General features: G+C 40.1%; 97 protein-coding genes and 1 pseudogene (2 of these 98 only partly in view). 58 read left to right on the forward strand and 40 right to left on the reverse strand.

What is annotated here, in order from left to right:
• On the forward strand, positions 1-781 hold the 3' portion of the coding sequence (locus ACHUE3_RS08775; protein ID WP_394192112.1) for a mechanosensitive ion channel family protein. It extends 101 nt beyond the left edge of the window; the window shows 781 of its 882 coding nt (coding positions 102-882); its start codon lies off the left edge, out of view; its stop codon occupies positions 779-781.
• Between the two features lie 195 nt (positions 782-976).
• A complete protein-coding gene (locus tag ACHUE3_RS08780; protein ID WP_394192113.1) occupies positions 977-2,611 on the forward strand; it encodes a methyl-accepting chemotaxis protein in 1,635 nt (544 codons plus the stop codon).
• 160 nt (positions 2,612-2,771) lie between these two features.
• Here ACHUE3_RS08780 and ACHUE3_RS08785 read toward each other — a convergent pair whose 3' ends face one another.
• Positions 2,772-3,323: an HdeD family acid-resistance protein gene (locus ACHUE3_RS08785; protein ID WP_394192114.1), complete on the reverse strand. Its 552-nt coding sequence runs from the start codon at positions 3,321-3,323 to the stop codon at positions 2,772-2,774.
• A gap of 762 nt (positions 3,324-4,085) precedes the next feature.
• On the opposite strand from ACHUE3_RS08785, the gene ACHUE3_RS08790 reads away from it, so the two are divergent.
• From ACHUE3_RS08790 to yegD, 5 genes are all read left to right on the forward strand, one after another.
• On the forward strand, positions 4,086-6,365 hold the full coding sequence (locus ACHUE3_RS08790) for a TonB-dependent receptor (protein ID WP_394192115.1): 2,280 nt from the start codon (positions 4,086-4,088) through the stop codon (positions 6,363-6,365).
• Between the two features lie 112 nt (positions 6,366-6,477).
• Positions 6,478-6,777 carry a hypothetical protein gene (locus ACHUE3_RS08795; protein WP_394192116.1) on the forward strand — a complete coding sequence of 100 codons (300 nt, stop codon included), beginning with the start codon at positions 6,478-6,480 and terminating at the stop codon, positions 6,775-6,777.
• Between the two features lie 257 nt (positions 6,778-7,034).
• Positions 7,035-7,691: an HAD family hydrolase gene (locus ACHUE3_RS08800; RefSeq protein WP_394192117.1), complete on the forward strand. Its 657-nt coding sequence runs from the start codon at positions 7,035-7,037 to the stop codon at positions 7,689-7,691.
• A gap of 30 nt (positions 7,692-7,721) precedes the next feature.
• A complete protein-coding gene (locus ACHUE3_RS08805) occupies positions 7,722-8,588 on the forward strand; it encodes a DNA ligase (protein WP_394192118.1) in 867 nt (288 codons plus the stop codon).
• A 64-nt stretch (positions 8,589-8,652) separates the two neighbouring features.
• Positions 8,653-10,020 carry a molecular chaperone gene (gene yegD, locus ACHUE3_RS08810; protein ID WP_394192119.1) on the forward strand — a complete coding sequence of 456 codons (1,368 nt, stop codon included), beginning with the start codon at positions 8,653-8,655 and terminating at the stop codon, positions 10,018-10,020.
• Positions 10,021-10,032: 12 nt separating this feature from the next.
• Here yegD and ACHUE3_RS08815 read toward each other — a convergent pair whose 3' ends face one another.
• The 4 genes from ACHUE3_RS08815 to ACHUE3_RS08830 form a co-directional block, all read right to left on the reverse strand.
• On the reverse strand, positions 10,033-10,497 hold the full coding sequence (locus ACHUE3_RS08815) for a methylglyoxal synthase (RefSeq protein WP_394192120.1): 465 nt from the start codon (positions 10,495-10,497) through the stop codon (positions 10,033-10,035).
• Between the two features lie 17 nt (positions 10,498-10,514).
• Complete coding sequence (locus tag ACHUE3_RS08820; protein ID WP_394192121.1) at positions 10,515-11,150, reverse strand: LysE family translocator; 636 nt, start codon at positions 11,148-11,150, stop codon at positions 10,515-10,517.
• Between the two features lie 95 nt (positions 11,151-11,245).
• A complete protein-coding gene (locus tag ACHUE3_RS08825) occupies positions 11,246-13,084 on the reverse strand; it encodes a S8 family serine peptidase (RefSeq protein WP_394192122.1) in 1,839 nt (612 codons plus the stop codon).
• A 215-nt stretch (positions 13,085-13,299) separates the two neighbouring features.
• Positions 13,300-14,472, reverse strand: coding sequence for a multidrug effflux MFS transporter (locus ACHUE3_RS08830; RefSeq protein ID WP_394192123.1), 1,173 nt, complete (start codon positions 14,470-14,472; stop codon positions 13,300-13,302).
• A gap of 195 nt (positions 14,473-14,667) precedes the next feature.
• Between ACHUE3_RS08830 and ACHUE3_RS08835 the strand changes: the two genes are divergently transcribed.
• Entirely contained in the window at positions 14,668-15,141 is a 474-nt protein-coding gene (locus tag ACHUE3_RS08835; protein WP_394192124.1) for a hotdog fold domain-containing protein, read from the forward strand.
• Here the strand turns inward: ACHUE3_RS08835 and ACHUE3_RS08840 are convergent, their stop codons facing one another.
• From ACHUE3_RS08840 to bcsR, 12 genes are all read right to left on the reverse strand, one after another.
• On the reverse strand, positions 15,142-15,633 hold the full coding sequence (locus ACHUE3_RS08840; protein WP_394192125.1) for a bactofilin family protein: 492 nt from the start codon (positions 15,631-15,633) through the stop codon (positions 15,142-15,144).
• On the reverse strand, positions 15,623-16,771 hold the full coding sequence (locus tag ACHUE3_RS08845; RefSeq protein ID WP_394192126.1) for a M23 family metallopeptidase: 1,149 nt from the start codon (positions 16,769-16,771) through the stop codon (positions 15,623-15,625). The genes ACHUE3_RS08840 and ACHUE3_RS08845 overlap by 11 nt, the downstream gene beginning before the upstream one ends.
• Before the next feature lie 153 nt (positions 16,772-16,924).
• On the reverse strand, positions 16,925-18,238 hold the full coding sequence (gene fahA, locus ACHUE3_RS08850) for a fumarylacetoacetase (RefSeq protein WP_394192127.1): 1,314 nt from the start codon (positions 18,236-18,238) through the stop codon (positions 16,925-16,927).
• A 119-nt stretch (positions 18,239-18,357) separates the two neighbouring features.
• Positions 18,358-19,404, reverse strand: coding sequence for a 4-hydroxyphenylpyruvate dioxygenase (gene hppD, locus ACHUE3_RS08855; protein ID WP_099294524.1), 1,047 nt, complete (start codon positions 19,402-19,404; stop codon positions 18,358-18,360).
• A gap of 299 nt (positions 19,405-19,703) precedes the next feature.
• The gene (locus tag ACHUE3_RS08860) at positions 19,704-22,436 is read right to left on the reverse strand and encodes a metallophosphoesterase (protein ID WP_394192128.1); all 2,733 of its coding nucleotides are present in this window, start codon (positions 22,434-22,436) and stop codon (positions 19,704-19,706) included.
• Positions 22,437-22,644: 208 nt separating this feature from the next.
• Positions 22,645-24,138, reverse strand: coding sequence for a peptide MFS transporter (locus ACHUE3_RS08865; RefSeq protein ID WP_394192129.1), 1,494 nt, complete (start codon positions 24,136-24,138; stop codon positions 22,645-22,647).
• Positions 24,139-24,393: 255 nt separating this feature from the next.
• Complete coding sequence (locus ACHUE3_RS08870) at positions 24,394-28,230, reverse strand: cellulose synthase subunit BcsC-related outer membrane protein (RefSeq protein ID WP_394192130.1); 3,837 nt, start codon at positions 28,228-28,230, stop codon at positions 24,394-24,396.
• The gene (gene bcsZ / locus ACHUE3_RS08875) at positions 28,221-29,354 is read right to left on the reverse strand and encodes a cellulose synthase complex periplasmic endoglucanase BcsZ (RefSeq protein ID WP_394192131.1); all 1,134 of its coding nucleotides are present in this window, start codon (positions 29,352-29,354) and stop codon (positions 28,221-28,223) included. The genes ACHUE3_RS08870 and bcsZ overlap by 10 nt, the downstream gene beginning before the upstream one ends.
• Complete coding sequence (bcsB, locus tag ACHUE3_RS08880) at positions 29,354-31,600, reverse strand: cellulose biosynthesis cyclic di-GMP-binding regulatory protein BcsB (RefSeq protein WP_394192132.1); 2,247 nt, start codon at positions 31,598-31,600, stop codon at positions 29,354-29,356. Before bcsB ends, bcsZ begins: the two co-directional genes overlap by 1 nt.
• On the reverse strand, positions 31,593-34,259 hold the full coding sequence (gene bcsA / locus ACHUE3_RS08885; RefSeq protein WP_394192133.1) for a UDP-forming cellulose synthase catalytic subunit: 2,667 nt from the start codon (positions 34,257-34,259) through the stop codon (positions 31,593-31,595). The genes bcsB and bcsA overlap by 8 nt, the downstream gene beginning before the upstream one ends.
• A complete protein-coding gene (gene bcsQ / locus ACHUE3_RS08890) occupies positions 34,252-34,971 on the reverse strand; it encodes a cellulose biosynthesis protein BcsQ (protein WP_394192134.1) in 720 nt (239 codons plus the stop codon). Before bcsQ ends, bcsA begins: the two co-directional genes overlap by 8 nt.
• A 13-nt stretch (positions 34,972-34,984) precedes the next feature.
• Positions 34,985-35,188 carry a BcsR/BcsP family cellulose biosynthesis protein gene (bcsR, locus tag ACHUE3_RS08895; RefSeq protein WP_394192135.1) on the reverse strand — a complete coding sequence of 68 codons (204 nt, stop codon included), beginning with the start codon at positions 35,186-35,188 and terminating at the stop codon, positions 34,985-34,987.
• A gap of 116 nt (positions 35,189-35,304) precedes the next feature.
• On the opposite strand from bcsR, the gene bcsE reads away from it, so the two are divergent.
• From bcsE to tyrR, 3 genes are all read left to right on the forward strand, one after another.
• A complete protein-coding gene (gene bcsE, locus ACHUE3_RS08900) occupies positions 35,305-36,924 on the forward strand; it encodes a cellulose biosynthesis protein BcsE (protein WP_394192136.1) in 1,620 nt (539 codons plus the stop codon).
• A gap of 169 nt (positions 36,925-37,093) precedes the next feature.
• Positions 37,094-38,668, forward strand: coding sequence for a cellulose biosynthesis protein BcsG (gene bcsG, locus ACHUE3_RS08905; protein ID WP_394192137.1), 1,575 nt, complete (start codon positions 37,094-37,096; stop codon positions 38,666-38,668).
• Between the two features lie 229 nt (positions 38,669-38,897).
• Positions 38,898-40,454: a transcriptional regulator TyrR gene (gene tyrR, locus ACHUE3_RS08910; RefSeq protein WP_394192138.1), complete on the forward strand. Its 1,557-nt coding sequence runs from the start codon at positions 38,898-38,900 to the stop codon at positions 40,452-40,454.
• Between the two features lie 13 nt (positions 40,455-40,467).
• Here tyrR and ACHUE3_RS08915 read toward each other — a convergent pair whose 3' ends face one another.
• Positions 40,468-40,956 (reverse strand): hypothetical protein, encoded by a 489-nt coding sequence (locus ACHUE3_RS08915; protein ID WP_099294556.1) that lies wholly within the window; start codon positions 40,954-40,956, stop codon positions 40,468-40,470.
• A 108-nt stretch (positions 40,957-41,064) separates the two neighbouring features.
• On the opposite strand from ACHUE3_RS08915, the gene ACHUE3_RS08920 reads away from it, so the two are divergent.
• Positions 41,065-41,601, forward strand: a complete 537-nt coding sequence (locus ACHUE3_RS08920) for a thioesterase family protein (RefSeq protein ID WP_394192139.1) — start codon at positions 41,065-41,067, stop codon at positions 41,599-41,601.
• 46 nt (positions 41,602-41,647) lie between these two features.
• Here the strand turns inward: ACHUE3_RS08920 and ACHUE3_RS08925 are convergent, their stop codons facing one another.
• Positions 41,648-42,301, reverse strand: a complete 654-nt coding sequence (locus ACHUE3_RS08925; protein ID WP_394192140.1) for an OmpW/AlkL family protein — start codon at positions 42,299-42,301, stop codon at positions 41,648-41,650.
• A gap of 234 nt (positions 42,302-42,535) precedes the next feature.
• Between ACHUE3_RS08925 and ACHUE3_RS08930 the strand changes: the two genes are divergently transcribed.
• Positions 42,536-43,954 carry an MATE family efflux transporter gene (locus ACHUE3_RS08930; RefSeq protein ID WP_394192141.1) on the forward strand — a complete coding sequence of 473 codons (1,419 nt, stop codon included), beginning with the start codon at positions 42,536-42,538 and terminating at the stop codon, positions 43,952-43,954.
• 56 nt (positions 43,955-44,010) lie between these two features.
• Positions 44,011-45,204 (forward strand): succinyl-diaminopimelate desuccinylase, encoded by a 1,194-nt coding sequence (dapE, locus tag ACHUE3_RS08935; RefSeq protein WP_394192142.1) that lies wholly within the window; start codon positions 44,011-44,013, stop codon positions 45,202-45,204.
• Positions 45,205-45,274: 70 nt separating this feature from the next.
• On the opposite strand, the gene olsF is transcribed toward dapE, so the two are convergent.
• A complete protein-coding gene (gene olsF, locus ACHUE3_RS08940; RefSeq protein WP_394192143.1) occupies positions 45,275-46,987 on the reverse strand; it encodes a bifunctional ornithine lipid synthase OlsF in 1,713 nt (570 codons plus the stop codon).
• A gap of 160 nt (positions 46,988-47,147) precedes the next feature.
• On the opposite strand from olsF, the gene ACHUE3_RS08945 reads away from it, so the two are divergent.
• Positions 47,148-48,068: a 2-hydroxyacid dehydrogenase gene (locus ACHUE3_RS08945; RefSeq protein WP_394192144.1), complete on the forward strand. Its 921-nt coding sequence runs from the start codon at positions 47,148-47,150 to the stop codon at positions 48,066-48,068.
• A 98-nt stretch (positions 48,069-48,166) separates the two neighbouring features.
• Positions 48,167-48,301 carry a hypothetical protein gene (locus ACHUE3_RS08950; protein WP_394192145.1) on the forward strand — a complete coding sequence of 45 codons (135 nt, stop codon included), beginning with the start codon at positions 48,167-48,169 and terminating at the stop codon, positions 48,299-48,301.
• Between the two features lie 15 nt (positions 48,302-48,316).
• On the opposite strand, the gene smrA is transcribed toward ACHUE3_RS08950, so the two are convergent.
• From smrA to ACHUE3_RS08965, 3 genes are all read right to left on the reverse strand, one after another.
• Complete coding sequence (gene smrA, locus ACHUE3_RS08955) at positions 48,317-48,895, reverse strand: DNA endonuclease SmrA (RefSeq protein WP_394192146.1); 579 nt, start codon at positions 48,893-48,895, stop codon at positions 48,317-48,319.
• Positions 48,896-49,022: 127 nt separating this feature from the next.
• A complete protein-coding gene (locus tag ACHUE3_RS08960; protein WP_394192245.1) occupies positions 49,023-49,268 on the reverse strand; it encodes a hypothetical protein in 246 nt (81 codons plus the stop codon).
• Between the two features lie 99 nt (positions 49,269-49,367).
• On the reverse strand, positions 49,368-49,814 hold the full coding sequence (locus ACHUE3_RS08965) for a hypothetical protein (protein ID WP_394192147.1): 447 nt from the start codon (positions 49,812-49,814) through the stop codon (positions 49,368-49,370).
• Between the two features lie 109 nt (positions 49,815-49,923).
• On the opposite strand from ACHUE3_RS08965, the gene ACHUE3_RS08970 reads away from it, so the two are divergent.
• A complete protein-coding gene (locus tag ACHUE3_RS08970; protein WP_394192148.1) occupies positions 49,924-50,307 on the forward strand; it encodes a response regulator in 384 nt (127 codons plus the stop codon).
• A 238-nt stretch (positions 50,308-50,545) separates the two neighbouring features.
• Here ACHUE3_RS08970 and rpsT read toward each other — a convergent pair whose 3' ends face one another.
• A complete protein-coding gene (gene rpsT, locus ACHUE3_RS08975) occupies positions 50,546-50,806 on the reverse strand; it encodes a 30S ribosomal protein S20 (protein ID WP_016708897.1) in 261 nt (86 codons plus the stop codon).
• A 254-nt stretch (positions 50,807-51,060) separates the two neighbouring features.
• Between rpsT and murJ the strand changes: the two genes are divergently transcribed.
• The 13 genes from murJ to ACHUE3_RS09040 all read left to right on the forward strand — a co-directional run bounded on the left by murJ (position 51,061) and on the right by ACHUE3_RS09040 (position 66,003).
• Positions 51,061-52,641 carry a murein biosynthesis integral membrane protein MurJ gene (murJ, locus tag ACHUE3_RS08980; protein ID WP_394192149.1) on the forward strand — a complete coding sequence of 527 codons (1,581 nt, stop codon included), beginning with the start codon at positions 51,061-51,063 and terminating at the stop codon, positions 52,639-52,641.
• A 73-nt stretch (positions 52,642-52,714) separates the two neighbouring features.
• Positions 52,715-53,641, forward strand: a complete 927-nt coding sequence (gene ribF, locus ACHUE3_RS08985; protein WP_394192150.1) for a bifunctional riboflavin kinase/FAD synthetase — start codon at positions 52,715-52,717, stop codon at positions 53,639-53,641.
• A 25-nt stretch (positions 53,642-53,666) separates the two neighbouring features.
• Complete coding sequence (ileS, locus tag ACHUE3_RS08990; RefSeq protein ID WP_394192151.1) at positions 53,667-56,495, forward strand: isoleucine--tRNA ligase; 2,829 nt, start codon at positions 53,667-53,669, stop codon at positions 56,493-56,495.
• Between the two features lie 9 nt (positions 56,496-56,504).
• Positions 56,505-57,005: a signal peptidase II gene (gene lspA, locus ACHUE3_RS08995; protein WP_099294582.1), complete on the forward strand. Its 501-nt coding sequence runs from the start codon at positions 56,505-56,507 to the stop codon at positions 57,003-57,005.
• Positions 57,002-57,460 carry an FKBP-type peptidyl-prolyl cis-trans isomerase gene (fkpB, locus tag ACHUE3_RS09000; RefSeq protein ID WP_394192152.1) on the forward strand — a complete coding sequence of 153 codons (459 nt, stop codon included), beginning with the start codon at positions 57,002-57,004 and terminating at the stop codon, positions 57,458-57,460. Before lspA ends, fkpB begins: the two co-directional genes overlap by 4 nt.
• Entirely contained in the window at positions 57,460-58,389 is a 930-nt protein-coding gene (gene ispH / locus ACHUE3_RS09005; protein WP_394192153.1) for a 4-hydroxy-3-methylbut-2-enyl diphosphate reductase, read from the forward strand. Before fkpB ends, ispH begins: the two co-directional genes overlap by 1 nt.
• 29 nt (positions 58,390-58,418) lie before the next feature.
• A complete protein-coding gene (locus ACHUE3_RS09010; RefSeq protein WP_394192154.1) occupies positions 58,419-59,450 on the forward strand; it encodes a sensor histidine kinase in 1,032 nt (343 codons plus the stop codon).
• Positions 59,447-60,151: a LytR/AlgR family response regulator transcription factor gene (locus tag ACHUE3_RS09015; RefSeq protein WP_394192155.1), complete on the forward strand. Its 705-nt coding sequence runs from the start codon at positions 59,447-59,449 to the stop codon at positions 60,149-60,151. The genes ACHUE3_RS09010 and ACHUE3_RS09015 overlap by 4 nt, the downstream gene beginning before the upstream one ends.
• 98 nt (positions 60,152-60,249) lie before the next feature.
• Positions 60,250-60,813 carry a type IV pilus modification protein PilV gene (gene pilV, locus ACHUE3_RS09020; RefSeq protein ID WP_394192156.1) on the forward strand — a complete coding sequence of 188 codons (564 nt, stop codon included), beginning with the start codon at positions 60,250-60,252 and terminating at the stop codon, positions 60,811-60,813.
• Entirely contained in the window at positions 60,814-61,812 is a 999-nt protein-coding gene (locus tag ACHUE3_RS09025; RefSeq protein WP_394192157.1) for a PilW family protein, read from the forward strand.
• Complete coding sequence (locus ACHUE3_RS09030) at positions 61,800-62,282, forward strand: pilus assembly protein PilX (protein WP_394192158.1); 483 nt, start codon at positions 61,800-61,802, stop codon at positions 62,280-62,282. The genes ACHUE3_RS09025 and ACHUE3_RS09030 overlap by 13 nt, the downstream gene beginning before the upstream one ends.
• Positions 62,283-62,294: 12 nt before the next feature.
• Entirely contained in the window at positions 62,295-65,600 is a 3,306-nt protein-coding gene (locus ACHUE3_RS09035) for a pilus assembly protein (protein ID WP_394192159.1), read from the forward strand.
• A complete protein-coding gene (locus ACHUE3_RS09040; RefSeq protein ID WP_394192160.1) occupies positions 65,581-66,003 on the forward strand; it encodes a type IV pilin protein in 423 nt (140 codons plus the stop codon). The genes ACHUE3_RS09035 and ACHUE3_RS09040 overlap by 20 nt, the downstream gene beginning before the upstream one ends.
• Before the next feature lie 286 nt (positions 66,004-66,289).
• Here the strand turns inward: ACHUE3_RS09040 and ACHUE3_RS09045 are convergent, their stop codons facing one another.
• On the reverse strand, positions 66,290-66,820 hold the full coding sequence (locus ACHUE3_RS09045) for a GspH/FimT family pseudopilin (RefSeq protein ID WP_394192161.1): 531 nt from the start codon (positions 66,818-66,820) through the stop codon (positions 66,290-66,292).
• A 181-nt stretch (positions 66,821-67,001) separates the two neighbouring features.
• Positions 67,002-67,547, reverse strand: coding sequence for a GspH/FimT family pseudopilin (locus ACHUE3_RS09050; protein ID WP_394192162.1), 546 nt, complete (start codon positions 67,545-67,547; stop codon positions 67,002-67,004).
• Between the two features lie 212 nt (positions 67,548-67,759).
• Here ACHUE3_RS09050 and glnB point away from each other — a divergent pair, with 212 nt between their 5' ends.
• Positions 67,760-68,098, forward strand: coding sequence for a nitrogen regulatory protein P-II (gene glnB / locus ACHUE3_RS09055; RefSeq protein WP_394192163.1), 339 nt, complete (start codon positions 67,760-67,762; stop codon positions 68,096-68,098).
• 94 nt (positions 68,099-68,192) lie between these two features.
• Here the strand turns inward: glnB and ACHUE3_RS09060 are convergent, their stop codons facing one another.
• Positions 68,193-68,954 carry an outer membrane protein assembly factor BamD gene (locus tag ACHUE3_RS09060; protein WP_394192164.1) on the reverse strand — a complete coding sequence of 254 codons (762 nt, stop codon included), beginning with the start codon at positions 68,952-68,954 and terminating at the stop codon, positions 68,193-68,195.
• A 142-nt stretch (positions 68,955-69,096) separates the two neighbouring features.
• On the opposite strand from ACHUE3_RS09060, the gene rluD reads away from it, so the two are divergent.
• The 3 genes from rluD (at position 69,097) to clpB (ending at position 73,482) form a co-directional block, all read left to right on the forward strand.
• Positions 69,097-70,074, forward strand: coding sequence for a 23S rRNA pseudouridine(1911/1915/1917) synthase RluD (rluD, locus tag ACHUE3_RS09065; protein WP_099296121.1), 978 nt, complete (start codon positions 69,097-69,099; stop codon positions 70,072-70,074).
• A gap of 2 nt (positions 70,075-70,076) precedes the next feature.
• On the forward strand, positions 70,077-70,808 hold the full coding sequence (gene pgeF / locus ACHUE3_RS09070) for a peptidoglycan editing factor PgeF (protein ID WP_394192246.1): 732 nt from the start codon (positions 70,077-70,079) through the stop codon (positions 70,806-70,808).
• A gap of 97 nt (positions 70,809-70,905) precedes the next feature.
• Entirely contained in the window at positions 70,906-73,482 is a 2,577-nt protein-coding gene (clpB, locus tag ACHUE3_RS09075) for an ATP-dependent chaperone ClpB (protein ID WP_394192165.1), read from the forward strand.
• 126 nt (positions 73,483-73,608) lie between these two features.
• On the opposite strand, the gene ACHUE3_RS09080 is transcribed toward clpB, so the two are convergent.
• A complete protein-coding gene (locus ACHUE3_RS09080; RefSeq protein ID WP_394192166.1) occupies positions 73,609-75,156 on the reverse strand; it encodes a methyl-accepting chemotaxis protein in 1,548 nt (515 codons plus the stop codon).
• Between the two features lie 454 nt (positions 75,157-75,610).
• Here ACHUE3_RS09080 and gshA point away from each other — a divergent pair, with 454 nt between their 5' ends.
• Together gshA and ACHUE3_RS09090 are read left to right on the forward strand one after the other, a co-directional pair.
• Positions 75,611-77,188 carry a glutamate--cysteine ligase gene (gene gshA / locus ACHUE3_RS09085; RefSeq protein WP_394192167.1) on the forward strand — a complete coding sequence of 526 codons (1,578 nt, stop codon included), beginning with the start codon at positions 75,611-75,613 and terminating at the stop codon, positions 77,186-77,188.
• A 125-nt stretch (positions 77,189-77,313) separates the two neighbouring features.
• Positions 77,314-77,922: a transglycosylase SLT domain-containing protein gene (locus tag ACHUE3_RS09090; RefSeq protein WP_135473054.1), complete on the forward strand. Its 609-nt coding sequence runs from the start codon at positions 77,314-77,316 to the stop codon at positions 77,920-77,922.
• Between the two features lie 89 nt (positions 77,923-78,011).
• On the opposite strand, the gene ACHUE3_RS09095 is transcribed toward ACHUE3_RS09090, so the two are convergent.
• Positions 78,012-79,967, reverse strand: a complete 1,956-nt coding sequence (locus ACHUE3_RS09095) for a spermidine synthase (protein ID WP_394192168.1) — start codon at positions 79,965-79,967, stop codon at positions 78,012-78,014.
• Positions 79,968-80,141: 174 nt separating this feature from the next.
• Here ACHUE3_RS09095 and ACHUE3_RS09100 point away from each other — a divergent pair, with 174 nt between their 5' ends.
• The 9 genes and pseudogenes from ACHUE3_RS09100 (at position 80,142) to ACHUE3_RS09140 (ending at position 89,457) form a co-directional block, all read left to right on the forward strand.
• Positions 80,142-82,142, forward strand: coding sequence for a winged helix-turn-helix domain-containing protein (locus tag ACHUE3_RS09100; protein ID WP_394192169.1), 2,001 nt, complete (start codon positions 80,142-80,144; stop codon positions 82,140-82,142).
• Between the two features lie 44 nt (positions 82,143-82,186).
• Complete coding sequence (locus ACHUE3_RS09105; RefSeq protein WP_394192170.1) at positions 82,187-82,555, forward strand: DUF4112 domain-containing protein; 369 nt, start codon at positions 82,187-82,189, stop codon at positions 82,553-82,555.
• A 280-nt stretch (positions 82,556-82,835) separates the two neighbouring features.
• Positions 82,836-82,979 carry a hypothetical protein gene (locus ACHUE3_RS09110; RefSeq protein WP_394192171.1) on the forward strand — a complete coding sequence of 48 codons (144 nt, stop codon included), beginning with the start codon at positions 82,836-82,838 and terminating at the stop codon, positions 82,977-82,979.
• Positions 82,960-83,265 (forward strand): annotated as a pseudogene (locus ACHUE3_RS09115) (transposase); the annotation flags it as partial. The gene ACHUE3_RS09110 and the pseudogene ACHUE3_RS09115, both read left to right, overlap by 20 nt.
• A 410-nt stretch (positions 83,266-83,675) precedes the next feature.
• Entirely contained in the window at positions 83,676-85,484 is a 1,809-nt protein-coding gene (locus tag ACHUE3_RS09120; protein WP_394192173.1) for a DUF4209 domain-containing protein, read from the forward strand.
• A gap of 288 nt (positions 85,485-85,772) precedes the next feature.
• Complete coding sequence (locus ACHUE3_RS09125; protein WP_394192174.1) at positions 85,773-86,327, forward strand: elongation factor P hydroxylase; 555 nt, start codon at positions 85,773-85,775, stop codon at positions 86,325-86,327.
• Positions 86,317-87,459, forward strand: coding sequence for an ATP-NAD kinase family protein (locus tag ACHUE3_RS09130; protein WP_394192175.1), 1,143 nt, complete (start codon positions 86,317-86,319; stop codon positions 87,457-87,459). Before ACHUE3_RS09125 ends, ACHUE3_RS09130 begins: the two co-directional genes overlap by 11 nt.
• Complete coding sequence (locus tag ACHUE3_RS09135; protein WP_256826936.1) at positions 87,460-87,735, forward strand: YfcL family protein; 276 nt, start codon at positions 87,460-87,462, stop codon at positions 87,733-87,735.
• A 162-nt stretch (positions 87,736-87,897) separates the two neighbouring features.
• Positions 87,898-89,457, forward strand: a complete 1,560-nt coding sequence (locus ACHUE3_RS09140; RefSeq protein WP_394192176.1) for an AbgT family transporter — start codon at positions 87,898-87,900, stop codon at positions 89,455-89,457.
• 113 nt (positions 89,458-89,570) lie between these two features.
• Here the strand turns inward: ACHUE3_RS09140 and ACHUE3_RS09145 are convergent, their stop codons facing one another.
• The 6 genes from ACHUE3_RS09145 to pspF are packed head-to-tail and all read right to left on the reverse strand — an operon-like array spanning position 89,571 to position 95,920.
• Entirely contained in the window at positions 89,571-90,332 is a 762-nt protein-coding gene (locus tag ACHUE3_RS09145; RefSeq protein WP_394192247.1) for an ATP-binding cassette domain-containing protein, read from the reverse strand.
• Positions 90,332-91,324, reverse strand: coding sequence for a peptide ABC transporter ATP-binding protein (locus ACHUE3_RS09150; RefSeq protein WP_394192177.1), 993 nt, complete (start codon positions 91,322-91,324; stop codon positions 90,332-90,334). The genes ACHUE3_RS09145 and ACHUE3_RS09150 overlap by 1 nt, the downstream gene beginning before the upstream one ends.
• Positions 91,325-92,218 carry an ABC transporter permease subunit gene (locus ACHUE3_RS09155; RefSeq protein WP_394192178.1) on the reverse strand — a complete coding sequence of 298 codons (894 nt, stop codon included), beginning with the start codon at positions 92,216-92,218 and terminating at the stop codon, positions 91,325-91,327.
• On the reverse strand, positions 92,205-93,239 hold the full coding sequence (locus ACHUE3_RS09160; protein WP_394192179.1) for an ABC transporter permease: 1,035 nt from the start codon (positions 93,237-93,239) through the stop codon (positions 92,205-92,207). Before ACHUE3_RS09160 ends, ACHUE3_RS09155 begins: the two co-directional genes overlap by 14 nt.
• The gene (locus tag ACHUE3_RS09165) at positions 93,239-94,846 is read right to left on the reverse strand and encodes an ABC transporter substrate-binding protein (RefSeq protein ID WP_394192180.1); all 1,608 of its coding nucleotides are present in this window, start codon (positions 94,844-94,846) and stop codon (positions 93,239-93,241) included. Before ACHUE3_RS09165 ends, ACHUE3_RS09160 begins: the two co-directional genes overlap by 1 nt.
• A gap of 15 nt (positions 94,847-94,861) precedes the next feature.
• Complete coding sequence (pspF, locus tag ACHUE3_RS09170) at positions 94,862-95,920, reverse strand: phage shock protein operon transcriptional activator (protein WP_394192181.1); 1,059 nt, start codon at positions 95,918-95,920, stop codon at positions 94,862-94,864.
• 187 nt (positions 95,921-96,107) lie between these two features.
• Here pspF and pspA point away from each other — a divergent pair, with 187 nt between their 5' ends.
• From pspA to ACHUE3_RS09210, 8 genes are all read left to right on the forward strand, one after another.
• A complete protein-coding gene (gene pspA / locus ACHUE3_RS09175; protein WP_394192182.1) occupies positions 96,108-96,767 on the forward strand; it encodes a phage shock protein PspA in 660 nt (219 codons plus the stop codon).
• A 69-nt stretch (positions 96,768-96,836) separates the two neighbouring features.
• A complete protein-coding gene (gene pspB / locus ACHUE3_RS09180) occupies positions 96,837-97,070 on the forward strand; it encodes an envelope stress response membrane protein PspB (RefSeq protein ID WP_099296101.1) in 234 nt (77 codons plus the stop codon).
• Entirely contained in the window at positions 97,067-97,468 is a 402-nt protein-coding gene (gene pspC / locus ACHUE3_RS09185; RefSeq protein WP_394192183.1) for an envelope stress response membrane protein PspC, read from the forward strand. Before pspB ends, pspC begins: the two co-directional genes overlap by 4 nt.
• Positions 97,469-97,526: 58 nt before the next feature.
• Positions 97,527-98,942 carry a YcjX family GTP-binding protein gene (locus tag ACHUE3_RS09190; RefSeq protein WP_394192184.1) on the forward strand — a complete coding sequence of 472 codons (1,416 nt, stop codon included), beginning with the start codon at positions 97,527-97,529 and terminating at the stop codon, positions 98,940-98,942.
• Positions 98,939-99,973 carry a TIGR01620 family protein gene (locus ACHUE3_RS09195; RefSeq protein ID WP_394192185.1) on the forward strand — a complete coding sequence of 345 codons (1,035 nt, stop codon included), beginning with the start codon at positions 98,939-98,941 and terminating at the stop codon, positions 99,971-99,973. The genes ACHUE3_RS09190 and ACHUE3_RS09195 overlap by 4 nt, the downstream gene beginning before the upstream one ends.
• 134 nt (positions 99,974-100,107) lie before the next feature.
• Positions 100,108-101,289, forward strand: a complete 1,182-nt coding sequence (gene megL, locus ACHUE3_RS09200) for a methionine gamma-lyase (protein ID WP_394192186.1) — start codon at positions 100,108-100,110, stop codon at positions 101,287-101,289.
• Between the two features lie 213 nt (positions 101,290-101,502).
• Positions 101,503-102,300 carry a phenylalanine 4-monooxygenase gene (gene phhA, locus ACHUE3_RS09205; RefSeq protein WP_394192187.1) on the forward strand — a complete coding sequence of 266 codons (798 nt, stop codon included), beginning with the start codon at positions 101,503-101,505 and terminating at the stop codon, positions 102,298-102,300.
• 9 nt (positions 102,301-102,309) lie between these two features.
• Entirely contained in the window at positions 102,310-102,654 is a 345-nt protein-coding gene (locus ACHUE3_RS09210; RefSeq protein ID WP_087530773.1) for a 4a-hydroxytetrahydrobiopterin dehydratase, read from the forward strand.
• Between the two features lie 53 nt (positions 102,655-102,707).
• Here the strand turns inward: ACHUE3_RS09210 and ACHUE3_RS09215 are convergent, their stop codons facing one another.
• Positions 102,708-103,613, reverse strand: a complete 906-nt coding sequence (locus tag ACHUE3_RS09215; protein WP_394192188.1) for a DMT family transporter — start codon at positions 103,611-103,613, stop codon at positions 102,708-102,710.
• A gap of 147 nt (positions 103,614-103,760) precedes the next feature.
• Here ACHUE3_RS09215 and hrpA point away from each other — a divergent pair, with 147 nt between their 5' ends.
• From hrpA to ACHUE3_RS09230, 3 genes are read left to right on the forward strand one after another with little or no spacing between them, the layout of a single operon-like run.
• A complete protein-coding gene (gene hrpA, locus ACHUE3_RS09220; protein ID WP_394192189.1) occupies positions 103,761-107,648 on the forward strand; it encodes an ATP-dependent RNA helicase HrpA in 3,888 nt (1,295 codons plus the stop codon).
• A gap of 32 nt (positions 107,649-107,680) precedes the next feature.
• Entirely contained in the window at positions 107,681-108,058 is a 378-nt protein-coding gene (locus tag ACHUE3_RS09225; protein WP_394192190.1) for a response regulator, read from the forward strand.
• 8 nt (positions 108,059-108,066) lie between these two features.
• On the forward strand, positions 108,067-108,363 hold the full coding sequence (locus ACHUE3_RS09230) for a PilZ domain-containing protein (protein ID WP_394192191.1): 297 nt from the start codon (positions 108,067-108,069) through the stop codon (positions 108,361-108,363).
• Between the two features lie 14 nt (positions 108,364-108,377).
• On the opposite strand, the gene ACHUE3_RS09235 is transcribed toward ACHUE3_RS09230, so the two are convergent.
• Positions 108,378-109,568 carry a class I SAM-dependent methyltransferase gene (locus ACHUE3_RS09235; protein ID WP_394192192.1) on the reverse strand — a complete coding sequence of 397 codons (1,191 nt, stop codon included), beginning with the start codon at positions 109,566-109,568 and terminating at the stop codon, positions 108,378-108,380.
• Between the two features lie 137 nt (positions 109,569-109,705).
• Here ACHUE3_RS09235 and ACHUE3_RS09240 point away from each other — a divergent pair, with 137 nt between their 5' ends.
• The gene (locus ACHUE3_RS09240) at positions 109,706-110,365 is read left to right on the forward strand and encodes an HD domain-containing protein (protein WP_394192193.1); all 660 of its coding nucleotides are present in this window, start codon (positions 109,706-109,708) and stop codon (positions 110,363-110,365) included.
• Between the two features lies 1 nt (position 110,366).
• Positions 110,367-110,777 (forward strand): VOC family protein, encoded by a 411-nt coding sequence (locus ACHUE3_RS09245; protein WP_394192194.1) that lies wholly within the window; start codon positions 110,367-110,369, stop codon positions 110,775-110,777.
• On the opposite strand, the gene ACHUE3_RS09250 is transcribed toward ACHUE3_RS09245, so the two are convergent.
• From ACHUE3_RS09250 to ACHUE3_RS09260, 3 genes are all read right to left on the reverse strand, one after another.
• The gene (locus tag ACHUE3_RS09250) at positions 110,760-111,749 is read right to left on the reverse strand and encodes a response regulator (protein WP_394192248.1); all 990 of its coding nucleotides are present in this window, start codon (positions 111,747-111,749) and stop codon (positions 110,760-110,762) included. The two genes, ACHUE3_RS09245 and ACHUE3_RS09250, sit on opposite strands and share 18 nt — an antisense overlap.
• A complete protein-coding gene (locus ACHUE3_RS09255) occupies positions 111,749-115,099 on the reverse strand; it encodes a PAS domain S-box protein (protein ID WP_394192195.1) in 3,351 nt (1,116 codons plus the stop codon). Before ACHUE3_RS09255 ends, ACHUE3_RS09250 begins: the two co-directional genes overlap by 1 nt.
• Positions 115,100-115,264: 165 nt before the next feature.
• On the reverse strand, positions 115,265-115,343 hold the 3' end of the coding sequence (locus ACHUE3_RS09260; protein WP_394192196.1) for an ion channel. 902 nt of this gene lie beyond the right edge of the window; only the last 79 of its 981 coding nucleotides appear in the window; its start codon lies beyond the right edge, outside the window; its stop codon occupies positions 115,265-115,267.

The following is a 115,343-nucleotide window of genomic DNA, read 5'->3' on the forward strand; positions in this document are numbered from 1 at the left end:
ATTTGTGATGTGGTTTGTAGTAACGCGAACAGGGCGCTTAATTAAGAAAGCATTACTTGCCCAAAAAATGAGCCCAGATGCGGTACTATTATTTACCCGTATTTATTTAGTGCTTTGCATAGCGATACTTGTCTTTACGACTTTAGAAGTATTGAGCATTCCTTTAACTGCATTTGCTTTTGTTTCTGGGGCTATTGCTATTGGCGTTGGTTTTGGCGCACAGAATATTATCAATAACTTTATAAGTGGTTGGATTCTAATGTGGGAGCGTCCTATTAGGATTGGAGATTTCTTGGAGGTTGGAACCGCTAAGGGCGTTGTTGAAACAATAAAAACTCGATCAACACGGATCCGTCGAAACGACGGTGTTCATATGCTAGTGCCAAACAGCCAGTTATTAGAAAACACAGTGACAAATTGGACTTTAATAGATCGCAATGCACGTTCTTCCGTAAGTGTTGGTGTTGCTTATGGTTCTGATGTGGTGCTGGTGGAAAAGCTAATTATGCAGGTGCTTAATGAAAACACATCAATATTACCGGCTCCCGCAGCATCTGTGTTCTTTGATGATTTTGGTGAAAGTTCACTGGTTTTTAATGCTGTTTTTTGGGTGTGCGCTGAATCTGAAACCATGCTCAGAAAAGTCCGCAGTGATATTCGATTTAGTATTTATAAAATATTTGAAGAGTATAATGTGATTATTTCTTTCCCACAACGCGATATTCACATTGATGGTGAAATTGCATTGACGCGCAAAAAGCATCATCAAAGTTCAAATTAGATTACGGTAACAACTATGGTTACAGCTGTTTACATTTGTTATTTTTGTAAAAGGCAATAATTATCAATACATTAAAGCGTTGTAGTGTTTTTTAGATAGTTAAAAGTCTATACGGCTATTTAAATTGTTGAAAATATAGGTACAATCTAAGTATTAATGAGAGTTCGCTCTATGTTGTCATTACTTGGAAAAACCATGAAATTGTTAACCAACTGTTTGAATAAATTAAAAGTATCTGCAAAATTACGTCTGATAATTGCATTTGCAAGTATCATCATCTTTATCTTACAAATACACAGTGCATATGACCTTAAAGATCGTATGCTTTTAGAGCGAAAAGCCAGCGCAAAACTATTGATTAGTAATCTACAAAACCAGATTGCTGCACTACAAAATACATATGGTAATTCGCCTAAAAAACTAGAAAGTGAAATTAAACGCACTGTAGAGAGTGCCCGCTATGGTGAAAACGGGTATTTTTTTGTATTTGATCTCAATGGAGATATGGTGCTTCACCCTATTAAACCTCAACTTAACTCCCTATCAATGACGCAACATGAAAAGCCATTTATTGCGACCGCGTTTACAGAATTTGTTAATACAGCTAGAGCGTATAACCATGGGTTTGTCTATTACCAGTGGCCTAAACCTGGTTCAACAGAGCTCGAACAAAAGTCTTCATTTGTGCAGCGCTTAAACTATGGACAATGGGTGATCGGCACAGGGATATATTTAGAAGACATAGAGTCAGAATTCACTAAAATGCTCATAGTGAGCGTAATCAGCACATTGGGTTACGTTTTATTATTGATCATTTTGGCTTCATTGGTGGCGCGTAATATTACTAAACCTTTAGCAAAACTAACATTATCCATGAATGATATTGCAGCAACAAAAGATCTAACCATTGTTTTAAAAAGCCATGGTAAAGATGAGCTATCTAGTATGGCGAGTGCTTTCAATGCGATGAATCACGACTTTAAAGGGGTTTTAAATGTTATTAGTAGCAATACCAGTACGCTCGCATCCCAAGCTGAAGAGTTAGCCTGTGTAACAAGCCAGATACAAGTGGGAATTATCGAGCAAAAGCAGCAAACAATGCAGGTTGCAAATAATATTGAGGAGCTTAGCTCACAAGCTCAGTCTGTCACTAACCAGACTGAGCAGAGCTTAAACACCACACAAAAAGTTGAAATGCTTAGCAAGCAAGGTTTAGAGCATGTTGCAGATAACCTCAATTCAATTACTCAAGTGGCACACAATGTAGAGCAAGCGCAATCTGTTGTACTTGAATTACAGGCCGCATCAGAACATATTGGTGATATTCTGAATGTGATTAAGCAAGTCGCTGAACAAACTAACCTACTTGCGTTAAATGCGGCAATAGAAGCGGCTAGGGCTGGTGAGCAAGGACGAGGCTTTGCAGTGGTTGCCGATGAAGTGCGCACCTTGGCTAAACGTACACAAGACTCAACGGGCAGTATTGAAACTATGATTGAGCAACTACAGACCCGTGTACAGGTTACTGTTGAACAAATGCTACAAGCACAAAACGCAACGCAAGAAGGACTAAAAATAAGCCAAAAATGCACACACACATTGCAAAGTATCGATGAGGCCGTGCTCGTTCTATTTACTATTAATGAAGAAATAGCTCAAGCGACCAGCGAACAGCAAACCGCTGTAACAAACATCAGTCAAAATGTGTCTGAAATTGCAGCCATTGCTGAACAAACACAGTTAGGGGCTAAACACACTCATCAATCAAGCGAACAGTTGAGCGAAATGTCTCAGCAATTAAATGGGTTAGTTGCGGAATTTAAGTTATAGATAATTGGCTTGGGTATTTAGTTTAACTATTTCAATCTTTGGGCTTGTCAAAGGCGCTTATTCTGATGCTTATTACTTTTTAATAGATGTTAATACAGCTAAAGTTTAAGCCTCTGTGACATAGGCAATTGAGCACTTTTAGGTGTTTGGGTATGAAGGATCAATTAACGTGTGTCTTGAGCTTTTTTAGTTTGAGTGAAAAGCCCATTATCAAAGCACCAAAAATAACCGCGTAAGTTGCAACCAGCCAAAGCACAGTGTGAATACCAGCGCTGGGATTAAAAACCAAGTAAAAACCAAAAATAACCGAAATAGCACCGGAAATAATTAAAAACCACTCCCCATTTATCTCTGCTCTTAATTTAATGGCAACAAGTATTTCAACAGCACCTATCGCAATCGCCCACGCAGCAACGTAATAAAGTAATAAAACGGCTGTGATATTCGGGGCAAATAAAGTAACTAACCCAGTAATAAAAGATAAAACCCCGCCAATTAATAACCAGCGCCAATATGGATTATGTTGTTTTGAATTCCATGCAACCCAAGTTCTTAGTAGGCCGTCAAATAAAAAGTACCCAGCAAAAATTAGCAACAAAATATTAAGTGATGCCTCAGGAGCAAACCAAGTAATAACACCCAAAATAGTCGCAATAAGTCCCCGAATAAAAAGCGTTGACCAATTTTTTGAAAGTGTATTTGTTAAATTCATCTTATACCTCAACGATAGATAGGGGATGTATGCATCACATTTGTCAATGCTACGTTAGCGTGTACCGTCATTTTGGTCAAATAACTTGCGTAAATAACGATAGTCAATTTTGATGTTGAGGGCTAAAACTCAGAAGAGTGATTTTTATGCCTTTATAACAGCATTAAAACAGTTATTAAATGAACACGAATAGATATGTAATGAGCCTTCTCGAGTTAAGTTTAAGTGGTTTACGCCTTGGGTATTACAAGTCGATGTATTGAGTAATGTAAATACTATCGACTTTGATAAGCATCTAGACGTAATAGAGGAACTAAATATGGCTATTCTTTGTTTACTTAACAAACATAATTGCGAACTTGCGAGTCCAGAGTTCGTAAACCCAAGTGGTGACCTAAAATAAAAACTGAAATAATAACCATTACCAACTCTGTGCTTTTGCTACAATTTTTGCAATTATTTAATACAGGACATATGTCCGCTAAAGTGTGAAATATTTGCATAAATGAGTCTAAAAGTCGTCATGTTGTTGCTAAAAGTTGTAAAAAACTTGTTTTTTTTATACGCATTAATGCAGTAAAAGTGTCATGAAGTGCTATAATATCGTCCGTTCGATCAGCCTCTTTACTTCGTTTTGCACTCTCGACTAAGAGGTCCGCGCAGATTATTCAAGGCGCGAAAAATTGATTGAGCCCGCCGAGTGAATTTGGCGCAACACCTTAACCGTTGAACAAGAGTGCATTAAAAAGGCTAAACCCCAACATGAAAGCAATGAAAAGATCTACGTTAGCAACCCTTATTAATGCAACGTTGTTCTCTGCAGTAGCAGGTACTTCATTTTCAAGCGCAGCAGAAGACGCCCCCGCTGCAGATAAAAACAACCAATTAGAAGTTATTCAAATTACCGCACGTAAACGTGTAGAGAATGCGCAGGAAGTTCCTGTAGCAGCATCTGCATTGCAAGGTGACGGGTTAGAAGCAGCAAGCTCTGCTGGTATGGATATTCGTTTTTTAAATGCGAAGATCCCAAGTTTAACCGTTGAATCTTCGTTTGGTCGTTCATTCCCACGCTTTTATGTTCGTGGTCTTGGTAACTCAGATTTCGATTTGAACTCATCACAACCAGTCTCTTTAGTGGTAGATGAAATTGTTCAAGAAAGCCCTATTTTAAAAGGTTTCCCTGTATTTGATACGGGACGAGTTGAAGTTCTTCGAGGACCTCAAGGAACGCTGTTTGGTCGTAATACACCGGCTGGCTTAGTTAAAATTGATTCAGCACGCCCAACACAGGATTTTGAAGGCTATGCGGCTTTATCTTATGGCTCGTTTAATTCAATTGATTTTGAAGGTGCTGTAAGTGGTGGGTTAACTGATAACTTATCTGCCCGTGTTTCTTTACTACGCCAAGAGCGTGATGATTATATTGATAACCGTTTAGCTGGTAATGAAATTGATGATGCAACGGGTGGTTATCAAGAAACAGCCGCACGTGTGCAATTCTTATATGAAAAAGATGATTTAAGTGCGTTATTCAATTATCACACGCGTGATTTAAATGGTAAGCCAATTGTATTCCATGCAAATGCTATTGAAATGGGTACTAATAAACCACGTTCAGGCTTTAACCCAGAAGTTACTTATCAAGATACAGTTCAGTTTGCGACGCAAAATGTTGAATCACAAGGTGCAAGCTTAAAAGTTGAATATGATTTTAATGCTCATACATTAACCTCAATCACCGGCTGGGAAAGTGCTGACATATACTCTCGTGCGGATGTAGATGGTGGCTTTGGCTGTGGTAACACGTTTGTTCCTGGATGCCCAACACCTGAAATGGGACCTGGTTTCATATTCTTAGCATCAGAAACGGCAGATGCATTACCTGAACATAATCAATACACACAAGAGTTACGTTTATCGAGTGACTTTGCTGGCGATTTTAACTATCAAGTAGGTGCTTTTTATTATAATGAAGAGCAAGTTATTGAAACCTACGGCTATGATGGCTTAGGTGCCAATTTCTTAACAGGTTATGTACGTCAAGATCAAGAAACGACTGCATGGGCTGTATTCGCATCAAGCGAATATCAGTTAACTGATAAGCTAGAAATCACGGCTGGTTTACGTTATTCAGATGATAAACGTGACTTTACTGCATCGCGTTATGCATCACCTGAGTCAACTACCGCTAACTTAACTAAATCAGTGGCACCAGAAGATAGCCATGTATCTTGGGATTTAGCAGCTGCTTATAAATACTCAGATGACATAAATTTATTTGTTCGTGCTGCAAATGGTTTCCGCGCACCAAGTGTTCAAGGCCGTATTTTATTTAGCGATGATGTAACGGTTGCTGACTCTGAAACAATTAACTCTATTGAAGCAGGTATTAAGTCAGATGTACTTGACGGTAGTGGCCGTATTAATGCGACTGTTTTTTACTACCAAATGGATGATCAGCAGTTAACCGCTGTTGGTGGTGATGCTGGTAACACAGCACGCTTACTTAACGCTGATAAAACAGTGGGTTACGGTTTTGAAGTTGATACACAATGGGTATTATCAGACAACTTTGATGCGACATTCAACTTTAGTTACAACAACACTGAGTTGCAAGATGATGCATTATTTTCGCAAGGTTGTTTCGCATGTACTATAACAGACCCTTCGACTGTTCAAGGTTTTAGTCTTGATGGTAACAGCTTACCTCACGCACCAGAGTGGATTGCTAACTTTATCTTACGCTACACACAAGAAGTAGGTGACGGTGAGTTTTACGCATACACTGATTGGTCTTACCGTAGTGAAATTGACTTCTTCTTATATGAGTCAGTTGAATTCACTGGTGAAGCCCTACTTGAAGGTGGTGTTCGCACAGGTTATAAATGGTTCTCAGGTGACTATGAATACGAAGTTGCTGCATTTGCTCGTAACATAACAGATGAGCAAGTATTTATTGGCGGTGTTGATTTTAGTAATAACTCAGGCATCGTGAATGAACCGCGCTTTATTGGCGCAGAGTTTAAAGTTAACTTCTTTTAAGGTTAACTAAATACGTACATAAAACCCGCTTTAAAAGCGGGTTTTTTCGTTTATATTGCTAGCAGTTACTGCTACAGTAGCGATAATTAATTTATACAAAAAGAGATAAATAATGGCTGGATTTTGGAACTATCGTGTAATTTTTTGTGAAGCAACAAAAGATGAAGCGGCACAATATCAAATTCATGAAGTTGAATATAACCTAAATGGTAAAGTAACTAACTGGTCTGAAACTGGCGCAGCGCCATTTGGTAACACGGTTGAAGAATTAAAAGCGGATTGTGAGCGCTTAAAAACAGCTTTTGAAAAGCCGGTATTAAAAGTGGTTCGTAAAGAGCGTGGTTATGAACTTGTTGACGTTGAAACGGGTGAAGAGGCCTTTGCCGAGCCACCTGCAGGTTTGACGCAATAATGTAAAATGAAAGGTGCCATGTGCGCCTTTTTTTAGCGCTTTAAATAACCTGAGCTCTGGATAATAAATCTATCTCCAGCGGCTACTTTCAACGCTAACTGCGTTGAATTTACTTGCAATAGGCTAGCTATTGACGCGTAAATTCGCCTTGTTATCGCTAAAAGTCTCCGGCTGGAGACTAATAAATATATTTGTGATTTAATATCAATACACTAGTACATCTCTTAACCAGAGTTCAGGTTAAATAAGGAATGACGATGACTTTACAGGCAATACTATTTGATATGGACGGCACACTGGTTGACTCTGAAAGTGTGCACTTTAATTGCTGGAATGACATTTTAGCCGAGTATGGTATTCGTTATGAAGAAGAGGAGTTTTGTCAGCGTTTTTCAGGTAAAGCAACCGTAGAGGCCGCAAAAGAAGTCGTTGCTTACTATAAATTATCAATTACACCGCAAGCACTTGCACAAAAAAAGTATGATTATTTTAGTGAATTTGTCACAACTCACTTGCCACCACTCATGCCATTTGCAAAAGAAGCCTTACTCGCGGTTAAACAAAGTGGTTTGAAGATGGCATTAGTGACAGGCAGTGCACGAGATGAAGCATTACCTATCCTTAAAGGATATGGCTTTTATGAATTGTTTGACTGTGTAGTAACAAAAGATGATGTGGTAAACCCAAAACCTGCTGGTGAGCCGTATTTACTTGCACTGCAAACACTTGCAATTAACCCTGTAAATGCCGTCGCGGTTGAAGATACCAATACCGGCGTAACAGCTGCTTTTAATGCAGAACTTGCTGTGGTTGCGGTGCCTAATAAACATACCTTAAATCATGACTTCAGCAAAGCAACGGCACAGCTCGCCAATTTGCAAGAGTTTTTGCAATGGGTACAAAATAAACTATAGTTTGTGTATCTATTTTGTAAGGATACAATAATGAAAAAAGGATTCTATACCTTATTATATATTTGGCTAATTTCACTAATCTTACCTTGTTTAGCCCAAGGTACCGATAAGGCAGGCACCATACCTCACGTACAGCTTGCAAAAGTGTATGATGAAAGTAACACAGTAGATGTGTCTGAATACTTAGTCAGTGAAAAGTTTGATGGCGTGAGAGCTATCTGGACTGGTGCTGAGTTTGTCACCCGAAATGGTAATCCCATTAACCCGCCTCGCTGGTTTAGCAGTGTTTTGCCTAAAGTGTGGCTCGATGGGGAGCTCTGGACAAAACATAATGACTTTGCTGCTTTAAGTGGCATTGTGCGCACAGTAAAGCCGGTAGACAGTGATTGGCAGAAGGTAACTTTTCGTATATTTGATATGCCCGATCAAACAAATCCATTTAGTATTCGCTATAAGAATTATCAACAGCTGGTTCAAGTCATTAATAAACCACATATCATTGGGGTAGAACAACACCAGTTTTTATCAAACCAAGCACTTACCGCTTTTTTTGAACGTATAACAAAACGCGGTGGTGAAGGGGTTATGCTGCATCTTGCAAGTGCCAAGCATCAAAATGGCCGCTCATCAGCACTGCTAAAACTTAAACCTTACTTTGATGATGAAGCTATTATAGTTGGCTATTTACCCGGTAAAGGTAAGTACTCAGGGTTGCTAGGTGCAATCCGAGTTAAAAATGAAGCTGGTATTGAGTTTACTATCGGCACTGGCTTTAGTGACCTCCAAAGACAAAATCCACCGGCCATTGGGGCAAAGATAACGTACCGTTACCATGGTTATACAAAAAATGGATTGCCTCGTTTTGCCAGCTTTTTACGTCAGCGGCCGCAGGAATAACGTTTTAAAGCTGTGTTAAATGTGCTAAATTGCGCGGCCTTTTTGTCGTCAATGTGGTGAAGTAATGGTAGTTGGTTTTGATTATGGTAGTTCTAATTGTGCAATGGGTGTGATGGGTGAAAACAACCTCGTTGAACTTGTGTCATTAGAGCAAGGTAAACATTACTTACCATCGACACTTTACACTCACCATAGCGCATTGGTCGTTGATTTTGTTGCTAAAAACCTAACTGGCACTCCCTTCGAACACGATTATAAAAGCCAACGCCAAGCCCTGCTTAATACATTGCCACGTATAAAGTCAGATCTTGATTTAGCCGTTAATGAGCAAAGTTTATTTATTGGTCGTGAAGCTATTAACGAGTATGTGCAATTTCCTGAAGAAGGTTACTTTGTTAAATCACCGAAATCATTTTTTGGCGCAACTGGATTAAAGCAAGGGCAAATCAATTTTTTTGAAGATATTGCAACAGCAATGATTTTAAAAATAAAACAACGCGCTGAGGCTTCCTTACAACAATCCTTAACACACACTGTGATAGGCCGCCCAGTTAATTTTCAGGCTGTGGGTGGTGAAGAGTCAAATCAGCAAGCCATTGGTATCTTGGAGCGTGCTGCGAAACGTGCTGGCTTTAAAGACGTTGCATTTTTATATGAGCCTTTAGCCGCAGGAATTGATTACGAAAGTAATTTAACGCAAAACCAAAAAGTACTTGTAATTGATATTGGTGGTGGTACGAGTGATTGCTCATTTGTGCAAATGGGCCCCGACTTTCGCGGGAACAGCGATCGCGATAATGACTTTTTAGCCCACAGCGGTAAACGTATCGGTGGAAACGACCTTGATATTGCGCTGAGCTATCACGGTTTAATGCCATTGTTAGGCCTAGGGAGTTCGTTTAAATCTGGCTTACCATTACCCAATCAACCTTTTTGGCAGGCATGCAAAATCAATGATGTAAATTTACAAAGCCAATTTTACGCACAAGCACATACTCGTGAGCTTATTACTGCGCTTCGTGATGTAAATGAACCTGCTCTTTTCCAGCGTTTAATTAATTTACAGCAAAATAAACAGGGGCATCAGTTAGTGCAACAAGGCGAAGCCGCTAAAATAGCTTTATCGTCTGAGCCAAGCTTTAACTGTAATTTAGACTTTCTAGCGACGGATTTAGCTAAAATATTGAATGTAAGTGACCTAGCGTTAGCCGTAGACGACTCTATAAATCAAATAGTAACACTAGCTAAAGAGGCGATTAAGGAGGCTGGCGTTGTACCAGACGTTATTTATTTAACTGGGGGCAGTGCGCAGTCACCGTTAATAAAAGCGGCACTTAAACAACACTTAGGTGATATTAACCTAGTGAACGGCGATCACTTTGGTAGTGTTACCGCCGGCCTAACCAAATGGGCAAATATGCTTTATAAGTAAGCAGATGCTTACTTATAAATCTACTTGCCGAGTTGCGAGGTATTTTTCGTAATCCGGTAAGGTACGCTCAAGCTCACTATTCATTAACGTTGAGCTTAATAGCATATCCGCACTAACTTCATTACAGGCAACGGGAATATTCCATACCGCAGCAAGTCTTAGTAACGCTTTAACATCTGGGTCATGTGGCTGTGATGCAAGTGGATCCCAAAAGAATATAAGCATATGCACTTCGTGCTCAGCAATCTTTGCTCCGAGCTGTTGATCGCCACCCATTGGACCGCTCAATAGTTTTACAACGTTTAATCCTGTGGTGCGTTCGATTAAATGTCCTGTGGTGCCTGTGCCATACAATGTATGTTGACTAAGGCTATCGTGGTGTTTTTTACACCATGCTTGAAGGGCCGCTTTTTTACCATCATGGGCAACCAAAGCGATATTTTTATGCGCTGGGAGTGACTGTAGTTTTTGTTCCATATTGACTCTTATTGTTATTACATTAGTAAATTGATGGCCAGTGCGATAAATACTACGCCTGTTATTCGATCAATCCAAACCTGACTTTGTGGATGTGCTCTAAAATAATTTGCAATTTTATCGCCAAAGTAAATATATGTGCAGTCGATAGGAAAAGCAAAAATAGGGTAGAGCAAACCAAAAAATGCCAGCTGAAATGTGGTTGAGCTTGATAAGGTAGGATCAACAAACTGCGGTATAAAAGCAATAAAAAACAGCGCCACTTTTGGGTTAAGCACCTCTGTCATCATCGCTTGAAACATAACGTTGGATTTCTTTTTGGTCGTGATATGAGGCTTCTCCTCACTATTGCAATGTGGCTGCTTAAACGTGCTTTTAAGCATACTAGCACCCAAATAGCAAAGATAGGCAGCGCCTGCATACTGCACCGTCGCATAAGCGGTCTCAGAGGCTTTTAAGATAGCCGTTAAACCAACTACGGCAAATAAAGTGTGTACTACGCCGCCAAGGGCAAAACCAAATGCACTTTGTAAACCCGCCGCGCGGCCATTAGCAAATGTTTGCGCCATAAGAAATGCGTTAGAGGGGCCAGGAGCAACAGCAATTAAAAAACTGGCTGCGAGGAAAGATAATAAAAATTCAACGTTTATCATTATGATCGTGTGTAATATATAAAAACCTATATTAACAAGCTTACATAAAAAGAAAAAGCGAGCATTTGCTCGCTTTATTTAGCTAAAATGCTAATTTAAAAATTAACCGTCGTGTTATTAGAGCAAACGTTTGTGCTTTGCGCTTCGCATATTTGGTAGGTGTAGCTACCACCACCTTTAGTTGAAATACTATCTGTGTAGCTGTTCGTATTTGCGACAGTCGACACCTTTGCACCATTTCTATATACATCAACTTGGCTTGTTGCTGCTCCACTCCAGCTAAGATCAATATACTTAGCACCTTTAGATTTATAACCTGAAGCTGATAAGCTAATGTCATCATTACCAGGAGGTGTTACACCCCCTCCGTCACCACCTGCACACCCATTTGCAGTTAAATAAGCATCGGCATCAGCGGCTTTAACAATACCGTGACCAAAGTATACATCGTGACCAGTCGCGCCTTGATCTTCCGCGGTTGCTTTTAATGCATCACGAATTTCAGTCCCTGTACACTCAGGATGCAAAGACCAAACGAGCGCAGCAATACCAGAAACAGCAGGAGTGGCCATTGATGTACCGCTCATAAATCCATAATCACTCGCACCAATAGCAATGTTAATACTGGCACTGTTAAGTAGCGCATTACGGTCTTCAAATGCAGCACCTACAGCTGGGATAGATGTGTTATTGGTATCACCCAGCGTCGCATATAACATGCCTGCTTCGTTGTTAATGATAACCGCGCCAGTACCACCTGAGTTTTCGCAGTTTGCCACTTTGTCATAAAAAGAGATATTACCACGGTCAATTAGGCATACTTTACCAGCTGCGTCAGTATCAATGCTTTCGCCGGTACCCATGAAATGGGCAGCAGCAGTGACTTGACCTGAGTTTTCCATTGCTGATGAATCAAATGCAACATTATCAGCAGATAAGTTAGCTGCCGTTGCCATCCCAGCAGGGTAGGTTGATAACGTATCTACACCACCTGCAGTGACTTCTACACAGATTGTTTCGTCATTTGTAGCACGTTTCCCTCGGCCAGATGAACAGCTAGGAAACTGAGAAAAGTCAGCAATTTGATTATTGGCGTCATTTGCGCCAATCATCATTACAGAAGAGTATCCAGCTGGGTAGGAGCGTACATTGTTACCGTCATTTCCTGCAGCGGCTACAACTAACCCGCCTGCATTTGTAAAAGCGTCGAATGCATTTGATTCTGTGCTATTTGAACCGCCACCGCCTAAACTCATACTAATGATGTTTGCGCCAGCTTGCGAACATAAGTTTGTTGCTTGAGCTAAATCGGATGAGTACCCCCATCCTTCAGCATTAAATACTTTGATTATATGCATAGCAACACCAGGTGCCATACCCACAACACCCACATTGTTATCAGCAGCACCAATTGTGCCGGCTACATGAGTACCATGAGGTCCACCATTATCAAACCAATTACCAGTGCCAGAATCATTATCTCCCGTGATATTACCCCAAATAAAATCAGGGTTTGAGCTATCTAGGCCAGAGTCAATGACACACACTTTCATACCTGCATTCGCGTCAAATGTCAGTTGGTCAGCTTGTGATTGATAAACAGCATAAGGTGTTAGCTGTTGTTGCATTGCATTTCCAGCATCGTCGCTGTAAAGCGCTGTTGGGAATCGTTTTTGATCTTCTTCGATTAATTTAATATGTGGGTTATTAAGTAATCCTTTAACACTGGCTAAGTCATACCCAGAGAATTGTGCTGCAATAAAACCATTGCCATCAACTTTAATATCACCCCCTAGTTTTTTTGCGAGTGCTTTAACTACACCCTTTTTATTATTATCAACTTGAATGATATATCGGTCGTTTGCTGCAGATGCATTACCTGCAGCAAAAAGTCCACTGATAATTACGGCTAAGGTAAGTTTATTATTTTTCATGTTTTGTATCCCAGATGTACGTGTTGGTTAACTTGTGGTTAACATTGTTTAACCATAAGTTAATTTATGCGTGGGTACAAGGATTATTGTGCACAAAAAGGGAATAAAAACGTCTGTTTTTTTATTTTTTATAATTAATAATCATATCGAGATGTCTAAATGGATAAATAAAATTTCATACGTCTTATTTACAAACTGACTGTTGAAAATAAGGCTTATGATGTGCGCTGTCTAAAAAGAAGATAGCAAAAAGGTATCAGCAATAAAAAGTGTACGCTAATTAATTGCGGAGTCGATAAATTAAGAAGTTGCGTTAGAAATACCAGTAAACTTGCACCACTCATTTGCATAAGTCCAATTAAAGCAGATGCAGTTCCCGCTTGCTTTGGAAATATACTCAGTGCTCCTCCAGCAGCAGAGCCTAATGTTAAAGCAAAGCCAAATGCCGCAATAAACATAGGTGCCATTAATGCTAAAGGTGTTTTTAAAGTACTTAACAGTATCATCAAACAACCTGAGCCAATGAGTATTAATAAACCAGACTTTAACGCCTTATTTGCATTTTTTTTAATAAATACAGGCATGGTAAAGCTTGCAAAAATACTCAGAACAGCATTTATCGTGAACCAGAAAGTGAAATCAGCAACGCTTCCGCCAAGCTCTGTAATAAGCCAGCCTGGTGCGAGTGTTACAAATACCAAAATTGCAGACATGGCTACCATGCAAATTAGGCTATTAAATAGAAAAATAGGGGTCGTAATTATTGGAATAAAACGTCTCAAGTCGAGAATATGGCCATCGTAAACACTATCAGCAGGGCGGGTTTCCTTAAATAGTAGTAAGGTAACAATAAGACCCAGAAGCGCAAAGCCAGCTAAAAATAGAAAATTCATACGCCAGCCAAACTGAATTGTAAGCCAAGCACCTAAAAGTGGGGCTAATGCTGGGATAAAACACACAATACCATTTAAATAGGTGATCATTTGTCCGCTTCGCTCACTGCCAAACCTATCTCTTACAATTGCAAAGGCCACTACAAAAGTTGCACACGCTCCAAACCCTTGTATGGCACGTGCTATTAACATGGTATTGAAGTTTGGTGCAAAGTAAGCGCCTAAAGAAGCTAAGCCATAAAGGCATACGCCCACGAGCGCAACAGGTTTACGGCCAAATTTATCTGCCAGTGGACCCGCTATTAACTGCCCAAGCCCTACCGTTAGCATAAAAATAGCCACCGTTTGCTGAACCTGTTTTTCACCTACTTGAAACTGCTGTGCAATTGTAGGAAATGCAGGTAGATAAATATCAATTGCCAGAGGGCAAAAAATCACAAGAAGAGCAAGTATCAGTAGCAGGTTAATAGTATGTTTGGACTTGGGTGGGTACATTCGAACTCCTTTAAAACAACATTTTAAGTGCCTTACAGGTAAAAGGAAAGCACTCTATATTGTTAAGAGTAGAAAACACCTTAAGTGAGTATTAAATTAACAGTATGCTTAATAAAATGTGATGTTTTTTAGCTTTTTATAACTGGTCTGATGTGTTAGCTTTGGTATTAATAAAATATTCGCATGAGAAAAATAATGAGTGAACAATCCTCAGTCTTAAAAACATGGTTAAGATTAAAGAACATGCCATTTGGTAATTGGTTATTTACTAAGGCTGTATGTTTTAAAGCGCCTTATTTTGGCTCGATGAAACCATATATTTTGGACTTGAAAGAAGGCTATTGTAGCGCAGTAGTGAAAAATAGGCGCAGCGTACATAATCATATTGGTACTATCCATGCTATTGCACAGTGTAATTTGGCTGAGCTTTGTGCCGGTGTTATGGTTGACGCAACCGTCCCATACAAAACCCACCGGTGGATCCCCAAAGGAATGACTGTGAGTTATTTAGCTAAAGTAGATACTGACGTTACGGCAATTGCAGAAATACAAATGCCAAGGCAATGGTTAGATAAAGAAGACTTAGTGGTGCCGGTAAGGCTTTATAACACTCGCAACGAGCTAGTTTTCAGCGCAGATATAACAATGTACATTACAAAAAAGAAATAGTTATTTTGTTTTTTCTGCGGGTTGTTTATTGAAAAATGACAAATCACTGTCGCCGGTGTCTAGTACGGAAGTGAGATCAGGTTTGTCATTGTCAGCGCTCTTCAGCTCGACAGTTTCTGCTTCATGGCGTTGCTTTAAGTTTCCTTCAATCGTAGCGCCAGCTTCGATACTAAGAGTATCTTGATATATATCGCCATGTAATTCTGCGGTTTGTTCAATGATAACTTTACCCGCATTGAGTGAACCGATGATCTTGCCTTTTACAACAACACTGTCAGCAATGACGCTACCTTCAACAACGCCAGTTATGCCAATAACTAATAAGCTAACACGTACATCACCATCTACTCGACCATCGAGCTGAACTTCGCCTTGGCTGGTTAAACTGCCAGTGAGACGCATATCTTCAGAAATAATAGAAGGTGTGTGATTAGTTCTTTTTAATTGGTTACCAGTTAAACCAGTATTAGTTTGCTTTTTTTTACCGAACACGAGCGAGCGCCTTAGTAATTTTAACAGGGTTAACATGCTTATCATTGAGTAACACTTCGTAATGCAAGTGAGTACTTGTGCTTCGGCCAGTACTGCCCATCAAGCCAATTACGTCATTTTTAGTGACCGTTTGCCCCTTCTTAACTTTAATTTTATTAAGGTGGCCAAACCGCGTTACAAATCCATTTTTATGTTGTAACTCAATAAAGTTACCATAACCGCCGTTACGACCAGCGCGTAAAACTGTACCATCAGCAGGTGCGAAAATTTCGGTTTTATGCCAACCAGCTAAATCAACGCCTTTATGAAATGCTCTGCGACCATTCATTGGGTCTTTACGTAAACCGTAGCTGCTTGAAATATAATAATCTGCGGCAGGGAGAGATTGCGGTAACTCATTAAGTAAGCTTTCAAGGCTATTAAGCAGTAATAATTTATCAGCGATGGCTAAAAATTCACTCGGAATTTTTGATTCATCAAATACATTAAGTGGGCCACCTTGTGCTGAGTCATTCGTATTAATGGGTAGTCGACTTGAAATGGCATCATCAATACCCGCCACTTTAAGTGTTGCTAAAATACGTTGTTGTCGGTTTTCTATGTGCGCTTCAAGTGCGGTAAAATTGTTTTGATACTGCTCACTTAAAAGGGCGAAACGTTGTTCTGCTGAATAGCTGTTTAGGTGTGCTGTATTTTTACCACTGAGGGGGTCATCAACAAGAGGTTCATGAAAATCACCTTGTTGCTTTTCTTCAATTTGAACTGCTTCACTCTCGGCTACTTTGCTAATAGACTCAGGTAATGACTCAATCATGCTTTGCAGTAAAGCATGCTTTTGCTCAAGAGCTGCTAATTGCTCTAATTGCTTTTCATGTAATGCTTGTTGAGTTTGCTGTTGTTGTTGCCATTGTTGCTGTTTTGTTATTTGGCTTTTTTCAATGTCAGAAATTTTATTCGTTTGAGAGTAAACGTGAGCGGTTGTTGTCACCAGCCACACTGTGGCTGCCAAAATAGTTAAAACAATTGAAATTTGTAACCAAGGCGCTAAAACCACATGTTTAACCTCGCCATTTTGACGGATCAATAGTTGTCGGGTAGGAAATAGTTTGTGGTAAAAAGACTTAATAAATACTGACATGGCTCATAAATACTGGCTATTAACCGGTCCAAGATAGCAATTTGAGATAAAAAAGCCAGAAAAAAATTGTAATTCTTACTCATTTTTATGTAAAAAGCGCCCAGTTGGGCGCTTTGATTTGTTAACTATTTATTAAAAAGATTGGTTAATTAATCACTTAGCTGGCAGGATTGTGCCTTCAACTGAGCCAAAGCCAATTCGTGCAAAACCTTCTTTTTCACACCAACCACGCATGATTACATTATCGCCATCTTCTAAAAAGCTTCGCTGCTCACCATTGCTCAAGGTAATCTTCTCTTTACCACCACGAGATAATTCAAGTAATGAACCTGCTTCTTCATGAGTTGGACCTGACTGTGTTCCAGAGCCAAGCATATCCCCTGGCATGAAGTTACAGCCATTTACAGTGTGGTGAGTAACCATTTGCGCTACTGTCCAGTATGAATGCTTGAAGCTAGACTTAGATACTTGCTCAGGTGTGTGCTTTTCATCACGCATTTTTTGCGTTTCGATTTGTACATCCATTTGAATATCAAATGCGCCTTGTTCACGGTTATGTGAAGACTCAAGGTAATCCATAGGTTGAGGATCATTTTCATCGCGTGTCCACGATGTTCTATAAGGAGCAAGCGCTTCAGTAGTTACAATCCAAGGCGAAACGGTAGAGGCGAAGTTTTTCGCAAGGAAAGGCCCTAAAGGTTGGTATTCCCATGCTTGCAAGTCACGTGCAGACCAATCATTGAAAACGCAGAAACCAAATACGTGGTTTTCAGCATTTTCGATAGCAATCGCATCGCCAAGTTCATTGCCTTTACCGAGGTAGATACCTAGCTCTAGTTCATAATCCAAGCGTTTACACGGACCAAACGATGGCACTTCTGCATCTGGCGCTTTAGTTTGGCCATTAGGGCGATGGAAAGCTTGTCCAGATACATCGATTGATGATGAACGACCATGGTAACCAATTGGCACCCATTTGTAGTTTGGAAGCAATGGATTATCTGGGCGGAATAAGCTACCTACGGCTGTAGCGTGGTAAATTGACGTATAAAAGTCAGTGTAATCGCCAATACGACACGGTAATGCGAATTCAATATCTGCTTGGGCAATTAAAGCTTCAGACAATAAGGCTTGCTCCGAAGCACCTTCGCGAAGTGCCTTTGAAAGCGCTAAACGCAGTGCTGACCAATACTGTTGGCCCAGACCCATAAACTCATTCAGTGTAGGTTGGCTTGCCGCTGCAACAGCAGTTTGCGCATCACCTGAAAAAATAGCTAATTCGTTTACTTTAGCAAGGTCTATAACTTGATCGCCAATGGCAACAGCGCCACGGAAAGCCTCGTTGCTATTTTTGCGGCGAACTTCTGCAAATGGTAAGTTTTGAATCGGGAAGTCACTATTTGCAACGTTGGCTGATGCAACCCAGCTGGTTAAATTAATATCGTGAGTTTCGTTAATGAGGCTCATACTCTTTCCTTATGGTTCGCGCTGATTTGGTGGATACAGTAGTATATGGAGACAATCAGCACAAATTTAAACGACAAAAAGCAGCGAATTCGCTGCTTTTTAATTTTATATTGAACGACTTATAAAACGCCGCGACGTTCTTGATCGCGTTCAATTGATTCAAATAGTGCTTGGAAGTTACCTTCACCAAAGCCACCATCATCAACACGTTGGATCATCTCAATAAAGATTGGACCAAATAGGTTTTTAGAGAAGATCTGTAGTAAGTAACAGTCTTCACTTTGGCTATCTACCAAAATTTGATGCTCACGGATTTTTTCTTTGTCTTCTTTAACCCACGGTACACGGTCAAAAATTGTTTCGTAGTACTCAGGGATAATATCAAGTGTTGCAATCGTTGATTTATCTAACTTATCAAGCGAGCTTACAAGATCATCAGTCAAAAATGCTAAGTGTTGTACACCTGGGCCATTGTATTCACCTAGGTATTCATCAATTTGGTTGTTATCGTTGCCTTTACCTTCATTGATTGGAATTGAGAAGGTGCCACATGGCGATTTAAGTGCATAAGATAACAATGCTGTTTTTTGGCCTTTAATGTCAAAATAACGTACTTCAGTGAAACCAAATACGTCTTTATAAAAGTTAGCCCATGTTTCCATTGTGCCTTTATAAACGTTATTAGTTAAATGATCGATACGTAAGAAACCTTTATCAGCAACCACATTTTGCTCAGCTAAATCTTCAAAGTCGTTATCGTAGATAGAACCGTCTTTACCAAATTGTTCGATGAAGTAAATTAGGCTATCACCAATACCGTAGATTGCCGGGTAAGGTAAGTCTTTATGTGTTGAATCTGTTGCTGGTTTTGCACCGCGTGCTACAGCAGTTTCGAATGCGTGTTGAGCGTTTTCTACGCGCCAGCCCATTGAGCAAATTGCAGGGCCGTGACTTTTAGCAAATTCTGCTGAAAAACCACCACGTTCGTTATTTAGTAAAAAGTGAATATCGTTTTGGTTGTAGTAAACGATGTCTTTACCTTTAAATGTTTTTAACTTAGAAAAACCAAAATCGGTAAATACTTTATCCATGTAGTCAGCATCTGGTGTTGCGTACTCAGTAAACTCGATACCAACTAAGCCTAGAGGGTTCTTTTCATCACTCATTTCAATTCTCCCGCAATTAAGCACTGCGTTTAGTGTTGTTTAATGAGTGGGATGATTAACCATAAACGTGATGAGGGGAAGAGGTTGCATTTATTTAGCCCAGAGCCAAATTGTAAATTAAATGGGACGGCATTTTTTATACCCGATAGCTTTTGAGTTGTCTGCCTTATGTTATGAGCACATGTTTAATGATGTCATGTGATTTTAAGGTTTAAGGTTTTGATTTTTAATCCTTTCTATGTGATGTGAGTCAGGTAAATATGAGAGGGCCTTCCCTTATTCGCCCAACTCAACTGTAATCAATTGTTTACGCTAGCTCTGTTTTTGTTAAAGAATTGACTGCGTTGCTGAAGCCATAAGTTAGGCTTTATAACAGGAGCACTTTGATAATGGCGTTTTACAGCTTCATTTAACTGGCGGGTTGACTGGGTAAATGAAAGAGATTGTGTTGCTTCGCCAAGCGATGCGATTTCATTGTCAGTCATAGTACGCCCAGCGAACAGCATGGCGTTTAAAAAACCTGCTTCGGTCTCATAATCGTTTTCTGTGAATAACAGTGCAGCTTGATTGATTGCCCAGCGAGCGTCAATTTCACCTTCATCTTTTATCCCAACAAGCTTGCCGTTGATATATATTTTTAATACGCCATTGGCCGGCGCGGCATAAAATACAAACGCAATGCGATTCCATTCATTACTATTTAGCTCACCAAAGTAGCCGCTATCAGTGGTTGTTATTCCGATGCCATTACTTGTATTGTAGTAAAGCTCAGCATCAGTGAGGTTTGTTAAATCTGTTTGTAATAATGAACGCCAGCTTTTGTCGCTGTATTCAGGCCATAAAACATCCATCACTAATGTATAATCGGAAATAAGGTTTTGTTCCTTAAAGTCGCCATTAGCGGGTGTGTTGGGTGTTAATGTAAAGCCTTCTGTTGGGCTATGACGTGCAAATGCCATCACACCTGAAGGGCCTTCCTTTAGATCTGAAATGTTCAATTCGGTAGTTGTTTTAAACTGTGTTTTCTCATCACCCCAATTATCAGATTCAGGGTCGTAATAATTCAGTACAGCTGGGCCGGTGTCTGCTATCAATGGCGTTTCAGGGTTATCAAAGTTCCAAATAGTGATGCTGTCATCAACTTTACATGCACTGAGTACTTCATCAACATCAATATACAAGCACTGACTGGTCCGAAAGCGCGCGTAATTATCAAGAATGGCCCAAGCTTCAGCCAGTAAAGTTGGATCATTTAAGGTCACATTACCAAAAAATAAATCGCCATTAAAAGCCGGCCCTTTATGTAAGGCTACCGTATATAGTTGAGTGTCCGAGACGCTCTCTGGTGCTATGTAAATCCATTCAGGCACAGCTGTTGCCATTACTTTGAGGTCTGAGCCGCTCACCGTTACTTGATATATAGCATTAAAACCAGATGTATTAGAAGGCTGTCTTTCGACTTGAAATACATTATGAAAATCTTCCTGAGTCAGGGTGCCTGGGGTCCAACGATCTTGTACTTGAGTTGGATCGAACAACACGGCGTCTATATTCGAAAATTGATGTTGTGTAGCGAGCCCTGTTATTTGACTGAGCTCTTTAACAGTTGGAAAGTTTTGTGAAAGAGCTATCTCTGTTTGGGCATCTGGGGCATATTTACCCATGATCATATCAACTTCACGCTGAGTGTTGGTATCAATTGTTGAAACTGACGTTGTAGCAACCGTGTTGTAGTCTATATTTTTTACCGTTTTTGCTTGGGCATCAAATGTTAATGTTAAGTCTGTTAACCCTTGCGCGAAAAAATTGGGTTGTATAACAATGGTCCCGTTATCTAGTTGTTGATAACTTTCGCCACCGTGAGTATGTCCGCCTAAAACTAAATCAATGCCCGGAACATTCTGTGCAACACGTACATCTGACCCTTCGCCTAAATGGCTTACCATAACCATATAGTCTACATCTTGGCGGTATTTGTTGACCAGCTCTTGTGCGACATCCTGCCATAGCCAATTCATTTTAAAGTTAGCGATAAAATCAGGGATAGGATCAGTTTCAAGTGGTTCATCCAGCTCATTCCAAGGCACTGAAGTCATACCAAAAAAACCTACTTTTAAGCATCCAACTTGGACAACAGAGAAGTCAACTGCGTCAAACGTTGTATCGGGTGCACCTTCATAGGTTGTGTTACTGGCTAGCACTATTGCGTTTTCGTCACTTGCGTAATCGAGCAGTTGTTCGGGTCCCCATGCATAGTCATGATTGCCAACAACTCTGACATCAAAAGCCATTGCTTTAATTGCCTCAACAGTAGCTTGTCCCATTGATGTTTGCTCTGCAACGGTCCCTTTTTCGTAATCATCACCACCATTGGTAAATAAAGTGAAAGGTTGTTCTGCGATGGCAGCATTGTAATAGCCTTTAATGCGACTAAAATATTGTTCTTTAAAACCAAAACGAGCATGCAAATCTGCAACATGGATGAATCGCAACATTTGCTCGCTTTGATTATCAACACATTGCGGTCCTATTGTTTTTGCAACTTGTGGCAAAGTTCGAGATTGCACGGCAAAAGTCCCAAATGCTGATATTTGTGCACTGATCTGGTTTAAATTAGTTGTTGTGCTTGCCAATGGCTGCCAAGATTCATCTACGAGCTGAACAAGAGTATAAGCTTGTTGCTCTGTGGCATCAGGTACCGTAATAGTGACTGTTAGTGGGCTAGTAAATACGATGTCGCTGGGTGTAAAAGTATAAAGGGGTGAGACAATATTAAGTGTCTTATTAGCCTCATCTACATCCATTTTACTAAAAATAAAGCTGGTATCAGATGATACCGCATTGGCTGGTGCACTTAGCTCTATGAGATCATTATCAAAGCTTTCAGAGAGGCCTGATTCAACTGAAATGATTAAGTTTGATTCACCAACTTCAAAGTTAGTCTCTTTTTTAGAACTATCTCCGCCGCACCCACTTACTAACATGAGTAATATGCTTACACTGAGCAACTTACTATTAGAAAAAAAACTCATAATATCCATTTAACCACTAAGTCTAATAATCCAATGATAGCAGTAATAAATGCGAGGTTATAGGTACTTTATACAGAATATATTAACGCGGAAATAACATTGGCTAAAAAAGGGGAGGGAATAAAATAGGCAAGATATTACTATCTTGCCTACTTGGGAACTAAAGTTGATACGAGGGTATCAATTTATAAAAACTGAAGCTTTATTTTCAAACGTTGTTTTCAGTTAGCCCTTGTTTTTCCCAGATTTTAGCCTTAAAGCTCATAAGCACTAATATAATACCTACGCCTATGCTAAATAGTGCAATTTGTAAGTAAAGGTAAGGAATTTCTTCCATGTTATTTGGATCAAAACCACCTGCAAGCAATCCAGCGATGATGTTACCGATAGAGTAAGTTAATACAAACACCCCCATCATTTGGCCAGAGAAACGCTTTGGTGACAAACGGCTTACAGCACTTAGTGCTACAGGGCTTAAGCAAAGCTCACCAACTGTATGCAAAAAGTAGGTTGTAACTAGCCAGTATGGCGCTACTTTTAAACCTTCTGCAGCGTAATGAGCAGCCATAAACATCACTAAGAAACCTGAAGCCATGATGATTAAGCCAACCGCGCATTTTACGCTGTAAGAAGGAGAGATCATTTTTTTAGATAAATTAATCCATAGCGCCGCAAAAAACGGTGACAGAACAATAATAAAAATAGCGTTTAGTGACTGGAACCATGCGGTTGGGATTTCAAAAGAACCAATTAAACGGTCAGTGTAATCACGTGCAAATAAGTTTAGCGATGAGCCAGCTTGTTCAAAGCCCGACCAAAAACACGCTGAGGCAACACACACTAAAAAGAGTGCCCACATACGACGCTTCTCAGCTTCGTCTAGTTGACCCTTGAAGTAAATGATACCGAAGTAAGCGAAGAAAATAAGTGTGAATGCGATTGCAACGTAGCCAGCTATAACAACAGGATCAATGATTAGGTGGCCAGTCATTGCAGCTGCAACGATTGATGCAACAACGATTATAAAAGTAGCGATACCAAACCAAGCACGTGTAATACCTCTTGCACTTAGCGGGTTAGCTGGCTGAGCACTGTTACTCGGCAGGTGTTTGGTCGTTAAATGATATTGAATAAGACCAATACCCATACCCACAGCAGCAGCACCAAAAGCCCAGTGCCAGCCTACATTTTCCATGAAGTAACCACACACATAATAACCGATGATTGAGCCTAAATTGATGCCCATGTAGTAAATTGCATAACCACTGTCACGGCGCTCATCTTCACTGCTGTAAAGCAATCCGACCATAGCACTGATGTTTGGTTTTAGTAGACCCGTACCCGTAGCGACAAAAACGAGACCAATGAAAAATGAATATTCATGCGGAATAGCCAAAATAATATGGCCGATCATGATTATAATACCGCCATACCATACAGCTTTTTGGCCACCAAATAAGCGGTCAGCTAGCCAACCACCGGGTAAACCTAAAAAGTATACTGCACCCGTGTACAAACCATATATTGCTGCTGCAGAGGCGACAGTAAAACCTAGTCCTTCTTCTTGCAAGCTAGCGGTCATGAAAAGTACTAATAAGGCACGCATGCCGTAGTAACTCATTCGCTCCCACATTTCAGTGAAGAACAGTGTTGAAAGTCCTTTTGGATGGCCAAAAAAGCCTCCAGTTGAAGATGAACTCATATTTACTTCCTAACTTATATTATTATTGCGGCCTTATATTTATTGCTTTATTCGTTCGTGCTTAAGCACTTTTTGAACGGGCGGCCATGAATGTTTTCTAATGCAGCTAAGGTAATGGTTTGCTAACTAAGCGATAACTTAGTGGTAAGAGTCACACCCTTATCCTAGCTACAATTGCGGGTAAGTATACATAGACCTTATGGTCAGGGGAAGTGATTGCGATAGTTAGTACTGGTTGTACCTCAGCACCAAGCGTTAATAGCTAGCATAAGGTACAACTGGAGTTCCTGGGAAAGTCATTTCAGTGTAAACCGGTTTAAAGTAATATCTGAAATAAAGCTGGCCAAAATTAGGTTCGTAAAAATCAGCGCGGTCTAGGTTAAAAAAGCCGCCGAAGAACCAGTGTGGTGTAAATCGATACTCGAAGCTGCCACCTAAACTATATGAAATACCAGTACTTTTGTCACCTTCAAAGAATGGACTTACACCCGTAATTGACTCTCGCTGAATGGCTTGAGATTGTAATATGGGGTCATTTGGGAAAAACTGATTGCCATCATTTTTGGTTGTTGACCAAGATAATCCAGCACGTAATCTATAGATAAAATCGTTACTTAAGCGATGATCAAAGGTAACTGGAATAGACGCGCCTATATAACTTTGCGGGCTATAATAGCCGCCATGGCCATATGTTTCTTCACTTAAATTATGTTTGAATGACCAATGAAGTAGGCTTGCGCCAACGGTTAATTCAAGATCCTTTTTTTGTATATAACGGTTATATGCGCCGCCCATGATACTGTACTGCTGATTATCTTTTACATTTTTGCCTTGTAATAACTGAAAATCAGTAGAGCCCCAAAATCCCCATTCAAGGCCGAGGTCGTGTGATACATTAAAGCGTAAGCTTGTTGCTCTTACTCCACCCCAAACTTGGTTGGTAAATACATCTTCAAGTCCACCATAGGATAGAACGGAGCTTGTAACAGGGCGTTTATTCAATGTCACACTGTAGCCAAAGTCGCCAAAACTGTTACTGTAATCGACACCCCAAACAATATCTTCAACTAAAAATCCAATAGGGGTAGTACCGATGTCAAATCGCCAAGTGTCATTTTTCCAGGCTAAACCAATATCGATGCCTTCCTGTTTTGGCTCAATACTCGTTAATGGGCAGTCCAGAATACACAACGCACCTTGTCCATAACGACTGCCTGAAAATGTTTCGTCAAAACGTGTTTCTTGGCCAGCTATTGTCACAGGGTCGAGCTTGATTATTGCCAAGCCATCCCACAAAGGAAAGCCCGCTTCGATTGGAATTGAACCTGCGCCAAGAGTCGATTGATTCTGAGTACTTGTTTGACTGCTAAAGTTAATACCTGCTGTAATATAAGCTTGATTTTTTTCTACCATAGAGGCTAATTCACGTTTAGCATTGTTTATATACCACGGTGCCTCGTCGTCTAATCTGTATAGCTTATAATTAAGAGTTGGGTCATTGGTTGCCTTTATGCTGCTGTGTGGCTCAATGGCTTCTTTATACCAAGTTTCAGCATAAAAAGGCTGTTCTTTACTTTGCGCAACTTGGGCTGCTTGATAATACATTTCTTGATTATAATCAGATTTAACTAACAAGCTTTTTGCTAAATTAATTGCATTGGTGTCATCATTTAAATCTACCAATGCAGTCATTAAAAGCTGCTGTTGGTACAACTGATCTGGTTGAACATTTTCGATTAGTGAGGCAATGATATTATCAGATAATGCATAATCGCCTTGTTCTCGACTAATTTGCGCCACCGCCAGCTGAGTGTCAGACGATAAAGCGTTTCCACTTTGTTGCTGTTGTAGATATAAATCTATGGCTGTTTTAGGTCGATTTAGTTCTATATTTGTTGCAATAATTGCTTCAATAACTTCTGGGCTATTTGACGACCTTTCGGCAAGTTTATTCAGTTTATCAAGACGCTGTTGCGGTTGGTTAAGCTTATTTATATGTGCAACTTGCAACGATAACCAGCGCGCCTGCTCATCGGTTGTAGCTTGTTGAGGTAATTGATAATTGGCAAACCAGTGTTTTACTTGTTGGTCGTTGCCACTATCTAAAAGCCACTGCCCATAGGTCATATGCCAATAAGGACTTAACGTACTATCACGCTCTAAAGCGATTTTTAGTTGCCTAGTGGCATACTGTAACTCGTTAATTTGTTGCCACTGAACGGCAAGTTCAGCTTGCATTAGTGGAGTTAGCGGCTGGGCACCTAACTCTGTGAGGTTGTAAATGATAGTTGTTCTATCCACAGGGTTATTATTTTCAAGTTTATCGAGTTTTGCATTCACAGATAGCTGTTGAGCAAATTGTTCAATATCATTTGTACGAGCGTTGTTGGGAATGTATTGAAGCGTATCTAACGCACCTTGATAATCATTAAGGGAGCTAAGAAATATAGCATGGCTGTATCGCAATTCTGCATCAAGGGGAAATTGCCATAAGGTTCTATTATACAGTGCTCTGGCGTGGGTGTTTAAACCTTGCTGTTGGTATACATTTGCTAAATCATAGTATAACCAGCTTTCTCTAGGGGTTTGCTTAATTGCTACCAAAAGTAATTCAACAGCATCGTCTAGTTGGCCTTGTTCAACTAACGAAGTTGCTCTTTGACGTAATTGTTGGCTTTGTAATACCGTATAATCTTCTATTATTGCTTGCTGTTGCTCGCGAGAAAGTTGGTAATAAAACTGATTAATTCTATCAAAATTATTATCTACACTTAATATTTCTAACATACCACGCAATGATGAGCTATTTATTGGGTCATTAGCTAACACTTTGTTGTAATAATTCATCGCTTGCTGGTAGTTGCCTTGTGCTTTAAATACTTCAGCTCTGTAATAATTAACGGTATCAGGACTCTCAGCTAAGGTATCTGCCAAGTTTAGCTTTAGCTGGGCACGTTTAAATTGTTGTGCAGCTATAGCGAGTTGAGTTTGTTCAATGTACTGCCAAAACTTGGCCGTTTTAGCTAAGTTTCGATATACGGAGACAAGATCAACTTCAAGCGTACTTCGTTGCGCTTCTTTGAAATATTTATAAGCTTTTTCATTTCTGCCTTGGCGCAAGTTAAGTAGGCCTAAGCTATTTAATACTTCATGGTCATTAGGTCGACCTTTGTAAGCGCGAAGCAGTAAATTTTCAGCTTTCACATATTGCTTTTTTTCAAGTGCACTTGCACCTTTCACCCAAAGCTTATAAGCCGGATCTGCTTGCTTTATTAATTCGTTTTTTAAATCAGTTTTAAAGTCAGAAAACTGTAATTTACCTTTACTACTCGTCGGGTAGTGACTCAGATAATCACGATAGGCGAGTTCAGTAGTTTTATTTATTGGCAGGTTCCGTAATGCATCAAGCCAAGCAAACTCTGCAGCAACACTGTATTGGTTACTGTGTGCATAGTGAGTATATATATTAAATGCTTCTTTATTTTGCGGATCTCGCTTTAATAAATGCCTTGCATAAGCAATATCGTAACGGCCTATATCTGGGTAGCGTTTTCGAAGAGATTGAAACCCTTTTAGTGCTTGTTGCCAATTGTTTGAATCTACTGCGAGCCAACTAATGTGCTCGTATTCAAACTCAGAGTTTGGATAGATAGGAGAAAATAATTTATCGTATATTTTTACGGCTTGTGGGTATTGCCCCGCTTTAGCTAGTAAGCGAGCTTTTTGAATTTGCTGTTTGTCTTCGGTGCTCACTTTAATAAACACCCGCAACTGCTTAACACAATATTGAGTATTGTCTAGTGCAGTAAACTGGTCCATAACTATTTGTGCTTTGCTAGGCTCATTTAGTGCTAAATAAACACGCGCTTGAGCACACTTTGCCAATATATTGCCCGGAGCAACGCTCATTAATTTGTCTAAGCTATCGGTCATGAGTAGCGTGTTTTGTTGAATTTCACCTAACTCAATTTGACTCACTAGCCAATTAACCGATTGCGTATCTAAATCTTTAGGTGACTGCGCAAGTACGGGCGATGATGCGAAATAAAAGCTACTTAACAGTGAAACACCTAGCAATCCTTTTAGCGACATTCAGTGCTCCAATGAGGTATCAATTTCCCCATTTCATCGATAGTAAATTGCTTGCTTATGGTACTTGTGCCAAATAAATATAAAACACTGTCGTAGTAACGATTTGTTGTAAATGAGGTATCGATCATCAATTTTTGTTGTAATGCAGTCATCGTTTCATCTTCATTATATGCGGCTAGTAGCGGCAATAATGCTGCATCAAACCCACGGGGACCATACTTTTGTACTTTGCCTGTATTTGCAAAAGTATTTAATGGAGATCCCGATAACCTAACAACATGGTCAGACATTGGTTTAAATTGTTCTATTAATTCGTCTCTATAAGGCGCATTTTCAGCCATCATACTAGCCCATAAGTAAACACGGATGGCGTTATAGCTGCCTAAGTCAGGTGTTGTTTTATCGTAATAAAACCCTTTACTTGGCTGATACATAACCCAGTCAGGACTTACGCCTTTTTGGCTTGTTTCTATAATCATTTTAGCTGAATTATCATGCAATTTTTGCCAAGGGGAGTGCGGGTATAACTGGCTCAATTGGCGAAGGATAAACAAAGGGGCGTAGCTCGGGTTAAGTTTGTATTGTTGATTTTGATGTTCAAATCCACTCGGTGCGGGTAGCAAAGATAACCCTAAGTTTGGAATATATGCGGTTTCTTCACGCATAATACGTTTCGCCATCACAGCCGATAACACACTGTAACGTCTATCTTGCCATAGCATTGCTGCTTGAGAGAGTGTGTACGCAATCCATAGATCTGAGTCAGATGCCGGGTTTGAGTCTAAAATTGATTCTTTGCCACGCTCATCGATGCCCCACTGCCATGCAGGAAGGCGAGTACTTAAGTCACCTTCAGCAAGATTGACCTCTGTCCATTCAAGTAATTTATCAAACGTCGCGCGGTCATTGGCAATTAATGCAAAAAATAACGCGTATGACTGTCCTTCTGAGGTTGTAATAGACTGTTTACTGCCTAAGTCAATTACACGGCCTTCTGCAGTAATAAAATGATTTTTAAACGTTTCCCATTGTGTCCAAGGTTCACACATTGTTTGCGCAATACTAGGTGTTGATAACAATAAAAAAGCCAATAATGAATAAATCTTAATGTACGTATTTTTCATTATTCGTCTCCTTCAGATAAACGTTTTTGAGTTAATACGCCGAGCAAGCGCCAAAGTAAAAATGAGATAAGCAACAATATTAATATAGATAAAAAGGCCAAAACAAATGGATGATCAGAGAAGTGGAACCAAATTAGTGTATGAATAGGTATTTGACCAATATAATAAAGGTCGTCAGTACTTATTGTTTTAATCCCTTTGTTACTAATTACTGTTGCACTGCCTTTGATTTGCGCCGTAGTGCTGTCGTTAATCAAAGAGTTACTTAGCAGTTTATAAGCACTATCTGTCGTTGCAATCATTGATACGACAGAGCGATCTGAATTAAACGGTGATTGATACCCCGCGATAATACCAAGCTTACCAGTGCTGTTAATACTTACATTAATTTTTTCAGGTTTATTATCATGATAAGCACCGTTATAAATTGCTTGATTAACAATACGCTGATTATTTTTTAATAGCACACTTATAGCAGTGTCTTTTGGCAATTCAGAATTAAGCGCGTCAGGTTTACCAATAATAAGGATATCTTTATCTGCTAAATCCAGCTCACTTGTTGGAAATGCGATGTTTAAGCGGTGCGCAGGATAACCTGTAATTTGACCTAAGTGGCCGGTAAAGTTAAGCAATAACTCAATTGCTTGAGCTGAACTATTTGGCTCAATGATAAGGGTTGTTTGATGCAAGTCTGCGTACTTGGTAAATGGAAAACCACTGTTTGCAAATACGTTTAGGTTAGGCAAAGCAATGTAATGGTGAAAATCACTCACGTCTATACTAGAGCTGCCATCAATAACCCCATATTCACCACCTGCGGGCACGGCGCTACATTTTCCGGCTTTAACAACACCAAATTTAAAGTCATATGTTAGTTGGTTCTTTTTACTCAGATCTAACCCTGTTAATTCAAAATCACGTTGCGCGTGAACCATGTTGTTATCACTTAGCAATGGCATAAAGCTATTCGATTCGACCATTTCTGAACTGTCAGTAGCTAATACGAAACCGTTAATAAACTTACCATTGATAAGCATATTTAAACGTGAAAGTAATGCATCATCTGCAGGGGCATTACGGTAATGTAAGTCAATAGGTATGCCTTCTTTACGCCATGTAAATAAATCAGGAGCAAAACGAACGTCTAGATTTACAGGACGCCCTTGTACACCTTGAGATTGCAACTGGTTTGGGTATTCAACAAACTCTTCAAACGCAACGGCTCTATCAGAGCGTACCCATCGAGGTGCGTCGTAGGCTTTTCTTAACGGTAAATGATTAATGCTATTTACGCTTGCGGTGCGCCCTGTCATGACTTTATGACCGAATGCTAAACCTAGAGCGGCCTCTTTTAATTGACTGGTGTCTTTTCCTAAAATGAGCAGCACTTTTGCATATCGATTAACTGGGCTTGAAATAATCTCAATGGTTGGCTTAGTTACATCAGGGTAGTCGAGTAAAAAATCAGGTTTATTATCATTTGTTGCAAAGACAACGCTGTGCTGAGTTGGTGTTTTATTAAATTCGACAGGAAAGCTTGCTTTGCGCCAATCAGCGAGGGATGCAAACCAGCTTGATAATGTTGCAGCTGCTTCTAATGTGTTTTTGTCTGTTTTAGATGTAAAAATGAATGGCAGCGTGAGTTGTGTGTAATCTCGCTCATCAAAAAATGGAGCTGGAAGATACTCAAGTAAGCTCTCTAGGGCAAGTGCTTGTTGGTCTATAGTGATAGAGCTGTTTTGGCTGAGCTCTGTCCAAATTGTCTTACTGAAATCATCTTGGCAAATTAAGTCATAATAGCCAACCAACTCAAAGCGAACTTGGTTGAAGTCTTTGATGAATTTAGGGTTGAGTTCAAGGCTATGAGTGGCCAATGATTCTATTTTTTTATTGTGGTCATTAATTGGCATAACCGTGATCAGGTTATCGTTAAAATAAATTTTTAAATGCGAAACTCGGCTTATTAATGCTGGAGAATGGCTATATGAAAAATTAAGCGTTAGCTTTTTACCAATTTTGTCTAATCGGTTTGTAAAATCAACAGCTGTTGTGTTGTTTATACCGTCTAGTTTGTATTTATTAACCCCCAAACGTTTAAAGCTGAGCGTCAAGCTTTGCGTTGGTGCTTGCTCTGGGTATCCCGCATCAAAAATACTTTTATCTGCAAGAGGCTCTGATGCGGCTGCAAACAAAGAACTGCACAATGCTAATATTAGAAAAACAGGTTTAAATATATATTTAGTCATATTGGTTATAATACTTTATTGGTTTTTTCGGTAATAACGACACTACAAAGTTAATTATGTTTGCCATTAAAATTATAAATGGTTTAAATTGACTTGGCGCATGATAAATCAAATTGGTAAAACCTCGTAAGCTGGTAATAAAAACATGTTTAAAGCTGTAAGAGGGTCTATCGTGTTTAAAGTTTTCTTGCCAATCTATCCATGCATCAGCTCTTGAGAAAGTACATTGGATAAATGCTTTTTGTTTAGCTAAATCAAGGTCTCGCAAGGTTAAGCCAATTTGGTTTTTTCGGGTGTTGCAAATATAAGTTGGAAATGAAAATTGTTTTTTGCCGCGACTCATTAACAACTCAACTTTATCATTTTCACGGCAAGGGTGCTCACTGATGGTTTCAATGCCCACACCACTGTCAGAGTAATCTGTAATTTTAACCTTAATTGTACGGCCATTCTCTAATCTGATAGCAGCAGGAAAATTAGCTTTTATTCGATGAGAACTACGTACTTGTTTTGCTTCTGCAGCAACTGCAACTGCCGCCCCTAAAATTATGATGTTGTAGCTAACCCAAATCATGCTAATAAGTAATACGCCTATTTGTGATACATCACCAAAAAGTAAGCGAAAAACAGCGTAACACATGCCAACTACATTAATTAATAATAGCACGATATAGGGCTTGGATATCAGCCAGTCATAACGGGCGGTATCGTTTAAGCCGCCTTTTTCAGTCACATTAAACTTTCCTTTATTAGGGTTTATTAACGCCACTGTGGTCGGTTTTAATATATACCAGGCTAAAACAGACTCATAAACTTCTCCCCAAAAGGAGTACCTGTATTTTCCTTGAACTCTGGAGTTGGTTATTTTGACTTGCATTAAAGTGGGTACTATGTATAAAAATATAGCAATAAAAGGCGCATAAATAATATAAGCATTGAAGTATATTAATGCCAGAGGGGCTGTTAAAAATACAATGCGAGGAATACCTGATAAAAAGTGAAGCATCGCATTTATGTAGCATAAACGTTGAACTAAACTGAGGCCTTTTCCGAGTAGTGGGTTATCAAGCCTAAAGATTTGCGCCATGCCTCTGGCCCATCTTATACGTTGACCAACATGCGCTGATAAACTATCAGTAGCCAGTCCAGCAGCCTGTGGAATGTTAATATAGGCTGTTTTGTAACCTTCACGCTGCATTCGCAGAGCGGTATGAGCATCTTCGGTAACAGTTTCTACTGCAAAGCCACCAATATCGTCAAGTGCTTTACGTTTTAGAACGGCGCACGAGCCGCAAAAAAAAGTGGCATCCCACATGTCATTACCGTCTTGAATCAAACCATAAAACAACATGTTTTCATTTGGTATTTTTCGATGGTTATCAAGATTTCTTTCAAATGGGTCTGCGGAGAAAAAGTGATGGGGCGTTTGTACTAAACACACTTTTTCATCATTCATAAATTGCCCCATAGTCATTTGTAAAAATGAACGGGCGGGGATATGGTCACAGTCAAAAATAGCAATGTACTCACCATCGGTGTATTTCATTGCGTGATTCATATTGCCTGCTTTGGCGTGGCTGTTATCTGGTCTGTCTAAGTAACCAACGCCTATTTCTTTTGCTAACTCTGCAAATTCAGGGCGTTTACCATCATCTAAAATATAAATGTTTAGTTTATCTGCTGGCCAGTCAATGCTTTGAGCTGCAATTGCGGTGGGTTTTACCACGCTTAAAGGCTCATTATAAGTTGGGATATAAACATCCACAGTAGGCCACTTAGATGTATCACTGTCCATCGGGATTGGCTTGCGGTGTAGTGGGTTTATTGTTTGGAAAAAACCTAAAATGAGTACGAGCCACGCGTACGTTTCAGCCAGTAATAGTCCCATACCTAAAGCAAGCGCTACGGGGTCTCCCCAATTAAGTGTATCAGTGAAACGCCACCATAAATAACGCGTTGAGGTAGTAACAGAAAGCGTGATCATAGTGATCGTAGCAATTTGCCCTTCAACGCGCCTTAGAGAATAGGCAACAATTAATATCAAACTAATGTAGATGGCTTGTGCTTCTAGGCTAAAGGGCACCGTAATAAATACAAATACTGCAAAGGCAATCACAAAATACAAGGCGATTTTTAAAAATTTACTATTCCAAATAGTCGCTTTTCTTACGCGTTGATATGATTTGCTTTTACTTCCTACTCTAAGGTGCAGCCATAATCTTTTGAATTTAAGGGTGAGCTTTCTGTCCACAAAGGCAAGCAGTGCAACTATTCTACTAAATAGTCTGGTGCTAGTTTTTATAACTGTTTCAGTAGGTTGATGTTTAGTAGAGACCTTAAATATTGCTAAATAGAGACTTTGTAGTAACACCCTAATTATATTTGCTGGTGTTGATATTGGCTCAGACACATGCGGGTATAAGTGCCTTAATTTAATTTTTATGCGTTTTTTATTGTTATTGTCTAGTTTGATGAATAACGAAATGAATAATAAGATGAATGGCATCAAAATAGCACCAATAGCGCTGACTTTATGGTGATTAAAATAACTATGAAATTTAAACAAAATAAAGCGGACTATTTTTTTTGTAAAAAACACACTTAAAATCAATGCAAATAGTCGTTCGGCCACGCTTTTTTTGTCACTATGCTTAATCATTATCTGCCGCTCTAGTAACTAGCCAACTGGCAAGCGTTTCAAAATCATCATAAGCAACACTATAAGGCGCGCAATTCACAGCCACATTTCTAAAAGCGGTGGACTCTTTAATTACTTCATCTTTATTAATGTGAACAGGTGCTAGCAAGGGGGTTTCAGATTGCCATATTTGAAGTAAATCAGATTCGAGCTCACTGGCTGAATTATAGTTATTTATTAAAAAGTAATGTTGCCATTTTTTCGAAGATTGATTCAATTGAAGTAAACGCCTGTAAATAAGGCTGTGGCAAATTGCATCACAATTAATAACTTCTAAAACAATATCATGGGATGATAAGTCATAATCTTGTAAATCTTGGTGTGCAGGACAGTCAAACAAAAGCCAAGCGTTGTCATTTACTTGCAATTGCTGAGCAGATTCAATCGTTTTTTGTGTACGCTGTGTGCTGGCAGATAATGTGCCAAAGGGTAAGAATATAACGCCGTCATCATCTATGTGAAATTCATCCAAGGCGCTTTCAAACGAAAGGTAATTACTCCAGCCAGAAGTATGTTCCCACGATAACCCCAAATGAAGGCCCAAATCACTTTTAGGGTCGAGATCGATTGCAATGACGTCTTCATCAGACTTTCTTAGCGCACAGGCGAGGTTAGCAACAATAGAAGTTGTACCCGTACCGCCTTTTATTCCTTTGAGAAACACTTTTTTCATATGTGGTAAGCGACTATTTCGTATTCATGTTTATATCGAACATTTCGCAAGAACGAGACACATCACTCAATAAAGGATACTTTTCAATTATTTGGTTATTCTTTTGCACATCAACAATTTCAATATAAGATGAAGTTTTACCACCAAATCGGCTTAATAAATTATCAATATCATATTGTGTGAGGATATTTGACTTTTTTACTGAAAACTCATTCATTAAGACTATCTCTTGTAAATAAAACGCTATTAATTATGTTTCGATGTGGACTTAGTTAACATTATATATAGAATGTTGGACAAAACTAGCTAAAAGTATTAATTATAGGATATGAAGTGCCTAATTTCGATATAGAGGGGCTCCCAAGCTCATTTACAACGCTTAAAAACAGTGCAACGTATATATTTATATCCCCTCTTGATAATCAAGTAATAGAGTTCGCTTTACAGGCTATCTCAAGCACTTCATCGGCACACCTATTTATTTTATCATCGCAAATCGAATTGTTTTATGAGTCGCGTTACTCACTTAATTTAAATGCTTTACATGAAAAAGGCCAAGTACACTCATTTTCTTTTGACTATGCGTTGGCACAAAAAAAGAAGCTTAACTTTACTAACCACCTACTTAATGAACTGAAAGTGTACGATGAGCTTATTGGTTCTACAGTTGTTCTTCATATTCATACTGACCTATTTACGCGTCATTCACAGGCGCAATTAGCTGAACGGCTGAAGCATTATGAAAAGTTTGCAAAAAAATACCAATTGACATTTATTTTCATAATTACCGGAATTGAAGTTGCACAAGTTCGCAGAGATGTGCAAGTACTTAATAAGCACTTTGATGGCATTGTTTACATTTCAAATGATGCTGCTGTGCGAACCCTTGAGTATGATTATTGGAGTTATAATGAAGGTGTTAAGGCAGGGGAGTCTGTTCAACTAGAGGCATATGGAAATCGGTTTAAAGCGGTCAATAAAAGCGAGTTGAGCGAACAAAACCCTCATCAAAACTTTGATGAAGATGATGTATGGTTAGTTAAAACAGCCGTACCAGAGGGGACTAAATTACCGGTGTTTTATAAAACTGTTGCTGATAATGAAGCACTTTTTAAGCACGGTAATAAGGTAAAAGCGGCTACATTAGTATTTGCTGTAACCCGTTACACAGATTTAGCAACCTTAGCTAGCCAGTGCTTTTCGTTAAGAAATCACTGTGGTAAGAAGTTAAAATTGGTAGTGCAGAACGTAGATGGTATTATTCGACACCAAGATGAATGTTTATTTTTAACCTTGGGCGTGAACCTTATTCTATATAGTTTTTCAGAGCCTTCACGTTTGCTTTCACAGATTCAGTCAATACAAGGTTTTCAGTTCTCAAGACCTTTGCCTAGCAATATTGAAGAGGTTTTAAAATACTCCGAAAGCTCCCTCGCAAAAGGCTTTTTACCGCTCAATGAGTTTGCAAAACAGGTATTGAATTACAGTGACTCCGCTTCAAATATGGGTGTAAGTGGTGTGTTAGTAGTGATGCGACTATTACCCCGCATTGAAGCGATACATCCTTTGCAGCTGTTTCATGTAAAGCGAGAAGGGGATGTGTTTAGTACTGTTGATGACCAAGTTTACTTATACTTGCATGCTTGTCGTGAACACGATGTTGAAAATGCGATTAAACATTTGTTTAGGCTAAAAGTGGCTGATTTCTTTGATTCAAAAATTGTGATCGCCGATCACTTTTTTATTCAGCAAGAGTGTAGGCGCTTAAAAAATAAGTATGAGGGTGTGCAAGTGCCAGATTACACACTGCAATTACAGGATAATACACGCCATATATTTGATAAACGGCCTACTAATACTGCAAATGAGAAAGTTGATTCACCAGAATTTAGAAAAGTAACTCGCCCTTTTGCAACACCTTGTTTGATGAGCTTAAAGGATTCGTTGAAATGAATTTAAATCAGTTTTTTATTACTTTTTTGATTGCCCTAATTGTTGGCGTTATTTTAAGTAATATCGCAAAAGTAATCTTTGTGCATTTTATGAAGTTTTATCGAAAGTTAACATTCAGACATGTATTACTTAAGCCTTATGCACCAAGTATTAAAAAGAAGGATAAAATGTGAAGATAACAGGTTTAGGTATTTGGAATGTTTATTTTTTAATTAAAATTGCTTTGTTTGCCCGTGGCGATATTTCATTTCATTTTATAGAGAATTTAGCGTTTTTTGCCTTTTTAACACTATCATTTAATCATTCATTACTACAGCGCGGTAAGCATGTTTTAGCGGGAGTACTTGCTGTTGTATTATTTTATTATGATTCATGGTTACCGCCTATTTCGCGTTTGTTAAAGCAGGTTGGTAATGTACAAGATTTTAGTTTGGACTACTTTATTGAAATAAGCGCACGGGTAGTGAGCTTGGAGCTATTTTTAAGCCTATTTGTTGTTTGTGTTTTCTATCGATATACTCATCAATGGTTACGTTATACCACGCTTTCGTTAGTCGGGTTTGGCTATGCTTTTTGGTTAGCTTCAGCGAGCGTTGATGTAGAAGCCGTTTTACCTCAAGTATCACAAAAACAATTCAGAGCCCCCTCTAAAGAGGTGGTAGATGTCAGTGAGTCGCTTCCTCCTCAACAACAGCTTACACGTTTCTATCAAGAGCAAAGTCAATTAACTAGTGCATTTCCTGAGCAATTACCAGAAAACCCTTTCGATGTATTAATCCTTAATGTGTGCTCTTTATCCACTGCAGATTTAAATGCTATTGATGTAGACCCGCGCGAACTATTTAGTAACTTTGATGTATTGTTTAGTGATTTTAACTCAGCCACATCTTACAGTGGTCCTGCTGCGATTCGGTTATTGCGAGCAAGCTGTGGGCAAACCAGTCAACCACAACTTTTTGAACCAGTGCCAAAACAGTGTTACTTGTTTGAGAATTTAGCCGAGCTTGGTTTTGATACCTCTGTTGCCATGAACCACGATGGTCACTTTGATGATTTTAAAGGGTTAATTAACTCATATGGTGGCATAAACATTCCGAAATTGAACTTTGCAAATTATTCACCCTTTCAATTTGGCTTCGATGGCAAACCTATCTATTCAGATCAAGAAGTATTGACTAATTGGCTTTCCTCGCAACCAGAAAGTAATACACCTCGTGCACTTTATTACAATACGATTAGTTTACATGATGGTAATCAAATCGCAGGTTATGACCGCATGAGTAGCCCAAAAAGCTACCCTATAAGACAAAAACAACTGTTTAGTGATATTAGTCAGTTTATTGATAAACTTGAAGGCGCCAAGCGTAATACCTTATTAGTGCTTGTGCCGGAGCATGGAGCAGCCCTTGAGGGTGATAAGGTTCAATTTTCAGGATTACGAGAAATACCAAGCCCTAAGATAGTTTCGGTTCCTAGTGCGATTAAGTTTATTGGTCCTAACATAACCCATTCGGGGTTAATCGAAGTCAGTGAGTCAACGAGCTATTTTGCCCTATCTGAAATCATCAGTCGTGCACTGAAAACCAATGTTTTTTCAGGTAATACATCAATTGGTTCACTACTTGACGATTTACCACGAGCACCTAAAGTAGCTGAGAATGAAGACACTATAATGATGTATATCAACGAGCGACCTCATATTCAGCTCGATGGTGGAGAGTGGACTGCCTATCCGCAAGACTAATAATTAGAGCGCGCTCTGATTTCACATGTTTTTATTAAGCAATAAACGCTAAATCATTCAGTGGTAGCTACGTAAAATAGCTACCACTGATTTATATTATTTTATGAGTAATATGACGCTAATGCTTCAGCGCTAATTAATCGTCCAAAAATCTTTACGATATACTATCCTCATTCGCTTTGTTCGCGTATTATTCGCGGAATATTGGTTTTCTCTTTTTGAGGGTGAAATGCGTTTAGATATACACTGTGCAGACCGGATTGGTATTGCTCAAGAAATACTTAATATTTTAGTTAACTACCAAGTTGACTTAAAAGGTATTGAGGTTGATTCAGTTAACTGCCGTATGTATGTAAGTTTTCCGCCCATTGAATTTGAACAATTTCAAAAAATCATGCCCTCTATTCGTTTGATTGACGGCGTTATGGATGTTCGAACAACTGCATTCTTGCCTTCTGAGCGTGAACATAACGAGCTGAATACGCTTTTAAGAGCCTTACCAGACGGTATAATTTCAATTGACGCCAAAGGTTGGGTTAGACTTTGCAATGACGCTGCATGCAAAGATTTACAATTAACAGAGAAAGAAGTTATTGGCTCAAATATTAATAACTTACTTAAAGGGTTTAATTTTACTCGTTGGCTAGAAAGTAAAGAAGTGCTTGGCCAAACAACGCGCGTTGAAGTTGCTGGTGAAGATTTTATTGCCGATATCTTACCAATTTCAGTTCCGCAAGGTGCTGAAGGCGATGTGCTTGCAGGCGCAGTAATAAACATAAAATCTCAAAGTCGTTTAGGCCAGCAAGTCAGTGCGTTTAGACGTTATGGTCAAGAGAGTTTTGCAACTATCCATAACTTTAGTACAGCAATGCGCAGAGTTGTGCGAGAAGCCCGCAAAATGGCGCAGCTTGAAGCTCCTATATTAATCACAGGTGAAACGGGCACAGGTAAAGAGTTGTTAGCCCGTGCATGTCATTACGCTTCAAACCGTTCAGTAAAACCGTTTATTGCATTGTCGTGTGCGTCTTTGCCTGATGATGTTGCAGAGTCAGAGCTCTTTGGGTATGCAGGCTATGAAGAAAATGCCGCTCCTAAACGTGGAGTATTAGAGCAGGCAGACGGCGGCACTGTGTTTTTAGATGAAGTTGGGGAAATGTCGACTCAGTTGCAGACTAAACTGTTACGATTTTTACAAGACGGTACGTTTAGAAAAGTAGGTGATGAGAACGAAGTAAAAGTAAATGTGCGCATCATTGCTGCGACGCAAAAAGATTTGCCTGCAATGGTACAAGAAGGTGCCTTTAGGGAAGACTTATATTACCGGATTAACGTATTAACTCTTGAAATAGCTCCACTGCGCGATAGAAAAGCCGATGTTGGCCCACTAGCTGAACACTTTATACAAAAGTATGCGCAGCAAAATGGCCACGCAATACCTGAGTTATCGGCAGAATGTTTAACGTTTTTACAAGATTACCCGTGGCCTGGAAATGTACGTCAACTTGAAAATGCTATTTATAGAGCCGTATCACTTTTAGATGATAATGAACTCAGAGTTGAGCATTTGCAATTACCTACATTTACCCACGATTTAGGATATTTGGAATCGGATTTCGAAGGATCACTTGATCAAGCTGTTAAACGATTTGAGGCGACGCTGCTGCGTAAACTTTATCCGGCTTACCCAAGTTCACGTCAACTCGCAAAACGCTTAGGCTTGAGCCACACTGCTGTTGCAAATAAGTTGCGTGACTATGGAATTAACCGCAAGACAGTAAAAGTTTAACTCTCTATGGGCGCTATTGTTTAGTGCCCATATCTTTTGTTACACCATCAATTGCAATTCTATCAATGCCATCATTGTTAAACTTAACGGTTATGCTGATATTATTACGCGCAAAAAAGTAATCTTTATTATCAAGGCTAATTACATAATCACCTTTAACCGGGTCCTTAAATTTACTCTTTTTAAGTTGTAGTGAATGCTCACCAATTTGCCAATTAAATGTTTCGATGAAGCCATTGTTAAATTCTTGAACCCAAATTTGCTCTTCGTCTTTAGATAGGGTTATAGCGATAGAGTACGACTCAGGTAACTGCATCGCATAGCTTTTACTACCAATCTTAAATTTACCCTCGGCTTCATTCCAACCAAAGCCAAATGAAAATGGCTTTTCTACACCCGTTGGGTAGCGAACTTGACCTTCACCAAGGTAATCAAAGTCAGCCCAAACAGAACTGCTAAACATTACACAAGCTATCGCGGTCGTGAAAGTTAATTTAGTCATTTTTATGTATACTCTTTCTCATCATATAGTTGAGATTAGAGTAGATTATTCTCCAATGCAACTTACTGTGTTACACTCGAGCTATTCTTGACTGGTAAGACCTTTATCGTGAACCTCTATTTTCGCCTTTTATTGCTGTTTTTTAAGATTAAACGTAACCGACACTACCAATCGTTATTGGATACTGTTGATATCGGGTATAAAGCGCTCCCTACCGACTGTGATATAAACTTACACCTCACTAATTCTCGCTACTTAGCTATGATGGACTTAGCGCGTACGTGGATGACAGAGCGAGTCGGTTTATTAGGACCTATATTGAAAAAGCGCTGGTTTCCAATAGTTAATGCAACAGCGATTACTTATATACGTGATATCAAACCAATGCAGCGTTATACCATCAGCACGCGTTTGGTTGGTTGGGATCATAAGTATTTTTATATTGAACAGAAGTTTCACTCTAAAAGTGGGCTACACGCAATTGCTTATGTTCGTGGTGTGTTTAAACGTAAAAAAGGGGTTGTGAGTGTTGAGGAAATGCTCGAAGTGGCTGGCTTTAATGGTGTTGCTCCCATTTTACCTGCTGAGGTAATGCATTGGAAAGAAATGCTAGAGCAAAAGAAAGTAACAAACTTACCTTCTTAATTGCATAAAAAAAGGCCTTGCGGCCTTTTTTTGTTAGTGCGTAATCTTAGAAGCTGTACTTTACACCTAGCATAGCTACCACAGGGTCAATCTTAACTGTTGAGGTAAGTGCCTCTGCGCCATTTGCATACACAGTTGCATCAGTCTCAATATCCATTACGGATACCATCGCGTGTAGGCCCCAATTTTTATCAAACATGTAATTAAAGCCAGCTTGTGCTGCTAAACCAAATGAGTTATCCAGTTTAACTTCAACATCATCTGTGCCTAATACTGATTTTAGTGCAGCTGATGGCTCTTCATCAAAAAATACAGTGTAGTTAACACCAAGACCTACAAATGGGCGAAATGCTGACTGGCTGTCTAAAAAATGATATTGAGCAAATAATGAAGGTGGTAAATGCTTTATAGTTGCAATATTATTGCCTGCTAAACCGCCTGCACCATTTACGTCATGAGAGAAAGGTGTTGCAGCCACTAACTCTAAAACCCAGTTATCATTTAATGCGTAATCAACAGTAATACCTAACTGGGTATCTGAGTCTGCTTTTAAGCCTAATGCTGTGTTTTCATTAATCGCTGAGTTGGTATTGTCAGGGTTTACATTAATAGCACCGACATTAACACTCAGGTTTGCACTTGCAAAAGGAGAAGCGATTAATAGTGATGTAAATAATGCTGCGCTAAGTTGTTTTTTCATGCTGTTCTCCGAGAACGACTATTTTTGAATTGCGACCATTATCAATCAACTTAAAAATAAAAAACTGTTCTAGATCAAGGTTTATTGAGCACATTTACAAGGTTATGAGTTTGTTTGATTTAGATTAAGTTTTGGTCCACTTATGATAGAAATATATTGACGCCGATGGATTTCGTTCTGTTCACCTGTAAGTCATGGTTTTGCGTTATAATAAGCGCCTAAATAAGGCATGCTATGAACCAGAACACTTCAGTTTTTCTCAATGGGTCTATCGCCAAAGCGCTTACAAAGCTCGCGATACCGATTATTCTTATCAATATCTTGCAGTCAGCTTATCAATTGACAGATGCGTTTTGGGTTGGCCGATTAGGCGCCGCTCAAGTGGCTGCTGTATCAGTGAGTATGCCAGTTACATTTTTAGTTATTGCGATAGGTTCTGGACTGGCAATGGCTGGTGCTATTTTATCTGCTCAATATATGGGAGCGGGGCAACAAGAAAAAGTAAATCATGTTGCTGGTCAAACTATGCTAATGGTGACAATCACCGCCAGTGTATTGGGTCTGATTGGGTACACTTTATCGCCATATTTTTTAACGTTGTTAGGAGTCGACGAAATTGTTTACAACGATGCGTTGAAGTTTATGCATGTATCCTTTATTGGTGTAGTTTTTGTTTTTATTTATGCCATGTTCCAAGCATTAATGCGGGGGATTGGCCAAACGAAGGTGCCTTTAATCATTGTTAGTTGTACAGTTTTACTAAACTTTGTGCTTGACCCTTTATTTATTTTTGGTTTTGGTGATTTTAAGGGATATGGCGTAATGGGAGCTGCGTTAGCAACGCTCGTTACGCAAAGCCTTGCTGCATTGACTGGTGTTATTATATTTATGCGTGGTCGCCATGGTATTCAATTAAGCTTATCAAGCTTTATGCCTGATTTAGCCTATATAAAACAGGCGTTCATTATAGGTGCGCCAGGCTCGGTTGAGCTATCAACGCGGGCATTTGGTTTGATTATAATGTCATTTTTGGTAGCAAGCTTTGATACTCAAACCATCGCGGCGTATGGCGTGGGTTCGAATGTGCTACAAATGATAATGATCCCAGCCATGGGATTGTCGATGGCTGTATCGACCTTGGTTGGACAAAATATGGGCGCTGGTAATATCAAACGTGCAGCCCAAATAACAAAGCTCGCCGTAGTGTGGGGGTTAATCGGGTTAACGGTTATCGGCGTGCTTGCTTATATCTTTGCTGCGACGCTGGTGGCATTTTTTATCCCTGATGATCCCGATGTGATAAACAAAGGTGCGCATTTTATAAGAGTAATGAGCTTAACATGGGGTGGGATAGGCGTGCAGTTATGTGTAGTAGCGGCATTTAGAGCATCGGGTAATATGTTAAACGCGATGTTACTGGCTTTATTCTCTCAATGTGTGGTGCAGTTTCCTGTTGCCTATATCTTGTCAAAACACACACCATTAGGTGATCACGGTATTTGGTATTCGTTTGCTGTGACCAATATTGCTGTGGCTGTATTATCTTATGTGTGGTTTTGTAATGGGCGTTGGCAACGAACACGCTTAACCAAAGAAGATAAAAATATTGCTAAAGTTACGCAAGAAGCATTTATAGAAGAGGGGAGTCATTAAGCGGTCATAAAGTCGCGTTGTAATAAACGTCTATTGATTAAATAGGTGTGACTTAGATGACGTTAGCTATTCAAACTCCCTTACAGACTAAAGCGAACGCAGCCCAAACGGTTGTTGATTACTTACAGACCCTGATTAAATTTAATTCTGTGACTCCATATCAAGCGGGTGCAATTGATTGGCTTGAAGGCCAACTAGCTCCACTCGGCTTTGAGTGCGAGCAGACTACCTTTAATAATGTAACTAATTTAATTGCTAAAATACGTTTTGATGATGGGCCTATTTATGCTTTTTCGGGGCATATTGACGTTGTTCCAGCCTCACCTGAGCATTGGCGTACAGACCCTTTCTCAGGTGCTATTTTAGATGATGCTGTGTATGGGCGCGGTGCTGCTGACATGAAAGGAGGCGTTGCAGCTATGCTGCGTGCGACTGAGTATTTAGTTACTAATAAAGAAGCTAAAAAAGGCACCTTTTACTGGCTAATTACCTCTGATGAAGAGGGAGAGGCTGAATATGGCTCTTTATTAATTGCAGAGAGTTTAGCTCAGCAGAGTGTTTGCTTAGATGGGTGTATTGTGGGTGAACCAACAAGCCACTTAAAGGTCGGTGATACAATAAAAAATGGCCGAAGAGGCGCGCTATCTGCTCGTTTACATATTGCAGGAAAAGCAGGCCATGTTGCCTACCCTGAAAACACAATTAATGCAGCCCACTTAAGTGCAGACGTCATCAAGCGCCTTACTAGCATTGATTGGCTATGCGACGAGCCGGGTTCAAATACGAGCCTGCAAATCACCGGGATCAACATCGACAATGTGGTTGATAATATGGTGCCAGCTCAGTGTGAGATAACGTTTAATGTGCGATACAGCCATGGTTATAAAAGTGCAGATATTAAAAATGAAATTCAATTTGCGCTTGGTGATTTAGCACAAAGTCTGAGCATAGAATGGGAGCGTCCTTGTGAATCATTTTATACCAGTCACCAGTCTAAAAATTGTTTATTAGCGCATGTAGAGCAGGCTGTATTGAGTGTGACAGGAAGTTACCCTTTATTAAGCACCAGTGGTGGCACATCTGATGGGCGCTTTTTTGCTAATAATCATACGCAGGTAATTGAATGTGGGGTACGTAACAATACAATTCACCAAGTGAATGAACATGTGCCAATTGACGACTTAGTAAAAATAGAACAAATATATACGCAATTACTAACTAACATATTCAATGAAAATGCTCGCTGTTAGAGCGAGCATTTTTCTCTTTTGTGTATAGAGATATACCTAAAACACCTCCAGAGGGTTTGGGTATAGGGTCTCACTTTTTACCTAAGTAGCGTTTTGCTTTACTTGCTTTGACTTTTTTAAGATCCACTAATACCAGCCCGTCAATACAGTTATTGAACTCTGGGTCTACGCTAAAACTTAAAAACTGCACGCCACCAGGCTCACACAATTCTGTGTATTGCTTAAACAAGGTAGGAACTTGTGCCCCCATGTTGGCAAGAATATGTTTAAGCTCAACAAAGTCCTCTTTGATATCATCACCGCAAAAAATGCTTTGGCATTGTTTAAGCTGCTGCTCTGTGGCTTTAAACTCATTGTTTGGTGTGGCAATTATGTCTTTTGTACCATAATAATGCTGATAGTAATGGACCAGCATGGCTTTTGCTTGATCAGGTAGTGCATTAGATACACTCACTGCGCCATAAAGGTAGCGATACTGGGGGTAGTTTTGTATAAATGCCCCGATACCGTACCATAAATAATCTAAGCTTTTGCGTCCCCAATATTTAGGTTGCACGAAACTACGACCAAGCTCAATGCCTGCTGCAAAATAAGGGGTCATCTCATCACTATAAGAAAATAAGCTATCCGTGTATAACCCTTTTCGTCCCTGTTTATCAATAACTTCCTGTGCACAAGCTAGACGGTATGCTCCTACTAACTCGAGTTGGTTTGGATCCCATAAGACGAGATGCTGATAGTCCATGTCATATTTATCGATATCACGGCGCTTTCCACTGCCTTCACCCACAGTACGAAACGATATTTCGCGCAAGCGACCTAGCTCTCTAAAAATGGCAGAGCTTCCTTGATATTGATACAGATATATTTGCATGCCATCGTTCGTTGTACCTAGTAACTGACATGCTTCAATGGCTTTTTTTAGCTCTTTCCTACACTCAGATGACGCAATAGGGGTTTGGGTTTTCAGGGGAAGTGTTTTTTTACTGACTAATCTGTACAGCTGCTTTCTGATAAGATTAACTACTTCTTTATCTTTCAAGTTTTCAATTAAATACGATTCAGGAGGAATTGATGCGCCTATTTCAAACTCAAGAGATTTTTGTCGTTGTTTAAACATTTCCTTCACTAACAATAAGCTAGCCAATGGCTTGTAAATCATGGATGTGCCATAAAATAATGGACTATTTTTTGCTTTGATAAAAATAGGTAAAATGGCACAGTTCGCTTTTTTAGCTATGCGAAGGAAACCGCTATTCCATTTGCAATCTTTGATACCTGTAGGGCTTAAGCGAGATACTTCCCCCGCGGGGAAAATTAAAATAGCGCCCTCATCTTTGAGGTGTTTATGAATATTGCCCAGCTCTTTCTTTTTACTCGTACCAGAGAGGTTGTCTACAGGTAATAATAAAGAATGCATAGGCGTTACTGACATCAACATCCTATTAGCGACTACTTTAAGGTCTTTGCGAACACTAAATAGCACTTTGATTAACGCTAAAGCATCTAATGAGCCGATTGGGTGATTGGCAACAATCACTAACTTGCCCTCACTGGGAATATTTTCAATTTGCTTAGGTTTATAGCGAGTATCAAAATCAAGTTCGTCTAGGACTTGCTCTACAAACTCAATCCCTTGTAAATGTGGGTAAGCATCGCCAAACGCAACAAACTCTTGTTCATGGAGTAAATATCCCAACCCTTTTTTTACCAATCCCTTTACTTTAGGTGAGTGTTCTAGTTGCGGAAGGTTTGCTGCGATTACTTTATCAACACTGATCATAAATACCTCTTCGTCTTAGTCGATCAATATATGTTCAGAGTAGAAGCTGGCGATGACAATTAAGTTGCAGTTGTATGACTTTTTAAAGTGATTCATCCCTTCACAGTCACTTGTGTATATAATGGCACTATAAAATAGATTAGCGGAGGAGCTAGATACTATGCATTTACTTTTGGCTATTAGTAACAGAGATTGCACTAAATTAATTAGTGCGCTAAAGGAAAGCTTACCTGGCGTTGTTATTTCTCAGTGGCCTGAATGCGATCATCCAGAAGAGGTTGAGTTCGTTGTAGCTTGGCAGGCGCCGGCTAACATGTGGTCAAAGTTACCTAATTTAAAAGTCGTGTCTTCTTTTGGTGCCGGAGTAGATAGTATTGATCTAGACTTGCTGGCAAAAGATGTTGTGGTAACACGTATTGTTGATCAGTATCTAGCCAATGACATGGCTGAATATGTATTAACGCATGTGTTGGCACAGAAGTTGAGATTACGAGAATATTTTAATAAACAACAGAATAACCTATGGCAACCAAAACGTGCGTATACGCATAATCACGTTCTATTTCTAGGTTTTGGTGAATTAGGCCAACACTGTGCAAAAAGGTTATTACTCAACGACTTTACTGTGAGTGCTTTTTCGCAAAGCTTAAAAGACGTTGCGGGGGTAAATTGCGTAAATACTCAAGAGCAGCTCGAAGCGTTATTACCGTCAGCTGATTTTGTTGTGTGTTTATTACCTTTGACGGTGAAAACAAAGGGAATTATTAATAAAGCATTGTTGTCTCAACTGCCCAAGCATGCGGTGCTTATTAATGTTGCACGCGGTCAACATATTGTCGATGACGATTTAATAGCCGCATTAAATAATCAAGTTATTCGCGCTGCGACACTGGATGTATTTTCTTCTGAGCCATTGCCAAGTGAGCACCCGTATTGGTCTCACCCTGCGATAACAATAACGCCGCATTGCGCTGCTTTATCCAGTATTGATAGTGTAGCTGAGCAAATTGCAGAAAATGCAAAGTGTCTTCAGAATGGATTGGAACTAAAGTATAAGGTTGATAGAACAAAAGGTTATTAAAATTTGAGCAATTCATGTTGTGTACATCTTGTTAACATGTGTGATTTTGGTTATTGTAGACGTGTTGCGTAAAAATAATAATAAAAACAAGGTGTACTATGAAACAGCATCAAGGTGGCGTAAAAATTAGTCTTATTGTAGTCTCGGTTATACTTATGGGCGTATCTGCTTGGTTTAATCAAGCAAATGCGGCTGAATCACCCAGTGCAGTGGTTATCCAACAAAATAAATAAACGGGTTAAAGAGCGTCATCGTTTAGCGTGACGCTCTCTGTTTTCATGCTTCTTTTCTTCACTCTTCTTGAGTAACACATACGTTGCACCGATACCCCCGTGCTGCTTTAATGCTGTGTGAAATGCCAAAACACAATCTAGCTCTTGCAACCACTTGTTGGTGTAGCTTTTTAGTATCCCTGGTGTTTTTTTATTTTTTATACCAATACCATGGCGTATCAACACAACTCGAATGTTTCTTATTTGACAGTCAGTAATAAAGTCAAATAATGATTGTCTAGCAGATTTCAAAGGCTGGCCGTGTAAGTCAAGCGTGGCGTCTACTTGGTACTTTGCTAAGCGTAGGTTTTTAAATACGCCATCTTGCACACCTGCGTTTTTAAAACTTAATAATGTATCTGGGGGTAAAAGCTCTACAAGTTCACTGCGAAGATAGTTTTCATCAATCAATAAATCTGCTTCAGCTGCTTTTCGTTTTTCTTGCTGTGATAAAGAAGGGGTGGATTTTGAATGCGTTAATTTAACCGTATCATGATTTAACGGTGTTACATCTTCCATGGATGATAAAAATAAATCAAAATCGGATACTGACATAAGTCACCTTAAATTAGCTTAATACGTAACGGATTTTATCCTAGTTCACCATCTTAGTCATTTCGCAGATAAAAAAATACCCCATTGAGCTCACTCAACGGGGTATAAAATTATCTTGGGAGAGATATTAATTCGTGGTCACATTCAATTGTCCAAAAGTATATACTTTGAACAGATAAAAAGTGTTGATCAACACAAGGCTCATATTTGAAATAACACTCGAAGACATTAAGTCTAAACTAAACGATAAAAACAGTAATACGCAGGCACTTATAGCCGCAATACGCAGTAATGTTAGTTGATTGATAAATAATGCCCCTAATCCAAGGGCTAGCAGTATAAAATTTAAAAGCCAATCTAGCTCGTTTAACATGGTCGTTTCAGTGTACTTGTGGTTAAAAAGGAGCGCCATTATGGTGATCTTTTACACACCTTTCAACCAAGTAATTTTATAATTTTAAGATTAGTTTTTCTAATCCAAAATTAACTTTTTCATTGCGGCAAAAAAACCGCTTTTTTCAGTGATTCGGTATTTTTGGCATGTAGCTGGTTGCTTTAGATCTTGGCAAAGATAAATCGTATTGCGCTCTAGATCAGCTCTAGGCTGTAAGCTAGAATCAAATAGGTTTGCACCATAGCCCAATAGGCCTGGCCAATATACGCTTTGCGTAACCAATCCTAATTTCTGATAAGTTATCAGTTGTGGTTTTGGTGTAATTAAAAAGCCTAATACTATAACGATTATACTTATAATTAGTTTACGGCTTTTTGGTTTGTTTTCATCCGTACTCAGGTCATTAGCTGTATTCGCTGTATTTTGGCTTGTTACAGGGTTAGATCTTTTAGTTGATGTCTTTTGTGTTTTATTTCGTTGCGGGGTTTTACCCAGCAGAGATTGTTTTTTTATTTTATTTGACATAAAGCAAATCTGGCCTTTTAAGCAGGTGTCTCTATAATGAGATCAGTGTATTAAAAAATTTCTTAAGTATAATAACTTAAACCTAGCTGATAGCCTATGGGGATCAAGTATGAATGCGCAGCTTTCAATTTTAATAGTCGATGATGTAGGTACAGTTCGTAGCTTTCTGCATCAAACACTGATGCATTTAGGGATAGAGAAGGTAAGAGAGGCGTCTACAGCAGCCCAGTGTATTAGTGCTTGCCAGGAGGCTGATTACAATATTATCTTTTTAGACATTGAGTTGCCCGATGGTGACGGGAAAGAGATTATTGCGAAGATAAACGAAATTAACCCGGCTTCTAATGTTGTGATGGTTTCGGCGCACTCAACGGTTGAAAACGTCAAAGACGCTATTGATAAGGGAGCAAAGGGGTTTGTAGTCAAACCTTTTACACCAAAGAAAATAGCAGCCATGCTGAAAAAGTTTTATCCAGAATTAGAGATAGCTTAATAATACCAATCCGCAGTAATACTTAATCATTTGCGGGGCTAAACGTGTCACTTCCTGTGTTAAAAAATTCTCATTTAGAACAACTAAATAGCGAATTTTTTGCCTTGCTATCAACACGTTTTTTTTACCCTCAAAATAGATCACTTAATTAAGCGAATTGGTATAAGTAGGGTTGTTAACGAATTTTAGATACAAAAAAACCGGCCAAGGCCGGTTTTTTATATTCTACAAAAACAAATTATAGTGCTTTGATCTTAGCAGCTAAACGGCTCTTATGACGAGCAGCTTTGTTTTTGTGAATTAGACCTTTAGTTGCGTAACGGTCTAAAATTGGTGTAGCAACTGCGAAAGCTTGCTGTGCAGCTTCCTTGTCGCCCGCTTCAATAGCAACAACTACTTTTTTGAAGTATGTACGCATCATTGAACGACGGCTTGCGTTATGCTGACGGTTTTTTTCGCTAGTGATAGCGCGTTTTTTTGCAGACTTGATGTTAGCCAAGGTTTGCTCCTAACAATCTTAAAATAAGCTTAATTTAAAGGCCGTGGAATATGCCTTTTTTAATCATGATTGTCAATAAAAAATTGACAAAACAAGAAAAACTGCTCCTTTGTAACGAACATCAATTTGCCGCTCTAGCAGTTAATACGCCTATTGTAACAAAGCCCATGCACTGAGCCTAGTGCTTTAGAGCGATTTATAAAAAAGACTGTGGCATAATTAACTTTCCCATTGGTTTTAAAGCAGGTTTTAGTGTGGCAAAAGGATTATTTCGTTCAGGCATGATTGTTAGTGCAATGACCATGATATCTCGTGTTTTAGGCCTTGTACGCGATGCGGTAGTGGCAAATTTACTGGGCGCCAATGCTGCGGCAGATGTATTTTTATTTGCTAATCGAATACCTAACTTTTTACGCCGCTTGTTTGCTGAAGGTGCCTTTGCTCAAGCGTTTGTGCCTGTATTGTCTGAAATTAAAGAGCAGCAAGGTGACGATAAAGTCAGGCTTTTTGTTGCTCAAGCTGCAGGCACACTAGGAACTATTTTATTAATTGTCACAGTGTTTGGTGTTGTCGCTTCACCTGTGATTGCAGGGCTGTTTGGTACAGGTTGGTTTATTGATTGGTATCAAGGTAACCCCGACGGTGAAAAATTTATTCTTGCCAGTGAATTGTTAAAATGGACCTTCCCTTACTTATTTTTTGTAAGTTTAGTGGCATTAAGTGGCGCAGTAATGAATGTTTACAACCGTTTTGCCGTGGCTGCTTTTACTCCCGTGTTACTTAATATCTCTATCATTAGTTGTGCGATTTTATTGCATGATAAATTTAGCGTAGGTGCTTATTCACTTGCTATTGGTGTTTTTGTTGGTGGTGTTGTGCAACTATTGTTTCAATTGCCATTTTTGTATCGAGCAAGAATGCTTAGTAAGCCTCGCTGGGCTTGGCAAGATGATAACGTTAAAAAAGTCCGAAAATTGATGATTCCAGCATTGTTTGGTGTTTCTATCAGTCAAATTAATTTATTACTCGATACCATGATTGCCTCATTATTGATGACAGGCTCTATTGCATGGTTGTATTACTCTGACAGATTGATTGAATTTCCACTGGGGCTATTTGGCATTGGTATAGCGACGGTCATCTTACCTGCGTTATCTAAGTTACATAGCACTAAAAAAAGTAGTGATTTTCAGCACACATTGGACTGGGGTGTGCGATTTGTGATTTTTTTAGGCCTACCTGCAATGGTTGGCTTAATGCTCATCAGCCCTTTAATTATTTCAGTGCTGTTCGATCATGGTGCTTTTAAAAATGGTGAGATTGACCATGTCCACGCGGTAAGTTTAGGGGTTACAGCTTATTCGGTTGGCTTAGTGAGTTTTATGCTGATTAAAGTGTTAGCGCCGGGTTTTTATGCTCGCCAAGATACCAAAACCCCCGTACGCATTGGTATTATTACGCTGGTACTTAATATGGTTTTTAATATAATGCTTGCCCCGTTTATTGGTTATTTGGGCTTAGCTTTGGCCACTTCAATGTCCGCCAGTTGCAATGCTTACTTGCTGTATAGACAATTAAAGAAAGAAAAAGTATATAGCTTTTCAAGTTTTAGTGGTCGGTTTGCCCTCAAGTGTATTATTTCTAGTGCGGTTATGGGGTTGAGTGTTTGGTATATTTCAAACCAGTTTTTATGGCGTGAGTGGCACTTTAGTGAACAAGTTGTTTTACTGTGTAGTCTATTAGTGCTAGCAGGGATTGCATACTTCTTGTCGATGTTTTTGCTAGGCGTAAGACTAAATACGATAAAAAACGTAGCAACTACTGAATCAAATTAAAAAAAAGATTATAATCGGCCATTCTACGGCTGAAATAAATTTTCGGGCGGGTTAGCAAAGGCAATTAGGTGGTATGGAGTTAATTAGAGGTATTCACAACATTCGTACGCAGCACAACGGCTGTGTATTGACCATTGGTAATTTTGATGGTGTTCATTTAGGCCATGCCGAAGTTTTAAAAGGCTTGCTGAAAGACGCTAAAAAGCATAATTTGCCAAGCACAGTGATGTTATTCGAACCCCAGCCGCAAGAATTTTTTGCAAAAAATAACGCACCTGCTCGACTTACACGTTTACGTGATAAACTGAAGCTGCTAGATAATCTTGGTATTGAACGCGTTATTTGTATTAGTTTTAATCAACAATTTGCGAATATGCAAGCAGAGCAGTTTGTTAGTGAGATTTTGATTAATAAGTTAGGCGTAAAAGCATTAACTGTGGGTGATGACTTTCGATTTGGTAAACAGCGCAGAGGTAACTTTAAGTTACTTACCCAAATGGGTGAAGCTGCACAAATGGACGTGAAAAGCACTGCGAGTTTTCGTCAATTAAATGCTAGAGTAAGCAGCACATTAATACGTGAAGCATTGGCTAACGGTGAACTTGGGCAGGCAAAATCGATGCTTGGCCATAACTACGCTATTTCAGGGCGAGTTATTCATGGTTGGAAACGTGGCCGAGAGCTTGGCTTTAGAACAGCCAACATTGCTTTAAAACGCCAAGTGTGCCCAGTAAATGGGGTGTTTGCAGTGCAAATAACACTTGGGGAAAGAACACTGTATGGGGTTGCAAACATTGGTAACAAGCCCACATTTAATGGAACACGCGCATTATTAGAAGTACATTTATTTAATTTTGCGCAAGATATATACGGACAGTTTATGCATGTGGAGTTAATAAAAAAACTTCGCGATGAGCAAAAATTCGAGACATTAACACAATTGACGGCACAAATAGCAACTGACGTTGCTGCCGCTAAACAGTGTTTTGGTTTAAATTAGGTAGCCGATACGGAAAGTAGGATTAATGAGCGACTACAAACATACTTTGAATTTACCGGAAACAATGTTTCCAATGCGCGGCAATTTGGCACAACGTGAACCAAAAATGCTTAAAACATGGTATGAAGACGACCTATACGGTCAAATTCGCAACGCTAAAAAAGGTAAAAAAACTTTTATTTTGCATGACGGTCCTCCGTATGCGAACGGCGATATCCATTTAGGCCATTCAGTTAATAAAATCTTAAAAGACATTATTGTTAAGTCAAAAACATTGTCTGACTTTGATGCCCCTTATGTACCAGGTTGGGATTGTCATGGTCTTCCAATCGAATTAATGGTTGAGAAAAAAGTTGGTAAGCCAGGCGTTAAAGTAACCGCAGCTGAATTTCGTGAAAAATGCCGTGCTTATGCTAAAAAGCAAGTTGAAGGCCAAAAGGTTGACTTTAAACGCTTAGGTGTTTTTGCCGATTGGGATAAACCTTACTTAACAATGAACTTTGATTTTGAAGCCAACGCTATTCGCGTGCTTGGTCGCATTATCGATAAAGGTCATTTACACAAAGGTGCAAAGCCGGTTCACTGGTGTACAGATTGTGGTTCAGCATTAGCAGAAGCAGAAGTAGAATACCAAGATAAACAATCACCCGCGATTGATGTAAGGTTTGAATTTACCGATCAAGCTGCGGTTGTTAACGCATTTGATTTAAAAGCAGGCCATGAAGGTACTGGCACAGTAAGTACAGCTATTTGGACAACAACACCGTGGACGCTACCAGCAAACCGCGCAGTTGCCGTTCATGCTGATTTAGAATATGCCCTTGTTCAAGTTGACGATGAAGGCGCACAGCAGCGTTTGATCTTAGGCTCAGAGCTGGTAAAAGATGCCATGGATCGTTACGGCTTTAACCATTACCATGTTTTAGGTTATGTAAAAGGTGCTGCAATTGAGAATCTACACGTTGCGCATCCATTTTATGACTTTAATGTGCCGGTTATTGTTGCTGAACACGTAACCACAGATTCTGGTACGGGTATTGTTCATACTGCACCAGGACATGGTCAAGAAGATTTCGTGGCTGGTTTACAGTATGGTCTAGAAGTTGCCAATCCAGTGGGTGCTAATGGCGTATACCTACCTGACACAGAATTATTTGCAGGTCAGCATGTATTCAAAGCGAATGCGAGCGTAATCGATGTGCTTACCGAGCGAAATGCGCTAATGCATCATCATGCGCTAACGCATAGTTACCCGCATTGCTGGCGTCATAAAACGCCAATTATTTTCCGTGCTACGCCACAATGGTTTGTCAGCATGGATCAAGCTAATTTGCGTCAAGACTCGTTATCTGAAATTAAAAACACCCAGTGGTTACCTGAGTGGGGCGAAAGCCGCATTGCAAACATGGTAGAAGGGCGTCCTGATTGGTGTATTTCACGCCAACGTACTTGGGGTGTTCCAATCGCGTTATTCGTAGATAAAGACACCGGTGCATTACACCCGAACACGCAATCACTGATTGAAGAAGCGGCTAAGCTGGTAGAGAAATCAGGTATTCAAGCTTGGTATGACTTAGACCCTGCAACACTTTTAGGTGAAGCAGACGCTAAGCAGTACATGAAAGTACAAGATACACTCGATGTATGGTTTGACTCAGGCGTGACACATGCTTGTGTTGTCGATGCGCGTGAAGAGTTAACTGGCCCAGCTGATTTATATCTAGAAGGGTCTGATCAGCACCGCGGTTGGTTCATGTCATCAATGATGACCTCTGTTGCAATTAATGGTCATGCACCTTATCGCCAAGTACTTACGCACGGTTTTACCGTGGATGAGAATGGCCGTAAGATGTCAAAATCATTAGGTAATGTTATTTCGCCGCAAAATGTGATGAACAAACTAGGCGCTGATATTTTACGCTTGTGGGTTGCTTCAACGGATTACACTGCTGAAATGACAGTATCTGATGAAATCTTCAAACGTTCAGCAGATCGTTACCGTCGTATTCGTAACACCAGCCGTTACTTACTGGCTAACCTAAGTGGTTTTGATCCAAAAACAGATCAAGTTGCTATTGATGACATGGTTGAGCTTGACCGTTGGATTGTTAGTCGTGCGGCACAGTTACAAGATGAAATTGTAACAGCTTATGATAGCTACCAAATGTTGCAAGTGACGCAAAAGCTGATGAACTTCTGTACAGGTGAGCTAGGTTCGTTCTACTTGGACGTAATCAAAGACCGTCAATATACAGCTAAAAGTGATAGCCATGCTCGTCGCTCTTGTCAAACTGCGCTTTATCATATTGCTGAAGCGATGACGCGCTGGATGGCACCAATAATGAGCTTTACCGCTCAAGAGATTTGGGAAGCTTTACCAGGTGAGCGTGGTCAATATGTGTTTACGTCGGTTTGGTATGATGGCTTAGAGGCTGTAAGTGAAGGTCAGTTTAGTAATGATGATTGGCTAACTATCCTAACTGTTCGTGATGAAGTAAACCGCGTTCTTGAAGGTGCACGTAAAGAAGAAATCATAGGTGCAACATTACAAGCAGATGTAAGCATTTATACGACAGCAGAACTTGCACAAAAGCTAGCTGCTTTAGGTGATGAGTTACGCTTTGTATTATTAACATCAAAGGTAACGGTTACAGTAGTCGATGCACAACCTGATGCGACTCATGCAACTGAAATCGAAGGGCTATACATTAGCGTTGCAGCAACGGATGCACAAAAGTGTGAACGTTGTTGGCATTACTGTGATGATGTAGGAAGTAATCCTGCTCATCCTGAAATCTGTGGTCGTTGTGTGAGCAACGTAGATGGCGAAGGCGAAACTCGTCAATTCGCATAGGAGTAGTAAGTGAGCAAGCTAGCCCAAAAAAGTGGTTTAGTGTGGCTTTGGTTGAGTCTGCTATTTTTAGTAGCAGACTTCGCCAGTAAAACACTGGTCGTGAATACTATGAATCTTCGTGATTCAATTGATATCTTACCGTTTTTTAATCTAACTTATGTACATAATTACGGTGCGGCATTTAGTTTTTTGAGTGACGAAAGCGGTTGGCAACGCTGGTTTTTAAGTGCAATTGCAATCACGATTAGCGCACTATTAATTTGGTGGTTAAAACGCTTGCCTGCATCAAATAAAGTCTTGTGTGGTGCTTATTCTCTAGTATTAGCTGGAGCGATAGGTAATCTTTACGATCGTATGTACTACGGCTACGTTATCGACTTTTTACATTTCTATTATGAAAACTGGCACTTCCCTGCGTTCAATATTGCTGATAGCGCAATTTGTGTCGGTGCTGCGTTGTTATTATTTGATGCCTTTACCGGCGAAAGTCCAAAGGAGCATAAAGCATGAGCCAAACAGTTATTACTGAAAACTCAGAAGTCATTTTTCATTTTTCGATCAAGCTATCTGATGGCTCAGCGGCTGACTCTACTAAGGTTCATAACAAGCCAGCAAAGCTTGTGATGGGTGATGGCAGCCTAACAGCTAATTTTGAAAAGTGTTTATTTGGTTTAGCACCAGGTGATAGTAAATCATTTGAATTGGAGCCAGAAGACGCGTTTGGTCAGCCAAATCCGGATAACATTTATTATGTTGACCGAAGTAAATTTGGTTCTGAGACCCCTGCGACTGTTGGTTCTATTATTGCGTTTACACAACCTGATGGTACAGAATTACCAGGACTTGTTCGTGAAGTGCAAGGCGAGTCAGTTACTATTGACTTTAATCATCCACTTGCAGGTCAAAAACTGACTTTTGAAGTGGAAATTATAGAAGTTGATAATACGGCTAAGGTAAATGATTAATGGATATTCTATTAGCTAACCCGCGTGGCTTTTGTGCTGGTGTTGACCGTGCTATTAGCATTGTAGAACGCGCGCTAGATATTTTTGAAAAACCAATTTATGTGCGTCATGAAGTGGTGCATAACCGTTATGTTGTTGATGGATTAAAACGACGCGGTGCGGTATTTGTTGAAGAGCTTGATCAAGTGCCCGACGACAGTATTGTTATTTTTAGTGCTCACGGTGTATCGCAAGCGGTTCGCAGTGAGGCTAAGCGCCGAGAATTAAAAGTATTTGACGCAACATGCCCACTAGTTACTAAAGTGCATATGGAAGTGACCCGTGCAAGTCGAAAAGGCACAGAATGTGTGCTTATTGGGCATCATGGTCACCCAGAAGTTGAAGGCACCATGGGGCAATATGATAACAGTGAAGGCGGTATTTATCTTGTCGAAACTGTTGAAGATGTTGCTAACCTAACGGTTAAAAACCCTGATAATTTATTTTACTGTAGCCAAACAACGCTCTCGGTTGATGACACTGCTGATGTTATTGACGCGCTGCGTGCTAAGTATCCGGTTATTGATGGCCCTCGAAAAGATGATATTTGCTACGCTACGCAAAACCGTCAAGATGCTGTACGTGACTTAGCAGATAAAGTGGATGTGCTTTTAGTTGTGGGTGCAAAAAATAGCTCAAACTCAAATCGTTTGCGTGAACTCGCTGATAAAATGGGCACAGTGGCTTATTTGATTGACGATGCGAGTAGTGTTGAAGATGCATGGTTTGACGGCACAAATAGCGTTGGAGTGACAGCAGGCGCATCAGCACCTGAGGTACTTGTACAACAAGTTATTAGTCGTTTAAAAGAACTAGGTGGCAAACAGGTTATAGAAAATCCAGGCGAAGAAGAAAATATCGTATTCGCCGTACCTGTGGAGTTACGTTAATAACGTAAATAGGCAAAGGAGAGAGTCCAATGAGCAAGTCAATGCAACCCAATGCGTTGCTTTTTGGACCTCTTTTTACTGAAAGAGGTGTACTTGCTACGCTAGTGGTTGGCCAAGTTATTGCAACAATACTTGCGTTTGCCCCAACACCATCACATGACACTTGGGTTCGCCTTGGGATTATCAGCCTTTTTATTCAGCTTACCTTCCTACTTAGCCTGAGTGTACTTTATCTTACACGTCACCTATTGAGTAAACGTTCTCAACTCGTACAAAGCATAAGTTTATTTGTGTCATTATTTATGACGACAATACTAATGAGTATGCTAGCCATAAAAATGATTGACGGTATAGTCGATATTACAAATCCATGGATATTTGTATCTCATAATTTATTGATTGTATTTTTAGTTGCCTGCTTATTTGTTCAATTTCTGACAATATATTTTGAAAAACAGAAACAAACACAATCACTTGCTAGAGCCGAGTTAGATGCTTTGCAAGCCCGTATACGTCCACATTTTTTATATAATAGCCTCAATACAGCTGCAGAGCTGACACATTGCGACCCAGATGCAGCAGAGCGTGCTATTTTAGCGTTAGCTGCCTTATCACAAGCAGCGCTCAAAGCGGGGGAAGGAGTAACACTTCAAGATGAAATAGCCCTGACGAAGCAATATATTAGTCTTGAAAGCTGGCGTTTTAGCGAACGATTAAAAATGAACTGGCAATTGCCAGATTCACTCCCAGATATCAGTATTCCTTGTTTAACGTTACAGCCGATAATCGAAAATGCAATTTGTTACGGGGTAGAGCCATCTACAAATGGGGCGCAAATCAATGTTCTATTAAATGTGAGTAAGCAGTCCATCACATTTTTAATTGAAAACCCGATACCATCAGCAGAGCATAAGCGTACTGGAAATGGCATGGCACTTGATAATATTCGTCAGCGTTTAAACCTGTATTATAAAGGTAGAGCAACATTGAATATCAGCGCTCGCAATTCGACCTTCAGAGTTAAGTTGGTTCTTCCTTTATTCGATGAGAGGAAGATATGAAGGCACTGGTTGTAGATGACGAACCGTTAGCGAGAATGAGAGTTCAGCGCTTGCTAAGTGATATGACTGAATATACAGCTTTTGCACAAGCCTGTAATGGTCAAGAAGCGCTTAAGATCGCGAGCTCTTTTAGTCCTGATATTGTGTTTTTAGATGTTGATATGCCCCAAATGAGTGGTTTAGAAGTGGCTGAAAAACTTAATGAGTTAAGTCTTCCGCCAGCAGTTGTATTTATTACTGCGCATCCTGAACATGCACTAGATGCTTTGCAATTATCGGCAGTTGGGTATTTAGTTAAGCCTGTTACTAAAGAGTCAGTTGAAAAACTAACTGCACAGTTAGGGCGGATGAATCGGGCACACCTTCAAGCCCAAAAAACTAAATCAATCAGCTATCAAAGTGGTGGCAGCATCAAAACAGTTCAAATTCGAGATGTGTATTTTTTGTCTGCTGAGGATAAATATACCCGCATTGTATTTAGTGGAGGGGAGGCGTTAATCGATCAAAGTTTAAAGCAAATAGAGCAAGACTATCCAGCTTTCTTCTTAAGGACTCATCGCAAAGTACTGGTGAATAAAGAACGGGTTTTGGCATTAAAAACACACAGTGATGGAACACATGCAGTACAAGTTGATGGTTGTGCGCAAGAGTTAGTTGTCAGCAGGCGTGAATATAAAGCCGTTAAATCTTTTCTATCTTAAGTACCGTTTATCAGTTAAATCTACCGCTTATCTACCTACCACTTGTATTTCAAACAAGGTCGATTAATCTTACTGTAAGTAATTTTTTTGGCACTATTATGCATAATTCACCACCTAAATCGGTACGCGGTTTCACTTTAGTTGAAGTGTTAATTGCATTTATCATTTTAAGTTTTGGACTTCTTGGCGCAGTGGCATTGCAGGCAAAAGCAAAGCAAGCAAGCTTTGATGCTATGCAGCGCTCAGCAGCAATAGCACTTGGCAATGATATTATTCAGCGGATGCGTGCGAATGACAATGCAGGATTAACAGCGCGTTATAATGGTAACTTTACAAGTGATGACAAATTAAATAAACAGTTACGTTGCTATTCTAATGTGTGTACGGCCGCTGAAATTGCAGCACTTGATAAGCAACAATGGATTCGAGCAATCCAAGCTCGCGAGAACACAGGTGCACTTGATGATGCAACAGTGTGTATTAACAATCAAGCTGATGCCGCAAGGGGCAGTAACGCATTCAACCTTGAAGTCATCATTAGTTGGCAAGGGCGACAAGAATATACTGCAACCGGTGACACAGCAGCGATTAAATGTGGTGCTAACAATAAAAAGCGCAGAGTTGTCGTTCTAACAAGTTTTATGTATTTGAGGGCATCTTAAATGAAGCAAAAAGGGTTTACTTTGGTTGAGATGATGGTTGCCTTATTTATAGGTGGCTTAGTGTTAGGCGGTGTCATGTTTACTTACGTGAGTATGAAAGTAACCACCCGAGACACCATGACCATTGGCGAATTGCAGGAAACTGGCCGCTTGGCTTTGAGTATAATGCAGCGTGATATAGAGCAAGTTGGTTTTTGGGGCACATTTTATGAAGATTCATTTTCAGCAGACAATACCATTGTTGCAGGTAGTGCCAGTAACCCGACCGGGGATTGCACTGAGGGACTGAATAATAAAAGTTTCCCAGATAATAGTGTTAATTCTAATTTCCGACTTATTTATGCTATTGAATCAAGTGGTGGTGACCAGCTAAATTGTATTTCAAACGCACAAGATGATACTGATGTTCTGCAGCTTAAGTTTTTAGAAGGGTTACAAATAGATACCGCAGATGCTGCACAGAATAACGACGGCAACTATTATTTTATTGCTCAGCAAGAGTGGGGGGAGTTTACTCGTGGCCCTGCAAACCCAGCCAACCCAAATTCAACCGTGTGGCGGTATCGTCATCACGTTTACTACATTGATGAACAGACTTATCAAGTAAATAAGCAAGATTTAACAATACCGGTATTAATGCGTAAAAGGCTAACCCCTAAAGGTGGCATGATCACCGAGACTATTATGGAAGGTGTTGAAAATATGCGCTTTTTATTTGGTTTAGATACTAACTTTGACAGCAGGATTGATACATATCGCAGTGTGGAAAATATGACTGCATCTGACTGGGAAGACCGCCGTGGCATTTTAACTGTTCAGGTGTTTATCTTAGTAAGATCACTCCAGCCCGATGCTGACCTTAATCAAGTAAATCAAACATACACCCTAGGTGAAGATGTTAATCAACGCGTTTTGGAATTCAATGATCGTTTTCGCCGAGCTTTGTTTACCACCACGATACGCTTAAACAATGTGGGAGCTAGTCAATGGCGAATTTAACATTAGCAAACAACCAACGCGGTGTTGTTTTAATTGCTGCGCTCATTATGGTCGTTGCTGTTACAGGCATTGCAGTCACGCTGATGAGTAGTGCCAGTGTTGATATAAAAATCACCAACGCTGCATTGGAGCGGGAAGAAGCTGAGAATATATTAATGGGCAATGTACAAAAAGTAATTGCAACAGAGGCACGAAAAGGTGGAACAAGTAAGTTACTTTTTACACAAGCGCAGATTCCAGACGGCTCAATCCCACTCACACAAATTGACGATACAGCGAGTGAATTAAGTAACCTGAATAATGGCGCACTTGATTTGCCCTGTCCCCGTGATTACGACTTCACTGCGGGGATTGCATGTAACATGATTCAAATAAATTCAACGATTACTTATGGCTCAAAGAGCAAGCACACCATAACGGTAACCACTGGAATAGCACAGCAAATGGCTAGCCTAAATACTGGCGGTTAAGTGAGATTAAAAATGAAGATTAAACAGTTAATGATTAAGTCGGTATATATCGCTTTTACGTGCTTTAGTTTTTTCAGTGTAGCTGAAGATATCGAATTGTATGTAAACCACAAAGTTGAGCTTGATGAAAAACCACGGGTGTTACTTGTGTTCGATACATCGGGCAGTATGGATTGGAGTGTTGTCAATGGAGATGACCAAACATGCTATATGAAATACAGCGTAGGAAAAGATAAAGATAAAGGCAAAGGTAAAGGTAAAGGTAAAGGTAAAGGCAAGGATAAAGACAAGGATGAAATTGAATATAAAGTGGTTACCTGTTTTGCAAGTAATGATAGCTACGATGAGTTTGAGCAACAGTGTTATATAAAAAAGAGTAATGAGTTTGTAGCTCAGTGCCATGATAGGAGAATCGATGTCGCAAAAAATGCAATTAAGCAATTGGTAAGTGATAACGATGATATTGATTTTGGCCTTATGCGTTTTAATGGCGATGCTGGTGGTTATGTCTTGGCAAAGCTAGGGGCGACAAAATCCTTTTTGTTAGATAAAGTAGATAATTTACCTGCAAGCGGGAGTACACCACTTACTGAGACTTTGTGGGAAGCCTACCTCTATATCACTGGTCAAGGCGTTTATTATGGTGGTAATACTAGTGATAGAGATTACACTGCAGAGTCCTCAGGTGTTTATAAGTCTCCATTTAAGCCCATTAGTGGTGAACCACTTCGCTGTGATAACAGCATTAACATTATTTTGATGACAGATGGGGATCCTACCAGTGATTCAAACAGAAATAATGATATTTATTATTTACATAATTACTATTTTACTGCTAACCCTCCCGTAGTCAGTAACAGCTATTTAACAGCACTGTCTAAAGTCATTAATGGCACGAAAGACGTTGAAGTTGATTTATATTCTCCAACAAAAGAAACGCGTGAATTCGGTCGAATTTTTCCTATTGGTTTTGGTACAGGCATGAGTAGCTCGGGTAAAAAGTTATTGTCTGAAGCAGCAAAATACGGTGGCGGGCAATATTTGCATGCAGACACTGCAGAGCAACTCTCAGAAGCACTTAAAAATACCATTACGCGTATTCGCGAAGTAAACGACACATTTACCTCACCTTCAATTGCGAGTAATAATGTTGACCAAACACGTAGCCGTGATTCTATTTATTACGCAATGTTTTACCCTGATAGTGGTGCTCGTTGGCGTGGTAATTTAAAAAAGCTTAAAGTTTCAGGCACTCAAATTATTGACTCTGCAAACCTTCAGGCGCTCAACTCGGAAGGTTTAATTGATAAAGATGCACGCACATTTTGGTTACCTAGCACTGCTGCGGCGGATGGTAATTCAGTTGAAAATGGCGGGGTTAATTTGATGCTTTCAACGACCGCAAATAGTGGTCGCAATTTATACACCGATGCAGGAACCGCCGGACTTATAACATTTAATAAGAATGCAGTATCATCAGCTTATGGTGGTGACGCTAAAGCGGCTAAAGCATTTGGCGTTGATCAGGATGAACTTGAAAACACGATTGATTGGGCTCGAGGCATAGATGTCGATAACGAAGATGGAGACGCTTCAAGCAGCGATCAAAGGCAAGATATCTTTGGGGATCCTTTACATTCTAAACCTGTTACAGTTGACTATGGTAATGACGATGTAAGAATTCTTATTGGCACTAACGCTGGGTTTTTACATATGTTCAAAGACAGTGGTAACACAGTCAGTGAAAGTTGGGCGTTCATTCCCAGTAGCCTGTATGGCATTATTGATCCCATTCGTAAAAATGCAGCCGATACAAAAAAATACGGCGTTGATGGCCCAATTACGATCTATTTTGATGACTCAAACCGTGATGGAATTGTAAATGGTAGCGATAAAGTATGGGCCTTTTTTGGTATGCGCCGTGGAGGCAGCAATTATTATGGTTTAAATATTACCGACCCAGATGACCCACGTTTAATGTGGGGCGGGCCAATTCAAGGAGGGACAGGGAGCTTTACTGAGTTAGCGCAAACATGGTCTGCACCAACGGTTTCGTTCATAAAAGCATTTGGCGATGAACCAGTACTGATATTTGGAGCCGGTTACGACATTAATAAAGATACCGTTATACTTGGAGATGATAGCAAAGGTCGCGGTATTTATATCGTAAAAGCCTCTGATGGTAGTTTGTTATGGGAATTAACCCCTAAAAAAGGCTTTAAAGGCAAAAATAGCATAGCAGCGTCAGTAACACCATTGGATTCAGATTATGATGGTTATATTGATCGTATTTATGCGGCAGATACCAGCGGCAGTATTTGGCGAGTTGATATGCCGAGCAATAAAACAAGTGAGTGGAGTCATTTTGAGTTTGCTAAATTAAATGGCTCAACAAATGCGCTGGATAGACGCTTTTTTTACAAACCGATGATTGCTCGTACTATGTATAGCAAGGTGACGAATACTACCTATAATGGAAAAACCATTGTTACTCGAAAAGACACGCCATTTGATGCAGTTTTGGTAGGCAGTGGTAATCGCTCAAACCCAATTGGTACAATAACCAAAGATCAACTCTATATGATTAGAGATGTAAATACGCTAACTAAGTCATTTAAGGGTTTAGATGTTCCAGATACAATTACTGTTTCAGATTTAATGAATGTAAATGACGACCCTTTTGGTAACTCTTTGGACGATATCGACACGTTTGTTAAAAATGAAATAAAGTTAAGTAAGCAATCCGGTTGGTATTATGACTTGCCCTCCATTGGTGAAAAGTCCCTCGCGGCTGCTACTGTTGTTGGAGGTGTTGCTTATTACACGAGCTACACCCCAGCCTCAGCAACAGAAACCATTAATCAATGCTCATTAACTGGCGGTTCGGGATCACTGTATGCATTTCATTTGCACTACGGCACAAAAGTGTATGATCAGTTGAGCTTCACAACAAGTAATGACGTGCCAGATACGCCCCAACTTTATTTTGGTAGTGCTGATAGTTGTGTAGATAGTAACTCTAATGGATATTGTGACGGTATGGGCGATGACGGAGAAGATGGAGGGAATGATGAGAATAAAAAGGTAGAAACAACAAGCCAATTTTTAATGATTGGACCAGGTATAAAAGCGAATGAAAGCTCTGATTTGAGTGCGCAAAATCCATTTATTCCGAAAAAAATAAAAGGGCCTGGCATTTCACTAGATGAGGATGGCAACATTGATTTGGTTGATAGTGCGATTCCTATAGGTTTTGGTTTTAATACTCAACAGACTTTCATTTATAAGCGAGAAGTGAATGATAATAAAGACAAGTAAACAGCAAGGGTTCACGCTCATTGAGCTCATGATAGCGGTTGCGATTGTAGGCATTATTGCTTCTGTTGCTATACCTAGTTATTTTGAACATGTTAAGCGTACGGCGCGCACAGAGGCTATAACTACATTGCTTGATGCAGCAAATAGGCAAGAGCAATTCTTTGTTGATAACCGTCAATATACCAATGATTTAGATAATTTAGGTGTTGTATCGCCTACTGAGCACGGTTTTTACACTATTACTGTTGAAGTAGATAACGATGCGGGGACATTTAGTTTTGAGGCAACCCCAGCGGCAGGGCCGCCTTTAAAAGATGATGAATGCAAAACTTTCATCATTGACGACTCAGGCCTTAAAACAGCAACACCTAATGCAAATAGCGCTAAGTGTTGGGGAAATTAAGAGTGAGATTAGGGTTTGTTGACATTTGCGGATTGAAATTTGTTCAAACTAGGAGCGATTTAATTGCGGCGCGAGGTTTGTAACCTAGTGGGCTAAGTCAAAACCGAGCAAAGCTACCGCGTCCTGCTAACGCCCTTAGGCAGAACCCTAAGGGCAGCGCCTGTTTGGCATTGATGCTGCGTTATCACCTATTTATGGGGAACAACCACACCACATAGGTGCTGCCTTGCCTAAATACCAAACAGGCTGCTGCAAATTTAACCTTGAAAGGTCAACATACCCTAATTTACTCTAAGCACTTTTCTGTATTTCTTATTTTTGTTCTGCCTGTGTAACTTATCGATATAGCAAGCCCTGCGTGGCTTGCTTTTTCGTATTCTGGGCAGTAAACAAATGTGCCATTATGAAACCCCATGGGTGTTCCATCGTTGCGAAATGTTAGATACGTACGAGGGTAAGTTAATTTATCTTTTAGATGTGTGGCATCAATATGTAAAAGAGCTACATCATCGTCGTCAAGTACGCCTAACTTATTTGAATCTGTGAATACGGTTAGCTTTTGGTGCCACTGATTTGCTACGCATTTATCGTTTTTAAGTGCACATAGGGTCACGTTTGAGCCGTGCGAAACTGCATTTAGTCGTGAAAGCCCAACGGCTCGATTAATTTTTGCTATGTGGTTGTCTAGTCTGTTTTCAATGATTAGTGGATGATAATTAAATAGCGCTATATGGCACATTATTGCAATGATACTTAATACCACCATGCTCTCGAGTAAAGAGGTACCCTTATTTTGTTTGTTACGAATAACCTTCATCCATGAAGACCTCGATTGTGACAGTTATATTAAATTTAGTTGACCCTATTTTAGTTGCAAGGTGATTTAGTCAATTAATCTGAATTTTGATCAAGAGATTTACTAATGGACTGATTTTTATAGTAAAGTTTTTTTCTAAGTAGCCGCTTGAGATAGATTTATTATCCAGAGCTTAGGTTAATTAATCACACTTACTGTCGGTATCGCCATTATAAAGCGTGGTGCCAGACTGCGTGATAGTAAGCGCTTTATTGTTTTCATTGTCATTATTAGGGCAGTAAATAAAGGTGCCTGCGGCCGTTGTAATTCGACCACTGGCATCAAATATAATCGATTTATCACCTGAAAAACTAAGTCGACTGTTCTCAGGTATCTCATCCAGTACCCTTAAAATTACATCGCCGCGTTGTGGGTTTTGCACGCCGTTGCTGTTACTGTCATAAAACGCAAGCACGGTCCCTGATGTCCAGCTGGTAGTGCATGGAACGCGTTTATTTTTTTCAATTCTGTTGGTATCACCACTACATACAACAACGAGCGAATCTGTACTTGTGGCTTTCGCGCGGGCAAAAGTCAGGGTGCGCTTTAAATCCAACAAATAATTTTCAGCTTGGTTTTCTTCTAACATATTGCTGCTGTTCCAAAATGCAATAGCAGCGACGATGCCTACGATTGAAATAGTGACCATCAATTCCAAAAGTGTAAAACCGCGTTGTATTTTTTTCATCCTACACCTCTAAGTACAGATAAAATAGTGATTAATTACCGCTAACTAAAATATATTATTTTTAATTATCCAGAGTTCAGGTTAATTATTATATTTTAGTCAATGATACCACTGTTGGTTATTAAATCCTCTTTATTCAATTGCTTTGTTTGCTATGAACAGCAGTATTGTCTAAAATCGATGCAATAAGAATTGAAAAGTAGCAGTGGAAAATGAAAAAAATAGAAGCAATTATTAAGCCATTCAAACTGGATGATGTGCGTGAAGCTTTGTCAGAAGTCGGAATTACTGGTATGACAGTAAGCGAAGTAAAAGGCTTTGGTCGTCAAAAAGGACATACTGAGCTGTATCGCGGCGCTGAATACATGGTTGATTTTTTACCGAAGGTAAAATTAGACATCGTACTTGGTGATGAAGATGTTGACCGTGCAATTGACGTTATCGTGAAAACTGCGCAAACCGGTAAGATAGGTGATGGTAAGATTTTTGTAACTGACGTTGAACGTGTCGTGCGTATTCGTACTGCAGAAGAAGACGAAGACGCGATTTAATACCAATCCGCAATAATACTAAATCACTTTTAGGTATTAAAAAATAAAAAAGGCGCTATTTTAAAAATAGCGCCTTTTTTATTTATAAATCGAATTACTTCTTCTTGTTTAATTCACGCGTTAGTTTAGCGTGCTTACTAAGCTCTGGTAAGCCAAGTTTTTCATAGCTCTTTTCCATCATCTCTAGCGCTTGGTTTAAATAGCTGCTTTGAGAATAATGTTCAACAACATATTTACCTCTATTCGCAGCAGCTAAGTAGGCTTCACGCTCATAGTAATAGTCAGCCACTTTTAACTCATAACGTGCCATCTTATTTAACAGCCATACTAAGCGTCTTTTAGCTTCGGGTGCATAGCTACTGTCAGGAAAGCGATTTACTAATGTTGATAAATCAGTAAATGCAACACGAGTACGCTTGGCATCACGGTCAGCTCTGTCAACACCAAAATACTCTTGGAATGCATTTTCGTCCGCTTTGATATTCACCAGACCCCGCATGTAGTACATGTAGTCTAAGTCTTTATGATTTGGATTTAAGCGGATAAAGCGGTCAATAGTTGCAAGCGCTTGCTCAGTATTTCCTGCTTGATAATGAGCAAAAACTAAATCCATTTGTACTTGCTTGGACATAGGGCCAAATGGGTAGCGAGAGTCAATAGCACTTAATAGTTCAATTGCTCGCGCATATAAACCAGAATCTAGCGTTTGTTTAGCATCTTCATAAAGTGCTTGTGCAGATTTATTAGGAACGCGTTGTATATCTTCTTCATCTGGAGCTGATGAACATGCCCCTAAACCAAGTAATGAAACTGTAAAAAAGATGGCGAATGCACGTTTACCAATTCTATTTATCATTTTATTTGTTACCTTCGATGTCTTCGGCTAGGCCAAGTGGGTAAAACCGAGTAAACTATACTTATTATATAAATGCTTTTACTAAAAGCGATTCTAACCCAGTCGAGCACAGCTTGCACTGGTAAATTGGGTAAAGTTACTAATGTCAGAACAAATTTCACTTCAAGCCGAGGTGCCAACTGAGTTAGGCGGTAAACGTCTAGACCAAATATTGGCGCAATTGTTCCCTGATTATTCACGTTCACGTATAAAAACGTGGATTTTGGATGATAAAATCACCGTAGATGGTGAAATATTCAACACACCAAGAGAAAAACTGCTTGGTGGCGAAATGGTAAACGTTGAAACCAGTATTGAAGCGCCAAGAGAATATGAAGCGCAAGATATAAAATTAAACATTGTTTATGAAGATGATGATATTTTAGTCATTAACAAACCAATGGGGTTAGTTGTCCATCCAGGGGCAGGTAACCCCGATGGTACTGTGTTAAATGCGCTATTGCATCATTTCCCAGAGATCATAAATGTACCACGAGCAGGTATTGTGCATCGTCTAGATAAAGACACGACAGGTTTAATGGTGGTGGCTAAAACAATTCCAGCTCAAACCCATTTAGTTACTGCATTGCAAAAGCGTGAAAACTTCACTCGTGAGTATGAAGCGATTTGTAATGGCACCATGACTGCGGGCGGTATGGTTGAAAAGCCAATTGGTCGTCACCCAACACAACGCACGCACATGGCCGTTCATGAACAAGGTAAGCCTGCTATTACGCATTACCGTGTAGCTGAAAAATTCCGTGCTCATACGCGTTTGCGTTTACGTTTAGAAACAGGACGTACACACCAAATTCGTGTGCATATGGCGTTTATTAACCATCCACTTATCGGTGATCGCTCATATGGCGGACGTCCTCGCCCACCTAAAGGCGCAACACCTGAGTTGTTTGAAATGCTTAGAGCATTTAACCGCCAAGCGCTACACGCTGTAAAGCTTAGTATTGCGCACCCAATTACGGGTGAAATGATGACATGGCAAGCGCCAATTCCTGATGATATGGTTGCTATGACACATGCTTTGCGTGAAGATACAAAAGCTAATCCTAACATCGATATCTAGTGATGCATTTAACACCTACATGGCATGCACCAAATAACATTGGGGCATTGAGCACAACTCGAGCTGGTGGTTTTTCTACTCCTCCTTTTTCAAGTTTAAATTTGGGGCTCCACGTAGGTGACAATCAGCAACATGTGCAAGCTAATCGGCAGCTAATTGTTGAAAAATATTTGCCTGCTAATCCTGTATGGTTAAATCAAGTGCATAGCAGTGATGTGATCATGGTTGATGAGCACTTTGATCATTCAACTGTGTTAACGGGTGATGCGCTTTTTACGCGCCAGCACAATCAGCCACTTGCTATCATGACAGCAGATTGTTTACCTATTTTACTTAGTACACGATGTGGTAGCGAAATAGCTGCAATTCATGGTGGTTGGCGAGGCTTAAATGCTGGGATTATTGCAAATACGGTGTCCAAGTTTTCATTCCCTTCTTCAGATATTATTGCGTGGCTGGGCCCTGCAATTGGCGCACAGCAGTTTGAAGTAGGGGCTGAAGTTAAGGCTAGGTTTATTGAGCAGTCAGCTGAGTATGAACAGGCTTTTAAACTATTAAACGCAAACAAATACCTGCTCGATATATATGCGATTGCACGGCTTCAATTACGACAAACTGGAGTTAAAACTTTCAGCGGGGGTGAGCACTGCACAGTTAGTCAGCCAGAAATGTTTTTTTCATACCGGCGAGACGGTAAAACAGGGCGCATGGCATCTTTGATCTGGCGCAAGTAATTGTGCTCTACACGTATTATATTTTTTCTCACACCTTGAACAAATCATTAAACATACCCATTAATTAACTAATTAATTTTTTAATAGGTAACCCCTCATGCGTTTAGATAGATTTACCAGTAAATTTCAATCTGCGCTTTCTGATGCCCAATCATTAGCGCTTGGTCGTGATCACCAGTTTATTGAACCTGTGCACTTGATGTACTCATTGCTACAACAAAGTGGCTCAAGTGTTCGAGCATTGTTTGCACAAGCTGGCGTTAGTGCTGATGAGCTAAATACTAAACTATCCAAAGAGATTGAAAAGTTATTCAAAGTGGAAGGTGTTGGCGGTGATGTTCAATTATCAAACAACATGGTTTCACTGATCAACTTATGTGATAAGTATGCACAGAAGCGTAAAGACAAATTTATTTCGAGTGAACTATTTGTACTAGCAGCGTGTGCTGATAAAGGCCCTTTGGGAGACGTACTTCGCGCGTTAAACGTCACTGCACCTAAAATAGAATCAGCGATTGAAGCCATTCGTGGTGGCCAAAAAGTCGATGATCCTAATGCTGAAGAAACACGACAAGCACTTAAAAAGTTTACCATTGATCTAACAGAGCGTGCTGAGCAAGGTAAGCTTGATCCTGTTATTGGCCGTGATGATGAGATTCGCCGTACTATTCAAGTATTGCAACGTCGTACCAAAAATAACCCCGTATTAATAGGTGAGCCAGGGGTTGGTAAAACAGCCATTGCCGAAGGTTTAGCGCAGCGTATTATTAATGGCGAGGTACCAGAAGGACTGAAAAATAAACGTGTTCTTTCTTTGGATTTAGGTGCGCTGGTCGCGGGAGCTAAGTACCGAGGTGAGTTTGAAGAGCGATTAAAATCGGTTTTGAATGAACTGGCTAAAGAAGAAGGTCAAGTCATTCTGTTTATTGATGAAATTCATACCATGGTAGGCGCTGGAAAAAGTGATGGTGCTATGGACGCGGGTAATATGCTCAAGCCCGCTCTTGCCCGAGGTGAGCTTCACTGCGTAGGCGCAACAACTTTAGATGAGTATCGCCAATATATAGAAAAAGATGCAGCACTTGAACGCCGCTTTCAAAAGGTGTTGGTTGAAGAGCCATCCGTTGAAGACACTATCGCTATTTTACGTGGCTTAAAAGAGCGCTATGAATTACACCACAGCGTTGATATAACCGATCCGGCGATTGTGGCTGCGGCGCATTTATCGCACCGTTATATAAGTGATAGACAGCTACCCGATAAAGCCATTGATCTTATTGATGAAGCAGGCTCGTCAATTCGTCTGCAAATAGATTCAAAGCCAGAGTCTTTGGATAAGTTAGAACGTCGAGTGATTCAATTAAAGCTCGAAGATAACGCGCTTGCAAAAGAAAAAGACGAGGCTAGTCAAAAACGTCGAACTGAGATGCAAGAGCTAATCAGTGATTTAGAATCACAATACCGCGAACTTGATGAAGTCTGGAACGCAGAAAAAGCTTCGTTACAAGGCACGCAAGTAATTAAAGCCGAGCTTGAGCAGGCACGTTTAGATTTAGAAGTAGCAAGACGTGCAACCGACTTACAACGTATGTCAGAGTTACAATACGGTCGAATCCCTGATCTAGAACGTAAACTTGATTTAGCGTCGCAAGCTGAAATGCAAGATATGAGCTTGCTGAAAAACCAAGTTGGTGAAGATGAAATTGCTGAAATACTATCTCGTTGGACCGGTATTCCTGTTTCTAAGATGCTACAAGGTGAGCGTGAAAAGTTATTACAAATGGAAGAGCAACTTCATGCAAAAGTAATTGGTCAAGATGAAGCGGTTGTTGCTGTATCAAATGCAATTCGTCGTTCGCGGGCAGGGCTTGCGGATCCAAATCGTCCGATTGGCTCATTTTTATTTTTAGGCCCAACTGGGGTGGGTAAAACAGAGCTTACCAAAGCGCTTGCAACCTACATGTTTGATACTGAAAGCGCCATGGTGCGTATTGATATGTCAGAGTTTATGGAAAAACACTCTGTGGCACGTCTTGTTGGCGCGCCTCCAGGTTATGTTGGTTATGAAGAAGGTGGCTATTTAACAGAAGCCGTTCGCCGTCGCCCATACTCTGTAATCTTGCTTGATGAAGTAGAAAAAGCACACCCTGATGTGTTTAATATTTTACTACAAGTATTAGATGATGGTCGCTTAACTGATGGTCAAGGTCGCACGGTTGATTTTAAAAATACTGTGATCATTATGACCTCAAACCTAGGCTCAGATATCATTCAAGAGCAAGCGGGTAATAACGATTACGATACCCTAAAAGAAAAAGTGATGGGTGTGTTGGTTAGTCAATTTAGGCCTGAGTTTATAAATCGAATTGATGAGACGGTTGTGTTTCATTCGCTGGCGAATGAGCATATTAAAGAGATTGCTGATATCCAATTAACTAAGTTACGTGAGCGTTTAACGCAGATGGGTTACTTACTTGAAATTAGCGAAAGCGCATTGGAGCGCATTGCTGCAAGTGGGTTTGACCCTGTTTATGGTGCGCGACCACTTAAGCGTGCTATTCAACATACAATTGAAAACCCACTAGCGCAGAAACTTTTAGCAGGGGAGTATCAAAGTGGCAGCATGATAGTCATAGATGCCGATGAAAACGGACTTATCTTTACTGCACGTTAGTGTTTTGGGTATAAATACAAGGCCAGCATTTAGCTGGCCTCTTTTTTCAGTGACTATTTAACCTGAACTCTGGTCAACAGACCCTAATGTATTGATAATAAATTTATTATCCAGAGTTCAGGTTATTTATACTTTAAAGGTTTGTAATATATCTCTGACTTTTGCTGAACCTTCAACAAGATGAGCTGCATCTTGCGCTACTTTATAACTCATATTTAAATTCTCATCGCTAAAGCCTTTAATTTGCTCAATATTGTTGCTGATATCACCACTAACAACCTGTTGTTCTTCTGCTGCGGTAGATATCTGTGTTGCTAACTGAGAAATCTCACTAATTTGTGCAAAAATACTGTCGAGCTCTACTTGAGTATGGCCTGTTGTATTTACGCATTGATCAGCTTGGCTCTTGGTGTTCTTCATTACAGACGACCAGCTGAATAAAGTGTCTTGTATTTCTTTTATAGAATTATGAATTTGTGATGTGGCCTTTTGAGTACGTGATGATAAGGCACGAACTTCATCGGCCACTACTGCAAAACCACGACCATGTTCACCTGCTCTAGCGGCCTCAATCGCAGCATTTAATGCAAGTAAATTAGTTTGCTCTGCTATTCCCTCAATTTCAGTCATTACTTGACCAATTTTATCGGCTTCAGTGGCTAATGCGTTGGCTGTACTGGCCGCTTCCTCTACTTGAACAGCAAGGCTAGACACCATAGTGCTATTGTCTGCTATGTGAAGTTTAATATCAGAGCAGCTTTGATAAGTTACATTTACTTTTTCCGCAGTATCATGCGTGCTACTAGAAATTTCACCAATAGTGGCGCTCATTTGTGACATGGCAGTGGCAATTTGACTAAGGCGCTCGCCTTGAGCAGAAATACCTTGCTCAGTAAGAGAAGACTGATTGTCTAAGTTTGAAGCAATTGAATTAAATGTCGCAGTTGCATCTTTTATGCGGCCCAAAACAGTACTTAGCTTCGCGTTCAGCATTTCATTATTATAGTGACTAATACTAAAGGGATAAGCGCCAACGTAGATATACCGTGAGACAGAATCAAACGTTGCTTTTTGTTGCTTTAATAAAGCCGGATTGACAAAAAGTTCGTCATAATTGAGTGCCATTATCACCAAGCAAAATACAGTTGTAATTAATGCGATAGCCATAGAAGAGTAGATAGCTAATAATACGAGGCCAATAAGTGCCACTATTGCAGATAAAGACTGCCTTGCAGTAACAAGCTCACGATATGAAGTAACTGATTTACCTGCGTTAATTTTTTCGTAAAGTGCTGCAGCACGTTGTTTTAATTGTGTTGTAGGTTTAGTTCTTACTGATTGATAGCCAACTAGTTGATTATTTTCAAAAATCGGGGTGACAAATGCATCCACCCAATAGTAGCGGCCATCTTTGCAGCGATTTTTTACCATTCCGCGCCATGAGTGACCCGCTTTTAATTTTTCCCACATTTCTTTAAATGCTGCTTTTGGCATGTCTGGGTGACGAACGATGTTGTGGTTCTTTCCCATTAACTCTTCAAGTGAATAGCCGGCAATATTGCAAAATGATTCATTGGCATAAGTTACAACGCCTCTTAGGTCGGTTGTTGAAACGAGAGCTTGATCTTCAGCAAATGAAACTTCTTCATTGATCAATTGTTGGCCACGACGCATGGAATATCCTTAAGTACTCATATATTTCAACTATTATAGAGCCTAAAAGGTTATTACACACCTAAAATACTAGGTTTTAGGCAAGGAGTTAGCTTAAAGTCTACTATTTGTTCTAAGTGAAAGTTTAAGGTGTACCGAGGTTAATTATATTTCAAGTGAATGAGTATTTGCATGTTGAGGGTCTATTATTAGGGTTTTAAAGACGGGGTTATAAATTGGCACGACAGTGATGCTATCAAAGCAATTGTATATTACCGCTTTCAATGGCAAGATTAGCGTAGATACCAAAGGATGATGAAAAAGTGTATGGGCATTGGTTTACGCGTTTTATGTCGTATTCTTTCATTAAGAGTAAGTAATAGATATTACGGTGATCCTGATTGTTTTGCCTTGAGTATTATCATTTCGCCCCCATAGACTTAGGATTATGCCACGTGGCTCGAGGAAGTATTTTTTGACTACACATGAACTAACAACAACGTTAACAGCGTTATCTTCAGAACAACATAAACACGCTATTAAAGGTATTCAACGTGGTATTGAGAGGGAAGCTCTCAGAATTAAGCCTAATGGCGTTATATCTCAATTAAGGCACCCAGAAGGGGTGGGTTGTGCATTGACGAACGGTCATATCACAACTGATTTTTCAGAGTCGCTTTTAGAATTCATTACACCGGTCAGTGAATCAGCTGAAGAAACCCTAAAACAACTACAAGACTTGCAAAAATTTACATTATCAAAAATGGATGATGAATTACTATGGCCAATTAGTATGCCGTGCTTTATCGATCATCAAGATGATATTGTGCTTGCTCAATTTGGTGAGTCTAATGTTGGCCGCATGAAAACTTTATACCGTGAAGGTTTAAAAAATCGTTACGGCAGTATGATGCAAGCAATTGCTGGTGTGCATTTTAATATCTCATTTCCTAAAAGCTTGTGGCAATCACTCCAAGCCTTAAAAGGAGATACAGGACCTTTAGATACATTTATTTCTGCAGGTTACCTAGGACTTATTCGTAACTTTAAGCGCGAATTGTGGTTAATTAGTTATTTGTTCGGCGCTTCACCAGCATTATGCAGCTCTTTTTTGCAAGGTCGTGAAACAGATCTTCCGTTTAAAAAGTTGGGTAAGGGTACATTGTTCTTAGAGACTGGCACTGCGTTGCGTCTTGGTAATCTGGGTTACACTAATAGCGCGCAGTCATCATTAAAGGTTATGTATAACTCATTAGATGAATATGTGGCAGGCCTAAAGCGAGCTATTAACTCACCTTCAGATATTTACGCTGATATTGCTGATTATAAAAGCGATGAACCAAAGCAGTTAAATAAAAATATCCTGCAAATCGAAAATGAGTTTTACTCGCCGATTCGTCCTAAGCGAAATGCGCAAAGTGGTGAAACCCCAACTGATGCTCTATTACGCGGTGGTATAGAATATATTGAGATACGTGCTTTAGATGTTAATCCTTTTAGTGAAACGGGTATTTCTTTAGAGCAAATACACTTTTTAGATGTGTTTTTAACTTACTGCTTATTAAAAGACTCTCCAGAAATGGATTGGGATTCGCAAACACGCAGTACTGAAAACCTAGATTCTGTCGTGAATAATGGCCGAGATCCGTCATTGTTATTGAATAAGTCAGGTGATCCCACGAATTTAGTGCAATGGGGTGAAGAGATATTCGCTCAGTTAGCCGATGTAGCAAGTTATATGGATACAGCCTACGGTACGAGTCATTATGTTCAAACGGTTGCACGATTGAAAACATGGTTAAATGATGCTTCGCTCACGTATTCAGGTCAATATGTTGCCCAGCTGAAAGAAAAAGATGTTGATAATGGTCACTTTGCATTAGCTCTTGCGCAAAAATACAAACAAAGCCATCAAGCAACGCCTTATCATGTTTATTCAGATGCTTATTTGCAACAGCAAGCTGTCCAATCGGTAACTGATGAGCAGGCAATTACCGCCGCTGATAGTTTATCGTTTAAATCATTTTTAGCGGATTACTTTAAAAGTAATTAATAGGCAAAAAAAAGCAGCCCAATGTGGGCTGCGTAAAGATTCTTCAGGGATGAAACAATGCTAAACTGCGCATTCAAATAATCTGACCCACACTTTTATAAAAAGTTCAGCGAGAACGCAAAAAAATGAAAAAAAGTTTAATAATTCTATCGCTGGGAGCTATTTTAACTGGTTGCGCAACAGCGCCCCCTAAGCAACCTAATGATATATGTAAAATTTTTGAAGAAAAAAACGATTGGTATTATGATGCTCGAGATGCTCAAGAAAAGTGGGGATCGCCTAAACATGTTCTTATGAGCATGATGTACCAAGAAAGTTCTTTTCGCCATGACGCAGCGCCGCCGATGGAATACTTTTTATGGATAATTCCAACAGGGCGAGCCAGTTCAGCATACGGCTACTCACAAGCAAAAACCCCCACCTGGTCAGATTACATTCGAGAAACCGGTAACAGTGGTGCCGACAGAGATGACTTTGATGATGCCATTGATTTTATGGCGTGGTTTGTTTACAAAACCAACAAAGTGAATGGGGTATCTAAATGGGATGCTTACGCACAATATCTAAACTACCACGAAGGGTGGGGCGGTTATAAGCGCGGAACCTATAAAAAGAAAAAATGGCTAATGAGTGTTGCTAATAAAGTAAAAAACCGCGCAAGTCGTTACGGTGCACAACTAAAAAAATGTGAAGATGATTTAGACAAAGGCTGGCTAGAGCGTATATTTTCATAGCACTCATATTTTACACACATAAGCTTCTCTTTTAGTAGCTTAAAAGGCTAACAGCCGAAAACGGGGCAAGATAAATTGCCCCTCCTTTCTTAGAATTTGATTAGCGGTAATGAACTATTTTTTTGATCCGTCCAGTGTACTAACTGAGTGCTTGGGTAGGATTTTATTGGCGATAATTCACTAATCGCTATGTCATCTAAAAACAGTTGATTGCTGGTTAATACAACCCATTCAGAGCCTAATGCAGTTAACTTTGTTGCACTGTGCTTAAACTTTATTAATGCTTTATCAAAGTAAGTACTATGCGCTTGGATCACTGGCAGTAAATCTATATGGTTATTTGATATATGGATAATTAAAATGCCATTATTACTTAATCGTTGCCAGTAAAGCTCAAACGCTTGTTGAGTTAATAGGTGGGCGGGAATAACATCACTTGAAAATGCATCAATAACCAACGCGTTCATTAAAGGAGCGTTTTCTTTAAGCTCGTTTGCTAATGCGATTCTGCCATCACCAATGGTGACATTTATTTTGGCTGGGCTGTTTTTAAGGTAATCAAAATACGTATTCGCCATTGTGTATACCGCGGGGTTTAGCTCATAAAAATGCACTGTATCGTGCTCATCAGCGAGGCTAGCTAACACCCCTGCACCTAAGCCTACCACGCCCATGTTGAGCTTTTCTTGACTTTTAAGTATCGCCAGCGACTTAGCGACGCCTGTTTGCTGATGATAGTAACTACTAGCGAGTGCATCTTGACCATGCAAAGGCTGCGAGCCATGTACTGTAGTGCCATCAATTAAGCGCCTTTGTGCAAGCTCGGGAGTATTGATATCTTTTACTGTGATGTAACCATAAAAATTTCTCTGCGATGCAACGTTATATTGATTAAAACTAGAATAAAGCACTAAATAGCAGCCACACCACAGAGCTGTAGCACCGAGCAATATCGTATTTATTTTTTTTAATTGAGTCAGTTGCATGTAACTAATAAGAATAAGCAGCACTGCTAAAGCGACGATATACTCGGTGATTTGTTCAAACAGCAGTGGAGCAAATAACGTTGTAAATAAACTGCCAAGTGCGCCACCTAAAGCAATATACAAATAAAAGTGTGTTAGTAATGTACCTTGTGGTGCGAGTTGCCTAAGTTCACCGTGGCAAATCATGCAGCCACTCAATAATATAAAGCTATAAATAATAATTTGTGCAATTGCATTAAACTGACTGCCTAAGAAGTACATTATTAGGCCTGCAAACGCGCTGAATATAAAAGCATATACCCAAACAGAACGGTTATAGTTGTTTTTATTGGCAAACGTATAGCTAAAACTACCTAAATAGATAGCAAGCGGCACCACCCATACAAGTGGCATTGGTGGGATATTAGTGCTGATCATTTGCGTGGTCGCAATTAGCAGAATTGAGCTTGTTGCGGATAAAATAATCCAAAGCATATTTGGTTTTTTGAGAATGGTTTGTACCTGTGGTAGCGGTGAGTTACTTTCTTTGCTGCTCTTGCTTAAAAGTTTATAAGCTAAACAGATTAATAGTATGCAGTAGGTAAGCAGCCCTATTTGCCAGTAATGTTTTTGTTGTGGCAGTGAAAAAAACACCTCAAATACGATTGGGTAGCTGATTAAGGCTAATAAAGAGCCAAGGTTAGAAACCGAATACCAATGATAAGGCACGGTATTTTTACCATGTTCAATGTACCATCGTTGCATAAGTACACTTGTTGCACTTAGTAACATAAACACTAAGCCAATTTGATTTAGTAAGTTTGCCATTACGGACCAGTTAGGGGCTAAATTTAAATTAAAATGAACCTTGTTTAGGCTAATTAAGCTTGCTAAAACAACAAGCGAAATATGGATTACCATTTGTTTTTTTAGTGAACAGCGACTTAAAAAGTGTGCATAAAAGTAGCCAAGTAATAAAACAGTTTGATAAAAAAACAGACTGGCTGACCACACCGATGCGCCGCCTCCAAATCGCGGTAACAGCTCTTTAGATAGCATAGGTTGAATTTGAAATAGCAAAAAGGCGCTAACAAAAATGGTTAATAAGAATAAGATACGAAGCATGGATTTTAATTATTAATGAATCATGTAAGCAGCATTGCGGGTAACGGATTAAGCAGCAATGGAATTAGCCTAGAGTTTCTCTTAAGAAAACCTTAATATATGATTTATAATAATTTATTGGAGCAGTTAGTGGGCAAGTTTGTAATAGGGGAATTTGCTATAGATGTCAGTCGATGCAAAATATCATCAGCTGACACAGAGCAAGTCGTTGAACCTAAAGTCATGGATGTACTGCAATACCTTTATTCACACCGGGGTACTGTGGTTAGCCAAGAGCAAATTTTTTCAGCCGTTTGGCCAAATGCGACTTTCAGCCCCAGTTATGTACAGCGCTGTATTGCATTGCTAAGAAAAGCATTGAGTGAAGACTCAAAAAATCCACGCTATATTATTACTCACCCAAAGCGGGGTTACAGCCTCGAAGTAGCTGAGCCTCAGTTAAATAAACCCAAACGTATATATTTATCTGCGTTGGTAATTTTAATGGTCACGTTGATTGGGGCTGTAAGTTGGTTTTACCCTGATACACCGCAAGTAAAAACACACTTTACTAAATTGATGCCTATTTCTTCGAGTGAAGAGAATGAATCCAGTATTTCCTTATCACATAATGGTGAGCATATAGCGTTTGTACGTGGTGATAAGCCAAATCAAACTATCTGGATAAAAAACTTACGCTTAGGAAAAGAAGTTAAATTAACCCAAAAGCAATCAACCTATCACAGCCTAGGGTGGAGCAGCGATGACAGTGAAATCGCATTTGTGCACCAGCAAGATACTCAAACACTAGGGTATTTCACCTTAGACAAGCTGACATTACAACCTGCAAACTACAGAGAAGTTTATACTTTTAAAGACTTTACAGTGACGAGTCAGCAGTTAGAGTGGGCCAGCGACAACCACATTTATTTTATTGAAAAACGTCAAAGCGATAACCACACTCAACTAAGTGCAATTGATTTAGCAAAACAAGAAAAACGTGTTATTCAATCATCCGCAGGGCAAGATTGGATGAAGTTGCAGGCACTCTCACCGAGCCAGCAGTCTATTGCGCTAGCTTATGAAGCTGGACAAAATAAATACAGAATTGATTTGTTTGACGTTAAAACAAGCACAACGAAAACACTCGCGATTATTGAAGATTCAGTACAGGGTTTAAGCTGGCACCCCGATGAACAACAATTATTGATTAGTAATAAGCATGAACTCCAGTTATTAAATTTACAAGGGCAACTAAAAAAGTTGGCGTTTAATAACTACCACATTATTAGAGACGCGGATTTCTCGTTGTCAGGTAACGACATTTTAATGGAATTAGTTAAGATTGATGTGGATATCACCCGCTCAACTCGTCAAGCGCCAACGCAATTTGAAACCCTTGTAGATACCTCATCGGTCGACTTTTTACCTGTGTACTCCCCTGATTCGTCAAAATTTGTATTTGAATCTCATCGGTTTGGTACAAAGCAATTGTTTTTATATGAAAATGGCACGCAAACGCTGATTTTTTCTAATTCAAGCAATGAAGAATTATTTGGTATAGTTTGGTCAAAAGACGGGAAAGAAGTGATCACTGCTAGTAAAAATACACTCTTTCGAATTAATCTCAAAGAAGAGAGCTTTGTGAGTATTCCTCACGCCTATCATTCATTTTATCTACGAGAAATGTATCACCACGAAGACGCTATTTTAGTTTCTTATCGCGCTGCAGATGGGGTCACTTTTCACCCCGCTAAATTTGACTTAGAAACGCTTGAATTAACCCCTTATACAGGCTCTGGAAAGCGGTTGGCATGTTACGCAATGGATATTGATGAACAAGATCAGGTTTACTTTTCCAATGAAAAACAAATCTTTAGATTGAACAAAAATAATGAGCTTGAAACTGTTTGGCAATCACCTGCAAAAGAGATCATCGGTTTGAACGCCGGAGCTACGAAGATGACAGTCACACTTGCAGATAAAGACGGTTATGTGATGAATGAAATAGATTTTAAAACAGGTAGTAATAAAACCATATTCAGCGGCAAAGATGATGGGAAAATGCTAATAAACGCATCCCATGATTTTCAGCAGTTTCTTTATTTAACAGAACCGAAAAGAACACGTACCCTAGTGCGCTTAAATTAAAGGCTCTGTCAAGTGAGTAGGCGTTAACTTATGATGAGGTTGTTATGACGACGAACAATGAGCACCAAGCGACGTTAAAACGCTTAGAAAGGTTTAGCCGATTTACAGACAGCAGTATAGGTATCCCTTTTACAAAGTTTAAGTTTGGTATAGAAGCACTGATAGGAATTTTGCCAGGCGTAGGGGACTTAGCGGGCTTAGTCTTATCAACTTATGTGCTTTTTGAAGCACAACGCTTAGGTGTTGGCTGGGGCGTTAAGCTACGCATAATTATAAATATGCTAGTTGATTTTACGGTTGGTTTAATCCCGTTTTTTGGTGATATTTTTGATGCTTACTTTAAAGCGAATACACGAAATACTCAGCTGTTAAAGCGTTATCTTCATGAGCAAAGTAAGAAAGAAGATTTATAAATTTGTAACTTTGTATTAGCTCATATCTGAGCTTACAGATTAAGTGAATAGGTTTAGACTGTCATCTGATAGACAGACAGCCATGAGTGATAAGCAGCCGTTGAGATTGGCTAAATATCGTAGATAATTGTTTGGTCAAACTGCGCTTTGCGTATATATTCATGAAAATGAGCGACGCGCGCACTATAAAATTGTTGAACTAAGCCGCTACGCGGAGATCCTATTCTTATCATTTGAGCCACACTTACCTTGGGGTTATCCCATAACTTGGAGGTAGGTCATGAATACACTCATTGAACAAGTCAAAACTGAAATAGCCTACCGAGGTTATTCGCAAAGTACATGTAAAAGCTACTGTGAACATTTACTAAAACTCAGTCATTATTTTGATAAACCACTCGATTCGATTAGTGTCAGCGACTGAAGAAACAGTGAGCTTTAAATATCGGGATTATGCAGATAACAACCGCGATAAAGTAATGACACTGAGCTGTGATGAATTTTTACGGCGTTACTTACAACATGTACTGCCGAAAGGGTTTATGCGCATTCGCCACTATGGGTTTTTAGCGAATGCGTGTCGCAAGAGAAAGTTAGGGTTAATAAAGGCTCAAGCATCAATAACCCCATTCAAAGCGGTGAAGTCGAAGGCAGAGCAAGAACCATTCATAGCGCATTGGCCTTGCCAGTCATGCAAGGCGGGTATCTAACGATTTATTGGTGTGATGAATTTAGATGGGGCGACAAATAAAATAGCGCGAACGAGTTGGTAGTCTTTCTTTCTGTATAAAATCAAAAAGTTAATCTACTTAGCTGCTTAACTGCTTAGGCTAGTCGCGACTGTGCGTGAGAAAAATATCCTTGCTCAACGGTTAAACATTAGGTTTAATGAATAGATAATAAACGCTGAGTAAAGCAGGGATGGCTTAGATACGATAGACACGCCAGTAAAGTTGGTTTGATATCACTTAGGCCATAAAAAGCAAATCCCCATAGCATAAACAACACCAACTCTATACATCGAGCAGGTAGCGCCTCAGTCCAACAAGCGATTATGCAACACAAACTGCGTGTCGCATAAATACTAAAATGTTAGCTGTAAGTCATACTCGGAGTTTATATGTCTATTCAAGAAGTTGATGTTACATTGGAAGAGTTACAGTCATTAGATCAAAATGAAATTCTAAGATTATGTAAAAGTCCTGTGTACTATGAATTGGAATCAGCTTTTGGGAGTATTAAAGGCTCTGAAGCTGCAAAGTTGTTGTCTGCAACTTGCTCTATGCATTTAAAGCCTGAAAACCCGAAAGCTCCTTTTTCTCCAAAGTTTATTATGCAAGACCGAAGAGGACTTATTGCAAATGATTTTTCTAAAGAGTCTTTGAATTCTCTTTCTCAATTTTGTTCGTTTGTAACAATACCTGAATTAAAGGCTAGATTAGCGGATATTTCTTGGGTTACAAAAGCAGGAAGTGTTGAACATGCACATATGGCAATAGAATCATATATTGAATCAGCAAAGCATTTATTAACTGTAGGTGATTCATGGGTTCATCCAGCAGAAAGAATTGAACGTGCCTTAAGATTAAGTTGCATGTTTCGACGGGATTCGCAAGGACCTGATTTGTTTGAAAAATTATCAGACTTTATTTCATCTGAAATAAACAATAAAAAATTAGATGATTCGCCTTTTTATGCATTACGTTTATTGAAACTATCACATGAATGTGGTGTTGGAGATGATGACTGGATTCTTAATACAGCGGAAGAAATTGCTCAAACTCGTTTTGAACTAGGCGACACGAGAACAGCGATAAGTGGATGGGAATGTGCCTTGAACTCGGCAATTTCAACACGAGATAAAATTAAACAGCAAAATATTTGGAGAGAAATAGCAGCTTGCCACATTAAAGATTCTGAAGTACAAGATGGTGGGTTAATAGCAGCCAACTGCATACTTAGAGCAATCGATGCTTTATCGAAAGTTCCCAATACTAGACAAGAAAGACTTGAGCTATATGAGACTATGAGGGATCATCAAATTGAATCCCTGCATCAACTTCATGAGTTTTCAACTCCGCCTCAAGACATTAGCGAAATTGTTCATCAATCAAAAATTGAAGTTCAAGGTAAAGATTTTTTCGATATGCTTTTTAGACTCGGCGTTTTGGTTTCAAGACCTACAGATATTAATAGGCTTAAAGAGCAAGCTATGGAACAAATGCAAAATAGTTTTGCATGGATGTTTGGCGGAACGCATATAGATCATGAAGGGATCACCGTTGCTACAGTTCCATCTGGAATGGGTCTTGATGATAAACAAGATGGACCTGCTACTTGGTCTACTATGATGAAAAATATCGGAATTGATCATCAACTTGCAGTACAAGGGCAAATACGACCTGCTCTAGATGAGCTAATGATACAGCACCATGTTTCAGAGTATGCCTTAGAGAGGATTTTAAAAAATAATCCGTTCATACCTTATGGGCATGAACACTTTTATATAAAGGGTATTACATTTGGCCTTGAAGGTGATTTTCTTAGTGCATGTCACATTCTTATTCCACAGGTTGAGAATTCTCTTAGGTATGTAGCGCGGACTCAAGGGGAGGAACCAACAACATTACATGGTGACGGTTCTCAAGAAAGAAGTGGTCTTAAATTTCTATTAGACCATCCAGCTGTTATTGAAGCTTTAGGGCAAGATATTGTTGGTAACCTACAGGCAATATTAATAGATAAGATATATGGGGATTTGAGAAATCAAATGTCACATGGGTACATGCCAGCAGGCCATTTTTATGGCGTTGCGCCTGTCTTTCTTTGGTGGTTAGTTTTACATATTGTAATGTTGCCTTTAGGTAGCCACTGGAAACAACACTATAAACTAGAAAATACAGCTAACAAGGCAATTAAACGTAACTAAAACAGTTGGTTAGGTTTTACTTCGCTACACGTTTCAACCCACTGTTTTAGTCCGCTTAATGCGGCGTTACGACCGTCCGCTTATGGCACATATGCGACTGTTAGATTTGATCAAAATCTAAAAATCAAACCTGACAGATTAACTTAAGGCTTATTCACTTTGTCTTGTTAACACCAAGCGACTTTGTCCATGCGTAACGCTTTTTACTTTCCCTTTAAAAGCCCGTACAATTCGCCTCGTTTTTAGCATGTACTTGTTACAGTTTATTCAAGCGAATTATTAAACCTTATGCATCAAATAGCCGATCTAATATCTATTTTTGAGTCAACTTTTTATCAAAGCCATAATACGCGCTTAGTAAAAGGTGAGCATGAGCCTATTTATATTCCTGCTAGTGATGAAACAAACTTTCATCAAATTATATTTGCCCATGGCTTTTATGCCAGTGCTCTGCATGAAATTGCTCATTGGTTAGTCGCGGGCGATAAACGACGATTATTAGAAGATTACGGTTATTGGTATTGTCCTGATGGACGTGATAGAGCGCAGCAAGCTGAGTTTGAAAGCGTTGAAGTAAAACCGCAAGCCATTGAATGGGCACTCAGTGTTGCCGCTGGTGTTAATTTTAATGTCTCGGTTGATAATTTAAATGGCGAACAAACGTGCCGATTTGCTTTTCAAACTCGCGTACACCAGCAAGTTTTGCACTTGCTACAAGTAGGCTTTAATGAGCGTACTAACCGATTATTACACGCGTTAAGTTCATTTTATAAAACACCGTGGCCTATGAGTGCTACGCAATTTGAGTGGCAGTCCCCCGAGGAGCTAAAGAATGCAGTTTAAATTAGGCTTAATTGTAAACCCAGTGGCGGGTTTAGGTGGCAGTGTTGCATTGAAGGGCAGCGATGGTGTCGATACTGCAGCAAAAGCCATTGAATTAGGAGCCCAGCCTAAGGCCAATTTACGCACTAAAGCCGCGCTTGAGGTGTTGTTGCCTTATAAGGAGCAATTAACAATATACACGGTTAATGATGCCATGGGTGAAAACACTGCGAAGGCGATGGGCTTTGCCACACAGGTTATTTATCGTAGTGAGCGCTCTACAACCAGTGATGATACAGAGCTTGCAGCCAAAGCCATGCAGCAACTTGGTGTTGATTTAATTTTATTTGCTGGTGGCGATGGCACAGCACGTAATATCTGTCATGCGGTGGATGACAGCGTACCAGTGCTTGGTATTCCTGCTGGCTGTAAGATTCATTCAGGTGTTTATGCCATTACTCCTAAAGCGGCGGGTCGAGTTGTCGAGATGCTGGTCAAAGGCGAGCTCGTAACACTAGCAGATGCCGATGTTATGGATATTGATGAAGATGCGTTTCGCCAAGGCACAGTAAAAGCTAAGCGTTATGGTGAAATGCAAGTACCCAGTGAAGTACGTTATGTACAAGCCGTTAAAAATGGCGGTAAAGAAACCGACGAATTAGTACTTGCTGATATTGCAGCTTATGTAGTGTCAGAAATGGAAGAAGATACCCAGTACATTATGGGCAGTGGCTCAACCGTTGAAGCCATAATGGAAGAAATAGGCCTTAGTAACACCTTGTTAGGGGTTGATTTAGTGCAAGATCAAAGCCTTGTACAGCAAGATTTAACCGCTCAACAATTAATTGATTTAACGAAAGGTGTGCCAACAAAGTTGGTGATCACTTTAATAGGTGGCCAAGGGCATATATTTGGTCGGGGTAATCAACAATTAAGCCCCTCACTTATTCGTACAATCGGTAAAGACAATATTATCGTTGTGGCAACCAAAACAAAATTACAGGCCTTAAATGGCCGCCCGCTCATTGCTGATACCGGCGATAGCGAACTAGATGACGAATTAAGCGGTTATATGCGGGTTACAACCGGATTTAACGACCATGTTATGTATGCTGTGGGTCACCAAGACACCCTGCAAGTACAGGAGAATTAAATGAGTTTAGTAAGTTACATTGATGCAGCGCAGCAATATTTTGACGATTTAGTAATAAAAGCCACTGATGATGAGCTTTTTGCAGGTGGTTATCTACGTGGTCATTTTGATTTAGCTGTTGGGTATGCGCAAGTTGAAGAGCTTAATTTAGAAGTGTCAGAGCTCAATGAAACGGTTGAGAAAAGCTTAGTTAAAGCGTATCGCAATGGCGAACTAAACGAAGATGATAAAGCACTCGTAGTGCGTATTTGGGAAGAAGTAAAAGCACTCGCTTAAGTACTTTGCTCAAATAACACACTGTTAAACGGCTGAAAAGCCGTTTTTTTATACGTAAAATAAATACTGTACCTGATTAATGTATTTTGTGTTTACTTAAAATTTACCTAACGCAGCATTTGCGGTAATGTATGCAGGTTAAACTTCTAGGGAACAAGCGAAATGAACAACAATAATGATGCGACAATGCCGACCGGGCTAGTTGCGCGATTTTTAAATTTTGTCGAAAGGGTCGGGAATAAGCTTCCAGATCCGGCAATTATCTTTCTATTTGCCATGTTACTAATTTGGGTTTTGTCGTGGTGGTTTTCAGGCGTTAATTTCGACGCCATCGATCCGCGTACGGGCGAGGCCATTATAATCAATAACATGTTGGCCAGTGATTCACTCGCCACCTTCTTATCGTCTATGGTAAAAACATTTACCGGTTTTGCACCATTGGGCGTGGTATTAGTAGCGATGCTAGGTGTTGGTGTTGCTGAGCATTCTGGCTTTATTAACACGGGTTTAAAGCTCATGTTAAAGGTAACGCCTAAACAGTTGCTTACACCGTCTATTATTTTAGTTGCCATTGTTAGTCACACCGCAACTGATGCTGGCTATGTATTGGTTATTCCTCTTGCGGGTGTTATTTTTTATGCGGCAGGGCGCCATCCTCTTGCTGGTATTGCTGCTGCGTTTGCTGGTGTAAGTGGCGGCTTTGGTGCTAACTTTATTCCTTCAGGCATTGACCCATTATTGCAGAGCTTTACCCAAAGTGCTGCGCAAATAATTAACCCGACTATGTCGATTAATCCATTAAATAACTGGGCGTTCACGTCTGCTTCTAGTTTATTTATTGTTTTATTAGGCTGGTATATCACTGATAAAATCATTGAACCTCGATTAAAAAATACAGATCTTGACGGGAATGAAGAAGATCTTCCTGTATTTGAAGATGCCCGTAGCGATGAAAAACGTGCTTTCTTTATTGCAAGTGCTGTGATGGTGGCGGGCCTTGCCTTATTGGCATTTGTTTCTGCGCCAGCGGATTCAGCAATGCGAAGCAGTGATGGTTCGCTTACTAATTTTAGTTCGCCATTAATGCAGTCTATTGTACCGTTAATCTTTTTATTGTTTTGGATACCTGGTGCAGTTTATGGCTTCACGGTTGGTACCTTTAAAAGCTCAAAAGACATGATAGATGCAATGAGTAAAGCGATGAATGGCATGGCTTACTATATTGTGATGGCGTTTTTCTGTTCGCTATTTATTGCTGCATTTAGCAAATCAAACTTAGGTGCGTTATTGGCAATTGAAGGTGCACAAATTTTAAAAGCAATGGAGCTACCAAGCGCTGTAACGGTTGTTGGTATCATCTTTTTAACTGGCTTTGTAAACTTATTTGTAGGGTCAAGCTCGGCCAAATGGGCGCTACTAGGCCCTGTGTTTGTTCCTATGTTAATGCAACTGGGAATTTCACCTGACTTAACGCAGGCTGCATATCGTGTTGGTGATTCAAGCTCAAATATCATCACTCCACTAATGCCTTACTTCCCGCTTGTTGTGGTGTACTGTCAAAAGTATGTTAAAGGCACAGGCATCGGCACCTTGATTGCGATGATGCTGCCGTACTCAATTGCCTTTATGATTGGTTGGAGTTTATTTTTACTCGGCTACTGGGCACTTGGTATTCCACTGGGTCTTGATGCCAGCTACGTTTACCCAGCTGTTGCACCTTAACTTAAGCAGTTTATTTTAAATTTAAAAACCTCACCATGAAAATGGTGAGGTTTTTTTACGATATTTAATACATACTTATGTATTAAAAAATAAACTAATTAATGATAAGGCATTTAGCAGCTTAATAGCTTTTGCGTAACTTTTGATTGAGGCTGGCCAAAAATAGTCTCTGTTTTACCACTTTCAACAATTACGCCGTGATCAAGAACGACTAGATGGTCGCTTATATGGCGAACTAAGCTTAAGTGATGGGTGATCAAAATATAACTTAACCCAGTCTCTTGTTGTAATTTAAGTAATAAATTAACGGTTTGAGCGCGTACAGAGGGGTCTAACGAAGATAAAGCTTCATCTAATACAACGACTTTTGGGTCGAGTATTAAAGCACGAGCCAATGCGACTCGCTGCAATTGACCGCCGCTAAACATGTGTGGGTAATAATGTTGGTGGTCGTTCAACAAACCCACTTTATGCAAGGTCGCTGAGATTTTATTGGCGCGGGTTTCTTTATCTAAATCACTATTGTATTGCAGGCAGTCATCGAGCATATCGCCAATGGTTAACCCCGGGTTTAATGAAGCTTCCGAGTCTTGGAAAATCATTCTAATATGCCGACACTGTTGATCGCGAATGCCTTTATCTTCGATAATCGTGCCATCAAGTAATATTTGACCGCTATCAGCGCTGTCTGCACCAGATAAAAGTTTTGCTAGCGTGCTTTTTCCTGAGCCAGTTTCGCCAATAATGGCTAATGTTTCACCTTGGTTTAAACAAAACGAGATATCCTTCAAGACCTCAAAGCGTTTACGTGAAAACAGACCTGCGCGTAAGTTAAAGCTTTTTGATAAGGCTTGCACCTTGAGCAATGGTTGCATCATTTCATCGCCTTAATTAATGGAAAGTGGCAGGCATAACTATGGCCATGTTGTTTCGTTAATTGAGGAGTTACAACACAGGCTTTTTGTGCTTGTGGGCAGCGTGGCCCAAGCCGACATCCAATGGGTAAATGCTGCAAGGTCGGAATCGTTCCCTTTAGTGCATAAAAAGGTTCTTTATGCGCTAAGCCTTGCTCATAATCTGGAAGGCTCTTCAACAAGGCTTGTGTGTATGGGTGACGAGGCTGTTTAAAAATTTTCCCCGTTGGACCAGCTTCAACCATTTGTCCGCAATATAAAACATGCATGCCGTGAGACCAGTTCACAATTTCTTCAAGCTCATGGGAGATCATCAGTATCGACATGTTTTTAAGTTGATTCAAACTTTTCAATAACCTAAACACTTGCGCACGAGTGGTGCTTTCAAGTGCGGTAGTGGGTTCATCTGCAATTAAAAGTTTAGGAGTACGAGCAATGGCCATTGCTATCATCACTTTTTGGCAAACTCCTTCAGAAAGCTCATGCGGATAACTTGTTAAAACCTTTTCATGATCTTTAATACCCACTTTATGAATAAGCGCTTTTACACGGTCTTTACGCTGACGATTGCGCTTTAAGAAAAAGCCCTTACTTTGAATCTCTGGTAAGGTTTCTGCTATTTGGTCGAATATTTTTGCAGTGGGGTCAAGGCAGCGACTTGGATCTTGATATATCATCGCGATATCCTGACCAACAATTTTTCGTCGTTGTTCACTTGATAATCGCATTAAATCGACACCGCGCCAGTGCATACGATCTGCCGTAATATGCCAGCGTTTATTGAGCACGCCAACAATGGCTTTGGCTATCAAGCTTTTTCCTGAGCCAGATTCACCTACTAGGGCGTGAACTTCACCTTCTTTTAAGCTCAAGCTCACTCTATCTACTGCACGAATAACAGTGTCTGAAGTTCTAAGCTCTATCGTTAAGTTGCGTATGTCGAGTAATTGCATTTAATCTGCCTTACGTTCTTTTAACACTTGGCGAAGACCGTCACCGACTAAGTTAGTAGAGAGGACGGCTAAAAAGAGCAATACGCCGGGTAACCCAACTGTCCATGGCGCTAAATAAATTAATCCAAGGTTTTCAGCTAAAATAGCACCCCACTCAGTGGTTGGTGGTTGTGCGCCAAGCTTAAGAAAGCCCAGTGCTGCTATATCTAATATAGCGGTAGACAGCGCCATAGTAAAAATAACCACAATATGCTCGTAAATGTTAGGGAAAATACCACGAGAAAGCACATGCCAGTTAGATGCGCCATCAAGCTTAAAGGCGGTGATATAGTCTTTGTTAAGTTCTTCCACAATAAGATTACGCACTGAGTGAATAAACTGAGGTAACAAGGCTAAAATAATCGCCCAAACGGTGTTCATCAAACCAGGGCCTAGAATAGCAATAATAATAATAGCCAGTAAGAGTGATGGGATAGACAAAGTAATATCAAGTAAATGATTTAAAAAGCTCGAGCGTAAACCGTGGCTAATACCGGCAAACGTGCCTACCAAAACACCTATAATAGTGGTTATTAATGCCGCAATTACAGATAAGCCAAAGGTATAAGTTGCCCCATTCATCAAGCGTGAAAGAACATCACGGCCCAGATCATCAGTCCCTAAAATAAAACGCACATCGCCAAGGTCATGCCATGAAGGAGGAATGAGTAATGCATCGCTGTGTTGCTGATTAACACCGTAGGGTGCAAGAAAAGGTGCCGTCGTTGCTAACAAAACAAAAGCAATAAACACCCATAAGCCAACTAATGCGGGGTGATTAGACTTAAATTTTCGCCAAAATCGCGCTAGGGGCGATTTGTTAGACTCTTCTGAAAATAAATTAAACTTTGCCATGCGCTTGGTTCCGAGAAAGCGGATCGAACAGGGTATAGGTCAGTTCAGCAATAATAGTGGCTAAAATAACAAACATAGAAACCGCAAGTAAACCGCCTTGAATTGCAGGGTAATCACGTTGGTAAATACTATCAATAAGCCAACGGCCTACGCCTGGCCATGAAAAGATAACCTCAGTTATCATCGCTAGCGTGATCAAGGTACTAAATTGAAGGCCGATTTGTTTAATAACAGGTAAAAGCGCATTACGCAGTGCGTGATGGACTATTAATTGTGCTCGATTTAGCCCTTTAGCTCGCGCAGTTTTAATGAAGTTTTGCTCGAGCACATTTAGCATCGATTCACGTGTAAAACGAATCAATACCGTGGTGGGGTACATGGCCAATACAATGGTAGGTAACGTTAAGTGATGAACGGCATCAATCATTGCCATACCAGAGTAAGGAAACCCTGCTAAGGCGATATCAATGAGGATAAACCCTGTTTGTGGCGGGATTTCGTAAAGTAGCCCCATACGGCCTGACATCGGAAACCAACCTAGTTGCAACGAAAAGACCATAATGAGTAATAGCGCCAACCAAAAAACAGGCATTGAATACCCAGCAAGGGTTGAGGAGTTAATCAGTTTATCGGGCCACTTTTTATAATAGGCTGATGCTATGATCCCTGCAGGTACGCCAACTACCACCGAAATTATTAATGCGTATAAACTTAGCTCAAGTGTAGCGGGAAATAAATCCACAATATGGTTAAAAACATTATCGCCTGAGGCAAATGATAATCCCCAATCCCCCGAAATTATACGCTCTAAAAAAGCGAAGTATTGAGATACATAATTTTCGTTAAAGTGGTATTTTTCTTGTAGTTCACTCGTTTGTGAAAAGCTTGTATTAGAAATACCACTTAAATTACTTAATGCATCCCCCGGAAACAAATAGCTAAGTGAAAATGTGAATATGCTTAAGGTGAGCATCATAAAAAATAATAAGCCCAAACGCCGTAAGAAATAATCTAACACCATTACTTCTTCCTCGCATTAGCCAGCGAGATACCGCCAAATGGCCCAAGCGGAATGCCTTCTACATCGCTGCTGCTTGCTTGAAATCGCATGCCATGGGCAAGCGGTAACAATGGAAGTTCGTTAATAAGCATGGTTTGTGCTTGTTGGTAATATTGTTTGCGCATAGCCAAATCAGTGGTATCAAGCGCCTGTGTCAACAATAAGTCAAACTGAGGGTCACACCAATTTGCAGGATTTTTACCACTAAAGGTGGCAGAACAACTTAGTAAAGGGCTAAAAAAGTTATCGGGGTCGGGTGTATCAGCAGCCCATCCAAGCAGTACACTATCATGGCGATGTTCACCAATACGCTGAATAAACGTATTCCACTCATATTCTACAATACTGACATTAACACCAATTTTGCGTAAATCACTTTGCATTAATTCAGCCATTTTACGTGCGTTTGGGTTATAAATTCGGCTTACGGGCATGGCCCAAATGGTCATATTGAAGCCATTACCTAGCCCTGCTTCTTCTAAAAGAGCCAAGGCTAATTCAGGATTAAAAGCAGGAATATTTTGTTGTGATTTAAATGCCCACGATGTGGGAGGTAAAATAGATCTCGCTCGAATGCCGTTACCATAAAAAACAGCTTGCATGATTTTTTCAATATCAATGGCGTGGGCAAGCGCTTTGCGTACTCTAATATCATTAAATGGCGGTCGTTCAGTGTTAAACGCCCAATATCCGACATTAAGGTTAGTTTCTTTTTGAACGTTTATATCGTCACGTTGCGCCAAGATACTTAATTGAGCGCTACTTGGGTGTGCTGTTACATCACATTCTTTAGTGAGCATTTTCGCAATACGGGTTGTGCCATTTGGCGTGATGTCGTAAACCAGCTGCTCAAGTACAACTTTGTGTTTCCAGTATTCGGTGTTGCGATAATAGCGTACTAAATGGTCTCGACGATATTCTTTATAAATATAGGGGCCGGTGCCTATTGGGTATTGATCAAATAAATTGAGTTGCTCTTGTGCTTTTAATTGCATAGCGTACTCACGAGACAATACCACGGCAAAATCTGTTGCCATGTTGGCTAAGAAGCTGCTTTCAGCATTAAATAGTTCAAACCGAACTTGATAATCTGATACGCGCACTATGCGGCGAATAAGTTGGTCTATCCCCACACTTTGAAAGTAGGGGTAGTTTGCATCACCAACAAAATGGTAAGGGTTATAGACATCAAATAAGCGACTAAATGTAAAAATGACGTCATCTGCGTTAAAATCACGAGTGGGTGTAAAGTAATTAGTAGTGTGAAATTTCACCCCTTTACGCAGTGTAAAAGTTACTGATTTACCATCAGGGCTGATTTTCCAATCTGTTGCTAGTTCACTTTGAAATTCAGCCGTTACAGGGTCAATACTGATTAGACGGTCGTAAAGTTGATTGGCAATAATGTCAATAGTTGAACCAGTGGTCGTAACTTGTGGATTAAATGAGACAGGGTTTGCCTCAGCGCAATACACTAAGCCTTGGTTCTTTTCTTCTAGCGTTTTTTCTTCGGTATCTATGCAGCCTGCTAGGCAGAGCGACAGCATACCAAGTAATAATTTATACACTCGTTCAACCTCTGACTATTGTTGTTGATCTAGCAAATTATATTTTTTTAAATAGCCTCTAAGTTGATGATACGTCAAACCAAGTACTTCTGCAGTCTTCTTTTGATTAAATTGACTGTATTCCAGTGCTTTTTTTATTAAATCAATTTCAAACTCATTTGAAAGATCTTTTAAACTGCATGGAAAGCTATGAACTGAAGGCTCACTAACTGGCTTAACCTCTGTAACAATCGGCACATCCTGTGTTGATTGCTCAGTCTTAACTGGGGCTTTAATACGTTGTTTGGGCCTAAATTTACTTTCGAATGGGTCTAAAATAATCTGGTGAACGGGAATATGTTCATTGCCATGACGATATAAACTACGCTCCACGACATTTTTCAGCTCACGAATGTTACCTGGCCAATCGTAGCTTAGTAGCTTTTCAACGGCGCTTCGGGTAAAGCCACTAAATAACTCCCACTCTAAATCGCGAGCCATATTAATGGCAAATTGTTCAGCCAGTAGCATTATGTCGTCTTGACGTTCACGTAGCGGCGGCAGAGTAATTACATCAAAGGCGAGTCGGTCGAGTAAATCACTTCTAAATTCGCCTTGTTCGGCCAAATATGGCAGGTCTTCATTAGTAGCACAGACTAAACGGGTATCTACTTTAACCGTTTGTTTCCCCCCAACTCGTTCAAACTCGCCGTATTCAATGACTCGTAACAGTTTTTCTTGCACCATGGCTGAGGTGTTGGCTAATTCATCTAAGAATAGGGTACCTGAGTTAGCACGCTCAAAACGGCCTTCATGGCGTTTACTAGCTCCAGTAAATGCGCCGCTTTCATGGCCAAATAATTCGCTTTCAAGTAAGTTCTCGTTTAATGCCGCGCAGTTGAGCTTTACATAGTTTTGCTCCCAGCGTTTTGACAAAAAGTGTAAACGAGCAGCAATTAACTCTTTACCTGTCCCGCGTTCTCCAATAATTAACACCGGTTTATCTAAACTTGCTAGCTGCGATACTTGATCCAGTACAGCTAAAAAGCTGTCTGATTGGCCGAGTAAGTTATCCTGTTGACGAAATTGGCTCATATTCCCTAACTCTTAGTCATTTTTACTAACAGTTAGTGTATTTCATAATTCGGGAGAACTAAAGGAATTTGTATTTTTAGTTTAACTTTATGAAAATATTACTGTATTTTATGTTTTATAAAGTTGGCAAGCATATTGTAACAGTGAGTGCAGACCAATTAAGTTAAACATCACAGAGGTAAATGTTATGGGAATTTTTTCACGTTTTGCAGACATTGTTAATTCTAATATCAATGCCATTTTGGATAAAGCAGAAGATCCTGAAAAAATGGTTCGTCTTATCATTCAAGAAATGGAAGACACGTTAGTTGAGGTGCGTTCAACATCAGCTAAAACATTAGCAGAGAAAAAAGAGTTAGTACGTCGTGTTGATACACTAAAAGCACAAGTATCAGAGTGGCAAGATAAAGCGGAGCTTGCATTAAGCAAAGACCGCGATGACCTAGCACGCGCCGCTTTACTTGAAAAGCAAAAGTCGGCTGACGCTGTGGCTGCTGTTGAAACTGAGCTAAGCCATGTCGAATCTCATATTGAGAAACTCCAACAGGAAGTTAGCACACTTCAAGAGAAGTTAGCAGACGCTAAAGCACGTCAAAAAGCAATTATCTTACGTCAACGCTCGGCTGAGTCGCGCCTTGAAGTGAAAAAAGCATTAGATAGCTCAAAAGTTGAAGATGCATTAAATCGCTTTGAACGTTACGAAACTAAAATTGATGGTCTAGAATCTCAAGTAGAATCGTACGACTTAGGTAAAAAGTCATTGTCTGATGAAATTGCTGATTTACAGCAAAATGAAAAGATTGATGATGAATTAGCAGCGCTTAAAAAGAAGCTTGCTGACAAGTAAAATATAATAATTAAGGGGGAATATTCCCCCTATGCTTAAACAAATAAACGGATTGTGCAGGAGAAGGTTATGATTGACGCAGATGTGTTGGTTGCCCCAATTATCATTTTTATGATTGTGGTTGCGCCACTATGGTTAATTTTACATTATCGTAGCAAAAAGCAGGTAAGCCAAGGCTTGAGTGAACATGAACACCGCCAGTTATTAGAGCTTGCTCAAAAAGCAGATAAAATGGCAGACCGAGTAGAAACACTAGAAGCACTACTTGATCAAGAGGCCCCACAGTGGAGACGTAAAGTATGAATACTAAACGCGAACTGTTAAGAGACCCAGTACGAGGCAAAATTGCCGGTGTATGTGCAGGACTCAGTGATTATTTTAATATGGAATTGTGGTTAGTCAGAATCATTTTTGTCACCGCAGTTCTATTAGCCGGCGGACCTTTATTTGTGGTCGCGTATATTGCAGCATGGTTTATTTTAGATAAAAAGCCTACAAATTCACCGGCAAGCTCTTATACAACACAACATGAAGACCCACTTGAAGTAAAATTTAAGGTATGGCAAAAAGGTGAGCCACCACGTCGCGCGTTACAAGATCTTAAAGATCGCTTGGGCCGTGTAGATTCACGCTTGCAAGAGATGGAGCGTTACGTGACTTCAACAGAGTTTACGGTTAGCCGTGAAATCAACAAGCTTTAAAGGATTTAATAGCACTTTATCAGACTAGTAAAGTAAGTAGATAAAGTGCTCACTCATTATGATAAACACTTCATCTGCAAAAAAAGCCTTCAATAAACTTAAAGGGAAAGCTGAAAAAGCAGTCCACCGAAGTTTAGACCAACATGTAAAACTTGCCGTAACAGGCTTAAGTGGTAGCGGTAAAACAGCATTTATTACTGCACTTGTTAAACATTTGACCAGCCAAGCTGACGATAAAAACTTACCCTTTTTTGATGTTATGCAGCAAAAGCGTCACATCGCCACTAAAGTTGTACCGCAACAAGCGCTGACTATTCCTACCTTTGCTTATCAAAATGCGTTAGGGGCATTATTGCCTCACGATGGCGAACCTATGTGGCCTGCCTCAACAGAACGTATAAATACCTTGCGTTTGGCTATTAAATATCAAAGTGGTTCGGGATTACGCTCGCACATTGCACCACAATCAACATTATACCTTGATATTATTGATTACCCAGGTGAGTGGCTACTTGATTTACCGATGCTTGAGCAAAGCTACCACCAGTGGTGTGAGCAACAATACGCGTTATTGGTGCAGCAGCCTCGTGTTGATAAAGCACAAGACTTTTTATCCGCTCTTAATAACCTTGATTTGAATGCGCCTGTCGATGAGCACGCATTGAGTGAACTTGCTAAACTCTACCAAAGCTTGTTAGTGGGTTTAAAAAAAGACACTAAACTTGCCATGCTCCAACCTGGACGCATGTTGATGCCTGGAGAGCTGCAAGGCGCACCTCTTTTGTTGTTTTTTCCTGTGGCTGAATATGACGGTGAAGTAATTCCCGGTTCAAACTTGGCACATTTACACAAGCGTTTTAACGCTTATGTAAAAGAAGTGGTGAAACCATTTTATACCCAGCATTTTCGTCATTTTGACCGTCAGATTGTATTGGTCGATGTACTGAGTGCATTAAACGAAGGACCTGAAACGCTGCATGAGCAAAGCGCTGTTATTCAGCAATTACTAGCGCATTTTAGCTATGGTGAAAATAGCTTTATAAAGCGCTTGTTCAAACCCAATATAGATAAATTATTGTTTGCGGCTAATAAATCAGATCATATCAGTGGTGAACACCATAAAGACTTAGCCTTACTGCTTGATTCATTAGTACATGAGCAAGCAAATCATCTTAAGTTTGATGGGGTGAAAATTGAGACCATCGCGATGTCATCTATCGCAGCAACGCAACCTCGAAAAATTACTGAGCAAGGCAAACCCCTTAATTGTATTTATGGCAAACCATTAAATGAGCAGCAATGGCTGACCTATTTACCTGGGCAACCGCCATCACGCATGTTAACTAAAACAGAATGGCCTGCAAATGGGTTTGAGTTTTTGTCATTCTCACCTATGCCATGCCCAGATAAACAGTTAAAACATATTCGGTTAGATCATGTTATGCAGTACCTATTAGGAGATAAACTTACATGAGTGAATCAACTTCATTTCAAGCGGGAAGGCGTATTGAGTCTGAGCAGCCGATTGGCGACCCTGAATTAGACTTGGTTACTGCAAAAATCGTTGAACACGGTGAATTTGAACACCAAGCCGAAGAGGAACCTGAGTTAGAAGACGATATTGACCTCGCACCAGTATATAAAAAATCAAAATGGCAAACCCTAAAAGGGGTATTCGTTGTGAGCTTTTTAACGTTAGTGCTGATGGAATTTGCATTTTCGTTAGTGGTTGCATTTCAACAATCAATTATTTTAGGCACTGTTTATTCTATTGCCGTTGTTACTGGTTTTTTGCTAATTGGCCGCTTGTTATGGCGTGAGTACCGTATGTTGCGCAGTTTAAAGCGTAATCAATTACACCGTCACGAAGCCGATAGGTTACTTAATTCAGAGCAAGTGGGTGGTGCATTACCTTGGCTTGAAAAGCTTAATAAGCATCAGCAATTAACAGGCTTTGATGAGTTTAAAGCAAGTGTTGCAACGCACCATACGGATAAAGAAATCATGACCTTGTACGCTGATAGCTTATTGGTCGCGCAAGACACCCAAGCAAAAAAATTAATTAACCGTTTTGCCACAGAATCAGGTTTGCTTGTGGCACTTAGCCCGATTGCATTAGTTGATATGATGGCCGTTCTTTGGCGAGGCACTAAATTAATAGAGCAAATAGGGCGTATTTATGGCATTGGCTTTGGTTATGCAAGCCGCATTAAGCTTTATAAAATGTTGATAAAGCAAGTGATGTTTGTTGGTAGTGCTGAGCTGGTCTCTGATTTAGCGGCAACCGCACTTAGCGCTGAGTTACTTGGTAAACTGTCTGGCCGTGCGGCGCAAGGTTTAAGTGCTGGTATATTTACCGCGCGTATTGGTTATAAAGCCATGGAATTGAGCCGTCCGTTACCGCGCTTAGAGCATAAACGCAGTTTGCTCAAAGGCACCGCCCAGCTTATTGCCAGTAAAATTGTGTCTCGTAAAAAGAGCAGCAAAGATCAACAGCCTCTTTAAAACTGACAACATATCTGTACAGTGGCTATTAGGTGCTTAGCACTGAATAGCCATCTGTGCATCCGGCATGCTTGTTATCTACCTGCTGATACGCTTTGATTATCATATTAATAATAATCAAAAAAGATCATACAATGAACAAACTCCACATCGACAGTCAATGTATTCATGGGCCAAATAAAGCGAACGATCCACACGGCGCTTTAACATCGCCTTTGTATCAAACATCTACCTTTCATTTTACTGATGCAGCACAAGGCGCAGCTCGATTTGCAGGGGAAGAGCCCGGTTATATTTATACCCGTTTAGGTAACCCAACGACCACAGAGCTTGAGCAAAAGGTTGCTCAACTTGAAAATTGCGAAGCCGCTGCGGCCACAGCAACCGGAATGGGGGCAGTGTCAGCATCGGTGTTGAGCTTCTTATCACAAGGGGATCACCTTGTTGCATCAAGTGCTTTGTATGGCTGCACATTTGCTTTTTTTGCTCATATGCTACCGCGCTGGGGAATAGAGGTAAGCTTTGTTGATATGACCAATGAACAAGCACTTCGTGAGGCGATAAAACCAAACTCAAAAATGATTTTTGCTGAAACCCCGATTAACCCAACAATGGCTGTAATGGATTTAAACTTGATCAGTGACGTTGCAAAACAGCATCAGCTTATTAGCGTTATCGACAATACTTTTTTAACTCCACTGCTGCAAAAACCAACTGATTATGGCATTGATTTAATTGTCCACAGTGCAACAAAATACCTAAACGGCCATGGTGATGTGGTTGCGGGCTTAGTGTGTGGCTCCGATGAGCATATTAACTTAATTAAAATGACGGTACTTAAAGACATTGGTGCAACCATTAGCCCTCATGATGCGTGGTTAATTAACCGTGGTTTAAAAACATTAGCAATACGTATGCAGCGCCATTGTGAAAGCGCGCAAACTATTGCTGAATTTTTAGAGCAACACCCACATGTTAACACCGTTTATTACCCTGGCTTGAAGTCTCATCCGGGAAATAAGTTTATTGGCACGCAAATGAAAGCGGCTGGTGGAGTGATTGCATTTGAGCTAAAAGGCAGCCTAAAAGACGGCGAGCAGTTTATAAATAGTACCAAGCTGTGCACATTAGCAGTGAGCTTAGGTGATGCTGAAACATTGATACAACACCCTGCATCGATGACTCATTCGCCCTATACGCCAGAGGAAAGAGCGGCTGCGGGTATAAGCGATGGCTTAATTCGCCTTTCTGTTGGGCTTGAAGATGTTAACGATATAATTAATGATCTTAACCATGCATTTACTCAAACTATGTAATTCGTAATTTTATGTGTACATTAAGCTGGGTCTTAAGGCCAGTGTTTATAAGGGTGTAAATATTACGCTCTAAAACTGTAATTTTAAATTTACGATCTTGGTGTTGTAGCCATTGGCTGATATGAACCCAGCTATTAAACTTTGCCTTACATTTGCTTAGTATCTGGGTAACACGTTGATACCGATATTCGGTTTAACAGCAAGAAGGTAATTATGGCTAAAGCAAGTAAGTACACCTCTAGAACACCCGATGAAAATGGGGTGATTCACTGGAGCGATGAAGAAAACAAAACATGGTCAGAGCTCGTTGCCCGTCAATTAAAGTGTATTGAAGGCAAGGCGTGTGATGAGTATATGGAAGGGCTAAAAAAAATAAACCTTCCTCATGATCGCATTCCGCAGTTAAGCGAATTAAACGAAGTGTTGTTAGCAACCACAGGTTGGCAAGTAGCCCCGGTGCCTGCATTGATTGACTTTGATGAGTTCTTTCGTTTACTAGCAAACAAGCAGTTCCCTGTGGCAACATTTATAAGAACACGTGAAGAGTTTGATTATTTACAAGAGCCAGATATTTTCCATGAAATATTTGGCCATTGTGCGATGCTCACCAATCCTGATTTTGCTGAGTTTACCCATAAGTATGGCCAGTTAGGGTACGCAGCAGAGAAAAAAGATCGCGTTTATTTAGCGCGTATGTATTGGTTTACTGTTGAGTTTGGTTTGATGCAAACCAAAGACGGCCTACGTATTTACGGTGGTGGTATTTTATCAAGCCCAGGCGAGACACAATACGTATACTCTGATAAGCCAGAAATAAATCCAATGAATGTACTTGATGTGTTACGCACACCGTATCGCATTGATATAATGCAGCCTTTGTACTACACCATAAACTCTATCCATGATTTATTTGATATTTCACAGTTGGATATTATGGCGATAGTTGAGCAAGCAAAAGAATTAGGGTTACACGACCCAAAATTTCCTCCTAAAGAAAAAATAGCAAGTTAAGGATTTAAAATGTCATCATTAAGCGCACAAAAGTGTGAAGCATGTCATGTTGATGCTCCAAAAGTGTCAGACGAAGAGCTAGCAGAACTAATTAAAATGATCCCGGACTGGGTGCCTGAAGTACGCGATGGCATTATGCAGTTAGAGCGTGTTTATAAATTTAAAAACTTTAAACAAGCTATTGCCTTTACTAATAAAGTAGGTGATATGGCGGAAGACGAAGGCCATCATCCTGGTTTATTAACTGAATGGGGCAAAGTGACGGTTACTTGGTGGAGCCATTCTATTAAAGGCCTTCACAAAAATGATTTTATTTGTGCTGCAAAAACTGACGAGGTTTTTGCTGCGCTATAACTAACCCTGTTTTACCCACAGGATAAAAGGTGCATTATAAATGCACCTTTTTTTTACGTATTTTTTGGCAAGCGTAGTGCTAGTTTTTTAGGTAAAAAGCCAGTGACTAACATAGTGCCACTTATGACACACAATGCACCAAGTAGGGTGTTTGAACCAATCTGTTCATCAAGCACTAGATGACCCCAAAAAATCCCAAAAAGTGGAATTAAAAACGTCACGGTTAGTGCTGACGTTGGGCCTATTTCTTCAATTAAATTAAAAAACAAAATATAGGCAATACCAGTACAAATAACGCCTAGAGCAACAACCCCTAACATAACGTGTGTGGTTGGGACTTCTCGAATTGGCATAACAAAAACGAGCGGCAGTACCAATATACTTGCTGCCCACATCGAGCCATGTGCATTATTGAAAGGCGTTAACTTAGGTGCGTGCTTAGTGTAATGCGATGCAATGGCGTAGCTTAACGATGCACAAAGCGCCGCAATAATAGCTATTAGTGAGTCTGAATCTGGGCTAAAGTTATCTTGCCCGACAAGCAGTACAACGCCGATTAAGCCAAGCACTAAACCACAAATCATACTCTTTGTTGGTTTTGTTTTAGCCCATATTACGCCTACTACTGCTGCCCAAATAGGGGTGGTTGAATTTAGTATGGATAACGTTGATGCGCTGATTGTTTGGGCTGCATACGCAAAGAGTAAAAAGGGCAGTGCGGAATTAAGTGCGCCAATAATAAAAAAATGTTTACGATGGGCTTTAAACGCTAAGCTCTTAAAAACAGATTGGCGTTTAATATACAGTGCTACTAAAAACAATGTGAGGGCTGCAAAGCCGACTCTAAATTCAATCAGTACCGCTGGGCCTAAACTGGTTGCTGCCATTCGCATAAATAAAAATGATGCGCCCCAAATAGCCGCAAGCGCAAACAATTGGATTAAACTTTTTAAGCTCATAGTAAACACCTTGGATAAGTAAGCGCAAAGCATAGCATTGTCTGTTTACAGCCTCAGCCAAAATCGGCACTCACAGATAAAATTTATATTGCTGTAAAGTTTGATACAATTGGGCGTCTTTATTCAAAATTATTAAGGAAGTCGCGGGTGGTAAACCTAGGTCAATTGTTTGGTGAACTCAAAACGTGTTTAAGAAAAGATCAATTCATCTTCAAAAAGCGCCTTCATGGCATAAAAAAAATATCTGATGAAGCTAAACAAGCGGCTGTTATAGAAAAAATAACCGCAGATATAACACGTAGCCGACAGTTGCGTGAGGTTCGCTTAGCTCAACTACCAAAAGTGGCCTACCCAGAGCAACTTCCGGTTAGTCAGAAAAAAGACGACATTAAAGACGCTATTGCCAATAACCAAGTAGTTATCATAGCTGGCGAAACCGGCTCAGGTAAAACAACTCAGATCCCTAAAATGTGTTTAGAGCTTGGCCGTGGTGTTGATGGCTATATTGGCCACACTCAACCGAGACGTTTAGCGGCACGCAGTGTTGCAGATCGTATTGCCAGTGAGATGCAATGCGAACTTGGCCAGCAGGTGGGTTTTAAAATTCGCTTTAGCGACCAAGTATCAAACAATAGTTACATCAAATTGATGACAGACGGTATTTTGTTAGCTGAAATTCAGCAAGATCGTTTTTTAAATCAATACGACACCATCATAATTGATGAAGCCCACGAACGTAGCCTTAATATCGATTTTATTTTAGGCTATTTAAAAAACTTATTACCTAAACGTCCCGATTTAAAAGTCATTATTACCTCTGCAACCATTGATCCTGAGCGTTTTTCAAAACATTTTAATGATGCACCAATTATTGAAGTGTCAGGGCGCACTTTCCCGGTGGATGTGCGTTACAGACCGTTAGTTGAAATTGATAAAGACGACATGGAGGCAGAGGGCGATCAACTGCAAGGCATTTTTGATGCAGTGGATGAGTTATGCCAAGAAGGCCCAGGCGATATTTTAATCTTTTTAAACGGTGAACGGGAAATTCGCGACACCGCCGATGCACTCAGTAAACGTAACTTAAAAGGCGCTGATGTACTGCCGCTTTATTCACGCCTATCAAATGCAGAGCAAAACCGCATTTTTGCCCCGCATAGTCGCCGCCATATTATTTTGTCAACCAACGTTGCTGAAACCTCTTTAACGGTGCCGGGCATTCGTTATGTTATAGACCCAGGAACAGCGCGTATTAGCCGCTACAGCTACCGAACCAAAGTACAGCGCTTACCTATTGAACCGATTTCACAAGCCAGTGCGAACCAGCGTAAAGGGCGCTGTGGCCGTGTTGAAGCGGGTATATGCATTCGATTATACGCAGAAGACGATTTTAATTCGCGCCCTGAGTTTACCGACCCTGAAATACTGCGCACCAACTTAGCCTCGGTTATTTTAAAAATGCTTGGTTTAGGCCTAGGCGACATGGCTAACTTTCCGTTTGTACAAGCGCCTGATAGCCGTAACATTAACGATGGTTTAACCTTGCTTGAAGAACTTGAAGCCGTTAAACCCACTAAGCGTCATCAAGAAACACGATTAACAAAATCGGGGATGGACTTAAGCAGACTCCCGGTAGACCCGCGCTTAGCTAAAATGGTATTAACTGCGCAAAAGCTCGGTGCACTGCGTGAAGTAATTATTATTGTTGCAGCCTTGTCGATTCAAGACCCTCGTGAACGCCCGCAAGAAAAACGTGCTGCAGCCAATGAAAAGCATGGCCGTTTCGATGATCCAGATTCAGATTTCATTGCGTTTTTAAATTTGTGGAATTACTTAGAAGAGCAGCAAAGTGAACTCAGTAACAGCCAGTTTAGAAAGCTTTGCCAAAAAGACATGCTGGCGTATATGCGTATCCGTGAGTGGCAAGACATTGTTTATCAACTAAGCACGGTTTGTAACGAAATGGGCATGAAAGCCACTACAAATGTGGCTGACGGCGATAAAATTCACCAAGCGTTATTGAGCGGTATGCTGAGTCATATTGGTTTTAAAGACGAAAAGCAGTTATACAAAGGTGCGCGCAATAGTCAGTTTCATATCTTTCCAGGTTCAGGATTATTTAAAAAGAGCCCGAAATGGATTATGTCGGCTGAGCTGGTTGAAACCAGTAAGCTTTATGCGCGTATCAATGCCAAAATAAACCTTGATTGGGTTGAACCGTTTGCGCAGCACTTAGTTAAGCGTAGCTACAGTGAGCCACATTGGGAGAAAAAGCCGGGCGCTGTTATCGCGTTTGAGCAGCAAGTGCTTTATGGGTTGATTATTGTCTCTAAACGCCGTTGTGTGTATAGCAATATTGACCCAAAAGTGAGCCGTGAGCTATTTATTCGCAGTGCTTTGGTTGAACAAGAGCTGGGTCAAAATGAAGGGTTTTTACAGTTTAACCGTGAGCTGATTGAAGATATTCAAACGCTTGAGAATAAAAGCCGCCGCCGCGACATACTTGTTGATGAGCAAACGCTTTATGAGTTTTACGATAAAAAAATTCCGCAAGATATCAATAACCGTGCGGCATTCACTAAGTGGTACAAAACCAAAAAGCAGCAAGATAAACGCTTTTTACATATGACTCGTGATGATTTAATGCAACACGGCGCTGACAGTGTCACTGAGTTTGATTACCCTGATGTTTGGCAGCAAAACAACCTGATGTTGCCGCTGAGCTATCATTTTGATCCCGGCCAAGCCGTCGATGGTGTGGCAGTACAAATACCGGTGGCATTATTGAATCAGGTTGAAGAAAGCGGTTTTGATTGGCATATTCCGGCGTTTCGCCATGAGCTTATTACTGGATTAATAAAATCATTGCCGAAATCGTTACGTCGTAACTTTGTTCCTGCACCGAACTATGCTGATGCCGTGCTAGGTGCTATTACGCCAATGCAAGGTAACTTTATTGAAGCGCTTAGTCATCAGTTGTTGCGTATGACTGGGGTGCGTGTTGAACCTGATGCTTGGGAGCTAACAACACTAGCCACTCATTTACGATTCCAGTTTGAAGTGCGTGATGAAAAAAATGCACTGCTCGCTCGCGGTATGGACTTAGCCAAGTTAAAAGCGCAGCTACAAGGTAAAGTAACGCAAACACTCTCTAAAGTAGCTGATAAAGGAATTGAAAAAGCAGATTTAACGCAGTGGGATTTTGGTAAGCTCCCCGCTTCATATGTTAAAAAACAAGGGCAATACGAAATTAAAGCGTACCCTGCGCTGGTGGATAAAAAATCATCTACTGCAGTTGAGCTATTTGATAATGAAATCAAAGCACAAGCGGCACATCAGCAAGGGCTGCGTCGTTTGGTATTATTAAATGTGCCGTCGCCAATAAAGTATTTACAACAAAATTTGCCTAACAAAGCCAAACTCGGCCTCTACTTTAACCCATTTGGTAAAGTGGCTGATTTAATTGATGATTGTATTGCCGCAGGCGTAGACAGCTTACTTAAAAACTTAGGCGATGTGAGAACAGAGCAAGCATTTGAGCAAGTAAAAGAGCAAGTACGCGGTGAGCTCGGTGATACCGTTGTTGCGATAGCAACGCAAGTCGAGCAAGTGCTGAGTATTGCGCACGCTTTACATAAAAAAATGAAAGGGCGAGTGGACTTAACCATGATCACAGCGCATGGTGATATAAAAAGCCAGCTGGAGTCATTAGTCTTTAAAGGCTTTGTCTCCTCTCACGGCGCTGAAAAGCTAAGTGATCTCATCCGTTATTTAAAAGCCGTAGAAAAACGCTTAGAAAAGTTGCCAGTTGATCCAAATCGTGACAGATTATGTGTACTAGAATTAGACAAGGTCGCACAAGAATATCAAAAGCAGCTTAAAAAAGTGGCGCCGGGACTACCTGTACCCCAAATGCTGATTGATATTTTTTGGATGCAGCAGGAACTTCGCGTATCACTTTTTGCGCAAACCCTAGGCACGCCTTATCCAATTTCAGCAAAGCGTATTTTAAATGCTATAAAAGAGTGTGAATAGCCTTAACAAGACAAGAAGGAACTAATCGTTATATGGACTCAATGGCTCGTTCGCGTCTACGGCTTCTGGTTGTAGACGATGAGTACTTTAATTATGAAATGCTAGAAGCGGCGTTATCAAATAGTTTTGATTTGAGCTATGCTGATTCAGGGCAAAGTTGTTTGACCTCAGCCATTGCTAATCCTCCCGATGTAATATTGTTGGATGTATGCATGCCGGGGCTTGATGGTTACGATACATGCCGGATGCTAAAAAATACACCAGAGACACAGGATATCCCGATTGTCATGGTGTCAGGCTTAGAGTCTGAAAAAGAGCAGCAGGCTGGATTTGAGGCTGGCTGTGACGCCTATGTCATTAAACCATTTTCAGTCGTTGTGCTAGTTGATAAAATTAATAGTGTTGTTTAGGAGACAGTATGCTTAATGAAGACCAACGCAATTTTAGACGGATGCAAATTAACGCAAAGGCCACTTTAACAACGTTAGAGCCAATTAAAGATGAGCAATACGACGCATTATGTGTTGATTTGAGTGCTACAGGTTTGTCTTTGCAATTAGACGATCTGTTAGAGATAGGCACAATTGTTAAGGTTAAAATTGACTCCACGAGTCCAACAATTGCACCGTTAGATGCTGTCGCTAAAGTGATTCGTGCCTCTAAAGAAGATGACGGCACGATCACCGCAGGGCTTGAGATTATGCAGTTTAATTAGACTGCGTAGTCAGCCTAATAAACTTTACAAATTAATCCTTTGAGGTAAAAACCTTCTGGGTAGCTACCTGCAATAGGGTGATCGGCTGCTTGGTTTAAACGCTCCATAATTAATAAATCCTTACCGGCATCAAGCGCTGCATCGGCAACCACTTTTTGGAACAAGTTTTGTTCCATCAAGCCTGAGCATGAAAATGTGAGTAATGTGCCGCCGGGTTTAAGTATTTGCATGGCAATCATGTTGATATCTTTATAACCACGACACGCGCCAGTGAGTTGAGCTTTGTTATCTGCAAACTTGGGTGGGTCCATTACGATGGTGTCGAATAAAACGCCCTCTTCACGGTATTGACGCAATAGCTTAAAGACATCTTGTTTGACAAAATCGACTTTATTTAAATCAAGATTGTTATGTTCAACGTTGCGCTTTGCTGTATCAAGAGCTGGTTGTGATACATCAACATTAGTGACATGCTCACAGCCCCCACGTAATGCATAAAGTGAAAAAGTACCGGTATAGCTAAAGCAGTTAAGTACTTTTTTGTCTTTAGAAAAGCGTTCTAAGGCGGCACGGCTATCACGCTGATCAAGGTAAAAGCCAGTTTTATGACCTTCAATAATATCAACTTCGAGTTTTAAACCGTTTTCTTCTATTAATACTGGCTGCTGTGGTTTATTGCCCCACAGTACACCCGTTGTCGGCTCTAAACCTTCTTTGTTACGTACATCAACGTCAGAGCGCTCATATACATCACAACCCGGGAAAATAGTCATTAGAGCGGCGACAATTTCACCTTTATGGCGCTCGGCACCTGCGCTCAACAACTGACAAACTAATACATTGTCAAACTTATCAATGGTCACACCGGGTAAAAAGTCAGACTCGGCGGCACATAAACGAAAACCGGTTAAACCACCTTCTTCAATAACTTGGGCGCGAGCAGCAAGTGCACGACGTAAACGGCGTTCAAAAAAGTGTTGGTCGATAACCTCTTTTTCATCAAAACTCCAAACACGTGCACGAATTTGCGAATGCGGGCTATAAGCAGCAGTTGCTAGGAATTTACCTTCGTTATCGTGAATAGTAACGGTGTCACCTAGGCCAGGTTTGCCCTTAATTTTTTTAATAGCTTTAGAAAATAACCAAGGGTGCTTTCTTTTTAAAGACTTCTCACGACCAGCTTGCAGGTAAATAGCAGATGACATTTGCATACTCATAACAGATAAATTAGCGGCTATTTTAGTAAAGCGGGGTCGAACATACAATGAATGTTTTGCACAAGTGCCTATAACCGCGTTAAAGTAGCCGCAATATATTGTTTTACATTGAAACAGCGAAATTTATGGAACAGCAAATAGCGTTACCAGCGCCGCTACAACAACTTGAAAATGAATGTCGTAGCTTTATCTCGTCACTTATTTGCGCTGATGTAGCACATGATATAACGCATATTGAGCGGGTTGTGAGAGTTGCCAAACAATTATGTATTGCAGAGCAGGCCGAGATGGCTGTAGTGCTCCCTGCAGCATGGTTACACGATTGTGTAGCGGTTGCAAAAAACCATCCAGATCGTGCAAAAGCGTCAACCATGGCGGCAGATAAAGCGGTCACCTTTTTAGCCTCTATTGGCTACGATGAAAGCTACTTTGATGCGATTCATCATGCTATTGCAGCCCATAGCTTCAGTGCTAATATAAAAGTGCAATCCATTGAAGCGCAAATCGTTCAAGATGCAGACAGAATGGATGCACTCGGTGCAATTGGAGTAAGCCGTTGTATGAAAGTAGGGGGCTCAATAAGCCGTCATTTATATCATCCACAAGACCCTTTTTGCCAAGACCGTGAAGCAGACGATAAGCTTTATACGCTTGATCATTTCTTTATTAAGCTACTTCATGTCGCAAAGAGTATGAATACACCGTCAGCTAAAGAAGAAGCTCAGCGCCGCACTGATTATATGTTGGCATTTATTGAGCAGTTAAAGTCAGAAGTAGGTGAGTAATATGACTGCACCATTATTATCGGGTATTGATCATTGCCATCTTAATGTTGAAAACTTAGCCGAGGCTGTTGTTTGGTATAAGGAGATACTCGGTTTTAATATTGTGCCTGAGCTTACATTTTGGGATGAGGGCAAAGGTCCGCTGACACTCGAAGACGCAGCCGCAACAACACGACTGGCACTATTTGAGCGTACAGGTGCAAGTAAAGGAATCGCGTTTGGCGCAACAGGGCAGCAATTTATTACTTGGCTTAGCCACTTCGAATCACATAAAATCAAAACGATTATTGCCGACCACGGTGTAACATTTTCGATGTATTTTAAAGATAACAGTGGTAATAATCATGAGATTACTTCCCATGATTACAGCCATATCAGCAAAGCTATCGATAAATCAGTTTTGGTAGGTTGAGTATACTTTCATAATTTCATCAAGCTGGCCTTCAAACAGGTCAATAAGTTGCGGATCAAAGTGCTTACCTGCTTGTTCTCTCATGTGGGTGAGTGCTTCATCGACACTCCACGCCTGTTTATAAGGGCGTTTAGAGGTAAGCGCATCAAATACATCGGCGATGGCGACTATGCGCCCCTCAATCGAAATTTCTTCACCTTTAACACCGTTAGGGTAACCAGTGCCATCCCACTTTTCATGATGTTCCATAGCGAGGACATAAGCGAGTTGCAATAACGGTGAGTTTGAGTTTGCTAATATCTTGGCGCCTATTTCAGCGTGCTGCTTCATATAATCAAACTCATTAGACGTGAGCTTTCCTGGCTTTAATAAAATTGCATCAGGAATACCAATTTTACCTATGTCGTGCATGGGAGCAGCTTGCCTTAGAAGCTCGGCGTGATGTTCATCCATTCCATAAGCCAGCGCCAATATTTTACTATACTTACTCATTCGAACAATGTGTTCGCCGGTATCAGTGTCCTTATATTCAGCCGCTTGACCAAGACGGTGAACTAAATCAACGTGCGCGAGTTTCAGTTGTTCTGCTTGCACCAGTGATAGGTGTGTTTTTACTCTAGAGCGAACAATAGCAGGGCTTATAGGTTTTGTGATGTAGTCAACAGCGCCTATTTCGAAACCTTTAAATTCATCGCTTTCATCAGCAAGAGCAGTAACAAAAATAATCGGGATATGCTGGGTTGCTGGATTAGCTTTTAACCGTTTACATACTTCAAAGCCATTCATATCAGGCATCATAATATCGAGTAATATAAGCTTAGGAGGTTCTTTATCTATAAGCGCAAGGGCGGCTTCACCCGATTTTGCAAACGATAAACGGTATTGGTTACTTAACACCTCACGCATCACTTTAAGGTTAGCAGGCTCATCATCAACAATTAATACACGAGGTCGGTTTGCGTTGATATCCATCACTGGACCTCCATTTGTTCTGTTTTATTCAACAGCTCAATTAAAGCTTTTAAACTATCTTGTGCTGCATCGAAATCAAATTCGTCAAAGAATTCAACCAAATTGTCGATATCGGTTTGATACCCTTCAGGTGTATGACGTTTAATCTTTTCTAAAAATTCATCATTGAGCTCTGCATGCTCAGCGTCTTTATACAGTTGCTCACAAAGTCGTTTAAATTCGATGATAGAGAGCGCACTCGTGTATTGTGTATTATCTGCGGTTATAGCTGGTTTACATGCTAAGGTTTTTTCCTCGAGTAATAAGCTTACCGCTGTTAATTCGACTTCAAGTTTAGAAATTAGCTCAGTTTGCAATTGGGGAGATTGTGCCTTCTCAAGCTCTGAAAATAACGCCATCATAGTCGGTAAACCTAAGTTACCCGCCAACCCTTTTAATGTATGCAGGGTACTGTGTGCATTATCTAAGGCATCGAGCCCGCCAGTAAACAGGGCATCGCAAAGCGTTTGCTGTTGCTCAAGGAAACGCTGTATTTGTGTGATTTGTTTGCACTTGCTGCCCCACAGTTGGCGTCCTCTTTCAAAATCAATATGCTTTGCTTTGGGGTCTTTTTGTTCTATGAGTACTTCTTTTTTTAGACCATAGCCAAGTACTTGAGAAATCTCTTGGTTAAGCTGGTTAATATCAACTGGTTTGTTGGCAAAGCCATTCATACCTGCCTTTTTAGCGGTTAACTTATCTTGCTGTAAAACGCTCGCTGTTAAGGCAATAATTGGGGTGTTTTTTAGTTGCCTATGTTGTTCAATCTCGCGTATTTTTTGAGTCGCTGTTATGCCATCGCACTGAGGCATGTGAATGTCCATTAAAATCACATCAAAATCTTGTTGTTCAAAAATAGCCAGAGCTTCTAATCCATTGCTTGCGGTGCTGACTGTATGCTTATCACGAGAAAGTAACAAACGAAGTAGTTCTACATTTTGTTCAATATCGTCAACGACTAAGATGCGAAGAGCTGGTAATTGCGTGTGTAAACCGTCAAAGTAGTTAATAAGGTTTTCATCACCAACCTCTAACGGAAGCGAGAAAAAGAAGCAGCTGCCTTTATTTTCTTTACTTACTAGGTTGATAGTCCCGCCCATAAGCTCAACTAATTGTTTGCTAATAGTAGTGCCAAGCCCTGTGCCGCCAAAACGGCGTGTAGTGGTGCCATCAGCTTGTTCAAAAGGCTGAAATATTGCTTTTATGCGCTCTGGTGCAATACCAATCCCCGTGTCTTGAACTTCAAAAAACAGGTGTTCATTTTGTGTCGTACTCACTGTTACATTGATAGAACCCTGTTCAGTAAATTTAATAGCATTGCCAATCAGGTTTGTTAGTACTTGGCGAATACGATCGGGGTCGCCATAATAAGCTTTATGAACAGAGTCTTTGATTGTTAACGTTACTTCAAGGTCTTTTTTCTTGGCTTCTAACCAAAAGGTTGAAATTATACTGTCGAGCACTGGTTGCAAATTGAAATGCACTGGTTCAATAGTTAATTTTCCTTTTTCAAGTTTAGCGGAGTCAAGTACTTCGTTTAACAGCCTAAGCAATGAGCGCGCTGCATTGTTGACGGTCACCAGATGTTTTTGTTGCTCTTGATCAAGGGGCGTATCCATCAGCAAGTCACTAAAACCAATAATTGAATTCATCGGAGTGCGAATTTCATGACTCATGTTGGCCATAAATGACTGTTTAGCTTGTGCTGCTTCTTCTGCGGCAATCTTGGCAAGTTTTAGCTTGTCTTCGTACTCTCGTCGCTCACTGATATCGACTAAAACACCATCAATCCAAATAGGTTCGCCTTGTTGATTAAATTCAAAGCTGCCCTTTTCTAGTATCCATATTAGTTTGCCGTTACGGTGGCGCACTCTGTATTCAATAGAGTATTGCTCTTTTTTAGCAATAGCTTGCTCGACAACTTTATTTATATGCACAATATCGTCTTTGAATAGTAAATCGCCATATTCTATGTTTTTGTTTATAAACTCATCAGGTATATAGCCAGTCATTTCATTGATATTAGGGCTGATAAATATCATGCTCCATTTTTCGTTTATTTGGCAACGAAAAACAACGCCGGGCATGTTATCCATCAATGAGCGATATTGTTGCTCTTTAGTGACTAAGTCTTGCTGTAGTTTGCGTTGCTCAGTCAGGTCTGTAATAAAGCCAACATATAATGGCTCTTGATTCGGTTGCTCTACCTCTCCAACCCCTAAGCGAATGGGGAAGACATTCCCATTTTTATGCTTTGCAAAGACATCACGGTTAACCCCAATGACAGCTTTTAAATCAAATGTATTTGTTCTTGCTTTAGATAAGTAGCCATCGTGATGCTTAGCAATCTCATCATCCATTAGCATTTTAACGTTGTTACCTTGTACTTCAGTTTCTTGCCAGCCGAATATGTTTTCTGCTGCTTTGTTGAAACTGAGAATGATACCTTTTTGATCTATTGTCACTATGCCATCAATGGCGGTAGATAAAATAGCGGCGAGTCTAGATTCATTACTGGTTTTATCTTCTAGTAGCATTCGGTAGCGCACCATACCGTTTATAATAGCAACAATAGCTGTGAGAATAATTGTTGAGAAAACCACGCTAATAGCAATTAAGGTAAGCTCTGAGCTTTGGCCGTCAGTAATTAAAGGTGATACTGCAACAAAGCGAGTTGCGGCCATGCCCATGTAGTGCATTCCTGCAACGGCAAAACCTAAAATAATTGCACTAATAAGGCGGGTTTGCGTCACGTTTAATTTGGGGAAGAGTCGGTTGATATTAAAGCGGGCATAAAGTGAAATATACGCAAGTACAACAGCAACCAAAATAGACAAACTGAATGTCAGCGGGTCATATCTAAGTAATGGGCTAAGCTCCATAGCCGCCATACCACTGTAATGCATCGTTCCAATTCCAGCACCCAGCAAAATGGCAGGAATAATCAACTGTATATTTGTTTTATCTTCTTTAACAAGCATCGATGTCGCTGTGAGGCAGGCTAAAAATGCAGGAATAAAAGATAAAAAGGTCAATGCTGGATCATAGCTAATATTTGTGCATAAGGAGAACGCTAGCATGCCAATAAAGTGCATGCTCCAAATACCGCCGGATAGTACTAATGCAGCCGTAGAGTTAGCGAGTTTTTGGTAGTTATGAAATCGAGTTACTTTAGCAAGATCAATTAGTAGTGCTGCAAAATAAGCTGCAAAAATGGCAGTGAGGACTGATAATGTAACCAATAATGGATTATAAGTCCCGTTAATAATGAGACTAGGATCCTGGTCGGTAATAAAAAAAGCTGACAGCATAGCGGCTCTAATTTTGTCATTACAATCATATAACTCATTGATTGAAAGTGAGGTGTGTGAAAATAATTAATTTTAAAAACAAAACTAACTGAAAAATATATTAGTAATTATCATACCATTAATATTAATAATAGTTATAGCCTGATTGTATATTTCTAACTTTTCCTAACGCGTCATTCGTTTTACAAATACGACTACGAATAAAGCCAAAGAAAAGCTGCCACAGAAAGCTTCAATCGCCGCG

This window comes from Pseudoalteromonas atlantica, assembly GCF_043641955.1.
Taxonomy (GTDB): domain Bacteria; phylum Pseudomonadota; class Gammaproteobacteria; order Enterobacterales; family Alteromonadaceae; genus Pseudoalteromonas; species Pseudoalteromonas atlantica_A.

Bases quoted from the DNA above. Each gene is read 5' to 3' on its own strand.
- ACHUE3_RS08970 (WP_394192148.1), top strand. From the start codon at position 49,924: ATGAATGCGCAGCTTTCAATTTTAATAGTCGATGATGTAGGTACAGTT.
- ACHUE3_RS08815 (WP_394192120.1), bottom strand. From the start codon at position 10,497: ATGGAACAAAAACTACAGTCACTCCCAGCGCATAAAAATATCGCTTTG.
- ACHUE3_RS09125 (WP_394192174.1), top strand. From the start codon at position 85,773: ATGCATCAAATAGCCGATCTAATATCTATTTTTGAGTCAACTTTTTAT.
- ACHUE3_RS09060 (WP_394192164.1), bottom strand. From the start codon at position 68,954: ATGATAAATAGAATTGGTAAACGTGCATTCGCCATCTTTTTTACAGTT.
- ACHUE3_RS08805 (WP_394192118.1), top strand. From the start codon at position 7,722: ATGAAAAAAGGATTCTATACCTTATTATATATTTGGCTAATTTCACTA.
- ACHUE3_RS09255 (WP_394192195.1), bottom strand. From the start codon at position 115,099: ATGCTGTCAGCTTTTTTTATTACCGACCAGGATCCTAGTCTCATTATT.
- fkpB (WP_394192152.1), top strand. From the start codon at position 57,002: ATGAGCCAAACAGTTATTACTGAAAACTCAGAAGTCATTTTTCATTTT.
- ACHUE3_RS08785 (WP_394192114.1), bottom strand. From the start codon at position 3,323: ATGAATTTAACAAATACACTTTCAAAAAATTGGTCAACGCTTTTTATT.
- ACHUE3_RS08950 (WP_394192145.1), top strand. From the start codon at position 48,167: ATGAAACAGCATCAAGGTGGCGTAAAAATTAGTCTTATTGTAGTCTCG.
- ACHUE3_RS09120 (WP_394192173.1), top strand. From the start codon at position 83,676: ATGTCTATTCAAGAAGTTGATGTTACATTGGAAGAGTTACAGTCATTA.
- ACHUE3_RS08870 (WP_394192130.1), bottom strand. From the start codon at position 28,230: ATGTCGCTAAAAGGATTGCTAGGTGTTTCACTGTTAAGTAGCTTTTAT.
- ACHUE3_RS09135 (WP_256826936.1), top strand. From the start codon at position 87,460: ATGAGTTTAGTAAGTTACATTGATGCAGCGCAGCAATATTTTGACGAT.
- ACHUE3_RS09025 (WP_394192157.1), top strand. From the start codon at position 60,814: ATGAAGCAAAAAGGGTTTACTTTGGTTGAGATGATGGTTGCCTTATTT.
- bcsA (WP_394192133.1), bottom strand. From the start codon at position 34,259: ATGATTAAGCATAGTGACAAAAAAAGCGTGGCCGAACGACTATTTGCA.
- ACHUE3_RS09150 (WP_394192177.1), bottom strand. From the start codon at position 91,324: ATGCAATTACTCGACATACGCAACTTAACGATAGAGCTTAGAACTTCA.
- ribF (WP_394192150.1), top strand. From the start codon at position 52,715: ATGGAGTTAATTAGAGGTATTCACAACATTCGTACGCAGCACAACGGC.
- ACHUE3_RS09040 (WP_394192160.1), top strand. From the start codon at position 65,581: ATGATAATAAAGACAAGTAAACAGCAAGGGTTCACGCTCATTGAGCTC.
- ACHUE3_RS09015 (WP_394192155.1), top strand. From the start codon at position 59,447: ATGAAGGCACTGGTTGTAGATGACGAACCGTTAGCGAGAATGAGAGTT.
- ACHUE3_RS08790 (WP_394192115.1), top strand. From the start codon at position 4,086: ATGAAAGCAATGAAAAGATCTACGTTAGCAACCCTTATTAATGCAACG.
- ACHUE3_RS09110 (WP_394192171.1), top strand. From the start codon at position 82,836: ATGAATACACTCATTGAACAAGTCAAAACTGAAATAGCCTACCGAGGT.
- ACHUE3_RS09145 (WP_394192247.1), bottom strand. From the start codon at position 90,332: ATGCAACCATTGCTCAAGGTGCAAGCCTTATCAAAAAGCTTTAACTTA.
- pspF (WP_394192181.1), bottom strand. From the start codon at position 95,920: ATGAGCCAATTTCGTCAACAGGATAACTTACTCGGCCAATCAGACAGC.
- ACHUE3_RS08845 (WP_394192126.1), bottom strand. From the start codon at position 16,771: ATGTCAGTATTTATTAAGTCTTTTTACCACAAACTATTTCCTACCCGA.
- ACHUE3_RS08965 (WP_394192147.1), bottom strand. From the start codon at position 49,814: ATGTCAAATAAAATAAAAAAACAATCTCTGCTGGGTAAAACCCCGCAA.
- pgeF (WP_394192246.1), top strand. From the start codon at position 70,077: ATGCATTTAACACCTACATGGCATGCACCAAATAACATTGGGGCATTG.
- ACHUE3_RS09160 (WP_394192179.1), bottom strand. From the start codon at position 93,239: ATGGTGTTAGATTATTTCTTACGGCGTTTGGGCTTATTATTTTTTATG.
- hppD (WP_099294524.1), bottom strand. From the start codon at position 19,404: ATGAGTGATGAAAAGAACCCTCTAGGCTTAGTTGGTATCGAGTTTACT.
- ACHUE3_RS09010 (WP_394192154.1), top strand. From the start codon at position 58,419: ATGAGCAAGTCAATGCAACCCAATGCGTTGCTTTTTGGACCTCTTTTT.
- ACHUE3_RS08830 (WP_394192123.1), bottom strand. From the start codon at position 14,472: ATGTACCCACCCAAGTCCAAACATACTATTAACCTGCTACTGATACTT.
- tyrR (WP_394192138.1), top strand. From the start codon at position 38,898: ATGCGTTTAGATATACACTGTGCAGACCGGATTGGTATTGCTCAAGAA.
- pilV (WP_394192156.1), top strand. From the start codon at position 60,250: ATGCATAATTCACCACCTAAATCGGTACGCGGTTTCACTTTAGTTGAA.
- olsF (WP_394192143.1), bottom strand. From the start codon at position 46,987: ATGATCAGTGTTGATAAAGTAATCGCAGCAAACCTTCCGCAACTAGAA.
- rluD (WP_099296121.1), top strand. From the start codon at position 69,097: ATGTCAGAACAAATTTCACTTCAAGCCGAGGTGCCAACTGAGTTAGGC.
- ACHUE3_RS09250 (WP_394192248.1), bottom strand. From the start codon at position 111,749: ATGGATATCAACGCAAACCGACCTCGTGTATTAATTGTTGATGATGAG.
- ACHUE3_RS09215 (WP_394192188.1), bottom strand. From the start codon at position 103,613: ATGAGCTTAAAAAGTTTAATCCAATTGTTTGCGCTTGCGGCTATTTGG.
- ACHUE3_RS09225 (WP_394192190.1), top strand. From the start codon at position 107,681: ATGGACTCAATGGCTCGTTCGCGTCTACGGCTTCTGGTTGTAGACGAT.
- phhA (WP_394192187.1), top strand. From the start codon at position 101,503: ATGGCTAAAGCAAGTAAGTACACCTCTAGAACACCCGATGAAAATGGG.
- ACHUE3_RS09045 (WP_394192161.1), bottom strand. From the start codon at position 66,820: ATGAAGGTTATTCGTAACAAACAAAATAAGGGTACCTCTTTACTCGAG.
- ACHUE3_RS08825 (WP_394192122.1), bottom strand. From the start codon at position 13,084: ATGAAAAATAATAAACTTACCTTAGCCGTAATTATCAGTGGACTTTTT.
- ACHUE3_RS08795 (WP_394192116.1), top strand. From the start codon at position 6,478: ATGGCTGGATTTTGGAACTATCGTGTAATTTTTTGTGAAGCAACAAAA.
- ACHUE3_RS08945 (WP_394192144.1), top strand. From the start codon at position 47,148: ATGCATTTACTTTTGGCTATTAGTAACAGAGATTGCACTAAATTAATT.
- ACHUE3_RS08820 (WP_394192121.1), bottom strand. From the start codon at position 11,150: ATGATAAACGTTGAATTTTTATTATCTTTCCTCGCAGCCAGTTTTTTA.
- ACHUE3_RS08865 (WP_394192129.1), bottom strand. From the start codon at position 24,138: ATGAGTTCATCTTCAACTGGAGGCTTTTTTGGCCATCCAAAAGGACTT.
- ACHUE3_RS09240 (WP_394192193.1), top strand. From the start codon at position 109,706: ATGGAACAGCAAATAGCGTTACCAGCGCCGCTACAACAACTTGAAAAT.
- clpB (WP_394192165.1), top strand. From the start codon at position 70,906: ATGCGTTTAGATAGATTTACCAGTAAATTTCAATCTGCGCTTTCTGAT.
- ACHUE3_RS08925 (WP_394192140.1), bottom strand. From the start codon at position 42,301: ATGAAAAAACAACTTAGCGCAGCATTATTTACATCACTATTAATCGCT.
- bcsB (WP_394192132.1), bottom strand. From the start codon at position 31,600: ATGACTAAATATATATTTAAACCTGTTTTTCTAATATTAGCATTGTGC.
- ACHUE3_RS08930 (WP_394192141.1), top strand. From the start codon at position 42,536: ATGAACCAGAACACTTCAGTTTTTCTCAATGGGTCTATCGCCAAAGCG.
- ACHUE3_RS08835 (WP_394192124.1), top strand. From the start codon at position 14,668: ATGAGTGAACAATCCTCAGTCTTAAAAACATGGTTAAGATTAAAGAAC.
- ACHUE3_RS09195 (WP_394192185.1), top strand. From the start codon at position 98,939: ATGAGTGAATCAACTTCATTTCAAGCGGGAAGGCGTATTGAGTCTGAG.
- bcsZ (WP_394192131.1), bottom strand. From the start codon at position 29,354: ATGAAAAATACGTACATTAAGATTTATTCATTATTGGCTTTTTTATTG.
- ACHUE3_RS09245 (WP_394192194.1), top strand. From the start codon at position 110,367: ATGACTGCACCATTATTATCGGGTATTGATCATTGCCATCTTAATGTT.
- ACHUE3_RS08960 (WP_394192245.1), bottom strand. From the start codon at position 49,268: ATGTTAAACGAGCTAGATTGGCTTTTAAATTTTATACTGCTAGCCCTT.
- ACHUE3_RS09080 (WP_394192166.1), bottom strand. From the start codon at position 75,156: ATGCGTCGTGGCCAACAATTGATCAATGAAGAAGTTTCATTTGCTGAA.
- ACHUE3_RS08915 (WP_099294556.1), bottom strand. From the start codon at position 40,956: ATGACTAAATTAACTTTCACGACCGCGATAGCTTGTGTAATGTTTAGC.
- ACHUE3_RS08800 (WP_394192117.1), top strand. From the start codon at position 7,035: ATGACTTTACAGGCAATACTATTTGATATGGACGGCACACTGGTTGAC.
- ispH (WP_394192153.1), top strand. From the start codon at position 57,460: ATGGATATTCTATTAGCTAACCCGCGTGGCTTTTGTGCTGGTGTTGAC.
- pspC (WP_394192183.1), top strand. From the start codon at position 97,067: ATGAATACTAAACGCGAACTGTTAAGAGACCCAGTACGAGGCAAAATT.
- bcsR (WP_394192135.1), bottom strand. From the start codon at position 35,188: ATGAATGAGTTTTCAGTAAAAAAGTCAAATATCCTCACACAATATGAT.
- ACHUE3_RS09105 (WP_394192170.1), top strand. From the start codon at position 82,187: ATGACGACGAACAATGAGCACCAAGCGACGTTAAAACGCTTAGAAAGG.
- pspA (WP_394192182.1), top strand. From the start codon at position 96,108: ATGGGAATTTTTTCACGTTTTGCAGACATTGTTAATTCTAATATCAAT.
- smrA (WP_394192146.1), bottom strand. From the start codon at position 48,895: ATGTCAGTATCCGATTTTGATTTATTTTTATCATCCATGGAAGATGTA.
- ACHUE3_RS09130 (WP_394192175.1), top strand. From the start codon at position 86,317: ATGCAGTTTAAATTAGGCTTAATTGTAAACCCAGTGGCGGGTTTAGGT.
- ACHUE3_RS09035 (WP_394192159.1), top strand. From the start codon at position 62,295: ATGAAGATTAAACAGTTAATGATTAAGTCGGTATATATCGCTTTTACG.
- dapE (WP_394192142.1), top strand. From the start codon at position 44,011: ATGACGTTAGCTATTCAAACTCCCTTACAGACTAAAGCGAACGCAGCC.
- ACHUE3_RS09030 (WP_394192158.1), top strand. From the start codon at position 61,800: ATGGCGAATTTAACATTAGCAAACAACCAACGCGGTGTTGTTTTAATT.
- megL (WP_394192186.1), top strand. From the start codon at position 100,108: ATGAACAAACTCCACATCGACAGTCAATGTATTCATGGGCCAAATAAA.
- ACHUE3_RS08780 (WP_394192113.1), top strand. From the start codon at position 977: ATGAAATTGTTAACCAACTGTTTGAATAAATTAAAAGTATCTGCAAAA.
- ACHUE3_RS09090 (WP_135473054.1), top strand. From the start codon at position 77,314: ATGAAAAAAAGTTTAATAATTCTATCGCTGGGAGCTATTTTAACTGGT.
- glnB (WP_394192163.1), top strand. From the start codon at position 67,760: ATGAAAAAAATAGAAGCAATTATTAAGCCATTCAAACTGGATGATGTG.
- yegD (WP_394192119.1), top strand. From the start codon at position 8,653: ATGGTAGTTGGTTTTGATTATGGTAGTTCTAATTGTGCAATGGGTGTG.
- ACHUE3_RS08860 (WP_394192128.1), bottom strand. From the start codon at position 22,436: ATGAGTTTTTTTTCTAATAGTAAGTTGCTCAGTGTAAGCATATTACTC.
- bcsQ (WP_394192134.1), bottom strand. From the start codon at position 34,971: ATGAAAAAAGTGTTTCTCAAAGGAATAAAAGGCGGTACGGGTACAACT.
- pspB (WP_099296101.1), top strand. From the start codon at position 96,837: ATGATTGACGCAGATGTGTTGGTTGCCCCAATTATCATTTTTATGATT.
- ACHUE3_RS09155 (WP_394192178.1), bottom strand. From the start codon at position 92,218: ATGGCAAAGTTTAATTTATTTTCAGAAGAGTCTAACAAATCGCCCCTA.
- ileS (WP_394192151.1), top strand. From the start codon at position 53,667: ATGAGCGACTACAAACATACTTTGAATTTACCGGAAACAATGTTTCCA.
- ACHUE3_RS09140 (WP_394192176.1), top strand. From the start codon at position 87,898: ATGAACAACAATAATGATGCGACAATGCCGACCGGGCTAGTTGCGCGA.
- ACHUE3_RS09190 (WP_394192184.1), top strand. From the start codon at position 97,527: ATGATAAACACTTCATCTGCAAAAAAAGCCTTCAATAAACTTAAAGGG.
- ACHUE3_RS09210 (WP_087530773.1), top strand. From the start codon at position 102,310: ATGTCATCATTAAGCGCACAAAAGTGTGAAGCATGTCATGTTGATGCT.
- ACHUE3_RS09050 (WP_394192162.1), bottom strand. From the start codon at position 67,547: ATGAAAAAAATACAACGCGGTTTTACACTTTTGGAATTGATGGTCACT.
- ACHUE3_RS09230 (WP_394192191.1), top strand. From the start codon at position 108,067: ATGCTTAATGAAGACCAACGCAATTTTAGACGGATGCAAATTAACGCA.
- fahA (WP_394192127.1), bottom strand. From the start codon at position 18,238: ATGAGCCTCATTAACGAAACTCACGATATTAATTTAACCAGCTGGGTT.
- ACHUE3_RS09235 (WP_394192192.1), bottom strand. From the start codon at position 109,568: ATGTCATCTGCTATTTACCTGCAAGCTGGTCGTGAGAAGTCTTTAAAA.